Origin of the sequence: Bacillus sp. J41TS8 (assembly GCF_018333035.1) — a bacterium.
Classification (GTDB): domain Bacteria; phylum Bacillota; class Bacilli; order Bacillales; family Bacillaceae; genus Bacillus; species Bacillus paralicheniformis.
The window spans coordinates 57,672-168,697 of record NZ_BORF01000012.1; the positions used below are offsets into that span (position 1 = coordinate 57,672).

Below are 111,026 nucleotides of genomic sequence, written 5' to 3' on the forward strand. Positions count from 1 at the left end.
AGAAAGCTTCCTGCTGAAACGAAGAAGACGATTCCGATAAACAGTCCGACAAATAATATCGGGCCATACCCTTTGCTTAAATCATATACCTCATAATCTACAGCCCCGAAATACATGTAATCCAGTTTCTTATGCAAAACCTCCCCGGCTTTCACTAAAGACATGTTGTCAGCTTCTTTTGCCTGCCAGGCATAGAACCGGTTTTCGCTTTTCGGTTTTTTCAGCTGTGCAAAATCATCGTCTGTCACAATATAATAGTTGTTTTCAGATAACGCTTTTGAACGGACCGTTTTGTCAGCCTGCAGCTGTTTGCCGGTTGCAAGAGGGATTGACGAAGGGAGCGGCTGGTCGTTTTCTCCCTCGAGACCGATCTTGACATCATACTCGGCAGCTGCGGCTTTCCCTTCTTCAAGCTTGACGTGGTCGGCCCCGACGAGATCGGCAAACTTGTTATAATCAGATTCTTTCACAATCAGCATGTCATTGCCGTCGACATCGAAATATTGAAGGACAGCTGAAGCTTTATCTGTTTTGATATTTCGTTCATTCAGCGTGTCATTGATGAAAGCCACGTCTTTTTCGGTGTCTTTGTTTGTTTTCGGCGGTTTATACGAGAACGTATGCGGATTCATATCTTTAATTCCGTTTGTCAGCAGGGTTTGGAAACCGTACAGCGTGCCGATGGCGCTGAACGCCACAGTAGAGATAATCGCCACCATAAAAAACGTCCGCGCATTGTCTTTCATCCTGTAAGACAGATCAGAAAACAAAATCATATTCGTTTTCCGCCAAAACAGAGTTTCCCGTTTTTTGAGCCTGCGGATCACATAAACACTCAGCTGTGTAAACAGCAGATATGTGCCGATAATAACAACAATCGTCACCGGCACCATCGCCGCAAGAACGCCTATTCCTTTGACAATCAAAGCGGTGTAGTACCCTCCGGCAAGCAGCACAGCTGCAATGAGCGTAAGCAAGGCAGATGCTTTCGGCTCCCCTTTGGAGATTTTGTTCCCTTTTAGCAGAACAATCAGCTTCTCGCTCCTGAGCACAAATGACACAAGAAAAGAAATAAATAAGAACAGGCCGTTAAAAGAAATAAATGTCACAATCATCGCCATCAACGGAAAGTAAAAATCGAGCTTATTATCAATAATCAGCACATTTTCCGCTGTGAGCAATATCAATTTGGCGAAGACAAGACCGAGCACAATCCCGCCGATTGTCGCAAAAAAGCCAATCAGCATATTTTCAAGAAATACCATCATGCGAATTTGGCGCATGGACATCCCCTGGATCATTAAAACGCCGAATTCCTTTTTTCTCGATTGAAGAAATGAACTCATTGAGTACAGCACAAAGAAGAAAGAAAAGACGAAAATAATGCCGCCGGAGACTAACAGGCCAACGGAAGCGTGCTGCCCGATGCCGGAGGTCAAAGAATCACTGGTCATCACCGGGTGGAAAGCAAAGATCGCGAATGCGAAAAAAACCATCACCGTAAACATGCTGCTGAGAAAATAAGCGGCATACAGCCTTTTGTTGCGAATGACGTTGTTAAACGCGAACTGACGAAAGGTCATTTGCATCCCCTCCCAACAAGGACAGTGTATCGAGAATCTTTTGGAAAAACGCTTGGCGGTTATCGCCGCGGTTGATCTCCGAATACAGCTTTCCGTCCTTAATAAAGACGACACGGTTGCAATAGCTTGCCGCCTGAGGGTCATGCGTGACAAGCATCATGGTCGCTTTTTCGTTGCGGTTGATCGACTCAAGCATTTCCATCACATCTTTGGATGACTTTGAATCAAGATTGCCCGTCGGCTCATCGGCAAGCAAAAGCTTCGGCGAATGAATCATCGCTCTCGCTACAGCGGCACGTTGGGCCTGACCGCCCGATATTTCAAATGTGCGCTTTTTCATGATCTGGGTAATCCCGAGCTTTTCGGCTAAATCGTTTGCCCTCCGCTTCATTTCCTTGACCTTTTCGCCGTCAAGCGTCAAAGGCAGTACAATATTTTCTTCAACCGTTAATGTCGGCAGAAGATTAAAGTCCTGAAACACAAATCCCAGCTCTCTGCGGCGAAATTTCGCCAATTTTTCTTTTTTGAGAACATGCGGGTTTTGGCCGCTGATCAATATTTCGCCCGTCGTCGGTTCATCGATCGTTGCAATCATATTTAATAGGGTCGTTTTTCCGCTTCCGGACGGCCCCATAATGCCGACGAATTCACCTTTATCAATTGTTAGGTTAATATCTGTTAACGCGCGGTACGCAATTTTTCCTTCGTAAATCTTACTGGCTTGTTTGACCTGAAGCATCACAAGATCTCCTTTCACCTTTAACTTTTGATCTGTGATCAGTTTACCTGAATCCCTTATTGATGAACTATCGATTCTTCTTTCACTTTCATTACATCGATGTAAGGTTTTGCGTAGCCGTGAAAACCAGCCGGATTGTCGTGCCTTTCCCTTCTTGCGATTCAAGTTCGATCCGGTGGCCGAGCTGGTCAGCCGCCGCTTTTGCCAAGTAAAGACCCATTCCGGTCGATTCTCTGAAACGACGTCCGTTTTCTCCTGTGAAAAACGGGTCGAATACCCGCTTTTGATCTGTATCCGGGATGCCGGCACCGAAATCTGTCACTTCCAATACCGCTTCCGAATCGTTTTCACCAATAGAAATCATAACCGTATTGCTTTTTCCCGCCGAATATTTGACCGCATTGTTGACAAATTGGGAAATGATGAAAAACAGCCACTTTTCATCTGTTTCGACGGTGATGCCTTTTTTGACTTCCTTGAACTTAGGATAAACTTGACTGCGAATATAGAAACGCTTGTTTTCGCGATTGACCTCGTGAACGATATCCGCTAATGCGACCGGTTTTATACGGAAATCCTGCTCGATCGTCCGCAGTCTGGCCATATAGAGAATCGTATTGAGGCCCGTTTTCATCCGTTCGGTCTCCTCACGGATGCTAGATGATTCCGGTTCATCCAAATTTTGAGCCGTCAGTTCGATGACCGACAGCGGTGTCTTCATTTGGTGCACCCATTGTTCCATGAAGGTCAAATGCTCTTTTTGTCCAAGCTCCAGCTTCTTTAATTCTTGGCGGTATTGCCTGTACTGGCTTTTCAGCAGCTGTTCAAGCGCTTCTGACAGAGGGGATTGAGGCTGATTCGATTGCCTGAAGGTGTCATCCAATGAATCCAGCCCGCTCGTCATCCGTTTGTAAAACTTCCGGCGCGTATAGTAATGGTAGAAAAGATAGCAGCCAAGAAAGAAAAAGCCGAGAAAAACGGCATAAAAAGCCGGCCTGATGTGTTGATACCCATCAAGCCAGTACACCGACAGCATCGTGATAAACTGCAGCACTTGCACAGCAATCAACAAATAGTGTTCTTTGAAAAAAAGCTTCATTCCTCTCCCGCCTTCACCCAGGATACATTCAAGCGATAGCCCGCGCCCCGCACTGTTTCCACCGCATCTTCAATACCGAGCTCCTGAAACTTTTTTCTGACGCGTGTAATGTTGACATTAAGCGTGTTTTCATCCACATAGGCCTGATCATCCCACAGCTTGGCCAGCAAATCTTCGCGGCCGGAAATCCTCGGGTGGCGTTCCATTAAGCTTTCGATAATATCGGCTTCTTTTTTCGTCAAAGCAGCCGTTTGACCGCCGAATGTCAGTTCAAGTCTTTCCGGATACAGCCGCAGTCCTTCTTTTTCAAGAAGCCGTTCCTCCGCCTTCGCTGCATACTCTCCGTAAGCCCGGCGAAGCTGGCTGCGTATTTTTGCCATGACGATCTCGGCGTGAAACGGCTTGGTGATAAAGTCATCCCCGCCGTTTTCCAATGCCATGACCTGATCCATTTCGCCCGTCCGCGCCGAAATAAACAAGACAGGGCAAATCGATTCCTGGCGGATTTGCCGGCACCAGTAATAGCCGTCAAAGCTTGGCAAATTAATATCAAGCAGAACAAGATCAGGCGCCGTGCTTCTGAACTCATCGATGACACGGTCAAAGTCTTTCACTACATGAACGTTGTATCCGTATTTGACAATATGCGATTTTAACAAATCGGCAATCTTCGGGTCGTCTTCTACAATCATCACTTTTTGCATCTCGGTCTCTCCTTCTGTTTGGATATATTATGACACGAAGCGGTCTGATAAACAAAAGCCGCCGCGATTCGTCCTACCTTACAATCATGTAAGTGTACTGTAATATGAATCAATTTCTTCTCCCTGCGCCTTTTTTATAAAATAATACCATCCACAAACTGAATGAAAGAGGAGAAGGTATATGAAGACACGGGCAGGCGGCCTGATTGCCGCAGTTCTGATCGCCGTTGCCGGCGTTTTTATCCTGCAGAAAGCGACAGGGGGCCTTGTGCCCCTGGCCGATCATTTCATACAAGGCCAAGGAAAGCCTGAGGCCTATTATCTCAAAGCCGAAGATCATGCAGAAAAGCTGAATAACGGAAAGTACAACTACACATTAACCGGATATGACGCGAGCGGACACAAACAGCAGATTGAAGCAGAGGCGGACGAAAAACTGCGTCCCGGCGCTTTCATCAAAGTATGGGCGTACGGAACGAAAGCCGGAAGCTTGACTGAAGTACACGAAGAGGAAATCCCCGAGGGCGCTTTAGCCGCCATGAAAACCAATTAAAACCCCATCGCCTGATGGGGTTTTCTGCTTAATATTTAAATCGGTTGATGACGGTTTGCAGTTCTTCAGCCAATTGAGACAGCGATTCTGCTGCATAAGAGATTTCTTCCATCGAAGCCAGCTGCTCCTGAGTTGAGGAAGCAACCGCTTTTGTGCCAGCCGACGTTTCCTGTGATCCGGAAGCTAATGTTTGAATGGTGTTTTGAACCATTTCGACACCTGATGTCAGCTGCTGAGTAGAAGCTGCGACTTCTTGGATTTGAGAAGCAACCTGTTCTACCAAGATCAAAATTTCGGTGAAATTGCCGGTCGTCTCCTCGGACAGAGCGATTCCGGAGCTGACATTTTCTTGAACGACTTTAATGTTATTCACCGTTTCTACCGATTCATTTTGGATCGTTGTGACCAATGATTGAATATGGTTCGCCGACTTATTCGTTTCGTCCGCCAATTTCCGGACCTCTTCCGCCACGACGGCAAACCCTTTTCCTTGTTCTCCCGCTCTTGCTGCTTCAATTGCCGCGTTCAGCGCCAGCAAATTCGTCTGTTCCGAAATATCTGTGATGAGCGAAGAAATGTTGCTGATTTCCGCCGTGCTGGACACGAGCGCCTCCAGGCCGCTGCCGGCTGAGTCGACGGATTTATCAATGAAATTCATTTGCTCGAGCATTTTATGAACGGACTCGGAGCCGATTTCGGCTTTGTCTCTCATCGAAGACGACAGATCCGCTATGCTGCCTGTATTGGAGGCAACGGATGATAAGCGGTCCAGCAATTCATGAATCGATTCAGAGCTTTTTTCTGTCATTTCGCTTTGCGTCATATTGCTGTCGGCAATCGCCTGCATCTCTTCCGAAATCCGTTCGGAGGTCGATTTCGATTCCTCCGCGCTTGCCGACAACTGTTCAGAGGATGCGGCGACTTGCTCAGACGAACTGCTGATCTGCTTCACAATTTGCGTCAGCGACTGAACAAAAGCATTGAAAGAATTGGCAAGCTGGCCGAACTCGTCTTTATTTTTGACGATCACTTTCTTGGTTAAATCCGCCTCACCGTGGGCGATGTCCCCAAGCTGCTGATTCAGGCTTCTCAACGGCACCAGAATAGACTTCAAGAGCAGCAGACTCAAAACAATTCCCACGATGGCTGATACTCCTGTGACAGTGATGATGACCCATTCGCTCATCGTCCCATTGGCGCTGATCTCTGCTTTCAGATCTTCCACCTCTTCTTCAAGGCTTTCGACCAGCTTGTTGACAGACGGATCGAGGACTTCTTTTCTTAATGTTCTTTCCTCTCCGAAATGGATCGATTCGGCTTTTTTAGAACTTGAAGCGTAAGATTGGATAACTTGTTGATTTAAATTCCAATAAGCATTGAAATTTTCTTTAATTTCTTCGACGTTCGCTTTGTATGTGTCTTCCCGGATCAGTTTGCCGGCGCGGTCAAGACTCTTTAAAACATCGTCGGCCTTGTCCTTCATTCCTTCGCTGTATTCATTGTCTCTGGTCATAATAAGACCTCTTTCGTCATTCGACAAGCCGGTCAGACGATATTGAATATGCTTAATCTCTTTTTGAAATTCCATCTTGTCCTTGAGTTCTTCATTCTTTTTCACCGTAGAAGAAATCATAAAAACAGAGGAGGCTCCGATTCCAACGATGGAAACGACTAAAATTGATATGATTCCCAGCAGTTTTGTTTTCACTTTCATGATGGTGATCCTTTCTCCTTTATGTCATCAATGATGAAATGCAATTTTCAAATTAAAGATCTTCTTCATTTCATAGTATCGACATTTTTCGTCAAAATTTGAGATTTTGTATGATTGTAAACAAAGAAAAAGCTCTGCCGGGATGGCAGAGCTTCAGATCAGCATGATTGATTAATGAATTGGTTTACTTGGCGGACCCGCCGATTTGGTATGTTCATAGAAGTGATGAAAATAATCATTTGTCTCTGCTTTGATGACTTTCCAAAGCAGCAGGATGGCGATCAGGTTGGGAATCATCATCAGCGCATTCGCCATATCGGCAAACGCCCAGACGGTGACAAGGTTGGCGACCGTCCCGATGCCGCAGGCGAGGATGTAGACCAGCCTGTAGCCCGCAATTCCTTTGGAACCGGCCAAATACTCGAAGCATTTTTCTCCGTAAACATACCAGCCGACAATTGTAGAGAACCCAAAGAAAATGACCGACAGCGACACAATGTATTCGCCTGCCGTGCCGAGTACCGAGGCAAAAGCCGCACTCGTCAATGCCCCGCCTTCGAGGCTGGCGTTATGGGCCGCACCGGATATCAAGCCGCCAGACGGGTCCCAGAAACCGGTAATGATAAGGGTTAAACCTGTCATCGTACACACCACGATCGTAACGATAAATGTCCCGGTCATTGCGACGAGCGCCTGTTTTACCGGATGATCTGCACGCGCATTTCCGGCGATTAGCGCAGCCGTCCCAAGGCCTGCCTCGTTTGAAAAAATGCCGCGGGACACCCCGTTCCGAACGGCTTCAGATACGGCAATTCCAAGGAAACCGCCGGCTGCTGCCACAGGGTGGAAAGCATAATAGAAAATCAGCTCAAAAGCCGGAATAATCTTGTCATAATTCAAAATCAGAATCAAGATCGCCCCGCCCATATAAAGAAAAGCCATGATCGGCACAAAGAAGCTGGCAACCGTGCTGATCCGCTGGATGCCGCCGAAGATGATGACGCTGACAAGAATGACGAGAATCAGCCCTGTCACCCAGTTTTCGATACCGAAGCTATTCTTTGTAATATCGGCAATCGTATTGGATTGGACGCTGTTGCCTATCCCCAAAGCGGCAAAAGCTCCAAACAGCGCAAAAGCGATGGCGAGTCCTTTAAATCTGCGTCCGAGTCCGCGTTCGATATAATACATCGGCCCGCTTGAATATTCCCCTTTTTCATTTTTTACGCGGAATTTAACAGCAAGCAAGGCTTCCGCGTATTTCGTTGCCATGCCCAACAGCCCGACAACCCACATCCAGAAGATCGAACCCGGTCCGCCGAGTGTCAATGCCGTCGCGACACCTGCGATATTTCCGTTTCCGATCGTGGCGGCAAGCGCTGTCATTAAAGCTTTAAAATGGCTCACATCCCCTTCGGCAGCTGCGTCTTTGCTGTCTTCCTTGCCAAATCCGATCTTAAACGCATAGATCAGGCGGCGAAATTGCAGTCCTTTTAAAACAAACGTTAAAAATAAGCCTGTCCCAAATAATAAAATTAAACTGGGCGGCCCCCATAATACCTTATTAATCTTGCCTAGTATTTCTAAGATATCCATATGACTCACTCCCAACAAAGATAACGCTTTCATAGTTGCAAGAGATATTCTATCACAACGAAATATGGTTATGTTTGTGAAACGACACAAAATGTAATCGCTTACATTTGTTTTTTTAACAAAACTATTTTTTAAAGAAAAAAATTTTAATAGATAACTCCTCATATCAATCCTTTCACTTCATTCAACGTTCACCAATTTGTTAAATTTCACAAAAAAGCGCTTACATTTTTAATTTTACACACGATGCTCTTGCCGGTTCAGAGATTTATACTAGCGGTAGAATCATATTTCATTTGAGGGGGACGACATCATGATCATTGGAATTCCGAAAGAAATTAAAAACAATGAGAACCGTGTAGCCATTACGCCGGCCGGAGTAGTCGCGCTTAAAAAAAGCGGTCATCAAGTTTTAATCGAACAGGGAGCCGGACTTGGAAGCGGCTTTGAGGATGCTGACTACAAAGCAGCCGGGGCAGACATTTTGGTTGAAGCGAAGGATGTATGGGCAAAAGCGGATATGGTCATGAAGGTGAAAGAGCCGATCACCTCTGAATACGGCTATTTCCGAAAAGGACTTGTTTTATTTACGTATCTGCACTTAGCAGCTGAGCCTGAGCTTGCGAAAGCGCTTGTGGACAGCGGCGTCACAGCCATCGCCTACGAAACGGTCGAAGTGAACCGGACGCTTCCGCTCCTGACTCCAATGAGTGAAGTCGCCGGACGCATGGCTTCACAGATCGGCGCGCAATTTCTTGAGAAATCAAAAGGCGGCAAAGGCATCCTGTTATCAGGCGTACCCGGGGTAAAACGCGGCAAGGTCACGATCATCGGCGGCGGAGTGGTCGGTACGAACGCTGCCAAAATCGCAGTCGGACTTGGCGCTGACGTCACTTTGATCGATTTGAGCGCTGAGCGCCTCCGCCAGCTCGATGACCAGTTCGGCAAAGACATTCAAACGCTTATGTCCAACCCGCTCAACATTGCGGAAGCCGTAAAAGACTCTGACCTTGTCATCGGCGCCGTCTTAATCCCTGGTGCAAAAGCGCCGAAACTTGTCACAGAAGAGATGATTCAGTCGATGTCCCCAGGCTCAGTTGTTGTAGACGTGGCGATTGACCAGGGCGGCATTATTGAAACGGTTGATAAAATCACCACGCATGACGATCCGACTTATACGAAGCACGGCGTTGTCCATTATGCAGTCGCCAATATGCCGGGAGCCGTTCCCCGTACTTCAACGATCGGCTTAACAAACGTCACTATGCCTTACGCTTTGCAAATCGCAAATAAAGGCGTTGAACAAGCAGTCGCCGAAAATCAGGCGCTCGCTCTCGGCGTCAACGTTGCAAACGGAAGCATTACCTACAAGGCCGTCGCGCGCGACCTTGGATATGAATACGTATCTGTAGAAGATGCATTTCAAACGGTAACCGCTGGTTAAGCGGACCCTATCTTTCTGTCAATTGAATGAAAACATTTTAATTACGCTTTCTGACTGTCCTTTCACGAAAAAAAGCCGGATATCATCCGGCCTTTTTTCATTCTGCTTTAAACCGCTTTCCGGCAAACGGCGTTCGCCTTTATCCGAGAAATCGGCTGCAAGTCAATTTTTGAATGGTGTTCCCGTATCAACATACTTAAATACATTCAGAGAAGGCAATGGACGTCCTTTAAAATCAAACAATGCCTGATTGTCTACGGCGCTGCCGCCAAACCACTTTCCTGCGTCTTCCGGGTCGTATTCAGCGGAATAGCTTGTGGCCCAGCCTGATCCGTATGTCTCCCAAAGCGATTTATTTTTCTCAAGCTGGCGTGCCGGTCCTACTGGAATCCATGCCGGTTCCCAATAGAAAACGCCGATTCCGGCTTCTCCTACATCGCTGACCGCTTGAATCACATCACGGACCGCGTTCGCCTGTCCTTGAACGGTGACCGGGTAATTGAGCGTTTGACCGTTTTTAGGGGCTGTATTTTCGTGTCCGTCTCCGTCTTCAGCCGTATACGTATAAGATGTCTCGGCTACCATGACCTTTTTGCCGTACGTATCCGCGACGGATGTCAGGACGGATGTTAGATTCTTCAGTGTGCCATGCCAAAATGGATAATACGAGCTTGCAAATACATCATAGTCGACATGGTGCCGGTGAAGCGTCTCGGCAATCCAAGCGTACCTGCCTGACGTCTCCGGATTGGTAAAATGCAAGGCGACTAAAATATTCGAATCCGTCTCCCGGACCGCTCGGCTCCCCGCATTGAATAATTGGCTTATCTTCGCCCAGTCCGTTTCACCGGCAAGACCCCCGTTTGTTTCGTTTCCGACCTGCACCATGCCGACGTTGATGCCCGCTGCTTTCATCGCTTCAAGGCTTTGTTTTGTATATCGGTAAAGCGTCGTTTTTTTATCTTCAAAGTTTAGGTTTGCCCATGCTTTTGGCGCTTTCTGTTTCGCCGGGTCCGCCCAGAAATCGGAATAGTGGAAATCCGCCAGCAGCTTCATTCCGTTGGCAGTGGCCCGTTTTCCGATCTGAATCGCTTTTTTCAGATCATTATTGCCCCCTCCATAGCCATTGCCGTTGGCATCATAGGGATCATTCCAGATGCGCACCCGGACATAATTGACGCCTGCTTCCTTCAGCGTTTTGAATATATCCTGTTTCTTTCCGGATTCATTGTAAAAGGCGACGCCGCTCTCTTCCAAAGCGATGATACTCGAAACATCAACCCCTTTTATAAAATCCTTGTGAAGCCCTGAAACCTTTTCGACAAAAAGGCCGCTTTCTGCCGCCTTGGAACCTCTGACGGCTTCCGCCGGACCGCCGGTTCCAAGTGCGCCCAAAACAAAAATCAGCACCACAAAAACAGCCACCACGTTTTTCATGAAACTCGCTTCTCCCCTTTCATGATTGACACACGCCAAACAGAAAACGCTTTCATTATTTTTTTAAGAGAAACACCCACATTAAAGCGGATGTCCCCCGGGCTTATTTTTTTGTTTTTACCGCTATTCTGGCTTCATATTTTTCCAATGTGATTTCGCCGGTCAGCGTTTCTCCGGTCAGCATATCTTTAACGGCCGACTCCAACACGACGGGCTGGCGTTTTTCTGTGAAATTCATGATGAAAATATAATCATTTTCTTCATCCTGTCTGACTTGAACGGAGACGCCAGGCTGATGTTTCACACCAAAAGCCGGTTGAATCGATAGCTCTTTGATCAATGTTTCATAAAAATCCCGATGAAATTGACTGCTTAAGCGCGCACCGATATAGTACGTCTTCCCCTGTTTGTATGAATGGCTTGTAACAGCCGGCGTGTCCGCATAAAAATCGTCCTCATAGAATCCCACGGGATCTGCCGTATCCAGCTTCAGCACGGTCGCATAATCTTTCAGCTCATAGGACCGGTTTTGATAACGGACCCTATTTTTGTCGCCCGGATAGAGCGTATCGGTTTCAACAGGTTCCATGCCAAACATCTCTTGCAGATCTTGCGGCCATCCGCCTAAATAGGTCAGGTCAGATTCGTTGACGATTCCGCTAATATACGTCATCACCAATGTGCCCCCGTTTGCAGCAAAGGCTTTTAAACGCGCGATTGTTTCTTCACTTGCTAGGTAAAGCATCGGAACGATCAGCAACCGGTACGGCGAAAAATCCTGTTCCTTCGTAATCACGTCGACTGGAATATCACGCTCCCAAAACGCGCGGTAGTGCTCGTGCAAGGTTTGGGGATACCGCTTGGTTTTCATCCCGAATCCTTGTGCATCTTCGAGCGCCCAATGGGTTTCCCAATCATAGAGGATCGCGACATTCGCGGGCCGGGTCGTTCCGACGACTTCAGACAGTTCATCAAGGGTTTGCCCCACTTTTGCCACTTCTTTAAATACGCGGTTCTCGGAACAATTGTCATGGCCGACAACCGCACCGTGAAATTTTTCCGATGAGCCGCGGGATTTCCGCCATTGAAAATAGAGAATGCTGTCAGATCCGTGGGCGATCATCTGCATAGAAGACAAGAGATGCATCCCCGGCCGTTTCGCTTTATTAAAATTGTGCCAATTGACAGCGCTTGGCGTCGATTCCATTAAAAGAAACGGCTGCTGTTTCAGGCTGCGGTACAAATCATTGATAAAGCCGACTTTCATGGCCAAATCAGCTGTGCTTTCCCAATCATTGTGCCAGGCGGGATACGCGTCCCAGCTGATCACGTCCAGATGCTTGGCAAACTTGCTGTAGTCCAGCCCTTGAAATGGAATGAGATCATGCGTGTCAGCCATAAAGTTGGTCGTAATCGGAATATTCGGCGTGATTTCCTTCAACGGAACGATTTCATTTTGAAAGAAAGAGATCGTCTGATCAGTGACGAAGCGGCGCCAGTCCAAATTCAAGCCGTGCACCGCATTTTCACCGATCGGAGACGGCGATTCAATCTGTGACCAATCGTTGAAGGTATGGCTCCAAAAAGGCGTCCACCATGCATCATTCAAAGATTTAAGATCATTGTTGTACTTCTTTTTCAGCCAGTCTCTAAAAGCGTGCTGGCATTGATGACAATGGCATTCTCCTCCGTATTCGTTGGAGACATGCCACATCAAAAGGGCAGGATGGCTGCCGTACCTTTCAGCCAGCAAGCGGTTGATCTTTCTCGTTTTTTCACGGTATACGTATGAAGTGAAGCAATGATTGTGCCTTCCGCCATGCAGCTGTTTGACACGTTCCGCATTGACGCGCAGCACTTCCGGATATTTTTGCGACAGCCAAGCAGGACGGGCGCCGCTCGGTGTCGCCATTATAATCCGTCCGCCGTTCCGGTGAATGTTCTCAAACATATCATCCAGCCATTCAAACGTATAGACGCCTTCCTCCGGCTCAAGAGCGCTCCATGAAAAAATCCCCACTGAAAATGTATTCGTATGGGCAAGCTTCATCAGCTTGATATCATCTGCAAGAATATCCGGACGGTCAAGCCATTGATCCGGATTGTAGTCTCCCCCGTGAAGCATGTATTTTGCTTGTGTCGTGTAAATTTTTGGCATAATACTCTCCTTTTTTAGACCATATTCTTCTCGGACTATCCTTTCGTTCCGCCTGCCGTCAACCCTGATACAAAGTTCTTTTGCAGCATGATAAAGATGACGGCTACCGGAATGCTGATCAAAATGGCGCCGGCGGCAAACGTCGTATAGCTGGCTCCCATGACTTCATTGACTAAATTGTATAAACCGATCGGCAATGTATACGACTCCGGCGTCCGCAATATGGTCGAAGACAAAACGAAATCCCCGAGCGGTCCGGTGAATCCGTTCATGGCGACGACCGCGATCATCGGTTTGGATAGCGGCATAATAATCTGCAGAAAAATCCTTGTATTGCTAGCGCCGTCAATCTTAGCGCTCTCATCCAAATCGATGGGAATGGAATCCATATACCCCTTCATCAAATACGTGTTCATCGGTATAAGCCCGCCGATGTACAGCAAAATCAGCAGCCAATGGCTGTTCATCATTCCGAGCATCTGCGCTAAAACGAAGAGCGCAACCAAAGCCGAAAATTGAGGAATCATTTGCAGCAGCATGAATAAAACTAAAGCGTTTTTTCTACCTTTAAAACGAAACCGTGAAAAAGCATAAGCTGTAAAAGAAACACTGATGATTGATCCGATCATCGTAAAGATGCTGATTTTCAGCGAGTTTATATACCATTGCCCGTATTGAAGGCTCTCTTTTCCTGCAAATAATTCTCTATAGTGATCCAATGTCGGATTTGCCGGAATGATAGAAGTACTGACCAAACTGTTGCCGGGATTAAAGCTGGCTCCCACCGTCCAAAGCAGAGGATATATGATAACGGCTGTCATAAAAACCAACAGAGAATAGGTCAGAAGGAGCCGAAAGAATCTTCTTTTCTTCATATGTTAAGCCCCCTCTTTGAAAGAATTTGTCCGTCTGAACTGCCACAGCGCGATCGAGATGACAAAGACCGACAGCAGGATCGTCAATGCGGCGGCTAAAGAGTACTGGCTCGACTGCATCGTCAATTTGTAAATCCAGGACACCAGAATGTCGGTTCCTCCCGCTGTTGACCCGGGAACAGCCGGACCGCCTCCATTGAATAGATAGATAATGTTGAAGTTATTAAAGTTAAAAGTGAATTGCGTGATGATAATCGGCGCCATTGCGATTAAAATCAGCGGCATTGTGATATGCCTGAATTTCGAAAACGCGGACGCGCCGTCAATTGTCGCCGCTTCATACAGGTCGTCCGGAATCGACTGCAGAACACCGGTCGTCACAATAAACACATAAGGAAAACCGAGCCACCCCTGCATGAGGATAAGCGCCAGCTTCGTCCAATTGGCATTCGTCATCCAGGGAATCGGATCGATGCCGAATGCGGCGAGGATTTGATGATTGAATGCACCGAAGCTGTCATTAAAGAGGCCGGCAAACACAAGAATGGTAACAAAGCCGGGCACGGCCCAAGGCAAAACCAGAATCGTCCGGAAAAATTTCTTGAAGCGGACTTCCTTCTGATTGACGACAACCGCCAACAAAATTCCCAACCCGACTTGGAGCGTAGAAGCGACAAGCGTCCAGACAATGGTCCAAGCTAAAACATCCAAAAAGGTCGACCGCCAAATATCAACGGTGAAAATTTCGGAAAACGTTTTAAGCCCTACCCAATCGACAAGGTGGGCAGGCGGAGAATGGTAGAGGTTATAATTTGTAAAAGCTAATGCAAAGCTGAACAAAATCGGAAAAACAACGGCGAAAATCAAAATGAACAGTGATGGTCCGCTGATGAGATACGGATATCCCTGAGCCATTAAATTATGATATTGTTCCTTGAGTGAACTGAGCTCCTTTTGTTCATCGCGCCGCTTTCCGTTTTGGTAGGCATCCCGCAAATTGGCGTAATAGACAGCCAGCCCAAAACCGGTGACAATCACGGCGATGATGCCTTCTGCCAATAGAAAAATCGAGTTATCGCGCGGCACTTCGGTTCCAAGCGTAAACAGGCCCCACAGCCCCATATTCAGCAAATCGCCAAAAACCGCAAAGAACGAGACGCCTAAAAGAAGGAATAACAGACCCTTTATCCATTGTTTATTGTAGAATTGGCCCAAACCGGGAATGATTGATAATAGTAAAGCTTTTTTGCGATGCTGCACCTTCTCTTTCACCTCTTTATATGGACGTCCTGATCATAAATGGCGCCAAACTTAAGACAAGTTTGACACCAATGCTGCGGCTTATTTGCTGCCGCTGTGCTTCGCTTTGATCTGTCCTTGTATCGTTTCCGCGGCTTGATCAAGCGCTTTTTTCGGTTCCGCTTTTCCGGTTGCGATCGTTTGCAGAGCCGCATCCGCCGGCGTCCATACTTCATTCATCTCAGGAATATTCGGCGTCAACTCTGAGTACTGAGATTGCTCGGCAACAGCTTGAGCCGCTTCGCTTTTTGTGACGGCAGGATCAGCCGCCAGTTCTTTGACAGCGGGAACTTCTTTTGTGATCTCATATCTCTTCTTTGAGTTTTCTTTATTGGCGAGAAAGACGGCTAATTCTTCCGCTAGATCGGCATTCTTCGAATAAGCGCTTACATTGTAGCTCTTCACGCCGACAAAAGAACTCATATGTTTGCCGTTGGACAGCTTAGGCAGCTTGGCAACCCCGTAGTCGATGCCCGCTTTTTTGAACGGTTCCAGATTCCACGGACCAGAAATAATCGCTGCTGCTTTTCCTTCCGTAAACAGCGATTCCAGCACATTGATGCCCTGCTCCCCAATAATTCCGGCAGGGAACAGCCCTTCTTGATAAAACTTCTGAATGTACTCGGCTCCTTCAACTGCACCTTTGTTATTCAAGCCGAGATCAGCCGGATCATAAGTGCCGTCTGCATGGCTCTTAAAAATGTAGCCGCCGTATCCTCCCATGACGCTCTGTGCATAATAAATCTGGTCAAACAGCGCCAGGAAGCCGAATTTTTTGCCGTCAGCCGTTTTTTTCGAATACTCATACCATTCATCCAGCGTTTTCGGCAGTTCTTTTTCAGAAATCAAATTTTTATTATAGTAGAGCATCGTCGTTTCGACCGCTTTCGGCAGGCCGTAGACCTTACCGTTTGTCACCTGGGATCTCATTGCCGGTTCCGTATAGATCGATTGGATTTCTTTGTCCACCTTTAATTCCTTGATCAAACCTTCCGTTACCGCTGTTCCGATTTGATCTCCAGGCATCGTTAACACATCAGGCCCCGTTCCTGCCGGTCCATCCATCCGCAAGTCTTCGATCTGCTTTGCGTAAGGCTTTTCGACGATTTTGACAGATACGCCGTGCTCTTTTTCAAACTGGGCAACGGCATCTTTAATGCCTTCGCTTTTTTCTTTATCTTCCCAGACCACGAGTTCCTTTTGCTTCGAGCCTGATGCTTCATTGCTGCTCTCTTTAGGTCCGCAGGCAGTTAAAGACAAACTGAGAGCAATCACACTGCTGATTCCAACATATTTTTTCATATTCATCATTTGTCTCATTCCTTTTATTGGATTGAAAGCGTTTTACAAAAACAATATAGCATGTCTAAGAAAAAGTGTAAACAATTATTTTACTGACTATAGTAAAATGTTTTACGAAAAAGGCGCGGCTTATGAACAGCCCGCGCCTTTTTTTAATTGGTGCTTTTCCTGACCACCAGTTCTGCACCGATATATAGCGTTTTTACAGCTTTTCTCTTTTCAAGTATTTGTTCAAGAAGCAATTCAATGGCGTTTTTGCAAAGTTCTTTAATATCGATATGGAATGTCGTCAGCGGCGGAGATACGTATTTCGCCACACTGATGTTGTTGATGCTGATGACGCTCACCCTGCCCGGGATGGCGACCCCTTTTTCATTTAAAGCCTGAAGGCAGCCTACGGCGATCGGATCCGCCGCTGTAAAGAAGGCCGTCGGCAGCTTTTCGCCCAATGTTTCAACCGCTTTATCCATCAGATGGTAGCCGTTTTCCACCGAAAATCCCCTGCGGCAAAAAATAAAGCCTTCCTCCAAGAGCCCTTTTTCCCTCATATAATCGCGAAACGTTCGTTCCCTTACATCCATTTCGTCTTCATCGGTATTGGGATTGTGGTACGTGCCTCCGATAAAGCCGATCTTTTCATGCCCTTTTTCAATAAGAAAGTCCACCGTTTTCCTCGTCATCTGCTTTAAGTCCGGCCTGACTGAATCAAAATGATTCGGATCCGGCGTCGAATCGATAAATACTCCGCGAGGCGTCATCTGCCTTAACCGGGTTAATTCATCATCTGAAAATGATCCGACCGCAATGAATCCTTCAATGTTTTCGGGGATGGCGTCAATACCCCCCGAAATTTTATACGTCGTCAGTTCAACGTTGAATTGCTTTGCGAGCTTCTCGATTTCCAGCCTCATCGTTTTAAAATACACGTCTTCGAGTTCCTCTTTATCCGTCAGCCAGTACAGAAACGCGATGTTTTTTACCAGTGTTCTGATCGTTTTTTTGCGGTAGTTCAGGCTTTCCGCCACTTCAAATATTTTCTCCCGCGTCTCATCGGGTACGGACAGGCTTTCGTCGTTATTTAATACGCGGGAAACCGTCGAGATGGAATACCCCGCCTTTTCTGCAACATCTTTTATCGTCGCCACGATTGCAAAACCTCCATGAACATCTTTCATATTTTTTAGTAAAATATTTTACTAATTTAACGTTGATTTTTGTAAAAGTCAAGTGCTGATTGCCCTATCCCCGCCAATAAGGATTTTACATGAAAACGTTTCATTTGAAAAAACACTTTTTATTGCACCAATTGAAAACCCGTAGTAAACTGGGGTTAAACTTAATTAAATTAATTTATTAAGTCTGCATGTCAAACGAATGGGAGGATATATGAATACTACAGCCGCTTTATCAAACGACTTTCGCTCTATTTTTAAGACAGAACAGACACCGCAAACCTTTTTTGCTCCGGGAAGAATCAACTTAATCGGCGAACACACGGATTATAATGGAGGGCATGTTTTCCCCGCTTCGATTTCATTTGGCACCTATGCCCTTGGCGTGAAACGAGATGATCAAATGATCCGTTTCTATTCAAAGAACTTCCCTGACAAAGGCATAATTGAATGCAGCTTGAGCGATTTAGCCTTTGACCGGTCTGACGGCTGGGCCAACTATCCGAAAGGAATGTTCCTTTTGATGAAAGCAGCAGGCCATCAAATCGTTCACGGCGCCGATATTTTGTATTACGGAAATATTCCGCACGGGGCGGGCCTCTCTTCTTCCGCATCGATTGAACTTGCGACAGGCGTTCTTTTAAAAGGGCTTTATGGTTTGCAGACAGACACGATCTCCATGGTTAAGCTCGGACAAAAAGTCGAAAACGAATACATCGGCGTAGGCAGCGGCATTATGGACCAATTTGCGATCGGCATGGGGAAAAAGGATCACGCGATTTTGTTAGACTGCCAAACACTTCATTACACATACGCTCCCTTCGTATTGAAGGAACACGATGTGATCATCATCAATACAAACAAACAGCGGACGCTGGCCGGATCTAAATATAATGAAAGGCGTGCCCAATGCGAAGAGGCGCTCCGCGATCTGCAGCAGGAGTTACCGATTGCAAGCCTGGGCGAAATGACGGCGGAAGCATTTGAAGCTCATCAGCACCTCATCCGAGATGAAATTAATCGAAAACGCGCCAAGCATGCGGTGTGCGAAAATGCCCGGACGCTGAAAGCGCTGGAAAAACTTCGCGGGGACGACCTCGCCGGGTTCGGCAAGCTGATGAATGAATCTCATATGTCTTTAAGGGATGATTATGAAGTGACAGGGCTGGAGCTTGATACCATTGTCCAGGCGGCTTGGGAACAAGACGGCGTCCTGGGTGCACGCATGACCGGCGCCGGGTTCGGCGGCTGTGCGATTGCGATTGTAGAAAAAGACCGGACAGACAGCTTTAAAGAACGCGTGAATGCCGTCTACCGCGAAACGGTTGGCTATGATGCCGCATTTTATACTGCGGCGATAGGCGACGGCGCCAAAGAAATATAGAAAGGGGAATGGATATGAGTGTGTTGGTTTTGGGCGGTGCCGGCTATATCGGTTCACACGCCGTGTATCAATTATTGGACAGGGGCGAAACCGTCGTTGTCGTTGACAACCTTGAGACCGGCCAAAGACAGGCCGTACATCCTGAGGCAGTCTTTTATGAAGGGGATGTGCGCGATCGCGACTTCCTCCGCACTGTTTTCGAAAAGGAACGTATTGAAGAAGTGATCCACTTCGCCGCCAGTTCACTTGTCGGCGAATCAATGAAAGATCCGCTTAAATACTACGACAACAATGTATCCGGGACACAGGTTTTGCTTCAGACGATGCTTGAGCACGATGTGAAAAAAATCGTATTCTCCTCGACGGCGGCCGTCTACGGAGAGCCTGAATCGGTGCCGATCACAGAAGACATGCCGACGCGGCCGACAAGCACCTACGGGGAAACGAAACTGATCATGGAGAAGCTCATGAAGCGGACTGAAGAAGCCCATGGAGTCAGCTTTGTGTCTCTCAGGTACTTTAATGTCGCAGGAGCAAGGGAAACGGGAGAGATCGGAGAAGACCATCATCCGGAAACACACCTGGTCCCCATCATCCTGCAAACCGCTCTCGGACAAAGACCGCATATTACGATTTTTGGGGATGACTATGATACGCCCGACGGCACGTGCATCCGCGACTATGTTCATGTCGAAGACCTGATTGACGCTCATCTGTCGGTTTTGGACTATTTAAGAGAAGGCGGCAAAAGCGATATATTCAACCTCGGCAGCAGCGAAGGATTTTCGGTGAAAGAAATGATTGATGCGGCGAGAAAGGTCACCGGCAAAGACATTCCCGCCGAGATCGGCAAGCGCAGAGCCGGCGACCCGAGCATCCTGATTGCCGGCTCTGACAAAGCAAAGCAGGTCCTAGGCTGGAGGCCTTCGCGCACTTCTGTAGCAAAGATCATTGAAGACGCCTGGAAGTGGCATTCATCACATCCAAACGGGTACAGGAAGGAAGTGTCAACATGATTGAACAAGACATAGCCGGACTCATTCAAAAAGCGCTTGAAACAGGGTTAATCGAACCGGATGACGTGAACTACGCACGCAACCAAGTGATGAACCTGCTGGGTCTGGACTCGTTTCCCGAAGAAGCCCCTGCGGCTTCCGGCGACTCCATCCCCGACCTTTTGGAAAGACTCGCCGCTTATGCAATTGAACACGGCGTCATAACCGACGACGCAGACGCGAAAGACATGCTGGCGGCAAATGTGATGAATTGCTTTGTTGCAAGACCTTCTGTCATCAATGCCGTGTTTCAGCAAAAATACGAGCAATCGCCGCTGGAGGCGACCGCCTATTTTTATCAGCTCAGCAAAAACAGCAACTATATCCAGACAAAACGAATTGAAAGAAATATTTCGTATCAGGCGGATACACCTTACGGCACAATGGATATTACGATCAATTTGTCAAAGCCGGAAAAAGACCCTGAGCAAATCAAACGGGAGCGCGCCGCTGCAAAACGAGCACGCAGCTATCCGACGTGCCTGCTGTGCAAAGAAAACGAAGGGTATGCAGGACGAATCGGGTATCCCGCCCGGGCGAACCACAGGATTATTAAAGTCCCGCTCGCCGGAGAAAACTGGTATTTTCAATATTCTCCATATGCTTACTATAACGAGCACAGCATTTTATTTTCTGAGCAGCATCGGCCGATGAAAATTGATAAGCTTGCCTTTCACAGGCTGCTTGTTTTTACAGAGCTGTTTCCGCATTATTTTATCGGATCGAATGCCGATTTGCCGATCGTCGGCGGGTCTATTTTAAGCCATGACCATTATCAAGCCGGACGATATGAGTTTGCGATGACGCGCGCAGAAGACGCGTTCTCCTTTCAAATCAAACAGCATCCGGACATCGAAGCCTCTGTTTTAAAATGGCCGATGTCTGTCATCCGCTTGAAAGGAACGGCGATCAACAGCCTTGTCGATGCGGCGGATCATATTTTTCAGACTTGGAAAAACTACTCGGATCAACAAGCGGATATTACGGCTTTTACTGATGAAACGCCTCATAACACGATTACGCCTATTGCAAGAAACATGAGCGGTGTTTTTGAAATCGACCTTGTGCTCAGAAACAACCGGACATCTGCCGAGCATCCATACGGCATATTCCACCCGCATGCTGACGTTCACCATATTAAGAAAGAAAATATCGGCTTAATCGAAGTGATGGGCCTGGCCGTTCTTCCTCCCCGCTTAAAGACCGAACTGGCAGGTGTCCAAGAATTCCTGCTCGGTCAGTCAGATGCCGTTGAAGCGCATCACCGGGAATGGGCCGAACAGCTCAAAACCGAATACGGAGAGCTGTCCGGGCCGAAGCATGCTGAATCAATTGTACGAAAAGAACTTGGCCGGAAATTTGTTAAAGCCCTTGAGGATGCCGGGGTATTCAAAAACCGCGAAGCTTTCATGCGCTTCATCCACACGGTCAATCGTCAGGGGTAAGGCTTCACCGGTGTTAAAACAGGCGAAAAAAAGGCTTATTTTAACACCGGATCAAACAGCTCCGCCAACAGCAATGAAACGGCTCCGTAAAGCGTCGCTTCATCGCCGAGCTTCGTTATCGTCACCTCTGTCTGCCTCGCTTCGGCTGTTAAGGCTTTCTGCTGTATCGTTTCTCGTATCGCCGGCAATATGAACCTCCCGCCTTTCATCACTCCGCCGCCCAGCACGATTTTGCCCGGATTGACAAGATGAATGAAGTTGGTCAGCCCGATTCCGATCATCACACCGGTTTCCCGAAAGAGTTCGATACACGTTTGGCAGCCGTTCTCGGCCATTTCAAACAAATCTTTGGCTGTCAGGCTGTCCGGACTTTCTTTTAACCGTTTGTTTCCCCGCTCGGCAATCGCTTTACCGCTCACAATCGTCTGCAGGCAGCCCCGGTTGCCGCACTCGCACTTTTCTCCATTAATATCAATGATCATATGGCCCAGTTCCCCTGCGATTCCTTCCGCTCCATGGTACAGTTTTCCGTTGATGACAATCCCCGCACCGACACCGTGGCCGACGTTTACGGCCGCCATACTGCCTGCATCATCGCGGCCGCCGAACCACGATTCGCCAAGCGCCATCGCCCTGGCATCGTTTTCAACTCTGACCGTTAAGTTGAATTCTTGTTCCAGCACATCTTTAATGGGAATATTGGTTAGGTTTAAAATCGGGGCGATGCGTGACATTCCCGTTTCAGCATCGACGACCCCGTGCATTGCGATGCCGATCCCGATGATCTTTTCCTGATTGACATCGACCCGTCCCAAAATCGCATAAACATTTTCTTTTAAAACATCAATGAACGTCTCGTTTGTCAGCGGTTTTTTCAGCAGGCTGGATGTCCGCTGCAGTATCCCTCCGGCTAAATCGGTTAAGATGCACTCCACCGTCTCAGGCCCGGCATCAATGCCAATGACATAATAGGCACCTGTGTTGATGTGCAGCATTGTCGGCTTCCTTCCGCCGCTCGAATGGCCGAGCGTGCTTTCTTTCACGAGCCCTTGTTCGATCAACTCTTTGACAATGCTTGAGACCGTGGGAGGGGTAATCTTTGTTTCCTTGGCGATCTCGGCTCTCGAAATCGGCTCTGAAGTTCTGATTTTATTAAGAATGATCGATTTGTTCACCGATTTCATTAATTGAAATGTACCACGCTGCATGTGAAATCCTCCATTTACACCATATCGTAGGTTTTATTGTACCACGGTTAATTAATTAAATTAACAAACGAAAACAAGAAGGCTTGCGTTCAAAAATATAATCAGTTATACTGACTATATTGTTTGGTGATTATTTTAGGTGGTGATGATTTTTGAAACAGTTAAGTCAATTTTACGGATTTTTGCTAGGAAAGGTTCTTCAGCAAATGGAGGATCAATTTGCTGATGTTCTCGCTCCGTATAGCTTGAATGCCAGGCAATTCGGAGTACTTGTATTTATTGAAGAAAACCCTTTTTCTTCTCAAAAACTGATTTCTGAACAACTGCAGATCGACCGTACGACAATGGTGAGCCATGTTGACCATTTAGAAGCTTCAGGCTTTGTGGAAAGGACAAAAAACGCAAGTGATCGCAGGGCATACAGCCTAATCCTTACTGAAAAAGGCAGCGATGTACTGTCATCATGCAAACAGGTTTTAGTACAGACAGAATATGAGGTTTTATCCCCTCTGACTGACAATGAAAAAAAATTATTTAAAGATTTGCTTTTAAAAGTATGGAAAAAGTATAAAAACTAGGAGGCATACCCTATGAATTCACTCGATTTTTTTAATGCACGTTTAGAAGCCACCATTAGCCCAATGGATTATTTTAAATCTTCAAAGAATCACCCTGAAAAATATTTTTTAATAGATGTAAGAAACGGGCCAAGCGAAGTCAGGAGTTTGACGATAAAAGGTGCTCAAGCGATACCTGAACACGATCTCCCTAATCGATTAGAGGATATTCCAAAAGATAAAGAAATCATTGTGTACTGCTGGGATGTCTGGTGCAATACGGCAGCTAAAGCAGCTAAATTTTTATTAGAAAAAGGCTATCAAGTGAAAGAGCTGACCGGAGGGATCGCGGCATGGAGAGAAATGAATTTTCCTGTGTCAGCATGCACCGAAGGGGATACTGACAAGGATGCTTGCGGATGCTGAATGGAATGAAAAGAAGGTATTGGATCGGCGTAGCTTCGCGCGATCACGTCTTGAAAGGTGTATCTGGAGGCTTCGCCCAACTTTGCCACGGAAAAGAGGCGCCTTTAAAAAGAATGAATCCCGATGATTGGATCATTTATTACTCGCCAAAACAAAATCTCAAAGATGATGCGCCCTATCAAAAGTTTACAGCTGTAGGGGAAGTGAGTGATAACAGAGTTTACAAGGTTCATGCGGGAGAAGGATTCTCACCTTACAGAAGGAAGATCAACTTTTTAAAATGCCGGGAAACGCCGATCCACCCATTCATTCCCAACCTCTCTTTCATCAAAAACAAACGGCACTGGGGTTATTCCTTTCGATTTGGGCACATAGAAATTAGCGAACATGACTTCAAACTCATCGTTAAACAAATGGTCAAAATATAAAGGGCAGCTGCTCCCTTTATATTTTTTTGCTTTAGTGGAGTATTTCGAGGGCATTGGCAAAACAAATCGTTTTATAAATGGAAAAAATTTTTCGGAAAATTTGAAATGAAAGTGTTTGCATAATCAAAATAATCGCGTTATCATACTTGTATACAAGTATACTCGTATAACTAGGAAGGTGAGTGTATGAGCCAATCTAAAAATCTTTTATATCCGGAGAAGTGGCTTTCAAGAGCTTCAACAGGTGTTCGCGTCACATGCGAGCTGAGAATGCGCATTATTTCCGGCTTGATTGAAAGCGGTACCATTTTATCTGAAAATAAATTGGCTGCGGAATTCTCGGTGAGCCGGTCTCCCATCCGCGAGGCTTTAAAAATACTGGCATCGGAAAAAATCATCCGTTTGGAACGGATGGGCGCCGTTGTCATCGGTTTAACCGAAAAAGAAATTGGAGAAATTTATGATGTGCGTCTGGTGATGGAAACATTCGTATTCGAACGGCTTGGACGGGCCAATGTCGACGAACTGGTAACAGACCTCAGCAAAATATTGGAGATGATGAAAGTCTCCATCAAATACAAAGATGCCGACGAGTTCTCATTTCAAGACGTCTTATTTCACGAAACGATTGTCCGCTCCATCAATCATTCTTACATTTTGATGATATGGAACAATCTCAAACCTGTGATGGAAAGCTTTATTCTTTTATCCATGCGGGCCCGCTTAAAAGAAAAATACGAAGACTTTGAACGAATTCTCGATAACCATGAACTTTATATCAAAGCGATCAAAACGAAAGACAGGGATCTGATGCTTAAATCCCTCCATCAAAATTTCGATGACGTGCAAGGTAAAGTTGAAGATCTGTGGCTGTCGCAACAAATGCTGGCGAAAGGGGCCGAACAAGAAAATGACTAGTTATATGTTAGGCATAGATATCGGTACGACAAGCACGAAAGCGGTTTTATTCAGTGAAAAAGGGGACGTGATCCAAAAGGAAAGCATCGGCTACGCGCTTTACACCCCGGACATCTCGACCGCTGAGCAAAACCCGGATGAGATTTTTCAGGCCGTCATCCAGTCAACGGCGAAAATCATGCAGCAGCATCCTGACAAACAGCCGTCATTCATTTCATTCAGCAGCGCGATGCACAGCGTGATTGCGATGGACGAAAACGACAAGCCGCTCACCTCCTGCATCACTTGGGCAGACAACAGAAGCGAAGGCTGGGCTCATAAAATCAAAGAAGAAATGAACGGGCACAATGTCTATAAACGGACGGGAACGCCGATTCATCCGATGGCGCCGCTAAGCAAAATCACATGGATTGTAAACGAGCATCCTGAAATCGCTGTCAAAGCAAAAAAATATATCGGAATCAAAGAATATATTTTTAAAAAGTTATTTGATCAATATGTCGTCGATTACTCCTTAGCTTCGGCGATGGGAATGATGAATCTCAAAACATTGGCCTGGGACGAAGAAGCACTGGCCATTGCAGGCATCACACCTGACCACCTATCAAAGCTCGTTCCGACAACAGCCATTTTCCATCACTGCAATCCGGAACTGGCGGCGATGATGGGAATTGATCCGCAAACGCCATTTGTCATCGGTGCCAGCGACGGCGTGCTTTCCAACCTCGGCGTCAACGCGATTAAAAAAGGCGAAATCGCCGTCACTATTGGGACAAGCGGTGCGATTCGCACGATTATCGATAAACCACAAACCGATGAAAAAGGCAGAATCTTTTGCTATGCCTTAACTGAGAATCATTGGGTCATCGGCGGGCCAGTCAACAACGGCGGGATCGTCCTTCGCTGGATTAGAGATGAATTTGCATCATCAGAAATCGAAACGGCAAAACGTCTCGGCATTGATCCGTACGATGTCTTGACCAAAATTGCCGAACGCGTCAGGCCGGGTGCCGACGGACTGCTGTTCCATCCATACCTCGCAGGCGAACGGGCGCCGCTCTGGAATCCGGATGTGCGCGGTTCATTCTTCGGCCTCACCATGTCGCATAAAAAAGAACACATGATTCGCGCGGCATTGGAAGGGGTTATTTACAATCTGTACACCGTCTTCCTGGCGTTGACAGAATGCATGGACGGTCCAGTTGCCCGAATTCAGGCGACCGGAGGTTTCGCAAGGTCTGACGTATGGAGGCAAATGATGGCCGATATTTTCGAATCGGAAGTCGTCGTGCCGGAAAGCTATGAAAGCTCTTGTCTCGGAGCCTGCATTTTGGGGCTGTACGCGACAGGGAAAATCGATTCATTCGATGTCGTCTCCGACATGATCGGAAGCACGCACAGACACGCGCCGAAAGAAGAATCGGCCAAAGAATACAGAAAATTAATGCCGCTTTTTATCAACTTATCTCGAGCACTTGAAAACGAATATACACAAATTGCAAATTATCAAAGAAGCTTATCCAGCAAAAAATAGGGGAGAATTGGAGGCGTTATCATGCCATTACTGATCGTAGCAATCGGGATTGTCGCATTATTGCTTTTGATTATGGGGTTAAAACTGAATACGTTTGTTTCCTTGATTATCGTATCGTTCGGGGTTGCATTGGCGCTTGGAATGCCGCTTGACGACATCGTCAAAACGATTGAAGAAGGCCTTGGCGGAACGCTCGGCCATATCGCATTGATCTTCGGGCTCGGCGCCATGCTGGGCAGGCTGATCGCGGATTCAGGGGGCGCTCAGCGCATTGCGATGACCCTCGTCAACAAATTCGGAGAGAAAAACATCCAATGGGCGGTCGTCATCGCCTCCTTTATCATCGGGGTTGCATTATTCTTCGAGGTCGGATTGGTATTATTGATTCCAATTGTATTCGCCATTTCAAGAGAATTGAAGATATCTATTTTATACCTTGGAATTCCAATGACGGCGGCCTTATCCGTCACACACGGCTTCCTGCCCCCGCATCCGGGACCGACGGCTATCGCGGGAGAGCTCGGCGCCAATATCGGGGAAGTGCTGCTCTACGGTATCATTGTTGCAATTCCAACCGTTCTTTTGGCCGGACCTTTATTTACGAAACTGGCGAAAAAAATCGTCCCGCAATCATTTGAGAAAATGGGCAGCATCGCTTCACTCGGTGAGCAGAAAACATTCAAGCTTGAAGAGACGCCCGGCTTCGGCATCAGCGTCTTCACAGCTATGCTTCCGGTCATTATCATGTCTATTTCGACTGTTATTACGCTTATTCAAGAAACGATGGGCCTTGCAGACAACAGCCTGCTGGCAGCGGTTCGCTTAATCGGGAATGCCTCGACTTCGATGGTCATCTCCCTGTTGGTCGCGATCTATACGATGGGGATGGCCAGAAAGATCCCGATCAAACAAGTGATGGATTCCTGTTCAACCGCCATTACACAAATCGGAATGATGCTCTTGATCATCGGGGGCGGCGGCGCCTTCAAACAAGTCTTGATCAATGGCGGAGTAGGCGACTATGTAGCTGAATTATTCAAAGGAACAGCCATGTCGCCGATCTTGCTCGCCTGGGTCATCGCCGCAATTCTGCGCATCTCCTTAGGATCCGCGACAGTTGCTGCATTAAGCACAACCGGACTCGTTCTTCCGATGCTCGGACAAAGCGATGTCAATCTTGCGCTGGTTGTGCTTGCAACAGGGGCCGGAAGTGTAATCGCTTCCCATGTCAATGACGCAGGCTTCTGGATGTTCAAAGAGTATTTCGGACTAAGCATGAAAGAAACATTTGCCACCTGGACACTGCTTGAAACCATTATCGCGGTGGCCGGATTAGGATTTACTTTATTGTTAAGCCTATTTGTATAAAAAAGTCTTAAATGAAGGAGCAGGTATTACATGCGCAATACAATCGGTGTCATAGGTTTGGGAGTCATGGGGAGCAATATCGCCCTGAACATGGCAAGCAAAGGCGAACAAGTCGCCGTCTATAACTACACAAGGGATTTAACCGATCAACTCGTCCAAAAAACGGGAGGCCAAACAGTCAAGCCGTACTATGAACTTGAAGATTTCGTACAGTCTTTAGAAAAACCGAGAAAAATCTTTCTTATGGTCACAGCAGGCAAACCGGTTGATTCTGTTATCGACTCGCTCGTTCCTCTGCTTGAAGAAGGGGATGTCATCATGGACGGCGGCAACTCCCACTACGAAGATACGGAACGAAGATATGACAGTTTGAAAGCGAAAGGTATCGGCTACTTGGGAATCGGCATTTCCGGCGGCGAAGTCGGCGCTTTAAAAGGCCCATCCATTATGCCCGGCGGAGATCGGGACGTCTACGAAAAAGCAGCTCCGATTCTCACAAAAATCGCCGCCCAAGTAGAAGGATATCCATGCTGTGTCTACATCGGTCCAAAAGGCGCGGGGCATTTTGTCAAAATGGTGCACAACGGCATCGAATACGCAGACATGCAGCTTATCGCTGAAGCGTATACATTTTTAAGAGAAAAGCTTCTTTTGCCGATAGATGAAATCGCTGACATTTTCGACACGTGGAATCAAGGAGAGCTGAAAAGCTATTTAATCGAAATCACGGCAGAGATCCTGAGGAAAAAGGATGAGCGAACGGGCGCTCCGCTCATCGACGTCATCCTCGACAAAACCGGCCAAAAAGGCACGGGCAAATGGACGAGCCTGCAGGCCATCGACAACGGCATTCCATCATCGATTATCACGGAATCCCTGTTTGCCCGTTACCTGTCATCATTAAAAGACGAACGGACAGCTGCCGAAAACGTATTGGCCGGCCCTGAAACAGAAGAACGGCCCCTGGATCAGAACGTGTGGATCGACCGCGTCAGACAGGCGTTATACATGGGGAAAGTCTGCGCCTATGCCCAAGGCTTCGCTCAATATAAAATGACGTCTGACCTGAACGGATGGAACCTGCCGTTAAAGGACATCGCCCTCATCTTCCGCGGCGGCTGCATCATCCGCGCACAATTTTTAAATCTCATCAGCGAAGCTTTCGACAAACAGCCGGACCTGTCCAACCTGCTGGTCGCACCTGACTTCGCTGAAAAACTAAAAGAATACCAGTCCGGCTTGCGAAAGGTCGTCTGCGAAGGCATCAGCTCAGGCATCTCATTCCCGTGCCTGAGCACCGCCCTCTCCTATTACGACGGCTACCGGACGGGCCGCTCAAACGCAAACCTGCTGCAGGCGCAGCGCGATTATTTCGGCGCTCACACGTATGAGCGGACGGATATGGAAGGCGTGTTTCATACGGACTGGTATTAAAAGCTGCACCCCAGACCTCGGGGTGCATTCTTATTTTACTCAAGAATGAATTTCATACTTTGTTCAACATTTCACAAACTCATACTTCAAATTCGTGATATGATAAATTCAGCCACAGAAAAGGAGGACTGATACCAAAATAAACCAGATATCCGCTTCAGGGATAAAATTTTTTAACTCCACTTGTGAAATGTTTCACAAACAATGTCCGCATCATTCATCCCTGAACATCCTGTTGTAATCAAATTCCTATTCATTCACTGGAGGGTTTACAATGGCAATCGAAGAAAAGGAAATGAAACAAAAGCAAAATGCCTCAACCATGGTTGATCAGCTAGTCGAAAAAGGCCTAAAGGCATTGGAAGAATTCCGCAGCTTTGATCAGGAGCAGATTGATGAGATCGTCAAACAGATGGCGCTTGCCGGCCTTGATCAGCACATGCCTCTCGCCAAACTTGCCGTCGAAGAAACGAAGCGCGGCGTTTATGAAGATAAAATCATTAAAAACATGTTTGCCACAGAGTATGTCTACCATCATATCAAATACGATAAAACAGTGGGCATCATCAATGAAAACGAACACGACGGAGTCATTGAAATCGCGGAGCCTGTCGGTGTCATCGCCGGCGTGACGCCGGTGACCAACCCTACTTCCACTACAATGTTCAAGTCCCTGATAGCGATCAAAACAAGAAACCCTATCGTGTTTGCTTTCCATCCATCGGCCCAAAAATGCAGCCGCGAAGCGGCGAGAATCCTTCGGAACGCAGCCGTCAAAGCAGGAGCACCAGACAACTGTATCCAATGGATTGAAACGCCTTCGCTGAATGCAACTCAAGCCTTAATGACCCACCCGAACGTTTCCCTGATCCTCGCAACAGGGGGCGCCGGCATGGTGAAATCAGCGTACAGCTCCGGAAAACCGGCCCTTGGTGTCGGACCTGGAAACGTTCCGTGCTACATCGAGAAGTCTGCCAACCTGAAGCAAGCCGTCAATGATCTGATCTTATCCAAAACATTTGACAACGGCATGATTTGCGCATCAGAGCAGGCCGTCATCATAGACAAAGACATCTACTCAGACGTCAAAGTCGAAATGACAAGAAACAACTGCTATTTCTTAAATGAAACCGAAAAATCAAAGGTCGAGAAATTGGTCATCAATGAAAATACTTGCGCGGTAAACGCTGATATCGTCGGCATGCCGGCATTCAAAATCGCTGAAATGGCCGGTGTCAAAGTGCCTCAAGATACAAAAATCCTCATCGCCGAATTAGAAGGCGTAGGTCCGGATTACCCGCTTTCCAGGGAAAAACTGAGCCCTGTTTTAGCGTGCTACAAAGTCAGCGGAATTCAAGAGGGATTAAAACGCGCCGAAGACATGCTCGCGTTCGGTGGAACCGGCCACTCGGCGGTAATTCATACGAACGATCAAGAAGCCGTTAAAGAATTCGGATTACGGATGAAAGCCGGGCGGATCATCGTCAATGCACCGTCGTCACAAGGGGCGATCGGCGACATTTACAACGCCTATATGCCTTCTTTAACACTCGGATGCGGCACATATGGCGGAAACTCCGTCTCGTCAAACGTTGGAGCTGTTCATTTAATCAACACGAAAAAAGTGGCGAAAAGGAATGTCAATATGCAGTGGTTTAAAGTTCCTCCAAAAATCTATTTTGAAAAACACGCAACCCAATATTTAGCGAAAATGCCTGACATCTCAAAAGCGTTGATTGTGACTGATCCGGGGATGGTGAAACTCGGATATGTAGACCGCGTCCTACACTACTTAAGAAGGCGCCCGGATTACGTTCATTGTGAAATTTTTTCTGATGTCGAGCCTGATCCTTCAATCGAAACGGTGATGAACGGCGTCGACATGATGGCCAAATTCCAGCCGGATGTCATCATCGCCCTCGGCGGAGGTTCTGCAATGGATGCCGCAAAAGGAATGTGGTTGTTCTATGAGCACCCGGATGCTGAATTCTTTGGATTAAAGCAAAAATTCCTGGACATCCGCAAGCGCATTGTCAAATACCCGAAACTGGGCGAAAAAGCAAAATTCGTCGCGATCCCGACGACATCAGGCACAGGCTCTGAAGTCACTTCATTCTCTGTCATTACAGACAAAGAAACGAATACGAAGTATCCGCTGGCCGACTATGAATTAACGCCGGACGTCGCGATCATTGACCCGCAATTTGTCATGACCGTGCCGAAACATATTACGGCTGACACAGGAATGGACGTATTAACACACGCAATTGAATCATACGTATCGTGCATGGCTAACGACTATACAGACGGCTTGGCCATGAAGGCCATCCAGCTGATCTTCGAATACCTGCCTAGAGCATACAAAAACGGCAGCGACGAGCTGGCCCGCGAAAAAGTGCATAATGCATCAACGATTGCCGGAATGGCGTTTTCCAATGCCTTCCTTGGCATCAACCACAGCTTAGCCCATAAGCTTGGCGCGGAGTTTCACATCGCTCATGGACGGGCAAACGCCATCCTTCTGCCGCACGTGATCCGCTATAATGCAGAAAAGCCGAAAAAGTTCACGGCATTTCCTAAATACAGCCACTTCATAGCCGATCAGCGCTACGCGGAGATTGCCAGAACGCTCGGCCTGCCTGCAAAAACAACTGCAGAAGGCGTTGAAAGCCTGATCCAGGAGATTATCTCGCTCGCCAAAGAGCTTAAAATTCCGATGAGCATTAAACAAAACGGCGTGGATGCTGCCGCATTCGAAAGCAAAGTGGATCTCATGGCCGAACGCGCCTTTGAAGATCAGTGTACGACAGCCAATCCGAAGCTGCCGCTCGTTTCGGAGCTTGCTGAGATTTACCGTTCCGCATATAAAGGAGTTTAGCCAAAGAAGCCGTCATTCCGACGGCTTTTCGTTTTCAATTAGGACTCTTCATTCTCACTACTCTACCATTTGTGCCAATCATACTATATGAAAGTTACGAAACTCCAACTCTTTTCTTTAGCTGAAATACTTAACAAAAAATTAATGGGCTTTCCCCTTGACAAAAAATATTTATTACTTGATAATTTGTATATAATTATAATAATTACAGAGAAATAAAGTTTACAATTTTTATTTCTCTTAAACTACATTCAGGAGGACGATATTATGTCTCTAATCGGAAAAGAAGTACAACCATTCGCAGCGAAAGCTTACAAAAACGGTGAGTTTATCGATGTTACACACGAAGATCTAAAAGGCCAATGGAGCATTTTCTGCTTCTATCCAGCAGATTTCTCATTTGTTTGCCCGACTGAGCTTGAAGACCTTCAAAACGAATATGCTGCCCTAAAAGAACTTGGTGTCGAAGTATACTCTGTTTCTACAGACACTCACTTCGTACATAAAGGATGGCATGATAGCTCTGAGAAAATCGGCAAAATCACTTACGCGATGATCGGCGACCCGTCTCAAACGATCTCCCGCAACTTTGAAGTGCTGAACGAAGAAGAAGGTCTTGCTGACCGCGGAACATTCATCATCGATCCGGACGGTGTGATCCAAGCTGTTGAAATCAACGCAGGCGGTATCGGCCGTGATGCAAGCACCCTGATCAACAAAGTAAAAGCGGCTCAATACGTCCGCCAAAACCCAGGCGAAGTTTGCCCGGCTAAATGGGAAGAAGGTTCTGAAACACTGACACCAAGCCTTGACCTAGTAGGCAAAATCTAAGGAGTGCATTCAATTGGTACTTGAAGCAAATATCAAAGCACAATTAAACCAATACATGCAGATGATTGAAAATGACATCGTCCTTAAAGTCAGTACAGGCGATGACAGTGTCTCTAAGGATATGCTGGCTCTTGTAGAAGAGCTGGCTTCCATGTCATCAAAAATCACTGTTGAAAAGGCGCAGCTCGACAGAACGCCAAGCTTCAGCGTCAATCGTGCCGGAGAAGAAACAGGCGTCACATTCGCCGGAGTTCCGCTCGGTCACGAATTCACATCTTTGGTGCTGGCACTCTTGCAAGTAAGCGGCCGACCGCCGAAAGTCGATCAAAAAATCATCGATCAAATCAAGAACATCAGCGGCGAATACCGCTTCGAATCTTATATCAGCCTCACATGCCACAACTGCCCGGACGTTGTGCAGGCATTGAACATGATGAGCGTGCTCAACCCGAACATCACGCACACGATGATCGATGGTGCGGCATACAAGTCAGAAGTCGAAAGCAAAAACATTATGGCTGTGCCGACCGTATACTTGAACGGCGAATCCTTTGGAAGCGGCCGAATGACGCTTGAAGAAATTCTTGCGAAAATGGGCAGCGGCACAGATGCATCTGAGCTTTCTGATAAAGATCCGTTCGATGTACTTGTTGTCGGAGGCGGACCTGCCGGTGCAAGCGCAGCAATCTATGCGGCGCGCAAAGGCATCCGCACAGGAATCGTTGCCGAACGCTTCGGCGGCCAAGTCCTTGACACGATGAGCATCGAGAACTTCATCAGCGTGAAGCGCACCGAAGGGCCGAAGCTTGCGGCAAGCCTTGAAGAACACGTGAAGGATTACGAGATCGACGTCATGAACCTGCAACGCGCAAAAGGTCTCGAGAAAAAAGATCTTTTCCATCTTGAACTCGAAAACGGCGCTGTTCTGAAAAGCAAAACCGTCATTCTGTCAACTGGCGCACGCTGGCGCAATATCGGCGTACCTGGCGAACAAGAGTTCAAAAACAAAGGTGTCGCATACTGCCCTCACTGTGACGGACCGTTGTTTGAAGGCAAAGACGTCGCCGTCATCGGCGGCGGAAACTCCGGTATCGAAGCAGCGATTGACCTTGCAGGTATCGTCAACCACGTGACTGTTCTTGAGTTCGCACCGGAGCTGAAAGCAGACGAAGTTCTGCAAAAACGTCTCTACAGTCTCCCCAACGTGACTGTCGTGAAAAACGCCCAAACAAAAGAAATCACGGGTGATGAAAACGTAAACGGCATCACTTACGTTGACCGTGAAACAGGAGAAGAAAAACACGTCGAGCTCCAAGGCGTCTTCGTCCAAATCGGTCTTGTGCCGAACACGGAATGGCTCCCTGAAACCGTCGAACGCAACCGCATCGGCGAAATCGCAGTCGACAAACGCGGCGAAACAACCATCCCTGGCCTATTCGCTGCCGGCGACTGCACAGACGGACCATATAACCAAATCATTATTTCAATGGGATCGGGGGCAAATGCCGCATTAGGGGCGTTTGATTATTTGATCCGGAACTAACACGAAAGGCGCTATGCTGCTTAAACGGCAGTATGGCGCTTTTTTATGTTATAACCCATATAAATAGGACTTCACATCATGGCCGACAAACGCTTTCCATATGATCAAATTGTACGGATAGGACCAAGCGGGATATTGCGATTGTCCATTCATGTATGAATTGTATTCCATGACTCCATTCCTCTCGTTCTCATGTCTACATTAAATATAAACCTATAAAAGTAAACGGTTAATCAAAAATAAAGACGGCATACTGCATGCAGTACACCGTCTTTTTCAAGAGATTTAATTTGACTCATCATGTTCTTTTTGTCCTGTTTTTTTTCATCCAAAATAAAATAAACAATACAATAAACCATAGAGGAGTCAGCAGCAAGGCCGGGCGAGTCGCATCCGCATACAGCATAATCATGAGAATGACCGCAAACATCGCCAGGACAACATAATTGATAAACGGCGCGAATGGCGCTTTGAATGTTGATGCTGCGTGTAAGTGCGGACGGGTTTTCCTGTATCTAATATGGCTGACAAGAATCACACCCCACACCCATATGAAACAAATCGCGCTGATGGTTGTCACGATTCCAAAGGCTTGTTCCGGTATCAGTTTGCTTAATAGCGCTCCTGCTGACAGGACAATGGTTGATACCCATAACGCGTGACTCGGCACATGGTTTTTATTCAGCTTCGCAAAATTGGCCGGGCCCTGTTTCGTTTTACTTAAATTGTACAGAATCCGGCTTGTTGAAAACATCCCGCTGTTACAAGCAGACGCGGCTGACGTTAATACAACAAAATTAATGATTCCCGCGGCAAGCGGGATGCCGACTAAGCTGAAGGTTTTCACAAAAGGACTTTCCGCTGCATTCAGTTCCATCCAAGGGTTAATACATAATAAGACGATAAGCGCGCCGACGTAGAAAAATAAAATCCGTAAAGGAATTTTATTAATAGCCGATGGAATATTTTTTTTCGGGTTCGACGTTTCCGCCGCCGATACACCTACTAATTCCACACCGACATATGCAAAGATCACCATTTGGAAAGAAAGCAAAAAGCCTGAAAATCCGTTTGGAAACAAACCGCCATGCGCCCAAAGGTTGGTAACCGAAACCGTTCCTGTATGCGTCTTAAACCCGATCACCAGCAAAATAACACCGATGACAATTAACGCAAGAATCGTGATCACCTTTATTAAAGCGAACCAAAATTCCAATTCTCCAAAAAGCTTGACAGTCAACAGATTGAGCCCTAATAAAATGAGTAAACAGATAAGTGCAGGGACCCACTGCGGAATATCAAACCAATATTTCACATAGACACCGACGGCAATCACATCCGCCATAGCCGTCATAATCCAGCAAAACCAATAGGTCCACCCGGTGACAAACGCCGCACGCGGCCCCAGATACTCCTCGGCAATATCGGTTAACGATTGATAACCCGCTTTAGATAACAGCAATTCTCCCAGCGCCCGCATCACGAAAAAAAGCGCAATACCTACAATGAAATACGCAAAGATGATAGAAGGACCCGCCAATTGAATCGCCTTACCGGAGCCTAAAAACAACCCGGTGCCAATCGTCCCGCCAATAGCGATAAGCTGTACGTGCCGATTGGATAAGTCCCTCTTTAATTCCCGCTGTTCCACATCAAACTCCTCCTTACCTCTCTAGTGAACGACGAGCAGTAAAAAAGCCCATAAAAAAAAGAGATTGGATGTCCTCCAATCTCGCGGTCATAAGAATATCAAAATATATTTGTGCCGCTGACAATCATCAGCACGACAAATACATATTCGGTACTCTTCTGTCCTTTTGCCTGAGATTGTGAACCCTTCGGCGCCGCAGAATTCCGCGGTCTCTCCAGAAGCTGCTCCTGCTGTAGTGCGACCCACAGCAATCATAGCTTGCATGTATTGAGTTTTTCGATAGAGATGATTACTATCGGATAACTTTTAATTTTAATAGAGGTTGAGTGATTTGTCAATGGTCCTATTTATAGTTAACGCTAGTATTCTTAAACTCACCTATACTAGCGACAATATTTTCACCTGGTTTATAAATCAGCTTCTATTACGGAATCCTTTCGAAAATTGGGGTTTAACTGGCACTGCTCATGGGCAGAATAAGCATAATCTCTCTTGTAAACCTTCTAATACTTCTTCTGGTACTTCCCTGACCTTGATATCTTCACCTAGGAAAAGCAGCCAATTTGTTATTTCGGACAATTCTTCGGAATGATTCACATTGATAAAAGTCTTTAGAATGGCTGCGGTTTGATAAGGATTCGTATAGGAAATTGAAATTTTTAAAGGATGATATTTTTTGAATTGGGCAATCGCCTGTGGACCAAGTTCAAGGACAAGGTTGATTACTTCTTCCTGCTTACCTAGTTTCTCTAAAATCTTTTTCTTACTTATTCTTTTTTTCACAGAGTATGGTTTGACATTCGTAAGATTGTCCACAGGGAAAATCCTCCTCCTTTCATCCTTTAAGTCAAAGCCTTCAATCAGCCAAAGGCCTTTTTCATGATAAAGGTGCAGAAGATAAATGGGATAAGTCTTTATTACCTTCTCTTCTTTGATGGTAATCAATAAATAGCTATCCAAAAGAAGGAGCTGGATGAGTTTTTCTAACATGGGATGGGGGAGATCTGAAAGCTCAAGCAGGTCGGGATTATTGGGGTTTGTCCCTTCAAAAAGCAAGATTCGATTTAAAAAAACCAGGGCCTCTTGCTGGTTTTCTGAGATAAGGCCCAGTAATTTTTCAGCTAAAGACTGACGGCTCTTTAGATAAGGGAGTTGTTGATTTCTTGTAGCCATAAAAGCGATAAAAAGAGCTTTAATCTCATGATCGGTAAAGCGAACAGCAGGCAGGACAGAGTGGTTCATGACAAAATAACCCCCGCTCCTTCCAACTTCAGCAACAAGCGGCATCCCCATAGCTTCAATTTCCCTGATATCCCTGATAGCTGTCGAACGAGAGATGTGAAATTCCTGCATGATTTCAGAAATTGTAAAGTGGGCGCGGTTGTTGATATACCGCATGATGATATTAATCCGTTCAACTTTTTTCATCGGGGCCTCCTAAACAGTATCATTTTTTGACATGATTTAAGGTTATTATAAACGCATCAAGTGAAAAGACAAATCATTTGATTATTTTAAAAAAAGGAAGGTTTTGAATATGAAAAATTACACGCTGGAGGAAAAAGACATCTTTACAGTTTTTGGTATTGGAACGGAGCTTGAGAGCGATTACACAGATTCTGCTGGCATAAATAAGGAAAAGGCAGACTTTTGGGCGGCCGTCAAACAAGATGGAAGGCTTGACACTTTAAAAGCCATAGCTACAAATGACTATATTTTTGCCGTGAACGAAGCGGTAAACAACAAGATGATGCATTATGCTGGCGTGATGACAGAGGCAGAGGCGTCGGTGGCAGGAGAAACCAGAGTTATCCAATTTCCTAAGGGGGAATACCTGGTTGTTAAAGGGGAAGGGAAGACGGCTGATGAGTTGAGCAATAAGCTTACTGGCATTGCCTTCGGTCAAGTCTTGCCGGAAGCAAAGAATTTTGCCTATGTTGGCGGGCCGAATGCAACGGTTGAGATGGGGCAGCGAAACGGCTTAGTATTCGGTGAAATGTGGATTCCTGTTGTTAAGAAATAAAAAGATAAAGGAGCGCTGGAATTGTCCTATATCGTTGATTTTAAAAATGTCTCTACGGTTGGATTAGAAGCTTCACCTGCAGCAGAAGCACTTGCTGGTTTACGTGCTAATGAAGCCCGTTACTTTATGAACAAATACAAGCATGAATTTACGGTTGTACCAGCCAGCGAGTCCTGCGAGACCCTTGATTATGTGAACCGAATTTTGAAAGAAGAACGTGATATTGAGTTTGCGGCCAAACCTTTAGAAACGTCGCGTTTTCAAGTGGAAAATATCAAAATTGCCTATGTTTTTTATGGGGATGGTCTTGCAGTCAACGTCATGTATACGGTGGATGATCCTAAAAAGCGGGCCGTTGGGTTTAAGCTTTCTGAGGGGATGGAGGTACCAAAGGAGTTAGAAGGGAAGTTTAAGTTTGCTAGGCAGAAGTCTAAATTAGCTGGAACCATTAGGGGCTCCTATTTTGTCATTAAAGGAGAATATTAAAGTAAAAAGCGTAAGTGCCGGAATTCAGTCATTTTTCGTATTTGATCCTTCTTTTTCTTTATTCGGATAAGAAAAACTTGGTTGAGCAAAAAAACAAATTCAGCACAAAGCAAAAACAACAACCATTCATGCATTCAAATGACAAAACAGCACCTCACCATCAAATTTGAAGGTGCTGTTATTTTTTTAGCGTAAACCTTATTGACGACTTATGGTAAGGCTGGTGCAAATGCAGCTATCCACCCTGCCCGTAAAGGCATCCGCACAGGGATTGTCGCTGAACGCTTCGGTGGTCAAGTTCTTGACGATGATAAAAAGCCCCATAACAAAGAGACCGGATGTCCTCCAATCTCGTGGTCATAAGAATAACAAATCATATTTGTGCCGCTGACAATCATCAGCACGACAAATACTGCTTAAGATTGTAAAACCCTTCCGCGGTCTCTTCAGAAGCTTCACCTGCTATAAGTACGACCCACAGTAATCATGGCTTGCTACGTATTGAGTTTTCATTCCTCTCATTTCTGAAAACGAGACAATCCTGCGATAGAAAAATGACCAAGCCAAAGCCGGGTTACTCTGAAATGCGGTGTCCGATTAATGTTAAAGAAGCCTTCTCAAGCTTTCTCTCCGCACATCTCAGCGCCTCTTTCCCTCGTTTTGATTGTCTCAAAAAGGAGTTATGCGGTACTATCATATAAAGGTCAATTATTTAAAAATAATGTCATACTTTTAAAATCACCTTATCATGCAAATGCTCGTACATAGGGGGACAGCTCCTATTCTAAAAAGGGGATGGACGATTTTGGAAACCAAATATTTAGATTTACTCGCACAAAAATACGATTGTGAAGCAAAAGTGGTAACGGAAATCATTAATTTGAAAGCGATACTGAACCTGCCGAAAGGCACCGAGCATTTTGTCAGTGATTTGCACGGGGAATACCAGGCATTCCAGCACGTGCTGCGGAATGGTTCAGGAAGAGTAAAAGAGAAGATACGCGATATTTTCAGCGGTGTCATTTATGATAGAGAAATTGATGAATTAGCAGCATTAGTGTATTATCCGGAAGACAAACTGAAGTTAATAAAACATAATTACGATACGAAAGCATTGTTAAACGATTGGTATAAAGAAACGATTAATCGAATGATTAAGCTCGTATCTTATTGCTCTTCCAAGTATACCCGCTCCAAATTACGCAAAGCACTGCCCTCTCAGTTTGCTTATATTACGGAGGAGCTGCTGTATAAAACAGAAGAGTCTGCCAACAAAGAACAGTATTACTCCAAAATCGTAGATCAGATCATTGCGCTTGGCCAAGCTGATAAGCTGATCACCGGTCTTGCATATAGCACGCAGCGATTGGTTGTCGACCATCTGCATGTTGTCGGCGATATTTACGACCGCGGACCGCAGCCGGATCAGATTATGGAAGAACTGATCAACTATCATTCAGTCGATATTCAGTGGGGAAATCACGATGTCCTTTGGATAGGCGCTTATTCAGGCTCTAAAGTATGCCTGGCAAATATTATCCGCATCTGTGCCCGCTATGACAACTTGGATATTATTGAAGACGTGTACGGCATCAATCTGAGACCGCTCTTGAACCTTGCCGAAAAATATTACGATGATAACCCATCTTTCCGTCCGAAAGCAGACGAAAACAGACCGGAAGATGAGATTAAGCAAATCACAAAAATTCATCAAGCGATTGCGATGATCCAATTCAAGCTTGAAAGCCCGATTATCAAGAGACGGCCGAACTTTAATATGGAAGAGCGGCTGTTATTAGAGAAAATAGATTACGACAAAAACGAAATCACGCTGCACGGAAAAACATATCAGCTGGAAAACACCTGCTTTGCGACAGTGAATCCGGAGCAGCCAGATCAGCTATTAGAAGAAGAAGCAGAAGTCATAGACAAGCTGCTATTCTCTGTCCAGCATTCCGAAAAGTTGGGCCGCCATATGAATTTTATGATGAAAAAAGGCAGCCTTTATTTAAAATATAACGGCAACCTGTTGATTCACGGCTGTATTCCAGTTGATGAAAACGGCAATATGGAAACGATGATGATTGAGGATAAACCGTATGCGGGCCGTGAGCTGCTTGATGTATTTGAACGATTCTTGCGGGAAGCGTTTGCCCACCCGGAAGAAACCGATGATCTGGCGACAGATATGGTCTGGTATTTATGGACAGGCGAGCACTCCTCCCTTTTTGGAAAACGCGCTATGACGACCTTTGAGCGGTATTTCATTAAAGAGAAGGAAACACATAAAGAGAAGAAAAACCCGTATTACTATTTGCGTGAAGACGAGGCAACCTGCCGAAACATCCTGAAAGAATTCGGCCTCAACCCGGATCATGGCCATATCATCAACGGCCATACACCGGTAAAAGAAATCGAAGGAGAAGATCCGATCAAAGCAAACGGAAAAATGATCGTCATCGACGGCGGCTTCTCCAAAGCCTACCAATCGACAACAGGTATCGCCGGCTACACGCTGTTATACAACTCCTACGGCATGCAGCTCGTCGCCCATAAACACTTTAATTCCAAGGCGGAAGTGCTGAGCACCGGAACTGATGTCTTAACGGTGAAGCGATTAGTGGATAAAGAGCTTGAGCGGAAGAAAGTAAAGGAAACGAATGTTGGTGAGGAACTCTTGAAGGAAGTAGCTATTTTGGAGAGATTGCGGGAGTATCGGTATATGAAGTGAGGAAATGTGGAGTTCAGGGATCATTCTCTGGGCTCTTTTTGACGGTTTTCCACTTCGTACAGCAAATTGCTAACAAGGTCTGGTTTTCTGCTCGTTCATAGATAAGTAAGCGGCGATTGATCTCGCAGGCATCGTCAACCATGTCACTGTTCTTGAGTTCGCACCGGAGCTGAAAGCAGAGGAAGTCCTGCAAAAACGCCTCTACAGCCTGTCAAACGCGACTGTAGTGAAACATGTACAAATGAAAGAAATTACAGGTGACCTAAACGTAAACGGCATCACTTACATGGATCGTGAAACAGGCGAAGAACAACACGTTGAACTCCAAGCTGTCTTCGTCAAAATCGGTCTCGTGCCAAACACAGAGTGGTTAGACGGATCAGTCGAGTGCAACCGCATCGGCGAAATCGCAGTCGATAAACGCGGCAAACAAGCACCCCCGGCTTATTCGCGGCCGGCGACTGCACAGACGGCCCGTACAACCAAATCATTATTTCGATGGGATCGAGGGCAAATACCGCATTAGGGGCGTTTGATTACCTGATTCGCAACTAATCTATCAAAAAAGCTATTGCTGAGTTTTCAGCATAGCTTTTCTCTTTCCAAGGGAAGCCATCCTTCCAGCAGCGCGCCTCCTTCAGGATCATTTCCCGCCGTCAGATCGCCTCCGTGCCGTCTCATGATCCTTTGTGAAATCGTCAACCCCAACCCGGCTCCTCCGGTCGACCGGCTTCTTGATGCTTCCCCGCGATACAAGGGCTCAAATACACGGCGAAGCTCCTCCGGGGAGAGTCCCTGCCAAGTATCTCGAACCGTGAAGATGACGTTGTCACGATCCTTATCACACTGAACAACAATCTCGCCAGCGCCGGGTATATGTCTAACCGCATTTTCTTGATTCCTATAAAGTGAAACACCGCTCTTTTCATCAACACTTTGTGACTGTTATTCAACAGAAATAAAGGGTACTTCTCAGGGCCTTTCATAGTCGAAATACAGACGACCGACTTTCCTTTCAAAAGCCCTCCTTGTATAATGATTTTGACCTGACGTCGCACTTAGAAAAAATGAGTATCAATTCTATTTTTTCATTCAATACCCCACTGTTGGATCAACGGTCAATCCATTAACATCCCAAATTATTTTCTACAAATAAACAAGGATTTCCCCGCCAAGTTTCGGCCAATATTCAATTAGCTTCATCTCTCTTAACCCGCTATAAAAGGTTGAATATCATCCTGTTGATTCATCACCGTTCACTCCCAAACATCATTCGTAATTGATTATCAATGATAAGTTATTAAACTTGTTTTCATCATAATTAATTTTTTCTTTCTAAAAGTTTTCACTTTCATGAGGGTACTATGATAAGGACATAATTTTTACATTGACATATTGAAAAATGAAATATATATTTATTGTTGATATTGATAATCATTATCGTTTATTTTCATTCTGCGGTTCATTCAGCTATTTACTGAAGAATTAAATACTGGCTCTGGAGGACGTTTAATTGTAAAAAGTCTCTGTGTAACGATTCCAGATAAAAAGGAACAACCATATCCTGAGGTCAGCGCCAATGGAATTGCTATGGCGCTTGTACGGGAGACGGACATGATTTACATCGAGCTGCTCGTTTTTTTCGGATTATATCATTGCATTAAAGACGGCGAAGTCGTGAAGCTGGGCTTGTGAAGAGGCGAGTACTGCGGGAAGTCTTTCAAATTGGCCCGAGAACAAATAAACCGAAGTGTGTTACTTACAATTTATTAAGAGGTGAAAATGAGCATGAAGAAACTATTAATCCCGTTTATGCTACTGCTGACGCTTATGATTAGTGCATGCGGCAATGAAGAGTCAGCAACAAAGGATAGCGGCTCAGCAAAAAAAGAATCTAAAACGATTACATACCAAGCGGAAACAGGACCAATCGAAGTTCCAGCCGATCCGCAAAGAGTTGTTATGCTTTCAGGGTACACCGGAAATGTGTTAGATTTAGGAGTCAACGTTGTCGGTGTAGACACTTGGTCTAAAAACAATCCAACCTTTAAAGAAAAGTTAAAAGATGTTCAAGAAGTTTCAGAAGATGACCTAGAAAAAATTATTGAATTAGAGCCAGATTTAATCATCGCGTTATCAACGGTTAAAAATTTAGACAAATTAAATGAGATAGCACCTACTGTTACTTATACATGGGGGAAAGTAGATTATTTAACTCAACACGTGGAAATTGGCAAGCTACTAAACAAAGAAAAAGAAGCCCGAGCATGGGTTGACGACTTTAAGCAGCGGGCAGAAGAAATCGGTGAAGATATTCGCACAAAAATCGGCAAGGATTCAACTGTATCTGTTATTGAAGCATATGGGAAAGATCTTTATGTTTACGGTAATAACTGGGCGCGCGGTACAGAAATCTTATATCAAACGATGAAACTAAATATGCCTGAAAAAGTAAAGAAAGACGCATTAAAAGCAGGGTATTATACGTTATCAGCTGAAGTGCTTCCAAAATATGCGGGAGATTATGTCATTTTAAGTAAGTACTCTGATGCGAATACATCTTTCCAAGAAACAGACACATACAAGAACATTCCAGCTGTCAAAAATGGACATGTCATTGAAATGCAAGGTGAAGGCGCATCATTCACTGACCCAATCACACTTGAAAAGCAACTAGCATTCTTTAAAAAAGCGTTTCTAGGAAACTAAGACTAGAAAAGCAGAGGTCTATTGAAAGGGGTTGGCCAAAGGGCAGCCCCTTTCCCATTCTAAGAAAGGAAAATGATGAGCTTTATGATAAGAAAAACTCAATCTTTTACCTCATTTGCCTTCAAACTCATCTTAGGAATTCTAGTGTTTATTGGTATGTTTTTTATGGCAATGGTATTTGGAGCTGCAGACGTTTCAGTTGAAGATGTATGGTTGGCTCTTTCGTCTTCTGCAACCGGCGATCATATTTCGATTATCCGTGATATTCGGTTACCTCGTGAAATAGCTGCGATTTTTGTTGGCGCAGCTCTTGCTGTCTCTGGTGCAATCATGCAAGGTATAACAAGAAACCCACTTGCTGATCCAGGTTTACTAGGATTATCTGCCGGGGCTTATGCAGCATTGGCTGTTACGATCGCTTTCATTCCATCAGCCAATTACTTTTTGACGATGGTTGCCTGTTTTATTGGAGCCGCACTCGGTGCCTTGTTGGTTTTTGGAATCGGTTCGATGAAAAAAGGCGGATTCTCTCCTTTCCGTATTGTATTAGCGGGTTCTGCTGTTTCCGCCTTTTTATACGCCATTGCTGAAGGGATTGGCCTTTATTTTAAAATTTCTAAAGATATCTCGATGTGGACAGCAGGAGGGATGGTTGGAACAACTTGGAATCAACTGCGAATCATCGTACCTTTTATTATCATTGGAATTGTTGTTTCCTTTTTCCTCTCGAGACAACTTACCATTCTCAGCTTAAATGAAGAAGTTGCCGTTGGCTTAGGTCAAAATATCATCAGAATTAAAATCCTTCTATTTATTATCATTATCATTCTCGCGGGAGCATCTGTTGCTCTGGTTGGCAATATGACCTTTATCGGTCTTATGATTCCTCATATTGTTCGGGCAATTGTTGGAACCGATTATCGTTTTATTTTACCAATGTCTGCAACTTGCGGAGCTACTTTTATGCTATTTGCTGATACACTTGGCCGTACCTTAAATGCACCATATGAAACACCTGTTATAGCCATTGTCGCTATGCTTGGTTTACCGTTCTTCCTGATCATTGTCCGAAAGGGAGGAAAAACACTCTCATGATACATTCAACATTAATTAAAAAACAGCGAATGATTTTATCGATTTCTCTCATACTCATCATAGCTACAGCTATTATTGGGATGGGAATAGGGTCTGCTAGTTTATCTTTTGACAGACTCATCCACACTCTATTAGGTCAAGGAACCTTTAAAGAGGAATTTATATTTTATTCTATTCGATTGCCTCGAATATTGATTACTTTATTAGCTGGGATGGCACTTGCTATATCAGGTGCTATTTTGCAAGGAATCACAAAAAATGATTTAGCTGATCCAGGCATTATTGGGATTAATTCCGGTGCTGGGGTTGCCATTGCCGTTTTCTTTTTATTTTTCCCGACTGAAGCTGGATCATTTGTTTATATGATTCCAATTGTTGGCTTTATAGGAGCGATTATAACGGGCTTCTTCATTTATCTGTTAGCCTATAACAAAAATAGTGGTATGCAGCCTATAGGCTTAGTCCTCATCGGGGTCGGATTCTCAACTGCACTTTCCGGAGCGATGATTGTCATTATTTCTTCTACTGAACGGACAAAAGTTGATTTCATCGCCAAATGGCTGGCAGGGAATATTTGGGGTACAGATTGGCCATTCGTTGGAGCGCTCCTGCCTTGGTTAGTCATCTTGATTCCGTTTACTTTGTACAAAGCAAATCGACTAAATCTATTAGGATTAAGCGAGCCTGTAACCATTGGCGTTGGGGTTTCCATTGAAAGGGAGCGGATCGTTTTACTTTTAACAGCTGTCGCATTAGCGGCTGCTGCCGTTTCTGTCACAGGAGGTATTTCCTTTATCGGATTAATGGCCCCACATATCGCCAAAACTTTAGTAGGACCCAGAAATCAACTATTTATCCCTGTTGCTATTCTACTTGGCGGTTGGTTCTTATTATTCGCCGACACAATCGGACGTAATATCATTGAAACCACTATACCGGCTGGAATCATGGTCTCATTAATCGGGGCACCTTATTTTATTTATTTGCTATTGAAAAAGTAAAATCCATAAAAACGAGGCTGTTCCAATGAGTCTCCAAAAATTCATTTCAAAATGGACCCATTAAATCAAACCCTTTGGTAGTCCATTTTGCAGAGGTGGTATGAAAGGAAGGCGTTTTCTCTTTTCAGACGACCTCTTTTATCTATTAGAGTGAAAATCTAAAAAAACCTCATTTACTTATGATACGCTCCCCACCTGATTTCTCCATATCATGATAAATTGTTCTAGCAACACTTCTTCCGCAGCTCACGGTCATGTTTAATTCTTTGATCCAATGCCGTTCTGATCTGATTAACAGCCACCTTCTATCGAGGCTTGCTACGGTTTTATTTCAACAAAAAACTGCTTTGTTATAGCTGCTTCCTTGTCATCGTAGAGTCCGTGACAACCGAACGCCGCTTTTTCTGACTCTTTCTCCGGAAAATATTTGCATACTTATATCAATAGGCTGCCATAAATATGGTACTATTATTTTAAAAAAAGAGATTCAGAGGCTGAAACAATGAATGAACTTGTGTTTGAAAAGAGAGAATTTACTTCAGATCATGTCAATGTTGTAAAAGCAATGCATATAAATAACTATCCGATTGTGTACATCCTTTATAATGAGAAAAAGAAACCGACTGCATATATTGGGCAAACGGTTCAAGCTGCACGGCGTTTGAAGAATCATATAGATGATGAAAAGCGAAAGAAATTGAATCGCTTTATATTAATCGGGCATGAGAAATTTCATCAGTCTGCGACATACAATATTGAATCAAATTTAATTAACTATTTTATAGCCGATAACCGCTATCAGCTGCAAAATGTGAGCCAGACCAGGTCTAGGGAAATGCACAATTACTATCAGAAACCCTTTTATAATGAAAATATCTTTCAAGTCATTTGGGAGAAGCTGAGAAAAGAGAAAATTGTGGGCGATTCTCTTGAAAACCTTAGGAATAAAGACATTTATAAATTATCTCCTTATAAAGAGCTCTCGCCTCAGCAGCTTGATATTAAAAAGAAGATCCTTGATTTCTGTAAAGAACATATACAAAAAGAAGGAAATCATGTCATTGTTATTGAAGGAGACGCCGGCACAGGGAAAAGTGTCCTGTTAAGCTCCCTGTTTAATACAATTCAAGATTTAGCTAAGAGCGAAGACTCTTTTTTGGAAGAAACAGATAATTACTTGCTGGTGAATCATAGCGAAATGCTGAAAACCTATAAAAGCATCGCCAACAGCTTACCGAATTTAAAGAAAAAGAGTTTCATGAAGCCGACAACATTTATTAATGAGAAAACCAAGACGGGAGCAACAGCGGATATCGTATTAGTAGACGAAGCTCATCTGCTTCTGACAAAGGAAGATTCCTATAACAATTTCCGCTACCAAAACCAGCTGGATGAGATCATTAAGCGAAGTAAAATCACTGTTGTGATCTTTGATCCAAAACAAGTCTTAAAGATTAAAAGTTATTGGAACGATAGATTGCTCGAAGAAATCATCAATCAGTATGATGCGAAAACTGTGAAACTTACAGACCAAATGAGAATGAATGCCAATCCAGAAACGATGAAGTGGATTGACAGCTTTGTTGAAAAGAAAATTCTTTCTTTGCCGACTGAAGACTCCTCCTTCGAGCTAAAAATATTCGATGATGCTGCTGCGTTTAAGAAAGCCATTGAAAGTAAAAACAACAAAGACGGGCTCTCTCGGATTGTCTCGACATTTGATTATTTACATAAAAAAGATAAAAAGACGTACATCGTTGATGAAGAAGGGATTAACATGCCCTGGAACAGCACCCAGGATAAAGTGACATGGGCCGAAAATCCGACTTCAATTAAAGAAGTCGGCTCCATTTATACTGTTCAAGGGTTTGATTTAAATTACGTCGGCGTCGTTCTCGGCCCTTCCGTAAGCTATGATGAAGACAACGACGAACTGGTAATTAATACTTCCAAATACAAAGATACAGGGGCATTCATTTCTCGTACAGATTTGTCGCCAGAACAGAATGAACAAGTTAAAGAACAAATTATCTTAAATTCAATAAATGTCCTGATGAAACGGGGCATTCACGGCCTCTATATTTATGCGACAGACCCTAAATTAAGAAAAAGACTACTCGAGTTAGAAAGGGGAAAATCATCATGAGTGATATCCAAAACCTAATCAACGCAATCAACGAATTCAGAGATGAACGAAACTGGAGACAATACCATAACCCAAAAGACCTCGCCATCTCAATCTCCATCGAAGCAGCCGAGCTGCTCGAAGACTTCCAATGGATCAGCAGTGAAGAAGCACTCAAAGCAAATAAAGAAAACATCCGTGAAGAAATCGCAGATGTTTTAATCTACTCATTCATGTTATGTAACGATCTTGGACTGGACGTGAAAGAGATTGTAGAAGAGAAGATTGTGAAGAACGGGAGGAAGTATCCGGTTAATCATAATGGCTAAGACTCTCCTTTTAAGTAGAGAGAGCTTCTTTCACAATTAAAGACCGCTCTCTCTATCTCCATGATGCGTTGATGATGGCGCTCTGCTCGTTTACTTACCGTAATCCCCCCTACTTCATTTGCTTTACACCTTCGATTCCTTCTGCACATTGTTTAAAAAAATGACATTTGTCACCCGATTTTCATGACATCACTTACTAAAATCCGCCTCCCTCAGCTTATACAATGGAATGAGTAAATCAGGAGGTGGTCTGTAAGCCATGAGCGATGTTGTGAGCTTGACGAATGTGACAAAGACATTCCGCCAAAAAACGGCGGTTAATCAGATAGATTTTTCAATTAAAAAAGGAGAAATTATAGCCATTCTAGGGCCAAACGGCGCCGGGAAAACAACAACGATTTCTATGATATTGGGGCTGTTAAAACCGACGGCAGGCAATATCACATTATTCGGTTCCATGCCGCATGAAAAACGGGTGCGTGAAAAAATCGGCACGATGCTGCAGGAAGTCAGCGTCATGCCTGGTTTGCGTGCAGGTGAAATCATCGAACTCGTTAGGAGCTACTACCCAAAGCCTCTATCCTTTCAAAAGCTTAGAGCGTTGACAGGTTTGACAGACAAGGATTTAAAAACACAGGCGGAAAAATTGTCAGGTGGGCAAAAGCGGCGTCTCGGCTTTGCCTTGGCGCTTGCCGGCGATCCAGAACTGATGATCTTTGACGAACCCACGGTCGGAATGGATATCACTTCAAGAAACCGCTTTTGGCAAACGGTTCAAACGCTCGCAGAGCAAGGAAAAACGATCATTTTTTCTACACACTACTTACAGGAAGCAGATGATGCCGCGCAACGAATCTTGCTGTTTAAAGACGGCAGCATAGTAGCTGACGGGACGCCGCTCCAAATAAAATCAAGAATATCGAAGCATTCAGTTTCATTTATAGTCGATCCCGAACAGTCGCTTGAAAAGCTGTATCAGCACCCGGAAATCAAACAGATTTTTCGTAAAAACAACCGGGTTTACATCGACACGGTTAATACTGACAAAATATTGGAACTCATTTTCGCAGAAAAGATCGGCGCTTATGATATTCAAATTGAACGCGGAAACCTTGAAGAGGCGTTTCGCCAGCTGACAGGCAAAGGAGACGATGTAAAATGAATGTATTTCAGATGCAATGCAGAATGGAAATCAAAAGAATGCTTCGAAACCGATATTTTGTCTTTTGGTCATTGGCCATGCCGATTGCTTTTTATTATATTTTTACAAATGTCGTCAATACGAATGCTCCGGACCCTGCGGCTTGGAATGCGCATTATTTAATGTCAATGACAACATTCAGCATCATGGGCTCTTCGATCATGACGCTTGGCATCCGCATGGTTCAAGAACGGACCCAAGGATGGTCGACGTTCATACGTGTAACGCCTCTTCCCGACCATATTTATTTTATCGCTCAAATGGCGGGGCAAAGCGTCATTCATATTCTTTCGATTACAGTCATCTTCTTAGCCGGCGCCTTGATTAACGACGTTTCTTTATCCCCGTTGGAATGGTTCCTGTGCGGATTGTGGGCCCTGCTGGGCTCGCTCCCCTTCCTGGCGATTGGGACATTGATCGGGATGATGAAAAAGGTGGATACAGCAGCCGGAATCAGCAATGTGTTGTATATGGGGCTCGCTGTATGCGGAGGGATGTGGATGCCGCTTGAAATTATGCCAAAAATGATGCAGAATATCGGCTATTGGTTGCCGTCCTATCATTATGGCAGCGGTGCCTGGGAAATCGCTCAAGGTCAAATGCCAAACTGGAAAAGTATTCTCTTTCTATTAGTCTATTCAATCGTTGTTATGCTACTATCTAAATATATAAGAAGAAAACAAGAAGCGGTGTGAACAAGAATGAAAAAAAACTTCAGCATGTTTCCAAAACGGTACGGCTTTTTTCCCTATATCTTTTTAATCTATTTACTGCTGCCTATTTCTTATTTGACGAATCAGACCTCGGGGATCAAACAGCTGATCGGTTTTGGACTCGTGCTGCTTTTCTTAGTGACGTACCGCCAGCTTTTTTTTATTTCGCCGCAAAAAAAATTATTTACTTATTGGCTGGCCATCCAGCTTTCGATCATTTTGATCTACACTGTATTTTATGATATCAATTTAGTCTTTTTAGGCTTTTTTTCAGCGAACTTCATCGGCTATTACAGGGAAAAAAAGATATTTCGGCGCGGGCTTGCCAGCCTGGTTGTTGTATTGGTCGCCCCTTTTATCTATCATCTGCTGAAAGATCCATCCCTGCTAAATCGGCTCTTTTATTTTCTGCCCTTTCTTGTGATTATGCTCATTTCACCATACGGCATCCGCTCCATGAACCGCCGCATGGAACTGGAACAAGAGCTTGATGAGGCAAATCAGCAAATTAAGGAACTGGTCAAACGCGAGGAGCGTGTACGAATTGCCCGTGATCTGCATGATACACTTGGCCATACTCTCTCACTGCTGACATTAAAAAGCCAGCTTGTCCAGCGTACCATCGCCAGCGACCCCGAACGGGCGCGAAAAGAAGCAAGAGAAATGGAAACCACATCAAGAGCAGCTTTAAAACAAGTCCGGGAACTCGTGTCTGATATGAAAACGGCAACGATCGCAGAAGAGCTCATCCACATCCAGCAAATCCTGCGGGCTGCAGACATCACATTCGAATACATGGGAGGTTCCGATTTTTCAAATATCTCTCCTGTCACACAAAACATTGTCAGCATGGGTATACGCGAAGCCGCCACAAATATCGTCAAACACAGCCGCGCCACCCATTGCACCATTTCCATCTCTCAAACAGATGATAAAATAAGCATTACCATCAAAGACGACGGAATGGGGATGGATCAGCAAACACCATTTGGTAACGGCTTGCGCGGAATGAAAGAAAGACTTGCATTAATCGACGGCGCTCTCGACGTTTCAACCCATAACGGTACAGTTTTAAACATCACCGTTCCGATTGTAAAGAAAGCTGAACGAAAGGAAACAATCCAATGATTCGTTTATTTATTGCCGAAGACCAAAGAATGCTGTTAAGCGCGCTGGGGGCCTTGCTTGATCTTGAAGAAGACATGGAAGTGATCGGCCAGGCGACAAACGGCGAAGAAGCGCTCACCGCCATTCTCAAACTAGAACCGGACGTCTGCCTCATGGATATCGAAATGCCCGTCAAAAGCGGCTTAGAAGTGGCAGAAGAGCTGATGAAACGAGGCTCAAAAAGTAAGGTTATCATATTAACAACATTTGCCCGCCCCGGCTACTTCGAGCGCGCCGTCAAAAGCAATGTCCACGGCTACCTGCTCAAAGACGGAGAAATCGACGACCTCGCAGACGCCATCCGAAAATGCACGGAAGGCAAGCGAATCTTCAGCCCGGAACTCACCTTTGATGCCATCCGCAAGGTAAACCCGCTATCCGAACGCGAGCAGGAAATCCTGCGATTGGCGGCTTTAGGAATGACGACGAAAGAAATTGCCGCCGAGTTATTTTTGTCAGCAGGCACCGTCCGGAACTATATTTCTGAGATTATGCATAAGCTTGGTGCGAAGAACCGGACGGAGGCGGCGAAGGTTGCTGAGGGGGAGGGGTGGATTTGAGTGTAGTCTTTCTACACAACAAGAGAGAGGATTGATCAGTAATTGATTAATCCTTCCCCTAGTGTTTAACTGTTTCTTTATTGAATAAAATGGATCGAACTCCTCCGTAAATATGAATGGATAAAAGAATTAAACTCATTAGAGAATCACAGTAAAATTAACACGATGAAATGAAGTGCAACTCTTACTTATTCCCACAGGCAACCTCACAGATAATTGTATATCACTATAGATCGAGTACGAATGCTGTTATAAAATATTAGATTATTTAATCCGATATGTATCTGGGGAAAACCAGTACTTTTTCCTAAGATGTAATTATCAAAGTATAATAACAAATAAACACCGTTATATTATACTATGACTAAAAATATAGTTTACTATGAAAATTTCATTTTTCTAGTTTAAGCTTATATTTACGAGCATATCTAATCTTAGGGTCTATTATCTTATATAAGGTTCCTCCTGCTCTCTTTCTATCCAATGCTTTTACTAAACCTATTCTCTGCATACTAGTAATATAATTTTGCGTTGAGCTTCCTGTACCAGCTTCAGAATTTAACTGGTTTGCTGTAAATTCGTCACTAGTTAATTTTATTAAGTGATTAGAATACTTATATATATCCATAGAATTAGATCTTGCATTTTTAACTCATGGATAATATTCAAAGTAATTAAATTCTTTAACGTATTTTTCCATTGCTAATTCAATATTTTTATTTTCTAATTTATTTTCATGCCAATTATTTAAAAATTGCTCTCTTAACATATAATTGAATATATGCCATAAATCCCTAGGGTTTTTATTTGACAATTCTTTAATTTCAGGAGTTATTTCAACATCTTCAAAAAAATCCTCAAATTTTATTGGATTACCATCTGTAAATACTTCAATTCTTTTATTAAAAACATGAACAAGCTCTTCATCTTTCCATTCAAGATCATAAAATTTATATTTCTGTGTTCTAACCGCGTGTTTGATATAATTAAAAGGTATTTTCCAAACAGAAGTTACTAATTGTATATCCTTGTTTTCTTGTAAGTTACTGCTACTCAACAAGGGCTTTATAAAATTTGCGATTTCTTGTGCATCACTCTCAAATCTAGTGTCCTCATCCAACTTATCCAAAAAAACTATTATTCTATCAAATCCTATTTTGTTCACTAACTTACAAACTCTTTTCAAAAAACTAAATCCTTTTTCAATATTATTGAAATTTTTTTCAACTTGGAATTCTAAATACGGAAAAATATTTTTCATTTGTTTTTCGTTAATTTGTGGTAACTTAGGATAGTGGGCGGTAATTATTGCATTTAAGGAACTTGTTGCTGCTTCTACACCATAATTCGCAAATAAGTGTATTATTTTACTGAATTTATTGGCTAATTTTTTCAAAAAGCTGAGTTGAATATTTTCTATTTTTTCAACTATTCTTTCTTTTGTTACTTCATCTAAGAATTCTGAAATTAAATATGAAAAGAATATTTTGTCATCTTCGCTTAATTTTCTTATTGCTTTCTTTTTAGCTATAGTATTTTCTACAAGTTGTATAGTAATCTTTTTTGCAATTAAATAATAATATTCGGATTCGTTTATTTCAGTCGTCGATTTTTTAAATTTAATTTCTTCAAAATTATCTATATAACAAATTAGTTTTTTCGAACGATCTAAAATCGATCTATCCAACTCCATTAAAACTGCTGTTTTACCTGTTCCTCTATTTCCAATTAAGGTTAATGTTTCACCTCTATCGAAAGTGTCTTTAATTAATGAATAATCAGCCTGTTTAACAAATAATTTTGAGCTAAATTCCACTTCTTTTTCACTTGTGTATTTATCAAATGGATAACTTTTTAAGTTATATTTTTTGTAGAAGTCTGAAAAGTCGATCAATGTATAAAACACCTCATTGACAAAAAATTTTATATACAATATTAATTTGTGAAAACCTAACTTAATTGACTTTCTCACCTCTATTATATCATTGCTAAAGAGAAGAAACTACTCTTTGGCAAATGGAAGTCTCTTATTTACATAAAAGGAAAGGAAGTAATAGATATGATGATTACTTCCCTTTATATTGTTAAAAATCCTGTCTATTTATGATAAGGCTCCCCCCGATTAATCCGAAACGCCCGATAAACCTGTTCCAGCAAAATCAGCCTCATCAGCTGATGCGGGAACGTCATCCTTGAAAACGACAGCTTTTCATCTGCGCGCTTCAGGACGGCGTCGCTCAAGCCGAGTGAGCCGCCGATGAGGAAGGTTACCTTGCTCTTTCCATATGTGGCGAGTCTATCCATATTATCGGCTAATTCTTCCGAACTTTTCATTTTTCCTTCGATTGCCAAGGCGATGACGTGGGCGTCGGGGCTGATTTTGGAGAGGATTCGTTCGCCTTCTTTGTCTTTGACGATTTTCATGTCCTGGTCACTTAAATTTTCCGGCGCTTTTTCGTCCGGCAGTTCGATGATGTCGACTTTTGCGTATGCCGAAAGCCGTTTGATGTATTCGTCAATTCCTTGTTTTAAATATTTTTCTTTTAGTTTTCCGATTGCTACGATTGATATATTCACAGGTCATCCCCACTTTAAGAACAAGTTATTCAGATGCATTATCCACAATTGTGGATAAAGGTTGTGTATTTAGTGTCCGATCATTCGTTCCCCACTATATATACTGCAGGCTTATCGCACAATTCACAGGTTGTGGATAAACTGTGTGTATGTTCGATTTTTCTGATTTCAGGGGCCAATTCTTCTTCATCCACATACATGTCAATGACGGTTTCAATATGCTCTTCGCAAGACTTCATAAAAGTCCCTCCAATATCTGTATCATTGGGCTCTTTTATAAAAAAAGCTCCTTATTCAATATACCCTATTTATGCACATGTTAGTAGGTTTTAGCATGACTTCGCGCGGTTATCCACAAGCTTTTTATATTCCTCTGGATAACTCTGTTTTCCCTAAATAAAAAACACCAGCTACCCTCGCTGATGCTCTAATCTTTTTTTATACTACTTCTCTTTTTTCCTGAACAACTAAAGAATGCTGATTCGTGATATGCTGCAAATATGAAACGTTAAGAATGAAAGTCCAAAACCCGTTAACCGGCTTTTTAGACAACCTCATAAACGATTTTCTAACCTTAAATGCACTAACTAGATTTATCGTCCAAAAAAGGAGAAATGAGAGCTGCGGGAGGAAGCTGTGTCCGGGGCGCAGCGGGAGAAGCAAAATGCTGTTGCTGTATGGCAGCAACTCTTCTCTTTGAAATGTGATTGAGTAAAAAGTCCAAAAAGGCTCCAAAATTGAAAAGACGCTTAGCAGCAGCGTCACTTTAATGGCGACATAGGGGAGCTTAATTTGGCATCGTTCTAAATTCTTTCTTCTTGAAAGAAACCAGTACGGGATGTATATGCCAGACGTTATGATTGTTAATAACACCGCATATATGGCTTTTATTTTCGGAAATTCTTCTAATTCCTTACTCATGCTGAAACACTCTTCTTTCCTTAAAACTGTTCTTCCAGGTCTTTTTATCCTTGTCATCTATACTTTTCCACTTTCCATATCAAAATGTACTATATTGAATGCAATAAATCAAAATCCATTGAAGTGTCAAATTGGGATTTTCTTAGGTATATGGATTCTTTTTTTTGACCTGAATAAAAAAACTATATCATTTTACCTAATCCTTATTTCGTGTTCACCTGCAGAAATTCGACAATCAATAGGACATTATTCGTCATATTTTTACCTTTGTAATATGCAATCTGTCATTGCGTAACATAAAGGGGTTCATTCGAATCATTTTGTCTTTTTTTCTTTATTTCCCACCTCTCTCAAATAGGAATAATGACATACTGTGTTTCATGTGGAACATTGGACATGAAAAAAGATCAAAGCTTCACAGCCTTGATCTTACAGCCTCTTGCTCATATGCAAATCCGTCGTCTCAAAATTCATTTTTTCATAAAGCCGCTTCGCCTTTTTATTATGGGCGAATACATGCAGGGACAGCTTTTGGACTCCTAATTGCTTTGCCTCTTCTTCTAAGACGGCTAAAGCCTGCTGGCCGATTCCCTGCCCTCGATACGCTTCATAAAGCCCGAAATCGTAAATAAATGCTTCCTTTTGAGGATGGTGCGGGTCAGCGTAGAGCCAAAGCCAGCCTGCGGCATCCTCGCTGTCTTCCTTGATTGACCATAGATGATGGTTGTTCGTTTCAATGCCGTTTGGCAAAAGAGCTGCAAATTGCTCTTCTGCTTTCTCCATCGCTTCCGCCACTGTCCATGTGCCCGCTTTTACTTTCTCCATGGCGTAATGCTGGATGGAATAGGCATGGTATGTCTTAAAGTCTTCTTCCGTCATTGGCATTAAACGGATTGCCGGTTTTTTTCTCGGTTTGTTTAAGTCAATTTTAATTTTTGATTTCAACATCAAATTGTGCTTCACTTCCTTGTTTATTGATCATGATGCTTTGCTCAGCCATTCGCTTTTCGGCTCGGAAAGTTTATTGATTCTGTGCTGAATGTAAATGACATTCAAAAGGAACGCAAAAATGGATCCATTCGCAGGTTCTTTGCCTGAGAGCTTGTTTAATGAAGCGGTCACCACCAGTGCGCAGTAAATCAAAACACCTGCGGACAGAATCAAAATCACGCGGTCGAGCAGCATATAAAGGCTGTAATGCATGTCAGGAAAAGCGATTTTTGCTGATATTCTAATTGGAATCGAAAATAAATGATAAAATATGATAGCTTTTAACGTGGTGTAGGGAATATCATGATAAGGCAGCAAATCGAAGCTTTTTTTCCTGGATAGAAACCAGTATGGTATGTAAACCCCCAGTGTGATCAGACATAGCACAAAAACGGACACGATACTTCTGCTCTTTACATTAGACAGCGTTTTCAACGCAGTCTGCACATTGTCGTTCATATCATTCCTCCGGACACTCGTTTTCCAAACAAATGAATTGAATGAATTTTTTCATAGCAGCGGCACACCCCCTCAATATATTCTTTTCTCCGCTTTTAGACAATATGACTTAGGTACCAATATGACAAATGTACTATTTTTTAAAAAGGATTGCCGCCTTCTCGATTAGCTGAAAAATGTGTGACAACCGTTTTTATGTCATAAGAATGAAACAAAAAACAAAGAGCCTGATTGGAATTCAGGCTCTTTTGTTTACCGCTGTATACTTTTTTGAAGAGAAATCTGCCAGTTGATGCCGGTGCCAATATGGTGTGTTTTGGCAAAGGATCCTTGATTGAGGGCAATACCCAGGCGGTCTAATGAATTGATATAAACAACCGGCTTACCGACCGGCATATCAGCAAACGACCGTCCAAAAGCCATCGTTTGCTGATAGACTTTGGTGTCCTCGTGTTTGATAACCACTTCCACAGGATCTCCGTATTGAACGTCAAGTGACTTGAACAGTTTACGGCTGATATTTGTCCAAAGGTTTCCAAACCGGATATCTAAAATGTCGATCGTTCCGGTTATCCAATCATTTTCGATATAAGCTTCCATGACCGGAAGTTTGACGATGGAATCTGTTGAAACTTCAGGACCGATCCGGTCGAAGCTGAGAATCCCGGCTGCCAGTCTTGCCCCGGTGTAAGCGTAAATGTCGCGTCCATGGAAAGTATGTGATTCGCCTGATCTCGGAAGCCTGTTTTGCGCTTCATCAAGATAGCGCACTTCGACAATCCCATTCTGCCGGCTGATATGGGTGAGTGTTCCGTTGTCCGGTGTGATGATATATTGATCGGAAGAGGTTCTGACTGCGACGCTGCGGCGTTCCGAACCGACACCTGGATCGACGACAGACACGAAGACAGTGCCTTCAGGCCAATAAGAAACGGACTGCAGCAGCCGATAGGAAGCCTCCCAAATGTGAAAAACGGGAATGTTGTGCGTCAAATCAAAAATCCGGAGTGAACTGTCAACTGAATAAGCCACACCGTACATCGCATTTACCGCCCCGTCATCAAGGCCAAAATCAGATTGTAATACAAGTGCATGCTGACTCATCCTATCTCCCTTTCCGCCCTGATTTTCGCAGTGAATCTGCCTTTGCCAAAATGTTTAAATCATCATATCGTACGCGAAATTGAAACGCAATATGATGTTTTGTCCATTTTTTAGAAACTCTCATTTTTATTGAAGCAAAAACCTCGATTTCACACCCTAAAAACCCGATTATTCATCCGGAAAGTCTTATTTTCCTCTCTAACTATCCCATTTTTGACTTTTGACGATCATTCCTCAGACTTGGCATAATAAAAAAACAGCCCGGCCGTACCGGCCAGACTGTCTTTATCAGCTTCCCAATTTGGATCGTGACAGCTTTACTTCTGTTGTTCTTTCTTTTCCGCCCCGCAGGTATTTGATTTTCACCTTATCGCCGACGTTTTTGGTGTAAAGCTTTTTACGCAGATCAACGATATCGTAAACGCGGTCACCGTTGAATTCGACGATGACATCAAGCTCTTTCAAACCGGCTCTGCCTGCAGGAGACACCGGCTGAACGCCCATTACAACAACCCCTGATGTTACGTCTTTCGGCAGTTTAAGCGTTTCCTGCCAGTGGTAGCTTGCAATATCGCCAAGTGATTTCATCTCAATTCCGAAATACGGCCGTCTTACTTCTCCGTACGTTTCCAAATCTTCGATAACCGGAATGGCAAGGTTGGCAGGGATGCTCAGACCGATGCCTTCGACGGCTGATTCAGCGATTTTCATCGAATTAATGCCGATGACTTTTCCATCAATATTAAACAGTCCGCCTCCGCTGTTGCCCGGGTTAATGGCAGCATCCGTCTGCAATACTTCGGCATTCCAGTCCGGCTGTCCGTCTCCGTTTGAATCGACCGGAACAGCGCGTTCGGTTCCTGAGATGATTCCTTGTGTAACAGACCCTGAAAACTGCAGGCCGAGCGGGTTTCCAATCGCGATGACAGGCTCGCCTGTCTTCACTTTATCAGAATCTCCGAATTCAGCAGCCGCTTTTATTTTATTGCTGCTGACTTGCAGGACGGCCAGATCCATCAGTTTATCACTGCCGATCAGTTTTGCCGGAATCCGCGTTCCGTCATTCAGACTGACTTCAATTTGGGATGCCCCTTCAATGACATGGTGGTTGGTCACAATGTGGGATGTTTTGCCGTCCTTTTTATAAATAACGCCCGAGCCTGTTCCCGCTTCGCTGTCTCCATCCCATACACCGGTTTTTTGGATGTTGATAACGCCGACAACAGAATCAGAAACCTTAGAGACCACTTGTGTGACTTCATTGTTCACGTTGACGGATACATTGCGGACCGCACCGCCCTGCTGAGCTCCTTGACCTCCGCGCGCTTCAATGACTTGCAGATTGTACGGCAGCCATCCCTGCTGCGAGAGATACGGCAGGGCAAACACTGTTAAAAGAGCGCCGATAACGGCGCCGACCAGGCTTGAAAACAAAAAGCTTCTCCAATTTCTCACCGGCTTTTCCCGAACGAATTTTTCCTCATCATGATTAAACTCCACTATATTCAAATCCTTTCAAGGAACGATATATGTATATAGTGTGGATCATCTGCCCGCAGATTAATCATTCAATCAGTAAAATTTACACCGCTACAAGAGGTGTCGGTTTCTTAGGATCGGTATCATATAAGTCAAACGTTTCTCCCGCTGCAAATCCTTTGGCAGCCAACGTTTGCTGGACGGACATTCTCGCCAGCTCTTTCATGTTGTTGTCCTGGCTTAAATGAGCCAAATAAATTCTCGATGTCTCATCACCGATTACATCAGTCATTGCGAGTGCTGCGTCCTCATTGGATACATGTCCGACGTCGCTTAAGATCCGGCGCTTGATGTTCCACGGATAGCGGCCCATTTGCAGCATGCCGACATCATGATTGCTTTCAAAAACAAAAGCGTTTGCCGAGCGGATAATGCCTTTCATTCTGTCGCTGACATAGCCCGTATCCGTAATCAAAGCGAGCTTTCGGCCATTGTAATGAAAAACATAAAACATCGGCTCTGCGGCGTCGTGGGATACGCCAAACGATTCGACATCGAGGGAGCCGAACGATTTGACGGTTTCCATTGGAAACACGAATTTTTGGCCGTTATCCATTTTGCCGATATGCCCTTCCATCGCCTTCCACGTTTTTTCATTGGCGTAAACGGGCAGCTCATATTTTCTTGCCAGCACACCAAGTCCTTTTATATGATCACTGTGCTCATGCGTAACAAAAATGCCGTCAAGCTGATCAAGCTTTCGATCAATTTGCGCCATCAGCCCTTCCATCGCCTTCCCGCTAAGTCCTGCGTCAACTAAAAAAGCGTGGTCATCGGTTTCCAAATATAAAGCATTACCGGTACTCCCGCTCGCAAGTACGCTAAATTGCAGGCTCATGGTTTCTCACTCCATTATGATTTTTCCTTTTTCTCTTGTGATTGAAGAAGCGCTCCATCCCGTGCATCCACGATAAATTCTTCGTGAATGGTTTTATCGTCCGTTTTGCGCTCCACTTCGATCCGCCAAACGGGCACGAAAATTTGCGCGCTTGCCAGCGGATACTGCGTGAAATAGCCAAGCTCGGCTGATTTAATTTTGCTGTACTTCTTCAAATAATCCGGATAGTACAAAGCTTCAACCGCTCCGACTGCGGAGATCAAACTTTCCGTTTTGACTTCTTTTATATCCTGCAGCATCGACTGCTTATATGAAACAACTTCGTTTTTATTATTCAGGTACAGAACGACTTCGCCCATCTCTGTGTTATCATCGTTTTGCCGATCCTGAAAAATGTAATTTCCATTATAGGTTTGGAAGAAAACGATCTGTTTTCCCGATTTATCGACTTTCCAAAGCTTGTACTTGTTGCCGTCGATAATCTCTTCGTTCACGATTTCCCTTGCTTTTGTCTCCATATCCGCTTTCGGAAGTGCAATGGGTGTTTCAAATTCCATTTCTATTTCCGTCAAAGCGTTCTCTTTTGCGGTATTCATTAACGCCTTCGGCTTTTGCCCTTTTAACGATTTAATCTCGCTTTGCTTAAAGACTCGCTTTTGTGCAGAGATTGAGGAACCTTTTGACGTCTCTTTAGACAAGTTGCCATATGAAATGTGGTCTGCTTTCATATCTTCCTGCAGCGTTGATTTTTCTAAAATCGGAAACTGATTGTTGCTGCGCTTATCAAAGTATTGAAAGGCCAAAAAGATATCAAGGATGAGGAAGACGATAATGAAGATTGTTTTTGTTCTATTCCACTCCACTCTCAATGCCCTCCTTCACCGCTGAATCTTTCTTTGATACCGGCTTTATCGTACCGTTTATTTTAATGCACCAAGTCGGTACAAGTTTTACAAGAGGGTCTTGTTCCTCTGATACTGAGACCATTTCATAGGCAGGAAAGATTTGCTCAATCTTATCAAAGTCATACTCTTCATTGTCTTGCAGGAACTGAATCAATTCTTCTCCGCTCATGATTTCTTTATCCTTTTTGCTGACCGGATTAGCGTTTGCGCCCAAGACATATGTTGGGTGTTTATAATCCAATATGTCGTTGTTTGCCCAGCGAAGTTCAATCGCTGTCGTTCCGAAAGGCTGGTTTTGGCTGTTAACGACCGGCAGCTGATCCATAAACAGATTAAAGTTGATCTGCTGATTTTCATTCAAGCCGAAAAATTGATAATCATCCGTCCAGCTTCCCGTGTCGTTTAAATATTTAAAGCTTTTATTGATCAGCTCTCCATTTTGATAAGCAGAACTCGGTTCCAGGTTGCGGTGCTGGAACTTAATCTGCCTGTTGTTCGAGTAGACCTCCAAAAGGCTTGTTCCATCCGTATATACCGGTCGGTTTAAGTTGGTTTCCTGCCGGACGGTTTGCGGATCATCAAATAAAGCTTTTTTAAAACGCGTCGGGCTGATCGTTTCTGTAAAATACTCTTTTTCAGACAGCTTCAGCCTATTAACCGGAAGCAAGACATCTCTGCGAGAATTGATTGCAAAGTCCTCGTAAAGAGGCATCTGCGATTTTTCTTTTTCAATGTCTGCAAGGATGTTGCGGTAATTTGCCGATTCAATCACCGCTTCAACAACCGTCTCTTTGCTGAAGGATACAAAGTAGATTTTTTTCATGCCCCGTCCTTCATTGAAAGGAAGAACGATTCTGTCAAAAGAGTTGTATTCATAAGAGTTGGCGGACCATTTGAAAAGCGGCTGCAGCACATCGATTGGAATATTGTCGCTAAAAACGAGATCCAATTTGGAGTCTTTATTTTTAGCGTACAGCCAGTTTTTGAACTGCTGCCTGTCAAATTTGTCCGAGATATCCTTTAACGATTTGACTTCCCATCGGCTCATGTCGTCCCAGAGCTGAGAATAGAGCGTCGTATCATTCAGCAAATAATGCTGTCCATTCTCATGAATGAACATTTGCTGCGGTTTGACGGCTTCATTTAGCAACTTTGTCTGATTTGTAATCGGCTGTTTATCGCTGACCTGAGCCTGTGAATCTTCCACTTTTTCGTAATTCCCCTGAAATCCCCAAATATTAAAAGTAAAAAGAAGACTGATCAAAACCAAAAGGGACAGTATTATCGTTTTAATTGTTTCACGCTTCATCCCAATCATCCTCTTGTTCTTCTTTATATGGCAGGGTAAATGTGATCGTTGTTCCTTTTCCTTCGATACTGTCGGCCCAAATGTCGCCGCCATGGGCTTGTACCATTTCTTTTGCGATCGCAAGACCAAGCCCCGTACCGCCGAGTCTTCTTGTTCTGGCTTTATCGACACGGTAGAAACGCTCGAAGATCTTCTCCATGTCTTTTCTCGGAATGCCGACACCTTCGTCTTTGACACTGATATAAAGAAGCTCTTCTTCTTCATTTACATCAACAGAGAACGTGATATGGCCTCCTTCAGGGGAATATTTCAATGCATTTGAAATGATATTATCCAGCACTTGCGTAATCTTGTCCGGATCGATTTCAACATACAATTCTCTATCCGGCAGATTGCTGATAAACTCAACATGCTGCTCTTTCGTCATTTCAAAGCGCTCAATAATCAATGAGAAGAAACGGATAAAATGAATCCATTCTTTATTGAATTGGTAGTCCTTGCTGTCAAACTTAGAAAGCTGCAGCAAGTCGTTGACAAGTCTGATCATGCGCTCTGTTTCATTCTGTGTCACATTCAAGAAGCGCGGCGCAATGTTTGGATCCTGCCACGCGCCTTCCGCAAGCGCTTCTAAATAGCTGCGCATTGTGGTGAGCGGCGTTCTGAGTTCGTGGGAGACATTTGCCACAAATTCTCTCCGTTCTTGATCGATCTGCTCTTGTTCTGTGACATCGTAAATAACCGCAATCAACCCATCAATCTTTCCGTGCTCTTTTTGGATGACCGAGAAATTGACGCGAAGCACAGACGTCCGTTCTTCCTGTTCAATTTCAAGAAGGAGCGAGTCCTGCTGTTCAACCAAATCTTCGAACGTGTATTCATCTTCAAGGCCGAGCAGTGAGGTGATCGGCATTTCGAGAGCCGTTTCACGTGAAACATTTAAAAGCTCCAGTGCCGGCGTATTAAGCAAAATAATCGCGCCATTTCGGTTTGTCGCGATAACCCCGTCTGTCATATAGGCAATAACAGAAGATAGTTTTTTTCGTTCGCCTTCTGTCATGGATTGAGCTTCTTTCAGCTCTCTCGTTAAATAATTAAACGTTGTGGCCAGCTGGCCGATTTCGTCGTTTCCGTACTTCCTGACTTTTCTTGAGAAATTTCCTTTCGCCAGTTCAATGGCCTGCTTTCTCATATCTGACAGCGGATGTGTAATCGTTCGCGCGACAAAAATTCCGAGGAATGCAGTGATTCCAAGCGCAATAAAAGTTCCAGACGCTAAAATGGTGTTGATCGTCCGGATTTGATTGTAGACATTATCCATCGATGCCACGACATAAATGGCCCCGATCGTCTCTTGATTCGATTTTTTAATCGGCGTGACTGAAATCCGCACTTTGCTGTCACGCTCCGGGTCGAAAAATTTGTTTTCGTACGGAATACCGACAAGCAGTGTCCTTTTAATAATGCCCTCTGTTGTCTTTTTCCCCGCCACCTCCCGGTTATAAGGATTGGAGGTCGCGATGACTTCATAGCTTTTATCAATCAGACTGACTTCGAGAATTTCGCCTTCCTTGCTGAAATCATTTAGAATCCGCTCTGCGTCTTCTTTCAAGGTAGTCGAGGAAGACGTGCTTCTATCCTTCGTCATTTCCTGTTCCAGATAATACGAGAGGTTGTTCACCCGCTGGTCAAGAGAGTCATTATATGATTTAAGAAGTGACTTCTCCATCTCATTGACAAAGTAGACGCCGATAATCTGCATGGCAACGATAATCAGCAGAACGTATATTAAGGTAAACTTAAAATGAATCGAGCGGAAAAAACTGACTTTATTCATTTCGGTATTAGTCCTGTTCCGGATTTCTCAAATAGTAGCCGACACCGCGCCTTGTGACGATCCAGCTTGGGTGACTCGGATTATCCTCGATTTTTTCGCGAAGGCGTCTGACCGTAACGTCAACTGTCCGGACATCTCCAAAGTAGTCGTATCCCCACACGGTTTGCAGCAGATGCTCACGCGTCATGACCTGCCCGATATGTTTAGCAAGGTAATGCAGCAGTTCGAATTCCCGATGCGTCAGTTCGATTGTCTCGTCTCGTTTTGAAACGACGTAGGCATCCGGAAAAATGACGAGCGATCCGATTTGAATTTCGTTTGAAGACGATTCTTCTTCGGCAGGAGCCGCTGTGTTCTGTCTTCTCAAGTTCGCTTTGACACGCGCGAGCAGTTCGCGAGTGCTGAACGGTTTTGTCACATAGTCGTCAGCTCCCAGTTCAAGACCGATGACTTTATCGATTTCCGAATCCTTTGCTGTCAGCATAATGATGGGCATATCATATTTTTTGCGGACTTCACGGCACACTTCCACACCGTCCTTGTTCGGAAGCATGATGTCGAGCAGAATCATATCAGGGTTGAGATCCTCAACCATCTGAAGCGCTTCATTGCCGTCGTATGCGCAATGGACTTCATAGCCCTCTTTTTTCAGATTAAACTCTAAAATATCAGCAATCGGCTTTTCATCATCTACAACTAGTATCTTTTTTTCCATTATTCGTTCCCCCTGGTTCAGAGTTTGGATACAATACAGCCAGCGGATGGCTGCCTAAGTTTTATATCAAGTACACTGCATGTCTTCATTAAAAAACACTTTCTAGAAAATAGATTTCTTATACATTATAACGTTTATGAAGCAAAAGTTAAAAAAATAGTTCAAAGGAAAACGTTTGGAAATTAAATCCACCTGCTATTTTTCCGCTTTTATCACAACAATTAAATTTTTGTGACTTTTTTTACTGAAAAATGAAACATCTTCCCCTTCAAGACCGTCTATATAGTAACGTCTTCTTCTTCGGCCGGGTTACCGGCCTCCCTTTTTTCCCCTTTTTATTCCTTCAGCATTTTATTTCCTTGTTTTCAGCTAAAAGAAAACGCATCTGCTTAAAAACAGACGCGCTTTAGAGTGGCTCGGGACGGAATCGAACCGCCGACACACGGATTTTCAGTCCGTTGCTCTACCAACTGAGCTACCGAGCCAGGTATGTAACTTTTTTAAAATGGCGGTCCGGACGGGACTCGAACCCGCGACCTCCTGCGTGACAGGCAGGCATTCTAACCAACTGAACTACCGGACCTTGCATATTTACAGTACCTGCTTCGGAGAAGAATCGTGGTCTCCTCCGGAGCAAGCGGGGATTTAGCAATTACGCTAAAGTAAATCAATGACCCGTACGGGATTCGAACCCGTGTTACCGCCGTGAAAGGGCGGTGTCTTAACCGCTTGACCAACGGGCCAGGGAAATGGTGAGCCATGAAGGACTCGAACCTTCGACCCTCTGATTAAAAGTCAGATGCTCTACCAACTGAGCTAATGGCTCAAGATTAAAATACACCCTTAGATTTAATCTGAAATAACGACGTCCACATCTCAGGAAGCTTTTTCGAGATGTCTCTCGATGTGTACGCTGAAGCGAATTCTCCGAAGCTTATTCGGACGTGCTCTACCAACTGAGCTAATGGCTCGTTTCGTTGTTTTCGCAACAACGAGATTTATATTATCATAGAACGAACAGAAGTGGCAATATATTTTTTTATTTTTTTCTATTATTTTTTCCCTTCGTGATGATACTCCGCCCCTTCGCGGTTCAGCCAGTGCATGATTCCGTTCGGATGGAATACAGACAGCAGCCGGTCAGCTTCATGAAGCGGCATCCACTTGGCTTCAACAATGTTCTCGTCAAACGTGATGCCATCCGGACGATCGGTGATCCGGGCTCTAAAGACGATGAAATATACATGCTCGCCGCCGATAATCGCTTCATTTATAGCTAATATATCAAGAGGCTGAATTCCATAGCCTGTTTCTTCCTTCATTTCTCTCGCCGCGGCTTCTGTTAGCGATTCTCCAGCTTCCACCTTGCCGCCCGGCAGCGTCCACGATTGATTTTTCTTATTTTTCACCATCAGGATGTTTCCGTTCTCTTCCACGAATGAATATACAACATCGACACGTTCCACCCGTTTGCCCTCCTTGTCCTTGAAAAACAAAGCCCCTGCGAACTGCAGAGGCTCTTCTGGAATTTAGTTCGGACGATAAACGCTTCTCACCACATTTGTTTGAGAGCGGTCAGGACCGACTGAGAAAATAGAAAGCGGAATGCCTGTCAGCTGAGAAACTCGCTCTAGATAATGGCGGGCATTTTCAGGCAGATCGCTCAAGCTTTTCGCTCCTGTGATATCTTCTGTCCAGCCCGGCATTTCTTCATAGACAGGCTCACATTCAGCGAGCGCTTTTAAGCTTGCCGGGAACTCTTCGAGGATCTCGCCGCGGTATTTGTAAGCGACACAGATTTTCAATGTTTCAATACCGGTCAATACGTCAATTGAATTTAATGAAAGGTCGGTAATTCCGCTGACGCGGCGGGCATGGCGGACAACCACGCTGTCAAACCAGCCGACGCGGCGCGGGCGCCCTGTAGTTGTTCCGTATTCGCGGCCGACCTCACGGATTTGGTCTCCGATCTCATTGTTCAGCTCTGTCGGGAACGGCCCGTCTCCGACACGCGTTGTGTAAGCTTTCGATACACCAACGACATGCTGGATTTTTGTCGGTCCCACACCTGAGCCGATCGTTACGCCGCCGGCGACAGGGTTTGAAGATGTAACAAACGGATATGTTCCTTGGTCGATATCAAGCATAACCCCTTGCGCCCCTTCGAATAAGACGCGGCGGCCGTCATCAAGCGCGTCGTTTAAGACGACGGACGTGTCGCAGACATATTGTTTGATCTGCTGGCCGTACTCATAGTATTCGTCTAAAATGTCTTCTATTTTAAATCCTTCCGCATCGTACATTTTTTCCAGCAGACGGTTTTTTTCTTCTAAATTGCGGGCGAGCTTTTCTTCAAAGACTTCTCTATCCAGCAGATCGGCGATGCGGATTCCGACGCGAGCGGCTTTGTCCATATAAGCCGGGCCGATTCCTTTTTTCGTCGTGCCGATTTTATTGGCCCCTTTCCGCTCTTCTTCGACCGCATCAAGCTTTAAATGATACGGCAGAATGACATGGGCCCTGTTGGAGATTCTCAAGTTGTCCGTGCTGACGTTCCGCTCATGAAGATAAGCCAGCTCCGTCACCAATGCTTTCGGATCAACAACCATTCCGTTGCCGATCACACACGTTTTATCCTTATAAAAAATACCGGATGGAATCAAATGCAGTTTGTACGTTACCCCGTTGAATTTAATTGTATGTCCTGCGTTATTTCCGCCTTGGTACCGTGCGATTACCTCTGCGTTTTCGGAAAGAAAATCGGTGATTTTGCCTTTTCCTTCGTCACCCCACTGCGTACCTACAACAACTACTGAAGACATATCCGTGCACCTCCGTTAACCTTTTCAAACGATATCAATATCAAACACATTCAGTTTATCAGTGTCATCCCGCAAAGTCAATCGTAAATCCGAACATTAATTTTAACACCAAACACATTTGTTCGTTATTATAAAGCAAATTTCATATATTTTCTTTTTAATAGACAGTCTGTAAGTCAAATCTTAAAAATAAGCGTTTTTCTTGGACAAAGACACATAAAAAACCGGCAACACAAATATTCAATAAGTAAGGAGGGAGATGCCGATGGAGACGGTATTAATTTTTGCATCTGTTTTATCGCCGATTATTTTGGCGCTGGTCGAATTGGTGAAGAAGACGTTCAAAGTGCCGAAAAATTTGATTCCGCTCGTTTCACTCTTGATAGGTTTGCTGATCGGTGCCGCAGCATATCCTTTTACAGACCTTGAACTGGTGCTCCGTTTATGGTCAGGAGGACTGGCCGGATTAACAGCGACGGGTTTATTTGAAATCGGTAAAAACCGCAATGCAAGAAAAAAGAAAAATCCCTGAGAACATGTCTCAGGGATTTATGCACCAGGCGCAACACCCGCGTCATCAAACCGGCGTTCCAGGTTGACGAACTTATTATATTCTTTTACAAAAGCGAGTGAGACGGTCCCGACCGGGCCGTTCCTTTGTTTTGCAATAATGATTTCAATGATGTTTTTATTCTCAGATTCTTTGTCATAGTAATCATCACGGTACAGGAACGCAACGATATCGGCGTCCTGCTCGATACTTCCCGATTCCCGGATGTCCGACATCATCGGACGCTTATCCTGGCGCTGTTCGACGCCCCGGGAAAGCTGTGAAAGGGCGATGACCGGAACTTCAAGCTCCCTCGCCAGCGCTTTCAGCGCACGGGATATTTCCGATACTTCCTGCTGGCGGTTGTCACTTGATCTGCCGCTTCCTTGGATCAGCTGCAGGTAGTCGATCAAAATCATGCCGAGGCCGTTCTCCTGCTTTAAACGTCTGCACTTGGAACGGATTTCGCTGACGCGGATTCCCGGTGTGTCATCGATGAAAATTCCGCTGTTTGATAAGCTTCCCATCGCCATTGTCAGCTTGCCCCAATCCTCTTCCGTCAGGTTTCCGGTCCGGAGATTCTGGGCGTTGATGTTGCCTTCCGCACAGAGCATCCGCATGACCAGCTGCTCGGCGCCCATCTCAAGGCTGAAGATCGCGACGCTTTCATCGGTTTTCGTCGCCACGTTTTGGGCGATGTTTAAGGCAAAAGCGGTTTTGCCGACTGACGGACGGGCGGCTACGATGATCAAATCGTTTCTTTGAAAGCCCGCCGTCATCCTGTCAAGCTCGGTAAAACCTGTCGGAATCCCGGTGATGTCCCCTTTTCTGTTGTGGAGCTGTTCAATATTATCGTAGGTTTGAACGAGAACATCTTTAATATTTTGAAAGGCCCCGGAGTTTTTGCGCTGGGCGACTTCCATAATCGTTTTTTCTGCTTCGCTTAAGAGGTCTTCGACTTCATCCTCCCTTGTATATCCGTCTTGGGCAATCGTCGTTGCTGTACGGATTAAGCGGCGGAGAATCGATTTTTCTTCCACGATTTTTGCATAATACTCTATATTAGCCGCAGTCGGCACAGAATTTGCAATATCCGTCAAATAAGAAATGCCGCCAACCTCTTCCAGAAGGTCCGTGTTCGCAAGCTCTGATGTCACCGTCACCAGGTCTACAGGCTCGCCGCGGTCTCCAAGAACAAGCATGGCGTTAAATATTTTTTGGTGCGACATTCTGTAAAAATCATCTGGAATCAAGACTTCTGACGCCAAAGTTAAAGCTGATGGTTCTAAAAAAACAGCACCTAACACGGCCTGTTCGGCTTCGATATTTTGCGGCGGCAGCCTGTCATTCAGAAGATCTGTCATGTTAAGCACCGTCCTCCCATTTAAAAATAACCCAACGTCTATTTTACCATTTTTACAGAAAAAAAATAGACTCTTGCAGAATCGCATGTTGTAGAAATATTTTCATAGAAAGGGAGAACAGCTGTCGGAATGTTTGCTTCCCTGATCTATACGGGAAACAAATCAGTAAACAAGTTTCGGGAGGTTGTTTTTCATGAAGGTTTATACGGTATCACCAAATGCCGAGACAGACGGGTGGTTTTTGAAACTGGAAGATACGGCGCCTGTTGAGCTTTATGATACAAGGACAGAGGCCGTGGAAAAAGGAGAAGAGATGGCGAAAGAGAACCGTCCTGCGAAGCTTGTCATCTATGACCGGCAGGACAACAAAGAAGACGAACGGTCTTATTAAACACCTCGGCCGAGGTGTTTTTTTAAAGATTCCACAATTAATCCACCCGGCTGTTCCAACTGTTTTTCAAGAGAATGCTGACCATCAAATCGGTCGCATGTTGGTACAAATCCCATTCTTCATAGGCCGCAAATTTCATCCGCAGCGTTTGCAGCACATTGCGCATATCTTTGTACTCTTCAAATGTGTAAAGCCCTTTTGCTCTGATCTGCTGTTCATACAATTTCTTTTTCAGCTCCGATATCGTCGATTTCAAGACGATCACCTCCGCTTTATTTATATCGCTTTTTTCTTTTTCTTCCAACTCACTTGTCATATGATGTTACAATATATATTGGAGTCAATATTCACTGTTGCGTACTCTGCGCGCTGGGGTACAATATAAAATGGAGGACTTTATGAAACCTTTACAAATTTCTGCCGAAACGGCGCAAAAACTTTCGGAAACCTTAAATCTTCCTCTTGAACAAATCATGCATTTGCCGCAGCATATCCTGCTTGCGAAAATTGCCGAAATTCAGAAGAAAGATCAATAGTAACCTTGGATGATGGTCCGGGTTTCTTTTTCATGTCACTTTTCCACCTGGAAGCAAAGGAGAATACAGCATGCATTACATTGACGCTCGACGCGCCCGTTTGAACAATATCTTTTTGATTGCAGGAATCATATTTATCGCTTTTAATTTAAGACCGGCTATTACAGCTGTCGGGCCATTGATCAGTTCGATCCGCTCGGATATGGATTTGACGAACGGCATGGCCGGCTTCTTGACGACGCTGCCGCTGTTATCGTTCGCCGTCCTGTCCCCGGTCGCCCCTAAGCTCGGACAGAAGCTTGGCAATGAGAGAACCCTCTGGGTCGGATTGGTCATCTTATTGATCGGAATTTTGCTGCGCTCTTACGGAGAATCTATTACATTATTTGCAGGAACCGCATTGATCGGAGTCGGCATCGCAATCTGCAATGTGCTGCTGCCCAGCCTGATCAAACATAAATTTCCTGACAAAGCGGGAATTATGACAAGTTTCTATACAACAGCCATGTCGATTTTTGCGGCGCTCGCATCAGGGATCAGCATTCCGTTGTCGCACGGCTTAGCGTGGGGATGGAGCGCGTCGCTCATGGTTTGGGCGGGCCTCGCGTTTGTTGCGATTTTGATCTGGGTTCCCCAGCTCCGCTATCATGATACGGGAAACCGCACGGTCAGCTTAAAGGCAGACGGCCAAACGGTCTGGCGCTCGAAAATTGCCTGGCAGGTCACATTCTTTATGGGCATACAGTCGTTTTTGTTTTACTGCACGATCGCCTGGCTGCCTGAAATTCTCCGCTCGCACGGGATGAGCATGTCGCTTGCCGGCTGGATGCTGTCGCTGATGCAGTTTGCCAGCCTCCCGTCGACATTTTTGACTCCGGTTCTCGCCGGGCGGTTTCAAAACCAGAAAAGCATCGTGCTCGCCCTCGGCATCCTATACTTGGCGGGGATGTCAGGGCTATTGTACGGAGGCAGTACAGCGATGCTGACGCTATGGGTCATTTTAATCGGAATTGGACAAGGGTCCAGCATCAGTTTAGCCTTGACTTTAATCGGGCTGAGAAGCGAAAATGCCGATCAAGCCGCGGCATTATCAGGGATGTCGCAATCCGCCGGATATTTGCTGGCAGCGATTGGTCCAAGCTTTGTCGGTTTTCTTTACGATCACATGCACTCATGGAACGGACCGATTTTACTGTTCATCGGCGCGCTGGTCGCTTTGATCGGTGCAGGACTCGGTGCGGGAAGAAATCAATATATCTATGCTAAAGCAGCATAACGAAGCCGGCAGATAAGCCGGCTTTTTTTTTGAATATAACCTGACAAACCAGCGGCCAAATAAACCGTGATGCCGTATGATCAGATTTGACAAAAATAATTCACTTATTGGTCTAGACAACTAGAGTTGTAATGTTCTATACTGATGATAACGTTTTCAAGAAAGGACTTTTGACTGTGAAAACCAAACCATCTCAACGCTATATTTTTAAACATCTTCATATTTACAGTGAAAATGGAATGATAGAAGACGGTTTTCTTCTGACGAATGGAGAAAAAATCGAGGCTTACGGACCAATGGCTGATATTCCAGCTTCCGCACAAACGGCAGAACAGCTGACATTTCCGGAGAACTTCAAAGTGCTGCCGGGCATGATCGATGTCCACATTCACGGGGCAAACGGCGCAGATGTCATGGACGGAACAGCCGAGGCTTTGCAAACAATGGCTGAAGCCCTGCCGAAAGAAGGAACGACAAGCTTCCTTGCGACGACGATGACCCAAGATAAAGCCACGATCGAGCATGCGCTGGCAAACGTTCACCGGTATAGGGAAGCCGGCGGACGGCCCGGAACAGCCGAAGTATTAGGCGTTCACTTAGAGGGCCCTTTTATTTCAGAAAAGCGGTGCGGCGCCCAGCCGCCGGATGACATTATAGCGCCGGATCTTTCGTTATTTAAAGAATGGCAGCGCATCTCAGGGAATAACATTAAATTAGTCACACTTGCGCCAGAGCTGGAAGGGTCTTTGGAACTAATTTCCTTTTTGAAGGAAACAGGGGTCATCGCATCCGCAGGCCATTCCGACGCCGGACTCAAAGAGATGGAAGCCGCGATTAAGGCCGGCCTCTCCCATGTCACCCATTTGTTCAACGGCATGCGGGGGCTGCACCACCGCGAGCCGGGGACTGCCGGTAGCGCTCTTCTGCATGATGAACTGAAGGCTGAAGTCATTGCCGACGGCATCCATGTTCACCCTGCCGTCATCAAGCTGGCATTTCAGCAAAAACAGAAAGAAGGCATCATTTTAATTACGGATGCCATGCGCGCAAAATGCTTGAAAAATGGAACCTATACATTAGGCGGACAGGAGGTGTTCGTAAAAGGCGAAAAAGCCGTATTACGGGATGGTACGCTTGCCGGCAGCATCTTGAAGATGAACCAGGCTGCACTGAACATGATGGATTTTACGGGATGTTCACTCGAAGATATCGTCTACATGACAGCAGTCAATCCTGCCAGACAGCTTCATATTTATGACCGGAAAGGCAGCATACGGAGCGGGAAAGATGCCGATTTGATCATTTTAAATGAAAAAAATGAAGTTGTGATGACGCTTTGCAAAGGCGTGATTGCTTTCAGCAAAAGGGAGGTTTCACCATGAAGATCATTGAAGCTAAAGATTATCAGGACATGAGCCAAACAGCCGCCCGATTCATCATCGAGCAAGTGAATCGCTTATCTGCACCTGTTCTCGGCCTTGCAACCGGAGGAACGCCTCTCGGCACATATCAGGTTTTAAGGGAAGATCATGCGCGTAATAAAACGACTTACAAGCACGTCTATACTGTTAACTTAGACGAGTATGTCGGCGTTTCCCCGGATCATGAAAACAGCTATACATTCTATATGAAAAAACAGCTTTTCGATCACATTGACATCCCGCTCAGCCACACCCATCTTCCGAACGGGATGGCTTGTGACCTGGATGCCGAATGCAGCCGCTATGAAGCGCTGATCGAGCGGCTTGGAGGCATTGATCTTCAAGTGCTCGGCCTCGGCTTGAACGGCCATATCGGATTTAACGAGCCGGGCACCCCATTTTCATCGAAAACGCATACGGTTGAACTGACACAATCAACGAAAGAAGCCAATGCCCGCTATTTTGATTCCTATGACGCCGTCCCGTCGCAAGCAATAACGATGGGCATTTCCACGATCATGAAAAGCAAGCAGATCCTGCTGCTCGTTTCAGGAGAGAAAAAAGCCGGCATCTTGGCGAAGCTGCTCACTGAAGAACCAAATGAAGACACCCCCGCTTCCGTCTTAAAAACGCACCAAGACGTCGTCATCATAGCGGACAGCGATGCTTTATCAATCGTGAAAGAAAGGGGTATGGCCTTTTGATCAAAAAAGATTCCCACATTCCGATTTACTATCAGATTGAGACCGAAATTAAAAAGCTTGCCGAAACAAAAGATTTGAAACCCGGCGACCTCATTCCTTCTGAAAGAGAGTTCGCAGAAAAATATGAGGTGAGCAGGATGACCGTTCGACAGGCGGTTAACAATCTCGTCAATGAAGGCATTCTCGTCCGGCAGCGGGGAAAAGGGACATTTATTGCCGAGCCAAAAATTGAGCAGCCTCTCAAAGGATTGACAAGCTTTTCCGAGGACATGAAATCAAGGGGCATGAGGCCCGGCACGAAAATGCTCGGCTTCGGCGTCATCCCGTGCGACCAGAGCACAGCGCGCAAACTGGAGATACGTGAAGGGGCTTCCGTCTATGAAGTCAAACGGATCCGCCTCGCCGATGACATCCCGATGGCTTATGAAATCTCCTATTTGCCCGCCGACTTCATTAACGGCCTGACCGAAGACATTATGAGCGCATCTTTGTACGACTATGTCGAAAATACGCTCTCCCTTACGATCGACCGGGCCGCGCAAACACTAGAACCGGCGATTGCCTCTCAGGCAGAGAGCGAGCCTCTCGACATAGAGGAAGGCGCACCAGTCCTGCTCATTGAACGCTTGAGCTATTTGGACGACGGCAGACCGTTTGAAGTGGTCAAATCCGTTTACAGAGGCGACCGCTATAAATTCGTCATTGATATGAAGAGGAAAGACCAATGAGGAAGACAGAGGATACGAACGACAAAAGCACAGCACTTGATGAAATGAATGCTTTAGATATCGTCACCTTGATGAATGAGGAGGATCACACAGTCCCTCGCGCCATTACGCCCTGCCTTCCCCTGATCGCTGAAGCGGCGGAGACGATTGTCAGCCGTTTTGAGCAAGGCGGAAGAGTGTTTACCGCAGGCGCCGGCACAAGCGGCAGAATCGCAGTTCTTGATGCCGCGGAACTGCCGCCGACCTTCTCTATTGACGAGAGCCGTTGGACCGGCCTGATCGCCGGCGGATATGACGCAATGTGGATGCCTCTTGAAGAAAATGAAGATGACCGTGAAAAAATCGTCGCTGACCTGAAAGCGCAATCATTCTCGAAAGATGACGTCTTAATCGGAGTCACTGCGAGCGGTTCGACCCCTTATGTCCTCGGCGCTTTATCCTATGCCAAACAGATCGGAGCCGCTTCTGTTTCGATCAGCTGCAACGCGGATACAGAAGCGGGCAAATTAAGCGATATCGCGATTGAGGTTCAAACAGGACCGGAAATTATCCGCGGTTCAACGCGGCTGAAAGCAGGAACCGCTCAGAAAATGATCTTGAACATGCTGTCAACAGCGGCAATGGTGAGGCTTGGCCGCGTCTATCAAAACGAGATGGTGAATATGAGGCTGCTCAATCAAAAATTAGCCGGGCGCGCTGTCACCATTCTGATGAATACCACCGGGTTATCGGAGGATGAGGCTCTGCAAGCTTTAAAAGAAAGCGGCAATGACATCAAGGCAGCGATCTTTATGACGTTGACAAACGGAACGCTTGAAGATGCCCGCCGCTGTTTATCCCATGAAAATGGACATTTGAAAAAAGCGATTCAATATCATCGAAAGGGGTTTTAACTATGTTGGGATTTCTTCAAAATATCGGCCGCGCGCTCATGCTGCCGATTGCCGTTCTTCCTGCTGCGGGCCTCCTGCTCGCACTGGGACGGGAAGACCTGTTAAACATTCCGTTTATCGCTGCTTCAGGACAATCAATTCTTGACCAACTTCCGATCATCTTTGCGATAGGCGTTGCGATCGGATTGTCAAAGGATGGCCACGGGGCCGCCGCTCTGTCCGGAGCCATCGGTTATTTTGTCCTGACAGGCGGCTTAGCAGCCATCAATAAGGACCTGAACATGGGAGTTCTCGGCGGGATTATTGCAGGCGTTGTCGCCGCCGTCATGTATAACCGCTTTAAAGATGCAAAGCTGCCTGACTGGCTCGGTTTCTTCGGCGGAAAACGCAGTGTTCCGATTATGACAGCCTTCTGTTCCATCATTCTTGCAGGCATTTTCGGCTTCGTCTGGATTTATGCACAGCAGGCAATTGACGCCATTGGAGGATGGATCATTCATGCGGGGGCATTAGGGGTCGGGATATTCGGTCTTTTAAACAGGCTGCTTTTGCCGCTCGGCCTTCATCACATCTTAAACAACATGGTCTGGATGGTCTTTGGAGAATTTGCAGGCAAAACGGGTGACATGAACCGGTTCTTTGCCGGAGATCCAAGCGCCGGCGCCTTTATGACAGGGTTCTTCCCGATCATGATGTTCGGTCTTCCTGCGGCGTGTCTGGCGATGATTGCCGCTGCGAAAAAGCATCGCCGCAAAGCAACGGCCGGGTTGCTGATCGGATTGGCGTTCACATCATTTTTAACCGGAATCACAGAGCCGATTGAGTTCACATTCATGTTCCTGTCGCCGCTTCTCTTTGGTATTCATGCCTTGTTAACCGCAAGCGCCATGACCGTGACCAATATGCTCGGCATCCATCACGGCTTTACCTTTTCAGCCGGGACGATCGACTATCTCTTAAACTTTGGAATCGCCACAAAGCCGCTGCTCTTGCTGCCGCTTGGTCTTGTTTACGGCATTATTTATTTCATCATCTTTTATTTCTTGATAACGAAGCTCAATTTGAAAACGCCTGGACGAGAAGATGACGATGAGCAGGAAAACACCGCTGTCAGCCCTGACACAGGATCGTCTAAATACGAAACCCTTGCGGACAAATACATCGAAGCGCTTGGCGGAAAAGAAAACATCGAGACGCTGAACAACTGCGTGACCCGCCTCCGCCTCAAGGTCCGCGATGCTTCCAAGCTGGATGAAAGCGCGATGAAATCCATGGGAGCGAAGGGATTCGTCAAGCTCAATCAGCACGAGGTGCAGGTGATCATCGGTACAGACGTCGAATTCTTGGCGAATGAAATGAGAAAACGTACGGAATAAAAGATAAGCCCCTTCTGAGGAAGGGGCTTTGTTACTTTATGATTGCTCTTTCACGTGAACTTTCAGTGTTGCTTGTACTTCCGGATGGAGCTTCACGGGAACATTCGTATATCCCAATGAGCGAATCGCATCGTTTAATTCGATTTTGCGTTTGTCGACTTTTAACTGATGGCCTTTTTGCAGCGCATCTGCAATTTGTTTGCTTGTCACGGAGCCGAATAAACGGCCGCCTTCTCCGGACTTGGCTGAAAGCTCCACCGTAATCTCCTCAAGCTGTTTTTTCAGCTCTTTCGCAGATTTCAGTTCTTCAGCCGCTTCTTTCTTCTCTTTTTTCTTCTGACCTTCAAGCGCGCTGATATTGGCGGATGTCGCTTCAACAGCCAGCCCTTTTTTGATCAAAAAGTTGTGCGCGTATCCATCCGCTACATTTTTCACTTCGCCTTTTTTCCCTTTGCCTTTAACATCCTGTAAGAAAATTACCTTCATTTCTGAATGCCTCCTTCGAAATACTCGTCAATCGCTTCTTTCAGTCGGCGGAGCGTTTCTTCAACCGTGATATCGGTCAGCTGTGTCGCAGCATTGGTTAAATGACCGCCGCCCTCGAGCGCTTCCATAATGATTTGAACATTTACTTCGCCGAGCGATCTTGCGCTGATACATACCGTGTTCTCGTCTCTTCTCGCCACAGCAAATGACGCTTCGACATCGCTCATAGACAGAAGAGAATCCGCGGCTTGTGCAATGATAACCTGGTCAAAGTATTCGTCCGCCTCATCGTCCGGCAGCGATGCAATGGCGATGCCGTTTTGATAAAAAACGGTATGCTGGATAAGCTTCGCCCTTTTAATATAATGATCGGCCGTTTCTTTTAAAAACTTTTGCACCAATACAGTGTCAGCGCCTTTTGCGCGCAGATAAGACGCCGCATCGAACGTACGGGAGCCGGTGCGCAGCGAGAAGCTCTTCGTATCGACAATAATCCCGGCCAAAAGAGCTGTTGCTTCGATCATGTTGATTTTTAAGCGCTTCGGCTGGTATTCGAGCAGCTCTGTCACAAGCTCCGCTGTAGATGAAGCGTACGGCTCCATATAGACAAGCAGCGGGTCTTTAATAAACTCTTCCCCTCTTCTATGATGATCGATAACGACGATATTTTCAATTTTATTGACCAGCCTTTCTTCAATGACAAAAGAAGGCTTATGCGTATCAACGATCACGAGCAGCGTGTCGTCTTTTGCGATCTCAAGCGCCTCTTCCGGCGTAATAAACCTGGACCACAGTTCTTCGTATTTTTTAATCTCCCCGATCAGTCTTTGAACACTTGAACCGATCTGATTGGAGTCGATCACGACAAAGCCGTCTTTGCCGTTTGCCTGTGCGACCTTCAAAATCCCGATGGCTGATCCGATCGAATCCATATCGGGAAACTTATGACCCATGATTATCACATTGCTGCTTTCAGAGACAATCTCCTTGAGCGCGTGTGAAATGACCCGGGCTCTGACGCGCGTCCGTTTTTCCATAGGATTCGTCTTACCGCCGTAAAACTTCACTTTCCCGTTCGGCTGCTTGATTGCCACCTGATCTCCTCCGCGTCCCAGCGCCAAGTCAAGGCTGGATTGCGCCAAATCGCCGAGCTCTTTCAACGAGGCAACAGATGCACCGATTCCGATGCTTAACGTCAAGGAAATGGTATGAACGGATGTCTTCTCCCGAACTTCATCAAGAATCGAAAACTTTGATGCTTCTAGCTCGCTTAAAATATGTTCGTTTAATACGCCGATGAACCGCTCAGAGGAAACCCGTTTTAAGAAAATGCCGTACTCTTGGGCCCACTGGTTCAAAAGCGATGTTACTTCACTGTTTATCGAGCTTCTGGTCTGGTCATCAAGCCCTTGCGTCACATCGTCGTAATTATCGAGAAAGATGTAGGCAAGAACCGTTCTTTCATTTTCGTATTGTTTTTCAATCTGCGTCTGCTCTGTGACATCAAAGAAATAAAGCAGCTTTTCTTCCCGTTTGATGACCACATTAAATTTCCGCTCATTCAGCGTAATCGTTTCTGTGTCCACTTCCTGCTTAATCAAAGGGACGACAGATTCACAAGTATCATAAAGCGACCGGCCGACGAGCGTATTTTCATTAAAGCATGACGCCATAAAAGGATTGGCCCATTCGATATAGTACTGATCGTTAAACAGCATGATCCCGATCGGCATTTCAAGCAGCGCCTCTTCTCCGACTTTTTTCAGACGATAAGACAGCGTCGATATATAATCGTCCAGCTCTTTTCTGATTTGGGAGTCGGCCCGCTTCAAAAAGTACAAAATGACACCCAGAATCAGAACGCCGGCCGCCCCTGCCACCCAATTAAAATAAATGTTGATGAGGACAGAAATGATTGTGACGACGATTAAAGAATATATGGGATATCGAAATAACGGTTTTTCATAAAAACTTGGCACTCAAATCAACTCCTCACCATTGGAGAACATCGCGGCTACGATTTTTTCACTCTTTCTCTCAAGTTAAAGCCTATATCAATTATACCTAAGATGCGAACAAGGTACAGCAGGGGCGAAAACAACCCGATAATTAAAAAAAGAACCGGCAGGACAGTTGGCAGTTTCTTGGCATGGCAAAAGTAAAACACAAATGAAAACCCTTGGATGACCAAGACAAAGCCCATGATGAGACTCGCATTTAACAGAACAGAGTAATATACACTGCCCTCTTCAACGGGAGCCAGCGACAGAAGAATCGTCAACAAATAGATCCAAATAATGCTTTGCGGAAGTCTCATATCCCTGAACGGTTTCAGAGACGGTATTTGTATGATGCGCCGAAGCACCGGCTTTGCGAGCAGATGATTCAAAAACGCAGTGATTCCGGAAAATATCACAATGGCCGTCGGATATAAATATTGCGCCTGTTTGAATTGCTCATTTAACAATTCAATCTGCTTAGCCACTTCTTTATCATTTCCAAACTGTTTGATACTCGATTCAAAGGTTTTGAATGTTTCATTATATGCTTGATTGGCCGTCTCTATTAAGTTTAATCCAAGAAACTGAACGCTGATGATAAGCAGCAGGACGAACGAAACCATATATGTAACGGCTGCTGCAGCAATCGCTTGGGCCGGCTCTTTTCTTCTGTAGTAAAAGCCCATGATCACGCCCGCGGCACTTACTGGAATAGCAAACATCAGCCCGCCTAAGGAACCGGCAATCAACGAAACGGGTAAACTGACCAACCCTACCGAAATCCCGGGCTTTGGACCGTGCCTGATTGTTTGAACCATGGCAGGCAGCGGCAGCGTCAATAAAAGAATGGTTCCGATAAAAGGCATATAGAGGCTGATCATCAGCAAAACGGCAAAAATACTGACCATGATAGCGCCTTCTACTAAAGCTCTTGTTTGTTTCACTTGTTCACCTCGTATGTTTAAATGTCATGAATCAAAAAGAGCAGCATAGACGACTGCTCTTTTCTAACGCCGAAAATTTCATTTTCAAATAAAGACGATGAGATGAGCAGGTCTCGGCCTTCTCTCATTGTTTCTTTATTCTAACATAAGGTCAAATCGCAAGTAAAACGATCATAAGGCTTGAGAAAACGAGTAAATGTTCCATGTGAAACACTGTCAGTCGAGAAACCCCGACTTCTCTTTATTTTTCTTTCTCGCTTTTCTGATCAACAACAATATAATCAAAATTGCGATCAGAAGCGTCACGCGAAGCCCGCCGCTCAAGAATAGAAAAAAGTCCTTCAACACATCCAACACATTGATCACCTCTCATTGTTGTCACTTAGATGCAAAAATCCCGTATTATTTGATTTCCCCTTTCCAAAACGGTCTAAAACGTCCCTCCGATTCTTCTATTAACCTTTTGACGGCAATGGGCATATGCTGACTAAGAAAAAGCAATAAAGGAGAATCTGCATGACAACAAAAACATTGGCTTGGCATGAAACGATGGAGTTGCATGAACTGATCGCGGCCCAGTCTGTCGGATTGGTCAAGATCAAAAAAAGCATGAAAAAAATCAGCGATCCTCAGTTAAGACAGCTTTACAGTGTTTCAGCGAAGGCATTGGAGCAAAATTTAAGGGAGCTTCTTCCCTTTTTGCCAAAAACCCCGGCATTTCATCGGGAGGAAGAACGGGCCGACCTGTACTTTGATGCGGGTGATCTGTTGGTATTGGCGAAAACGACCGTTCGAAACTATGCGATTGCGATCACGGAAACGGCGACGCCTGAACTCAGGAGAGTGTTTGTTAAACAAATCAATGCGGCTATTAAATTGCATGAGCAAATTTTTTATTTTATGTACCAAAAAGGCTTATATCCCGCCTATAATCTCGTTGACCTGCTAAAAGGCGACGCCATGCACGCGCAAAAAGCGATATCGATGAGATAAACAAGCCAGCAAGGATAGGATCCTTACTGGCTCTGTTTTAGGCTATTTTACAATTAAAACCGGACACTTCACTCTTTTCGCCACTTTATGGCTGACACTTCCCAGCACCATTTCCTGCAAAGTGTTCAGCCCCCTGCTTCCGATAATCACGATATCAACATCATGATGGTTGGCGTACGATACTATCGTCGGGCCCGGCTCCCCGTGCTGCATCGTCATTTGATAGGGAACGGCCGATTGTTTTAATTTATTTTCTATCGACAGCAGCCTGCTGCGCCGTTCACGTTCGAGTTCTGCACGGTTTTCGCTATGCAGAACTTCATGTTTTGCTTTCGCATAATCCAATACATAAATAACGTCAACGACCGCCTGCTTTGACATGGAAGCCAAATGAATCGCATGATCGGCCGCTCTTTCAGAATGCTTTGAGCCGTCAGCAGCCAGCAATATATTTCTATACACCCTTCATCACCCGTTTCTTAGTGATTTGACACTGAACGATGAGGCTGATCATAAGTTGCCAGTTTTTCGACCAGCTTCCAGCTGGACTCATTTAAACCAATTAAGTCAACGTCTATTCCCTGATCTTTCATTTTCAAAACGACTTTATCGCTTTCCGTATCCGTCATATCATCAACAATAGAAGAGGTTAATAATGACTCAAGCAAGCCGACGATGGAAAGCGCAAAGGCTGTTGGAAAAATAATGGCCAACGTCTCAAAATTGAAAGGAATATTGGGGATCATAAAAGCAGGCAATGATTGCTTTATTTCTCCCAAATCACCGACAGTGCGCAAATCAAAATGGCCAAAAATAGCAAATGCAGTCATCGCAATAATAGCAACAAGTGCAGATGGAACGGCTTTTGTAAAGCGGGGAAGAACATAGATAATCAACAACGTAATCCCGACCACAACATACGTCATATTCGAAACTCCAACAAAATGAGGAACCTGCGCCATAAAGATTAAAATGGCGAGCGCATTTACGAAACCTACCATAACCGACCGCGGAATAAATTTCATAAAGCGCTCAATCTTCAGCACCCCAAATATCAATTGGATGATTCCCGTTAAAATCGTAGCAGCAAATAAATAATCAAGCCCGTGATCCCTGACCAAAGATCCCATCAAAAGAGCCATCGCCCCGGTCGCGGCTGATATCATCGCCGGACGGCCGCCCGTAAAGGAAATGACAACAGCAATACAAAAAGATGCGTACAAACCGACCATCGGGTCTACACCCGCAATGATGGAAAACGCTATGGCTTCAGGAATGAGAGCAAGCGCTACGACGATACCCGAAAGGATATCCCCCCGTACATTAGAAAACCATTCGCTATTTAATTGTTTAACATTCAAAGATTCAACACCTCGTTCGTAATCATTTGCTTCTAACTCTCATAGAAGCCATCTGTTTTTAACATGTTTCACTTTAGCAGACCTGTATCAAAATGTCTATATGGTTTTTTTTCCGCGGCCGTTTACTCCCCGCAATCCCGTGGAAATGAACACGAAGAAATTAAGAATGTAATTTTGAAAAGAGTCCAATCTAATCATTAGAGGAGGTTTCAATATGGCGCAAGAGCTGGAAAAACGACCGGGGCATACAAGATGGTATATTTCTTCTTTATTAAGCAGCATGATCATTTTAAATTACTTTGACCGTGTTGCTATTTCAGTCGCGGCTCCTGCGATACAGGATTCCTTTCAATTGACGGCAACCCAATTAGGCATTGTCTTTTCCATCTATACCTATTCATACACGCTGATGCAGATTCCGGTCGGGAGTCTCTTGGACAAGTACGGCGTTGCCTTGGTAACAAGGGTCGGAATGACCGTATGGAGTTTTCTAACCATTATATTGGCTTTTTTACAGGGGAAATTGCTTCTTTATATTGTCAGATTTTTAATCGGGCTGACGAGTGCTTCAGCATTTCCTGCCGCTTCCAAAGCCACGGCCTTATGGTTTCCGCAAAATGAGCGCGGTCTTGCCAATTCCCTGTTCGACTCAGCGGCCAAGTTCGCAAATGTCATCGGTGCGCCTCTCGTTGCCTTTTTAGTCACGACATTTGACTGGCGAGCCGCTTTTTTAACGATTGGAATCATCAATGTACTATTTACCGTATTTTTCTGGATGTACTATGAACAACCCGATCGGCACAAACGAATCTCAAAAGAGGAGCTCCATTACATTCAAAAGCATAATGCCGTATCAGAGGAAGACATCACGGAACGGACGCTCATTGCTTTAAAAGCAATGCTTGCAAACCGCAAAGCATGGGGGCTGATGATCGGATTCACGGGTTATGGCTATACATTCAACCTGCTCTTAACCTGGCTCCCGACTTTCTTTAAAGAAACATACGGAATGGATATTATGTCATCGGGGCTGTTTACTGCGGTTCCCTGGCTGATATCGACGATTTCCGGAATCGTTGTGGGCGGATGGCTCGTCGATTTTTTAATTCAAAAGGGGCATTCGAATACAAAAGTATACCAGACCATTATCGCAATCGGCATGAGCCTTGGATTTGCCTTTTTGGGGGCTGTCTTCACGCACAACATCACGATCGCGATCATCTGCATTTCCGTCGGCTTAGCCGGAATATCTGCGACTGCGCCCGTCGGCTGGTCGATATCAGCTGATATTGCACCGGCTGGCTCCATCTCTCTGCTTAGCTCAATGGTCAATTTGGCAAATAACTTATTCGGAGGGATTATCGCGGTTTCTTTAACGGGTTATCTGGTCGATGTGACCGGTTCATTTACGCTCAGCTTTTTAGTAGCCGGGTTTGTATTACTTCTTGGACTCGTGTTCTACCTTGCAGTCCTCGGCGACATCAAACGGATACAGATTGGTAAGCAGGAAACCTGAATGCTGCAGGAAACGACCCGGTTTTTGATGAATAAAAAAAAAGAACAAGACCGTATTGGGTCTTGTTCCTTTTATCGGCTTACTCGCCTGCTACGTATGGAAGTAAAGCCATTTGACGAGCGCGTTTGATTGCAACAGTCAATTTACGTTGGTATTTCGCGCTTGTTCCTGTTACACGGCGTGGTAAGATTTTACCGCGCTCAGAGATAAATTTTCTAAGAAGATCTACATCTTTGTAGTCGATGTGCGTAATGCCGTTAGAAGTGAAATAACACACTTTACGGCGTTTCGCACGACCGCCTCTGCGTCCTCCTGCCATCGTTATTTCCCTCCTTTCTATTCTGGTTTTGTTTTATTCGTCCGTCATCCATTAAAATGGCAAGTCGTCATCAGAGATGTCAATCGGCTTTCCATCGTTTGCGAATGGATCGTCATTGAAGCTGTTGCCTTGATTGCGATTCTGATTGTTTTGACTGCCGCCGAATGGAGCCGGTTCATTCTGTCCGCCGCCAAAGTGTTGGCCTCCCTGGCCTCCGCTGTAACCGCCTGAACCAGAACCGCCGCCTTTAGGCTCCAGAAATTGAACACTTTCAGCTTGAACTTCCGTAACGTATACACGCTGTCCTTGCTGATTTTCATAGCTGCGCGTTTGCAAACGTCCATCTACACCCGCAAGACTTCCCTTTTTAAGGAAATTCGCAACGTTTTCGGCTTGTCTTCTCCAGACAACACAGTTGATGAAATCAGCTTCACGTTCACCCTGCTGATTCGTAAACGTACGATTGACAGCAAGCGTAAAGGTGGCAACAGCTGCACCGCTTGGAGTATAACGAAGCTCTGGGTCCTTTGTCAGTCTGCCGACTAAAACAACTCGGTTAAGCATATTGAGAGACCATCCTTTTGCTTTAGAGTATATAATTCAATTCTGTTTATTCTTCTTCTTTAACCACGATGTGGCGAATGATGTCATCACTGATTTTAGCTAAACGGTCAAATTCTTGAACTGCTTCAGCTCCAGCTTGAACGTTTAAGATTTGGTAGAATCCGTCGCGGAAATCGTTGATTTCGTACGCAAGACGGCGTTTTCCCCAATCTTTTGTTTCAGTGACCTCCGCACCGTTAGTTGTTAAAATGTTGTTAAAACGCTCAACAACAGCCTTTTTAGACTCTTCATCAACGTCTGGGCGGATGATGTACATGATTTCGTACTTTCTCATTTGTATTTGCACCTCCTTTTGGACTAAGCGGCCCATTATATTGGGCAAGGAGCAATAATCCTATTACTCACAATTTTATATTATATCAAAGCTCTTGTCCTATTTCAACCGCGTTATACATTAAAACGGAAATGAATGACATCGCCGTCTTTCACAATGTATTCTTTCCCTTCAAGGCGGACTTTTCCGGCCTCTTTTGCTGAGGCCATGCTTCCCGCCTCCAGCAGATCGTCGTAAGCGACCGTTTCCGCACGGATAAATCCGCGTTCAAAGTCTGTATGGATGATGCCCGCACATTCAGGGGCTTTCATTCCTTTTTTAAATGTCCAGGCTCTGACTTCCTGTTCTCCCGCTGTAAAATAAGTGGCTAGTCCAAGGAGGGAGTAAGACGCTTTAATCAGCTGATCCAGACCGGATTCTTCGATGCCGAGTTCTTCAAGGAACATCGCCTTCTCTTCGCCTTCAAGCTCTGCGATTTCGGACTCAATTTTGGCGCAGACGACGATGACTTCCGCGTTTTCAGCAGCAGCAAATTCCCGGACCTTCTGGACGTACTCGTTTCCTGAAGGATCAGCCACTTCATCCTCGCTGACATTCGCTACATATAAGACAGGTTTTGTCGTCAGCAGATGAAGCTGCTTCAACACCTTTTGCTGCTCTTCCGAGAACTCGACAGAACGGGCCGGCTTTTCCTGTTCAAATGCCTCTTTTAACTTTGTCAAAATCTCAAATTCAAACACGGCTTCTTTGTCTTTTTGCTTGGCCATCTTTCCGACCCGGCCGATCCGCTTCTCAACGGTTTCAAGGTCAGCCAGTATCAGCTCAAGGTTGATCGTCTCGATATCCGAAATCGGGTCTACTTTCCCGGACACGTGCGTGATATTGTCGTCGGCAAAACAGCGGACAACATGGCAGATTGCGTCCACTTGGCGGATGTGGGACAGGAACTTGTTTCCGAGCCCTTCTCCTTTTGATGCTCCTTTTACAATGCCGGCGATATCGGTGAATTCAAATGCGGTAGGGACCGTCTTCTTCGGATTGACGAGTTCTGTCAGCTTTTGCAGACGCTCATCAGGAACCTCTACGATTCCGACGTTTGGATCAATCGTACAAAACGGGTAGTTGGCCGATTCTGCCCCGGCCTGAGTAATTGCATTAAATAAGGTTGATTTCCCAACGTTAGGCAAACCAACAATCCCAGCTGTTAAAGCCATTGTTTCATCTCCTCTATAATGAACATCCATGTGTAGTCGTAAATGTTAAACCTGCAACAATTATAAGGATGATTACAGTAAAAGACAAGCTGACAAAACTTGCTTTTCACTCATACAAACTAGGTGGAAATTCATTTTTCGTTGAGATCGAAAAAAAAGCATGAGGGGGGTCCGCTAAGATTAAGATTCGGACTCCTCATGCTTAACTAATATCTTTTTCAGCTTTCTTTGAAACTCTTTACGCGGGATCATGACACTGTGTGAACAGCCTTCGCACTTAATCCGGATATCCATTCCCATCCGAATGATCTTCCAGCGGTTCGTCCCGCAAGGATGCGGCTTTTTCATTTCGACCACGTCATTCAGGCCAAATTCTTTATCGGCCAACATCGTTCACCTCTTTGCTTCCTTGTTGTGATCTTATTGTACAAAAAACCACAGCGAAAGAGCAATTCTTCATAACCATAAATATATTTATTTCCATTTACTTAAAATTGGATAAAGTAAAATATTTACCAATAAATACAAATTTAATAACCCGTAAATTGGATATAAAAAAGCGATTAAATTTGAAAAGCCGATTGATGTAAAAGGCACCATGATCGACAGGAGCAGGAGGACGATTACCCATCTCGGCCAGTTCACAAGTGACAGAAAGCGGCTGGACAGCCCGAGAATGCTTGAGATCGTCGTTGTGTAGATCGCGACGCAAAGAACAGCCGTCATAAAAATAAAAATCGGAAAAGGCGCGCCCTCCAAAACCGCGAATAAAGGAATTTCATAATGGGCCAGTTCACCGGCAAGCTCTACAAGGGTCTCATTGTACATGTATGAAATAGCGCCAAACACCAGGCCGCTTAATATGCTGGCAATCTTCGCTTCTCCGACTCCCTTCATCTCTTTGCCGACCGCAGACAATACAGCGACAACAGATAATATGTTCAGCGAAGTGAATGCGATCCCGGCAGGCCAGTTGTATTGATGAGTCAAATTGAGCAGCCACGGCTGATGATGAGCGGTTTGAAAAGAAATCAGCGCATACAACAGCCCAGCCACCAAAATCGGGATTAAGTAGCTGTTAACGGACAATATGCCATTAAGCCCCCAGAAAAACAACAACCCTGTGCATAAACAAAATAAGATGACGCCCGTCCAAAACGGGATATGGAAGATTTGCAGCGTTACCCCGCCTCCTGCAATCATCACAATCGTCGTCGTAAACAAATACAGGATAATCAACACATCGTATACTTTAGCCAGCAGCGGACCGATTAATGTTTCGAGCACAGGCAGAAAATGCTCTGATTTTTGTTCGTAGCTGATCTTCATCACAATATAGGTTGACAGGCTGAACATGATCGTAAACAACAGGATAGCCAGTCCGCTTTCATCACCAAAAAACTGCCATATTTCCTGGCCGGACGCATATCCCGCACCTATTAAGCTTCCTAAAATAAGAAGCATCCACTTCATCCCGGCTCTCCACACGATTTGCTCACCCCAGCAATATAGTTTTTAAGCTTGTTTCTCCGCTCATGACACTATATTGCCGGTCCTCTATAAAAATTCATGAAACTCCTTTCGACTTTTCTCATTCAAATGAATAAATTATATCAATATAATAAAGTAAATTATCATATCTTCTTTTAGTAAAGTATTTTTTTCGGCTGACCAAATCGTTTCATCCAAAGCATAAAAAAAGAGACAGCTGGATATACTGTAAACAACCATTCATACTCGAAAAATACACCAAGGCACTGCTGTTACCATGATGACAAGGATGTGAAGCCTATGAATCGAAAAGGCGGAATTTTTTCTCAAGAACCAATAAATGAATATATTTCTCATTCGGATCCGCTAGCTGTGAAACAAATAGAGAAAGTTCTTTCCGTCTATTTAAAGGAAGCCGAAGACCGGCCCATCGTGATCGTTTGCATCGGTACAGACCGCTCCACCGGAGATTCGCTCGGTCCCCTCGTAGGAATGAAACTCTCCGCAAAACAGCTGACACGTTTTCATGTCTATGGAACACTTGCCGACCCGGTTCACGCCGTAAACTTAAATGAAAAGATTGATCATATTCATCAGCAGCATCAAAATCCATTTATAATCGCGATCGATGCCTGTCTTGGACGAACCAAAAGCGTGGGATCTTTTCAAATCGGCAAAGGACCTTTGAAGCCGGGAGCAGGCGTTCAGAAAAGCTTGCCTGAAGTCGGCCACGTGCATATTAACGGAATTGTCAATGTCAGCGGCTTTATGGAGTATTTTGTCCTGCAAAATACAAGGCTCAACCTTGTCATGAGCATGGCAAATGTGCTTGCTGACGGGCTGTCGCATCTGGAGAAAGCCGGGTGGCAGCGGCGCCATGTGTCACCAATTCAAAAAATGACCGGAAGGATGTCATAAAAAAACCATCTGTACATGATCAGATGGTTTTTAAGCTTATGCGTCTTCTTGGGCCAGCAATTCGAGAATACGCTCCAAGTCTTCATTTGAGTAAAATTCGATTTCGATTCTGCCTTTTTTCTTTTGCTTTTTAATGGTCACCGGTGTTCCAAAATAGTTTCGCAAGTACGACTCTCGTTCTTTGATTACTGCATCTTTTACTTGTTTCGGCTTCTTTGTTTCACGTGGAACATCAGCATTCAACTGTTGAATTAACTTTTCAAGCTGGCGAACGTTCAGCTGTTCGGACACGACCTTTTGAACAAGCGGCTCAAGCTTTTTCTTGTTTTTCAATCCAAGCAATGTTCGGCCATGGCCCATCGATAACGTGCCGTTGTCGATTAACTTTTGAACGTCTTCAGGTAGTGTCAGCAGCCGTAAGTGGTTGGCGATGTGAGGCCTGCTTTTTCCAAGCCTTTTTGCCAGCTGTTCCTGGGTCATATCGAGATGTTTGAGCAAAGATTCATAGGCTTTTGCTTCCTCAAGCGGAGACAGGTCTTCTCGTTGAAGATTTTCCAATAGGGCAATCTCCATCATCAGGGATTCCGACAGCTCGCGCACAATCGCAGGAATGGTTTCCAATCCGGCTTTTTCAGCAGCCCGGTAGCGGCGTTCTCCGGCTACAATATCATAGCCTTTAATTGACTTTCTGACGATGATGGGCTGCAAAACACCGTGTTGCAAAATGGACTCCTTCAAATCTTTTAACGATTGGTCATCAAACGTTTTTCTTGGCTGATAAGGATTGGGCCGCAAGTCTTGCAGCTTAATTTCCTCAACCGTTTCTTCGGATAAATCAACATTTGAAAACAATGCATTAATCCCTTTTCCGAGACCTTTAGGCATTCGCAGCCACTTCCTTTGCTAATTCTAAATAGACTTCCGCTCCTCTGGAACGCGGATCATATAAAATGATCGGCTTTCCATGGCTCGGCGCTTCACTGAGCCGGACATTCCGTGGGATAACGGTTTGGTATACTTTATCGCGGAAGTACTTTTTCACTTCTTCGATGACCTGTATGCCTAAATTCGTTCTTGCATCAAGCATTGTCAGCAATACACCGTCTATCATCAGATCCGTATTTAAATGTTTTTGTACGAGCCGGACCGAGTTGAGCAGCTGGCTCAGCCCTTCCAGCGCATAATATTCGCACTGAACCGGAATCACGACGGAATCGGACGCCGTAAGCGCATTGATTGTAAGCAGCCCTAATGACGGCGGACAGTCAATAATCATGAAATCATAGTTTTGTTTAACAGATTCCAAAGCCCTTTTCAGCCGGACTTCACGGGAAATGGTCGGAACGAGTTCAATTTCCGCCCCCGCAAGCTGAATCGTTGCAGGAATGACATCCAAGTTTTCTACGGATGTTGTTTTGATGACATCTTTTACATCTGCATCATCTACTAATATATCGTACACACATTGATCAACATCAGCCTTTTCAACGCCGATACCGCTTGTTGCGTTTCCTTGCGGGTCTATGTCGACTAACAAAACCCTTTTCCCGATGTAAGCTAAACAAGCTCCCAGGTTAACAGAGGTTGTCGTTTTACCAACGCCACCTTTTTGGTTTGTGATCGCAATAATTTTCCCCACAATGTCACCTACTTTCACATTGAACAAGTTTCTCTCATTTCTCTATTTTAACAAAAAAAGAATCGGCCGTTTGCTTTTTTTGAATTTTTGTTTTTTCAAAGAGATCCGTTTTTTCTATTTTTCGACATAAAGAAACCATTTTTTTATCTCAGAAAAAAGAGAAGAGATATTCAAGTGAAATGAAAGATAGTTTTATTATTATATTAATATAAAAAATCCCCCTGTCTTAGGGGGATTTCAATCAATCTGCTGCGGGCATTTTCCGGGTAGCGATGGCAATTCTGTTCCAGGCATTTATTGTGATGGCTGCCATGATCAGTTCGGCTGTTTCAGCTTCTGTAAAATGGGTCCTGACTTCGTTGTATACTTCATCCGGCAGCCCGTGCTCGCCGATTCGCGTAACGGCTTCAGTCAGCGCCAATACCGCCCGCTCTTTTTCCGTGAAAAAAGGCGCTTCCCGCCATGCATTGAGCGCATATATCCGCTGTTCCGTCTCACCGTTCTGCCTTGCATCTTTCGTATGCATATTTAAGCAGAAAGCACATCCGTTCAGCTGTGAAGCCCGGATTTTGATCAGTTCCTTTAAAATGGGATCAATGTTTGAGGAAGCCTGCGCTTTTTCAAGCTCCAGCATTCCTCTGTAGCCCTTAGGGTTTACTTTTTCCATTAGAAATCTCGTTTCCATGTCTATTCCTCCTTTAAGTGTTTCACTTATATAACAAGTGAGGAACGACGTTTGTGACAGAAAACGTTATATTTTAATGTTCTTCAGTTTATCGGGGTTTGACACGATAAACACATTTTTGACGGAATCGCCTTCCGGGTTCCAAGCAAAGCAAACAGCGTAAGCCGGACGGTTGTTTTTCATGATCAAAACGCCCTTTTGGCCATTGATATCGACAGGCATAAAGCGACCGGAAAAGCTTCCCTTTGAAACAACTCCCGTAAAAAAAGCATAAATGCGGCTCTTTCCATAGATCGGTCTCAACGCGCTGCGTACTTTTCCGCCGCCATCTGTATACAATACGGCATCTTCAATCAATGTTTTGGAAAACTCCTCAAAGTCACCGGTTTTCGCTGATTCGATAAAAAGCCGGGCCAGTTGCTGTTCTTCGACCGGCTGTGATAATACCGAAATATCCCCATTTAGCTTCTGTTTCAGCCGGCTGTGGATTTTACGGCAGTTCGCTTCAGACTTCCCGATTATGGACGATATTTCCTTATAGTGATATCCAAATACTTCTCTAAACAACAAAACGGCTCTTTCCACAGGATTTAATCGGCTCATAACTACCAGAAAAGCGTAGGAAACCTTTTCTTTTTCTTCAACGTATTCCGCCGGACTTTGAGCTGAAAGTGCCACCTGCGGTTCCGGAAGCCATTCCCCGATATATACCTCTCGCTTCTTGCGGGCAGACTGCAGTTCATTTATGCAGCGGTTTGTGATAGATTTCGTCAAATATGCTTGAATATGGTCAATTTGACTGATATCTTTTTCCTGTAGGTCTGCGAACAATTCCTGGACGATATCCTCTGCATCTTGCAAAGAACCGAGCATACGGTAAGCAATTGAAAAAAGCAATGAATGATATTGTCGATAATATTCCATAGATGCTCCCCCATAGATATTTTGCCTAAAAAAATAAAAGCTCTATAGGGAGCTTTTATTTCGGTATCTTGATCGTAAACTGAATATATTCTTCAAATTCCTCTTCTTCCGTATTCAGTTTGACGCCGCTGTCTTCCACCATTGATAAGGACTGGCGAATCGTATTCATCGCGATTCTTGCGTCTCTGCTGTACGCTTTTCTCTTTGGTTTCGGCTTGCGTTTATCCTGCTCAAGCATTTTGACGACACGGTCTTCGGTTTGCTTTACATTTAAATTCTTTTCAATGACTTCATGTAACAGCTTGACCTGAAGGTCGGGCTGTTTCAACGGTATGAGCGCTCTTGCGTGGCGCTCTGAAATTTCTTTTTTCAAGATCGCTTCCTGCACCTCTTCCGGAAGCTTCAACAGTCTGAGCTTATTGGCGATTGTTGACTGGCCCTTTCCAAGCCTTTGTGCAAGGGCTTCCTGCGTCAAATCGTGAAGCTCTAAAAGCCTTGCATAAGCATGCGCTTCTTCAATCGAAGATAATTCTTCCCTCTGAAGGTTTTCGATAAGAGCGACGGAAGCGGTCTCCGTATCTGAAAAATCCTTAATAATAGCGGGAACCTTCTCCCAATCGAGCGTTTGAACCGCCCGCCAGCGCCGCTCTCCGGCTATGAGTTCATATTGGCCTTCCCGCTCTGTTTTTCTGACGACAATCGGCTGGATAATGCCGTGTGTATGAATGGTTGCAGCTAATTCTTTAATTTTTTCTTCTGAGAAAATGGTGCGCGGCTGAAAACGGTTAGGAATTATATCGCCTACTGGAATCTCTTGAATTTCTTCTTTATTCGTATCATGTTCAGCAATCTCTGCTTCTTCTTCCTTGTCGCCAAGTCCGAAGAGACGAGAGAATGAATGCTTCATGTACCTACACCACCTTTAAACACTGCCATTTTTATAATTCTATTTTCTCATGAATTTTCCTTCTGTGACATCACGAAATTTGAAGAAAACGAATAATTTAACCTTCTATAGGAGATTTATTAGGTGTTCCAGGCTTTCTTGGAAATTTCTTCGGTGTCTGTGATTGTTTTTTGATGACAATGATGTTTCTGTCGCTTTCTTCAATTGGCAGCTGAAAAGAATGCACGGTTTCAATTTTGCCTCCAAGCATTTTGATGGCTTTTTTGCCCGTTTCAATTTCTTCATCAGCCGAAGCTGCTTTTAATGCTACGAATAAACCGTCTTTTTTCACAAGCGGAAGGCAGAGCTCGCTGAGAACCGAAAGGCGGGCGACAGCGCGTGCCGTCACGACGTCATAGCTTTCCCTGTGGTCTTTCGATCTTCCGAATGTTTCCGCGCGATCATGGTAAAAAGCTGTGTTTTCCAGCTTCAAAGCATCTGACAGCTGATTCAAAAAGTGAATCCGTTTGTTCAGCGAGTCAACGATTGTGACGTGAAGGTGAGGAAAACAGATTTTTATCGGAAGGCTTGGAAATCCGGCGCCCGCTCCAACATCACAGAGACTGTTCATCTTTTTGAAATCAACATAAAAAGAAGCGGCAATGGAGTCGTAAAAATGTTTTAAATACACTTCTTTTTTCTCGGTAATCGAGGTTAAATTCATTTTTTCGTTCCATTCAACAAGCCATTCGTAATAGGTCTCAAATTGCTCCAGCTGGAAGGAAGAGAGGGAGATGCCTTTCTCCTCCAAACCGGCTGTAAATTGCTCAATGTTCATGCCGTCACCCTTTCTATTCCGCAACCTTGGCAATCCGTCCCTGCTCTAAGTAAACGAGTAGAATGGAAATATCAGCAGGATTGACGCCGGAAATCCGTGAGGCCTGTGCGACCGACAGCGGTCTGACCTCTTTCAATTTTTGGCGCGCTTCCGTTGCAATGCCTTTGATCGCGTCATAGTCGATTCTGTCAGGAATCTTTTTGTTTTCCATTTTCTTTAGTTTTTCGACCTGCTGCAAGGACTTTTCAATATATCCTTCATATTTAATTTGAATTTCAACTTGTTCAGCAACGTCGCCGGCGACTTTTTGTTCAGGCGGCGCAAGAGCAGTAACGGTTTCATAATTCATTTCCGGCCGCTTCATCAGGTCGGTCGCGCGTATGCCGTCTTTGAGCTCACTGCCGCCCAATGAACGGATATATTCCTGATTTTCCTTTGTCGGTTTGATAATAACAGAATGAAGGCGTTTTTTCTCTGCTTCAATGGCCGCTTTTTTCTCTTGGAACTTTTGATATCGTTCTTCAGAAATCAAACCGATCTGATAGCCGATCTCGGTCAGGCGCAAGTCTGCATTGTCGTGACGCAGAAGGAGCCTGTACTCCGCACGTGAAGTCAGCAGGCGGTACGGTTCGTTTGTTCCTTTCGTTACAAGGTCGTCGATCAATACGCCGATATAAGCGTCAGAACGGCTGAGAATGACCTCTTCTTTGCCAAGCGCTTTCCGGCCCGCATTGATGCCGGCCATAATTCCCTGTCCGGCCGCTTCTTCATAGCCTGATGTTCCGTTAATCTGTCCGGCTGTGAAGAGTCCCGGAATTTTTTTCGTTTCCAGTGTCGGCCACAGCTGTGTCGGTACGATCGCATCATATTCAATCGCGTATCCTGCCCGCATCATTTGCACATTTTCAAGACCGGGAATAGTTGAAAGCATTTTTCGCTGCACATCTTCAGGAAGGCTTGTCGACAATCCCTGGACATAGACTTCCTGGGTGTTGCGCCCTTCAGGTTCAAGAAAGATCTGGTGTCTCGGTTTGTCGTTAAAGCGGACAACCTTGTCTTCAATTGAAGGACAATATCTTGGCCCCGTTCCTTTAATCATACCGGAATACATCGGTGAGCGATGCAGATTGTTGTCAATGATTTCATGCGTTTCCGGGCTTGTATATGTGAGCCAGCACGGAAGCTGATCTGTAATATATTCCACTGTCTCATACGAAAAGGCCCGCGGCACTTCATCGCCGGGCTGAATTTCCGTTTTGCTGTAGTCAATTGAGTGGCTGTTGACCCGCGGCGGCGTCCCTGTTTTAAAACGGACGAGATCAAAGCCGAGCTCATCAAGATGCTCAGACAGCTTGATGGACGGCTGCTGATTGTTCGGCCCGCTGGAGTATGACAGATCGCCAAGAATAATTTTTCCTCTCAAAAATGTCCCCGTCGTCAGAACCACAGTCTTAGAACGGTACTCCGCCCCTGTTTGGGTTACAACGCCCCGGCATTCCCCGTCTTCAATAAGAAGGCGTTCGACCATTCCTTGCAGCATGGTCAAATTCGGTTCATTCTCAAGTGTCTTTTTCATCTCGTGCTGATATTGGAATTTGTCAGCCTGAGCCCGCAGCGCCCGGACGGCAGGTCCTTTTCCAGTATTTAAAAGCCTCATTTGGATATGAGTTTTATCGATATTTTTAGCCATTTCCCCGCCGAGCGCATCGATTTCGCGGACGACGATTCCTTTTGCAGGTCCGCCGACAGACGGGTTACATGGCATGAAAGCAACCATATCAAGGTTAATCGTTAAGACAAGCGTTTTTGCGCCTTGTCTGGCTGACGCCAGCGCCGCTTCAACACCGGCGTGTCCGGCGCCGACGACAACGACGTCATATTGGCCTGCTTCATAGCCCATATGCTTTGTTCCTCCTTTATTTTCCTAAGCAAAATTGAGAGAAGAGCTGGTCGATCAGGCTTTCGTGTACAGCATCGCCAATGATCTCTCCGAGAACTTCCCAGCATCTTGTTAAATCAATTTGAACCATATCGATCGGGACATCGTTTTCGATGCCCTCCAATGCGTCAGTAATGGCGCGCTTCGCCTCATGCAGCAGTGAGATGTGCCTTGTATTGCTGACATATGTCAAGTCGCCGCTCTCGATCGTTCCTGTGAAAAATAGCGATTGAATGGCTTCCTCCAGCTCATCAATCCCTTCCTCTTTCAATAAGGATGTCGTGACGACAGGCTGGTTCCCCGCCAATTCCCGAACGCGATCAAGATCAAGTCTTTGCTCAAGATCGGTCTTATTGACGATGACGATGATGTCCATGCCCTTCGTTGCTTCAAAGAGCTTGATGTCTTCTTCCGAAAGGGTCTCACTGTAATTGAGGACAAGCAAAATCAAGTCAGCTTCTTTTAATACCTGTCTTGAACGTTCAACGCCGATTCGCTCGACGATGTCTTCGGTCTCGCGGATCCCAGCTGTATCGACAAGACGCAGCGGCACGCCTCTGACATTCACATATTCTTCAATGACATCCCGCGTCGTACCCGGAATGTCCGTTACAATCGCTTTTGTCTCATGGACGAGACTGTTTAAAAGCGAGGACTTGCCGACATTTGGCCGCCCGATGATAACCGTCGAGATGCCTTCTCTTAATATTTTACCCTGCTCTGAAGTCGTCAGCAGCGCCTCGATTTCCTTTTTGACCTTTGTCGCCTTTTCAATCAGCATCTTATGGGTCATTTCTTCGACATCATCGTATTCCGGATAGTCTATATTCACTTCAACATGGGCCAACGTTTCAAGAATCTCGGCTCTCAACCGTTTGATCAGTGAAGACAGCCTTCCTTCCATCTGATTCATGGCCACATTCATAGCGCGGTCTGTTTTGGCCCTGATGAGATCCATGACAGCTTCAGCCTGGGAAAGATCGATTCTTCCGTTCAAAAAGGCTCTTTTCGTAAATTCCCCCGGTTCCGCAAGGCGCGCTCCCTCTCTCAAAACGAGCTGAAGCACCTGGTTGACGGTTACAATTCCGCCGTGGCAGTTGATTTCTACAATATCTTCCCGCGTAAAAGTTTTCGGCGCTTTCAGTACCGAAACCATGACTTCTTCCACGACTTTTTCCGTTTCAGGATCAACGATATGACCGTAGTTAATCGTATGTGAATCGACGGAACTCAGCCTTTTCCCGCGAGGTCCTTTATATACTTTATCGGCGATCGCAAGAGCCTCAGGGCCGCTCATCCGGACGATCGCAATCGCCCCTTCTCCCATCGGCGTTGAAATCGCAGCGATGGTATCCATGGCTTTCACCTCTCTTTTTCATTCCTCTATCTATTATCCCCATTTGTCCGGGTCATCTTCCAAACATCGTATATGGATGAAAAACTTTTATTGTAATCAAAATTTAAAGATATCATAGTTTCAATTGAAGTGGAAGTGACTTGAACCGTTATCCACAACCGTTCTAAGCCATCATTACTTACTTTAACTTATCCACATGTGAATAACAATTAAATTTCATTTTCATCAACAGCTTACACTGAAAAAACTAAAGCTTAAACCGATTTGGTCTGCATTTATCGATTTTGCAACAGCAAAAAACCGAAGCCCCAATTTTGGGAACTTCGGTTTTCATGTTATTTTTTATATGAGATGACAAGGTGCCGGTTATGGTCTTCTCCGGTAGAATAAGTTTCGATATGCTGCGAGTAGCCCGCAAGCGTATCATGGATGACTTTGCGCTCACTGGAAGGCATCGGCTCCAGATGAATGTCTTTTTTCTGCCTGGCCGCCTGGTCAGCAAGCTTCAATGCAAGCTGAGCGAGTGTTTCCTTCCGCTTTGCGCGGTATCCCTCGGCGTCAACCACCGCTTGGATATATCTGTCGGAATGACGATTGAGCACGAGCTGCGTCAGCGTTTCAAGGGCATTTAAAGTTTGTCCTCTTTTTCCAATTAAAAGGGCTGTTTTATCGCCTTTTAACTGAAAAACCACTCGTTTTGACTCCTCTTCTGCCGTCACCTGGGCTTGTATTCCCATATTCGAAATCACATTTTCCAAATACTGTTTTGCTTCTTTAACCGGGTCTATTTTTTCCCGAATGTTCACGACTGCAGACCGATGACCGAAAATGCCGAATAATCCCTTTTTTCCTTCATCAACTACGTCGACTTCGACATCATCTGCATGAAGGCCCAGCTGTTCAAGCCCGGATTGCACTGCTTCATCGACGGTACGTCCAGTAGCAGTCAGTTCCTTCACTTTTTCTTACCTCCGGATTTTTTTCCTCCGGCTGCCGCTTCCTGCCTCTCTGCCTTTAAATCAGGCCCTTTGATAAAGAAGGTTTGAGCAATCATGAATAAGTTACCGACTACCCAGTACAGGGAAAGAGCCGCCGGGAAACTGACCGCAAATACAACGATCATGATCGGCATCAGCCAAAGCATCATCGCCATCTGCGGATTTTGTTGCGCTGTTCCCGCCATCATCAGCTTTTGCTGAATGAATGTGAACACACCGGCGAGAATCGGCAAAATGAAATACGGATCACGCTCCCCAAGGTCAAACCATAAAAAGCTGTGTTCTGCGATTTCCCGCGTTCTCATAATGGCATGATAGAATCCGATTAAAATCGGCATTTGAATTAAGATCGGGAAACATCCGGCAAGCGGGTTAACCCCGTGCTTCTGCATGAGAGCCATCGTTTCCTGTTGAAGCTTCTGCTGCGTTTTTTGATCTTTAGAACTGTATTTTTCGCGAAGTTTTTGCATTTCAGGCTGGAGAGCCTGCATCGCTTTCGAACTCTTCGTCTGCTTGATCATCAGCGGCAAAATTAAAAGTCTGATTAAGATCGTGACGATGATAATCGCGAGTCCGAAGTTTTCATTCGTTAAATTTGCTACATACGTGATCAGCTGTGACAGCGGGTATACGATATACGTGTTCCAAAACCCTTCGCTTTCTGCAGTGATCGGCTGGTTGATTTCCGTACATCCAGCTAACAGCACGATAACGCCGATCATACTGAACAATAATAAAATTCGCCTCTTCAACAATATTTCCTCCTAAATCTTCATTCTTCAACCGGTGTTATTCGGTTATGACCATTAAAAAGACATACTTTCTCGTATTTTATCATCTTTCTCCCCGAATGGGCGACGACATTTTTCAGGAGCTAAAGGAAGCGCTTAAAAATGAGGGCCATAACATCTTTTTAACCCGGACTATGATGGCTGATTCGGTTTTTTCCGGTAGACAAACGACTTTCTGAAAAGGTGCTGCAAACTTTTTTTCGTCTCTTCATATGACAATTCAGCTGCAGGCTTTCTTGCGATGATAATGTAGTCATTTTCTTGTTTTAATAGATCCCGCTCTTCCTGGATGACCTGGCGAATCAGCCGCTTTACCCGGTTGCGCACGACTGCGTTTCCAATTTTCTTGCTGACCGACAGTCCCACCCGAAACTCTTTCGCCTCAGGCTGGTGAAGCACATATAAAACATATTGCCGGTTTGCCATCGATTTGCCTTTTTTAAATACTTTTTGAAAATCTTCATTTTTCTTTAATCGATTTCGCTTTTTCATATCTTCTTTCACTCCGATAACAAGCTGGCAAATGGGCCTGGTCATTCCTCTATGTAAAAAAGACCACTGACATTATTCAGTGGCCTAAGCTGATAATACTTTTCTTCCTTTGCGGCGACGACGTGCTAATACAAGACGTCCATTTTTAGAACTCATACGGCTGCGAAAGCCATGAACTTTGCTGCGCTTACGGTTATTTGGTTGAAATGTTCTTTTCATGTATGACACCTCCCTCGAGGAATAGCTGTTAAAGACAGTCTAATTTATTATATTGGGATGAGCAGTTCATTGTCAACTTCGCTCACACATTTCTTTTTTGCACCATAATAGGATAACACATATCAATTTTCTTCGAAAGCCTAATTTCACTTTTCCTCAATTTTAGCTTAAAAGATTTTTTTGGAAGCGGGAAAATGGGATGAACGAAGCGAAAAAAAAAGCCAATGTGGATATCTTTCGCCTCGTTTTTTCTATCCACAGTCATTATCGACAACATTTTCACAAAACTAACCGTTGTGGACAATATTTCTTCAACAGTTTGTATAGTGTGTGGATAAGTTCCTCGCAACCATTGCAACCACTCGCTTATTCTGATATTATATTTGTGTTTTAACTCTTGATAACAAATTGGCTGCCCATCCATTATCCACAAACTGTGGATAAGTTGTGGAAAGTTTTTTCACAGGGTGTGCAGAAATTTGTCCACATCTTGTGAAGAATGTCGAAAAGACGTTTTTCTACTATATTATATGTTTTCAACATTTCATTAACGAATGGACTCATCCATTTGCTCTTTTTTTGTGTTCTATAACAGGTTGGACGAGCAAATATTGCTGGTAAAGGAGGGACGAACCGCCATTATGAAAAACATATCGGATCTTTGGAATCAAGCTTTGGGGCAGATCGAAAAAAAATTGAGCAAGCCCAGCTTTGAAACATGGATGAAATCGACAAAGGCCCATTCATTGCAGGGCGATACGCTGATCATCACCGCACCGAACGAGTTCGCCAGAGACTGGCTTGAATCAAGATACCTGCACCTGATCGCCGATACGATCTACGATCTGACAGGAGAAGAATTGAGCATTAAATTTGTCATTCCTCAGAATCAAAATGAAGAAGATTTTATGCCTAAGTCTCCAATCAAAAAAATGTCGAAAGAAGAACCGGCTGATTTTCCGCAAAACATGCTGAACCCCAAATATACATTCGATACGTTCGTTATCGGTTCAGGAAACCGATTCGCCCATGCGGCGTCTTTGGCAGTGGCCGAAGCCCCGGCGAAAGCTTACAATCCGCTGTTTATTTATGGGGGAGTCGGACTTGGAAAGACTCACTTAATGCATGCGATCGGGCACTATGTCATCGATCACAATCCATCTGCAAAAGTGGTTTATTTGTCATCTGAGAAATTTACAAATGAATTCATTAACTCGATCCGTGACAATAAAGCTGTCGATTTTCGCAACCGCTATCGAAATGTTGACGTTCTTTTGATAGATGATATTCAATTTTTAGCCGGAAAAGAACAGACGCAAGAGGAATTTTTCCATACGTTTAATACGCTGCATGAAGAAACAAAGCAGATCGTCATTTCCAGCGACCGGCCTCCAAAAGAGATCCCAACGCTTGAAGACCGTTTGCGCTCCCGTTTTGAATGGGGATTGATCACAGACATCACGCCTCCTGATCTAGAAACAAGAATTGCGATTTTAAGGAAGAAAGCAAAAGCAGAAGGACTTGATATCCCGAATGAAGTCATGCTTTATATTGCCAATCAAATCGACAGCAATATCAGGGAGCTGGAAGGGGCATTAATCAGGGTTGTCGCATATTCTTCCCTGATCAATAAAGACATCAACGCCGATCTGGCTGCTGAAGCTTTGAAAGATATCATTCCGTCTTCAAAGCCGAAAGTCATTACGATCAAAGACATCCAAAGAATCGTCGGCCAGCAGTTCAATATCAAGCTGGAGGATTTCAAGGCGAAGAAACGGACAAAATCGGTGGCTTTTCCGCGGCAAATCGCTATGTATCTATCAAGAGAAATGACAGATTCTTCTCTTCCAAAGATCGGCGAGGAGTTTGGCGGACGCGACCACACGACGGTCATCCATGCCCACGAAAAAATATCAAAACTGCTGAGCGATGATGAACAGCTCCAGCAGCATATTAAAGAAATTAAAGAGCAGCTGAGATAAATGGTGAGCGGGAAAGTGTGAATAACTTGAACATAGCCTTACACAGTCTGTCCACATGTGGATAGGCTGTGTTTCCGTTCGTTTTTAGCACTTATCCACAAATCCACAGCCCCTACTAGTACTTCTGCTATTTTTATAAAACATAATAATTAATAGATTTCCGCAAGGAGGATGATTATGAAGTTTACAATTCAAAAAGACCGCCTAGTCGAAGGTGTCCAAGATGTGTTAAAAGCCGTTTCTTCAAGAACGACGATTCCGATCTTAACCGGTATTAAAATCGTGGCCTCTGATGAAGGTGTCTCTCTGACAGGCAGCGATTCCGATATTTCGATTGAATCGTTTATCCCAAAAGAAGACGGCGATTTAGAGATCGTGACAATTGAACAGCCCGGCAGCATTGTGCTTCAAGCGCGTTTTTTCAGTGAAATTGTCAAAAAGCTGCCGATGTCAACGGTGGAAATCGAGGTTCAAAATCAATACTTAACGATCATCCGCTCCGGCAAAGCAGAGTTTAACTTAAACGGTTTGGATGCAAGCGAATATCCGCTTTTGCCGCAAATTGAAGAGCATCACGCTTTTCAAATTCCGACCGATCTGCTGAAAAACTTGATCCGCCAAACCGTTTTTGCAGTGTCCACCTCAGAAACACGCCCAATCTTGACAGGTGTAAACTGGAATGTCGCGGACGGTGAATTAATATGCACTGCGACGGATAGTCACCGTCTGGCGCTAAGAAAAGCTAAGCTCGACATTAACGAAGACAATTCTTACAATGTCGTCATCCCAGGAAAAAGCTTAACCGAGCTGAGCAAGATCCTTGATGACCATCAGGAGCTAGTCGATATTGTGATTACCGAAACACAAGTGTTATTTAAAACAAAAAACGTGCTGTTTTTCTCCAGGCTGCTTGACGGAAACTATCCGGATACAAACCGCCTGATTCCTCAGGAAAGCAAAACGAACCTGATCGTCAATACAAAGGAATTTCTTCAGGCGATCGACAGGGCTTCGCTCTTGGCGAGAGAAGGACGAAACAACGTGGTGAAACTTTCCGCAACCGCCAATGAGTCGATCGAAATTTCTTCAAACTCTCCGGAAATCGGAAAGGTTGTCGAAACGGTGAATGCCGAGCAGATTGAAGGGGAAGACTTAAAGATATCCTTTAGTCCGAAATATATGCTGGATGCCCTTAAAGTTCTTGAAGGAGAGGATATTCACGTGAGCTTCACGGGCGCTATGAGGCCTTTTCTGATCCGTACGCCGAATGACGATTCAATCGTCCAATTAATTCTTCCTGTCCGGACGTATTAATTTGTTGGAATAGAAAGTTGCCGGCTGGTCCGGCAGCTTCTCTTATTTTTCGGGAGAAAAGCGCTCTCGCCCTGCCTTGGTTGTTCATACCGCAAGTTTCCCCTTTCCTTCTTTCCCTGTTTTTTAGTACAATTAGATATTAGTGATATTGAAAGAGGTCGATATAATGACAAAGACGGTGGCTATTGATACAGAGATGATTACCCTCGGCCAGTTTTTGAAATTGGCGGATGTCATTCAGTCCGGAGGAATGGCAAAATGGTTTTTATCGGAATATGAAGTACTCGTCAATGACGAGCCGGATAACCGCCGCGGACGAAAACTGTATGTCGGAGATGTGGTGACGATTGAAGGATTCGGTTCATTTCAAGTCGTCGGCTAAAAGCAGGTGGTATTGATTGTATATCCAAAATCTTACATTATCATCTTACCGTAATTATGAGCGCCTTGACCTTCAATTTGAAAACAAAGTGAATGTGATTATCGGAGAGAACGCTCAAGGAAAAACGAATTTGATGGAAGCGATCTATGTGCTTGCGATGGCGAAATCCCATCGGACGTCAAATGATAAAGAACTCATACGATGGGATGAAGACTATGCTAAAATAGAAGGCAGGGTCATTAAAAAAAACGGTTTTGTTCCCATTCAGCTCGTGATTTCCAAAAAAGGAAAAAAAGGTAAAGTCAATCATATTGAACAGCAGAAGCTGAGCCAGTATGTCGGGGCTGTCAACACGATTATGTTCGCGCCGGAGGATTTAAATCTTGTAAAAGGAAGTCCTCAGGTCAGAAGAAGGTTTCTCGATATGGAAATCGGCCAAGTATCACCTGTCTATCTTCATGACCTTTCTCTTTACCAAAAAATCCTTTCACAACGGAATCATTTCCTGAAACAGCTTCAAACGAGAAAGCAAACCGACCAAACGATGCTTGACGTGCTGACGGAACAGCTTACGGAATTCGCGGCAAAGGTTGTGATGAAACGGCTTCAGTTTGTCGATCAGCTTGAAAAATGGGCTCAGCCCATTCATTCCGGAATTTCAAGAGGTCTGGAAGAGCTGACGTTAAAGTATCATACGTCTCTTCACGTATCAGATTCGCCCGATTTGTCGAAAATGATCAATAGTTATCAAGAAACGTTTTCTAAATTAAGAGATAAAGAAATAGAACGGGGGGTATCTCTGTCAGGTCCCCACAGGGATGATGTTCTCTTCTACGTCAATGGCCGTGATGTGCAGACTTACGGATCGCAGGGCCAGCAGCGAACGACTGCTTTGTCGCTTAAATTGGCTGAAATCGATTTGATTCAGGAAGAGATAGGAGAATATCCGATTCTGCTTTTGGATGATGTTTTATCAGAGCTGGACGACTATCGGCAGTCTCACTTGCTCCACACCATTCAAGGCCGTGTTCAAACATTCGTAACAACGACAAGCGTTGATGGAATTGATCATAAAACCTTAAACGAAGCGGAAATCTTTCGAGTTGAAAATGGCACGCTATCGGACTGAGAAAATGGGGTGAGGGATTGTATATCCACTTAGGTGACGATTTTGTCGTCTCAACGCGTGAAATTGTGGCTATTTTTGATTACAAGGCAAAGACGTCGCCGATTGTTGAAGAGTTTTTAAACAAGCAAAAACAGCAGATTGTCTCTTCTAACAGCACGCCGAAGTCAATTGTTGTCACATTACAATCGATTTATTTTTCTCCTTTAGCCTCAGGCACGTTGAAAAAACGGGCGCAATCCAAGCCGGAAATCGATTCATAAAAGAATCTTAACTATAAATTTATTATGTTTGAAGAAAAGTGTAGGTGAATGTGCGTGGCAATGGAACAGCAAAATAATTACGATGAAAATCAGATACAGGTTCTAGAGGGATTGGAAGCCGTGCGGAAAAGACCCGGAATGTACATCGGGTCGACAAGCGGCAAAGGTCTGCACCATTTAGTATGGGAAATTGTCGATAACAGCATCGATGAAGCATTGGCCGGTTACTGCACTGAAATCAATGTCGAAATTGAAAAAGACAACAGCATCACTGTAAAAGACAACGGACGGGGGATTCCGGTCGGTATTCATGAGAAGATGGGCCGTCCCGCTGTAGAAGTCATCATGACAGTCCTGCACGCCGGAGGAAAGTTTGACGGAAGCGGATATAAAGTTTCAGGCGGTTTGCACGGCGTCGGTGCATCTGTTGTTAACGCCCTTTCAACCGAGCTCGATGTAACGGTTTACAGAGATGGAAAAGTCCATTACCAGGAATTTGAACGGGGCGTTCCGAAAGCTGATTTGAAAGTCATCGGAGATACGGAAGTGACGGGAACGACCACTCACTTCAAGCCTGATCCGGAAATATTCACGGAAACGACGGAATACGACTATGATACGCTTGCCACTCGTGTCCGGGAGCTCGCTTTCTTGACAAAAGGCGTCAAAATCACGATTGAAGACAAGCGAGAAGGAAAAGAACGCAAGAATGATTACTGCTATGAAGGCGGTATTAAAAGCTATGTTGAACACTTGAACCGTTCACGGGAAGTGGTTCATGAAGAGCCAGTCTATATTGAAGGATCCAAAGACGGCATTACGGTCGAGGTGGCTCTTCAATACAACGACAGTTATACCAGCAACATTTATTCGTTTGCCAATAACATTCATACGTATGAAGGCGGAACGCATGAAGCCGGCTTTAAGACCGGTTTGACGAGAGTCATCAATGATTACGCGAGAAGGAACGGTGTCTTCAAAGAAAGCGATCCGAACTTAAGCGGGGAAGACGTCCGTGAAGGTTTGACAGCGATCATTTCAATCAAGCATCCGGATCCTCAATTTGAAGGGCAGACGAAAACAAAGCTTGGCAACTCAGAAGCGCGGACGATAACAGATGCGCTATTTTCAGAAGCGCTCGAAAAGTTTCTGCTTGAAAACCCGGATTCGGCGAAAAAAATCGTTGAAAAAGGGGTTATGGCCGCCAGAGCACGAATGGCTGCAAAGAAAGCACGCGAACTGACGCGCAGAAAAAGCGCCCTTGAAGTGTCGAATCTGCCGGGGAAACTGGCTGACTGTTCTTCTAAAGACCCGACGATTTCCGAACTTTACATCGTTGAGGGTGACTCTGCGGGCGGATCGGCAAAACAGGGCCGCGATCGTCATTTCCAAGCCATTTTGCCTTTGAGAGGGAAAATCTTGAACGTCGAAAAAGCACGCCTGGACAAAATTTTGTCCAACAATGAGGTTCGTTCTATGATCACCGCGCTTGGCACCGGGATCGGGGAAGATTTCAATCTTGAAAAAGCCCGCTACCACAAAGTCGTGATTATGACGGATGCCGACGTCGACGGTGCCCACATCCGAACGTTGCTGCTGACCTTTTTCTACCGCTACATGAGACAGATCATCGAACAAGGATATGTCTACATCGCTCAGCCGCCGCTTTACAAAATACAGCAGGGGAAACGCGTTGAGTATGCGTACAATGACCAGCAGCTCGAAGAAATTCTAAAAGAGCTTCCGCAAAATCCGAAGCCAGGCCTGCAGCGCTATAAAGGTTTGGGCGAGATGAACGCGACACAGCTTTGGGAAACGACGATGGACCCTGAAACGCGGACATTGCTTCAAGTAACGCTCAAAGATGCGATCGATGCGGATGAAACCTTTGAAATGCTGATGGGCGACAAGGTTGAGCCTCGCCGCAACTTTATCGAAGAGAATGCCCGATATGTAAAGAATTTGGATATTTAATGATTGTAAGACCTTATTTTCGCTTAATTGAAATAAGGTCTTTTCTAGAATGAGCCTTTGGCGCTCTAGTCATTTGATGTGTATAAAATCAAGATTATTGATATAATGGAGAATAGCCTAATTCGTTGAAGAGTATAAATTACAAATCTACTCCCACACAACTCATGTAGATTCTCCAGGGAGGTTTTTTAATGAGTGAACAACATAAGCCCCAAGTTCAGGAAGTCAATATCAGTCAGGAAATGCGCACATCTTTTTTAGACTACGCAATGAGTGTTATTGTTTCCCGCGCTCTTCCGGACGTAAGAGACGGTCTGAAGCCGGTGCACAGAAGAATATTGTATGCGATGAACGACCTTGGGATGACAAGTGATAAGCCGTATAAAAAATCCGCGCGTATTGTCGGCGAAGTTATCGGTAAGTACCACCCGCATGGTGATTCTGCTGTTTACGAAGCCATGGTCAGAATGGCGCAGGATTTTAACTATCGGTACATGCTCGTTCAAGGCCACGGAAACTTCGGTTCTGTCGACGGCGACTCGGCTGCGGCCATGCGTTACACAGAAGCGAGAATGTCTAAAATATCAATGGAAATTCTGCGCGACATCAATAAAGACACAATCGATTACCAGGACAACTATGACGGATCGGAAAAAGAGCCGGTTGTCATGCCCGCGAGATTTCCAAACCTGCTTGTCAACGGAGCGGCCGGTATTGCTGTAGGTATGGCCACAAACATTCCGCCGCATCAGCTCGGTGAAGTCATTGACGGGGTCTTGGCGGTCAGCAAGAACCCTGAAATCACGCTTCCGGAATTGATGGAAATCATTCCTGGACCTGATTTCCCAACAGCAGGGCTGATCTTGGGGAGAAGCGGCATCCGGAAAGCCTATGAAACAGGCCGGGGATCCATTACGCTTCGAGCCAAAGCTCAAATCGAAGAAACATCTTCCGGTAAACCGGTAATCATAATTACGGAAATACCGTATCAGGTGAATAAAGCTAGGCTGATCGAAAAAATCGCCGATCTAGTGCGCGATAAGAAAATCGACGGCATTACGGATCTCCGCGATGAATCAGACCGAAACGGAATGCGCATCGTCATTGAACTGAGAAGGGACGCAAACGCTAATGTACTGTTAAATAACTTGTACAAGCAGACCGCTCTTCAAACATCATTCGGCATTAATCTTTTGGCGCTTGTTGACGGACAGCCGAAAGTATTGAGCTTGAAGCAGTGTCTAGAGCATTATCTTGACCATCAAAAAGTCGTGATCAGAAGGCGCACGGCATTCGAGCTTCGCAAAGCGGAAGCGCGGGCCCATATTCTTGAGGGCTTGAGAGTGGCGCTTGATCATCTTGATGAAGTTATTTCCCTAATTAGAAATTCGCAAACGGCTGAAATCGCAAAAAACGGATTGATTGAGAAGTTTTCTTTGACCGAAAAACAGGCCCAAGCGATTTTGGACATGCGTCTTCAGCGTTTAACAGGACTGGAACGCGAAAAAATCGAAGAGGAATATCAAGGTCTTGTTGAGTTGATTGCCGAGTTAAAAGCCATCTTAGCAGACGAAGAAAAGGTTCTTGAAATCATTCGGGAAGAGCTCACAGAAGTTAAAGAGCGCTTTAATGATGAGCGCCGTACGGAAATCGTGACATCAGGCCTTGAAACGATTGAGGACGAAGATCTCATCACGCGCGAGAATATCGTTGTGACTTTAACCCATAACGGATATATCAAACGTCTGCCTTCTTCCACTTACCGCAGCCAAAAACGGGGCGGGAAAGGCATTCAGGGCATGGGGACAAATGAAGACGACTTCGTTGAACACCTGATTTCAACATCCACCCATGACACCATTCTCTTCTTCTCAAATAAAGGGAAGGTGTACCGTTCGAAAGGATATGAGATCCCTGAATTCGGACGGACAGCAAAGGGAATACCGATTATTAACCTGCTTGAAGTGGAAAAAGGAGAATGGATCAACGCGATTATCCCGGTAAGCGAATTTGATGACGAGTCTTATTTGTTCTTCACGACAAGACACGGAATATCAAAACGCACGCCGCTTTCCCAATTCGCGAATATCCGCAATAACGGATTGATCGCCTTAAGCCTCCGCGATGAGGATGAATTGATGGCCGTCCGCCTGACAGACGGAAATAAACAAATTATTATCGGCACGAAAAACGGTCTGCTGATCCGTTTCCCTGAAACAGATGTAAGGCAAATGGGAAGAACAGCAGCCGGTGTTAAAGGCATCACTCTGACAGATGACGATGTTGTCGTCGGCATGGAGATTTTGGAAGAGGATTATCATGTGCTAATCGTAACTGAAAAAGGCTACGGAAAACTGACGCCGGCTTCAGAATACAGGGTTCAAAGCCGTGGAGGAAAAGGGCTGAAAACCTGCAAAATCACAGAAAATAACGGCTCTCTTGTGACAGTGAAAGCAACAACAGGAGAAGAAGATTTAATGATCATCACAGCCAGCGGCGTGATCATTCGGATGGATATTAAAGATATTTCCACAACCGGCCGCGTCACCCAGGGCGTGCGTCTTATCCGATTAGGTGAACAAGAGCATGTTGCGACTGTCGCTTTAGTTGAAAAAGATGAAGAGAACGATACAGAAGAACAGGAAGCAGACGAATCATAAAAACATGCAGCCAAATGGCTGCATGTTTTTCTATTCAATCTTTCAAATAAGATCTTTTCATCAGAAAGATGATGTGCTATAATTTCTTTTGGTCGCTTATAAAAGCAACAACAAAAACTTTCCCGAAAAAAAGTATTGACCGCTTGTCTCATAAATGTTATATTTAAGTGGTCGCTTTGAGAGCGGCAACGAAGTTCTTTGAAAACTAAACAAGACAAAACGTACCTGTTAATTCATTAAATAAATCGCACATGCGAGTGTGCGTAGTCATTATCAAACTTCATGGAGAGTTTGATCCTGGCTCAGGACGAACGCTGGCGGCGTGCCTAATACATGCAAGTCGAGCGGACAGATGGGAGCTTGCTCCCTGATGTCAGCGGCGGACGGGTGAGTAACACGTGGGTAACCTGCCTGTAAGACTGGGATAACTCCGGGAAACCGGGGCTAATACCGGATGCTTGATTGAACCGCATGGTTCAATTATAAAAGGTGGCTTCGGCTATCACTTACAGATGGACCCGCGGCGCATTAGCTAGTTGGTGAGGTAACGGCTCACCAAGGCAACGATGCGTAGCCGACCTGAGAGGGTGATCGGCCACACTGGGACTGAGACACGGCCCAGACTCCTACGGGAGGCAGCAGTAGGGAATCTTCCGCAATGGACGAAAGTCTGACGGAGCAACGCCGCGT

At 44.9% G+C, this 111,026-nt stretch carries 103 protein-coding genes, 4 tRNA genes, 1 rRNA gene, 6 pseudogenes and 1 riboswitch (1 of these 115 only partly in view); of the genes and pseudogenes, 49 read left to right on the plus strand and 65 right to left on the minus strand.

Features of this window, described 5'->3' with window-relative positions; genetic code table 11:
* From KI350_RS16115 to KI350_RS16130, 4 genes are all read right to left on the minus strand, one after another.
* Window positions 1–1,583, minus strand: the 5' portion of a protein-coding gene (locus KI350_RS16115) for an FtsX-like permease family protein (protein ID WP_065643491.1). It extends 304 nt beyond the left edge of the window; only the first 1,583 of its 1,887 coding nucleotides appear in the window; its start codon is at window positions 1,581–1,583; its stop codon lies off the left edge, out of view.
* On the minus strand, window positions 1,558–2,322 hold the full coding sequence (locus tag KI350_RS16120; protein WP_065643490.1) for an ABC transporter ATP-binding protein: 765 nt from the start codon (window positions 2,320–2,322) through the stop codon (window positions 1,558–1,560). The genes KI350_RS16115 and KI350_RS16120 overlap by 26 nt, the downstream gene beginning before the upstream one ends.
* 91 nt (window positions 2,323–2,413) lie before the next feature.
* Window positions 2,414–3,421: a sensor histidine kinase gene (locus tag KI350_RS16125; RefSeq protein WP_065643489.1), complete on the minus strand. Its 1,008-nt coding sequence runs from the start codon at window positions 3,419–3,421 to the stop codon at window positions 2,414–2,416.
* Entirely contained in the window at window positions 3,418–4,125 is a 708-nt protein-coding gene (locus KI350_RS16130; RefSeq protein ID WP_065643488.1) for a response regulator transcription factor, read from the minus strand. The genes KI350_RS16125 and KI350_RS16130 overlap by 4 nt, the downstream gene beginning before the upstream one ends.
* 181 nt (window positions 4,126–4,306) lie before the next feature.
* Between KI350_RS16130 and KI350_RS16135 the strand changes: the two genes are divergently transcribed.
* Entirely contained in the window at window positions 4,307–4,678 is a 372-nt protein-coding gene (locus tag KI350_RS16135) for a YxeA family protein (protein WP_065643487.1), read from the plus strand.
* A gap of 28 nt (window positions 4,679–4,706) precedes the next feature.
* Here the strand turns inward: KI350_RS16135 and KI350_RS16140 are convergent, their stop codons facing one another.
* The gene (locus tag KI350_RS16140; RefSeq protein ID WP_065643486.1) at window positions 4,707–6,392 is read right to left on the minus strand and encodes a methyl-accepting chemotaxis protein; all 1,686 of its coding nucleotides are present in this window, start codon (window positions 6,390–6,392) and stop codon (window positions 4,707–4,709) included.
* Window positions 6,393–6,563: 171 nt separating this feature from the next.
* A complete protein-coding gene (locus KI350_RS16145) occupies window positions 6,564–7,988 on the minus strand; it encodes an alanine/glycine:cation symporter family protein (protein WP_065643485.1) in 1,425 nt (474 codons plus the stop codon).
* A 313-nt stretch (window positions 7,989–8,301) separates the two neighbouring features.
* Here KI350_RS16145 and ald point away from each other — a divergent pair, with 313 nt between their 5' ends.
* Window positions 8,302–9,432, plus strand: coding sequence for an alanine dehydrogenase (ald, locus tag KI350_RS16150; RefSeq protein ID WP_065643484.1), 1,131 nt, complete (start codon window positions 8,302–8,304; stop codon window positions 9,430–9,432).
* Window positions 9,433–9,594: 162 nt separating this feature from the next.
* On the opposite strand, the gene ganB is transcribed toward ald, so the two are convergent.
* From ganB to KI350_RS16180, 6 genes are all read right to left on the minus strand, one after another.
* Complete coding sequence (ganB, locus tag KI350_RS16155) at window positions 9,595–10,869, minus strand: arabinogalactan endo-beta-1,4-galactanase (protein ID WP_106071166.1); 1,275 nt, start codon at window positions 10,867–10,869, stop codon at window positions 9,595–9,597.
* A 103-nt stretch (window positions 10,870–10,972) separates the two neighbouring features.
* The gene (locus KI350_RS16160) at window positions 10,973–13,027 is read right to left on the minus strand and encodes a beta-galactosidase GanA (protein WP_023856854.1); all 2,055 of its coding nucleotides are present in this window, start codon (window positions 13,025–13,027) and stop codon (window positions 10,973–10,975) included.
* Window positions 13,028–13,062: 35 nt separating this feature from the next.
* Complete coding sequence (ganQ, locus tag KI350_RS16165) at window positions 13,063–13,902, minus strand: galactooligosaccharide ABC transporter permease GanQ (protein ID WP_020453574.1); 840 nt, start codon at window positions 13,900–13,902, stop codon at window positions 13,063–13,065.
* Window positions 13,903–13,905: 3 nt separating this feature from the next.
* A complete protein-coding gene (gene ganP / locus KI350_RS16170) occupies window positions 13,906–15,162 on the minus strand; it encodes a galactooligosaccharide ABC transporter permease GanP (protein WP_025810524.1) in 1,257 nt (418 codons plus the stop codon).
* 81 nt (window positions 15,163–15,243) lie between these two features.
* Entirely contained in the window at window positions 15,244–16,512 is a 1,269-nt protein-coding gene (gene ganS / locus KI350_RS16175; protein ID WP_106071167.1) for an arabinogalactan oligomer ABC transporter substrate-binding protein GanS, read from the minus strand.
* 143 nt (window positions 16,513–16,655) lie between these two features.
* The gene (locus KI350_RS16180) at window positions 16,656–17,648 is read right to left on the minus strand and encodes a galactan degradation operon transcriptional regulator GanR (RefSeq protein WP_065643480.1); all 993 of its coding nucleotides are present in this window, start codon (window positions 17,646–17,648) and stop codon (window positions 16,656–16,658) included.
* Window positions 17,649–17,889: 241 nt separating this feature from the next.
* Between KI350_RS16180 and KI350_RS16185 the strand changes: the two genes are divergently transcribed.
* Genes KI350_RS16185 through galT form a run of 3 tightly spaced genes read left to right on the plus strand, consistent with a single transcriptional unit; the run spans window position 17,890 to window position 21,559 of the window.
* Window positions 17,890–19,059: a galactokinase gene (locus KI350_RS16185; RefSeq protein WP_065643479.1), complete on the plus strand. Its 1,170-nt coding sequence runs from the start codon at window positions 17,890–17,892 to the stop codon at window positions 19,057–19,059.
* Window positions 19,060–19,073: 14 nt separating this feature from the next.
* Window positions 19,074–20,075 carry a UDP-glucose 4-epimerase GalE gene (gene galE / locus KI350_RS16190; RefSeq protein ID WP_065643478.1) on the plus strand — a complete coding sequence of 334 codons (1,002 nt, stop codon included), beginning with the start codon at window positions 19,074–19,076 and terminating at the stop codon, window positions 20,073–20,075.
* Window positions 20,072–21,559, plus strand: coding sequence for a UDP-glucose--hexose-1-phosphate uridylyltransferase (gene galT, locus KI350_RS16195; protein WP_065643477.1), 1,488 nt, complete (start codon window positions 20,072–20,074; stop codon window positions 21,557–21,559). The genes galE and galT overlap by 4 nt, the downstream gene beginning before the upstream one ends.
* A 35-nt stretch (window positions 21,560–21,594) precedes the next feature.
* Here galT and KI350_RS16200 read toward each other — a convergent pair whose 3' ends face one another.
* The gene (locus KI350_RS16200) at window positions 21,595–22,767 is read right to left on the minus strand and encodes an ROK family transcriptional regulator (RefSeq protein ID WP_065643476.1); all 1,173 of its coding nucleotides are present in this window, start codon (window positions 22,765–22,767) and stop codon (window positions 21,595–21,597) included.
* 206 nt (window positions 22,768–22,973) lie between these two features.
* On the opposite strand from KI350_RS16200, the gene KI350_RS16205 reads away from it, so the two are divergent.
* From KI350_RS16205 to ahpF, 10 genes are all read left to right on the plus strand, one after another.
* On the plus strand, window positions 22,974–23,345 hold the full coding sequence (locus KI350_RS16205; RefSeq protein ID WP_228119609.1) for a MarR family winged helix-turn-helix transcriptional regulator: 372 nt from the start codon (window positions 22,974–22,976) through the stop codon (window positions 23,343–23,345).
* Window positions 23,346–23,357: 12 nt separating this feature from the next.
* Complete coding sequence (locus tag KI350_RS16210) at window positions 23,358–23,750, plus strand: rhodanese-like domain-containing protein (protein WP_065643475.1); 393 nt, start codon at window positions 23,358–23,360, stop codon at window positions 23,748–23,750.
* Complete coding sequence (locus KI350_RS16215) at window positions 23,744–24,178, plus strand: EVE domain-containing protein (protein WP_020453584.1); 435 nt, start codon at window positions 23,744–23,746, stop codon at window positions 24,176–24,178. The genes KI350_RS16210 and KI350_RS16215 overlap by 7 nt, the downstream gene beginning before the upstream one ends.
* 186 nt (window positions 24,179–24,364) lie before the next feature.
* A complete protein-coding gene (locus KI350_RS16220) occupies window positions 24,365–25,096 on the plus strand; it encodes a GntR family transcriptional regulator (protein WP_212930535.1) in 732 nt (243 codons plus the stop codon).
* Window positions 25,089–26,630, plus strand: coding sequence for a gluconokinase (gene gntK, locus KI350_RS16225; protein WP_020453586.1), 1,542 nt, complete (start codon window positions 25,089–25,091; stop codon window positions 26,628–26,630). Before KI350_RS16220 ends, gntK begins: the two co-directional genes overlap by 8 nt.
* A gap of 21 nt (window positions 26,631–26,651) precedes the next feature.
* Window positions 26,652–27,998 carry a GntP family permease gene (locus KI350_RS16230; RefSeq protein ID WP_065643474.1) on the plus strand — a complete coding sequence of 449 codons (1,347 nt, stop codon included), beginning with the start codon at window positions 26,652–26,654 and terminating at the stop codon, window positions 27,996–27,998.
* Window positions 27,999–28,028: 30 nt separating this feature from the next.
* Window positions 28,029–29,432: a decarboxylating NADP(+)-dependent phosphogluconate dehydrogenase gene (gene gnd / locus KI350_RS16235; RefSeq protein WP_035338094.1), complete on the plus strand. Its 1,404-nt coding sequence runs from the start codon at window positions 28,029–28,031 to the stop codon at window positions 29,430–29,432.
* Between the two features lie 274 nt (window positions 29,433–29,706).
* Window positions 29,707–32,310 carry a bifunctional acetaldehyde-CoA/alcohol dehydrogenase gene (gene adhE, locus KI350_RS16240; protein ID WP_026580397.1) on the plus strand — a complete coding sequence of 868 codons (2,604 nt, stop codon included), beginning with the start codon at window positions 29,707–29,709 and terminating at the stop codon, window positions 32,308–32,310.
* Between the two features lie 267 nt (window positions 32,311–32,577).
* Window positions 32,578–33,141: an alkyl hydroperoxide reductase subunit C gene (gene ahpC, locus KI350_RS16245; RefSeq protein ID WP_020453590.1), complete on the plus strand. Its 564-nt coding sequence runs from the start codon at window positions 32,578–32,580 to the stop codon at window positions 33,139–33,141.
* 13 nt (window positions 33,142–33,154) lie between these two features.
* Window positions 33,155–34,684 carry an alkyl hydroperoxide reductase subunit F gene (gene ahpF, locus KI350_RS16250; protein WP_020453591.1) on the plus strand — a complete coding sequence of 510 codons (1,530 nt, stop codon included), beginning with the start codon at window positions 33,155–33,157 and terminating at the stop codon, window positions 34,682–34,684.
* 48 nt (window positions 34,685–34,732) lie between these two features.
* Here the strand turns inward: ahpF and KI350_RS23260 are convergent, their stop codons facing one another.
* The 3 genes from KI350_RS23260 to KI350_RS16260 all read right to left on the minus strand — a co-directional run bounded on the left by KI350_RS23260 (window position 34,733) and on the right by KI350_RS16260 (window position 37,763).
* Entirely contained in the window at window positions 34,733–34,855 is a 123-nt protein-coding gene (locus KI350_RS23260; protein ID WP_257419524.1) for a hypothetical protein, read from the minus strand.
* Window positions 34,856–34,982: 127 nt separating this feature from the next.
* The gene (locus tag KI350_RS16255) at window positions 34,983–36,335 is read right to left on the minus strand and encodes an amino acid permease (protein ID WP_025810517.1); all 1,353 of its coding nucleotides are present in this window, start codon (window positions 36,333–36,335) and stop codon (window positions 34,983–34,985) included.
* 148 nt (window positions 36,336–36,483) lie between these two features.
* A riboswitch (glycine riboswitch) is annotated at window positions 36,484–36,563 on the minus strand.
* 237 nt (window positions 36,564–36,800) lie between these two features.
* Window positions 36,801–37,763 (minus strand): helix-turn-helix transcriptional regulator, encoded by a 963-nt coding sequence (locus tag KI350_RS16260; protein ID WP_065643473.1) that lies wholly within the window; start codon window positions 37,761–37,763, stop codon window positions 36,801–36,803.
* A gap of 109 nt (window positions 37,764–37,872) precedes the next feature.
* Here KI350_RS16260 and KI350_RS16265 point away from each other — a divergent pair, with 109 nt between their 5' ends.
* The 5 genes and pseudogenes from KI350_RS16265 to KI350_RS16280 all read left to right on the plus strand — a co-directional run.
* On the plus strand, window positions 37,873–38,358 hold the full coding sequence (locus tag KI350_RS16265) for a GyrI-like domain-containing protein (protein ID WP_065643472.1): 486 nt from the start codon (window positions 37,873–37,875) through the stop codon (window positions 38,356–38,358).
* 21 nt (window positions 38,359–38,379) lie between these two features.
* Entirely contained in the window at window positions 38,380–38,844 is a 465-nt protein-coding gene (locus KI350_RS16270; protein WP_065643471.1) for a phage tail protein, read from the plus strand.
* Window positions 38,845–39,057: 213 nt separating this feature from the next.
* A pseudogene (locus KI350_RS23430) lies at window positions 39,058–39,150 on the plus strand (hypothetical protein); the annotation flags it as partial.
* 499 nt (window positions 39,151–39,649) lie between these two features.
* Window positions 39,650–41,575: a fructose-1,6-bisphosphatase gene (gene fbp / locus KI350_RS16275; RefSeq protein ID WP_025810513.1), complete on the plus strand. Its 1,926-nt coding sequence runs from the start codon at window positions 39,650–39,652 to the stop codon at window positions 41,573–41,575.
* Between the two features lie 109 nt (window positions 41,576–41,684).
* Window positions 41,685–42,130 (plus strand): annotated as a pseudogene (locus tag KI350_RS16280) (FAD-dependent oxidoreductase); the annotation flags it as partial.
* Window positions 42,131–42,157: 27 nt separating this feature from the next.
* Here KI350_RS16280 and KI350_RS16285 read toward each other — a convergent pair.
* From KI350_RS16285 to KI350_RS23435, 3 pseudogenes are all read right to left on the minus strand, one after another.
* Window positions 42,158–42,469: pseudogene (locus tag KI350_RS16285) on the minus strand (sensor histidine kinase); the annotation flags it as partial.
* Window positions 42,460–42,603, minus strand: a pseudogene (locus KI350_RS23085) (NAD(P)H-dependent oxidoreductase); the annotation flags it as partial. The pseudogenes KI350_RS23085 and KI350_RS16285, both read right to left, overlap by 10 nt.
* Window positions 42,602–42,808: pseudogene (locus KI350_RS23435) on the minus strand (thioredoxin reductase); the annotation flags it as partial. The pseudogenes KI350_RS23085 and KI350_RS23435, both read right to left, overlap by 2 nt.
* 555 nt (window positions 42,809–43,363) lie before the next feature.
* On the opposite strand from KI350_RS23435, the gene KI350_RS16295 reads away from it, so the two are divergent.
* From KI350_RS16295 to KI350_RS16335, 9 genes are all read left to right on the plus strand, one after another.
* The gene (locus KI350_RS16295) at window positions 43,364–44,284 is read left to right on the plus strand and encodes an iron-hydroxamate ABC transporter substrate-binding protein (protein ID WP_041817479.1); all 921 of its coding nucleotides are present in this window, start codon (window positions 43,364–43,366) and stop codon (window positions 44,282–44,284) included.
* Between the two features lie 84 nt (window positions 44,285–44,368).
* The gene (locus tag KI350_RS16300; RefSeq protein WP_025810509.1) at window positions 44,369–45,379 is read left to right on the plus strand and encodes a FecCD family ABC transporter permease; all 1,011 of its coding nucleotides are present in this window, start codon (window positions 44,369–44,371) and stop codon (window positions 45,377–45,379) included.
* A complete protein-coding gene (locus KI350_RS16305) occupies window positions 45,376–46,380 on the plus strand; it encodes a FecCD family ABC transporter permease (protein WP_025810508.1) in 1,005 nt (334 codons plus the stop codon). The genes KI350_RS16300 and KI350_RS16305 overlap by 4 nt, the downstream gene beginning before the upstream one ends.
* Window positions 46,381–46,882: 502 nt before the next feature.
* Window positions 46,883–48,526 carry a DUF2075 domain-containing protein gene (locus tag KI350_RS16310; protein ID WP_025810507.1) on the plus strand — a complete coding sequence of 548 codons (1,644 nt, stop codon included), beginning with the start codon at window positions 46,883–46,885 and terminating at the stop codon, window positions 48,524–48,526.
* A complete protein-coding gene (locus KI350_RS16315; protein WP_023856830.1) occupies window positions 48,523–48,834 on the plus strand; it encodes a nucleotide pyrophosphohydrolase in 312 nt (103 codons plus the stop codon). Before KI350_RS16310 ends, KI350_RS16315 begins: the two co-directional genes overlap by 4 nt.
* Before the next feature lie 259 nt (window positions 48,835–49,093).
* The gene (locus KI350_RS16320; protein WP_023856829.1) at window positions 49,094–49,996 is read left to right on the plus strand and encodes an ABC transporter ATP-binding protein; all 903 of its coding nucleotides are present in this window, start codon (window positions 49,094–49,096) and stop codon (window positions 49,994–49,996) included.
* A complete protein-coding gene (locus KI350_RS16325; protein WP_026580403.1) occupies window positions 49,993–50,730 on the plus strand; it encodes an ABC transporter permease in 738 nt (245 codons plus the stop codon). The genes KI350_RS16320 and KI350_RS16325 overlap by 4 nt, the downstream gene beginning before the upstream one ends.
* A gap of 6 nt (window positions 50,731–50,736) precedes the next feature.
* The gene (locus tag KI350_RS16330) at window positions 50,737–51,876 is read left to right on the plus strand and encodes a sensor histidine kinase (protein ID WP_035338104.1); all 1,140 of its coding nucleotides are present in this window, start codon (window positions 50,737–50,739) and stop codon (window positions 51,874–51,876) included.
* Complete coding sequence (locus KI350_RS16335) at window positions 51,873–52,475, plus strand: response regulator transcription factor (protein ID WP_043054524.1); 603 nt, start codon at window positions 51,873–51,875, stop codon at window positions 52,473–52,475. The genes KI350_RS16330 and KI350_RS16335 overlap by 4 nt, the downstream gene beginning before the upstream one ends.
* 391 nt (window positions 52,476–52,866) lie before the next feature.
* On the opposite strand, the gene KI350_RS16340 is transcribed toward KI350_RS16335, so the two are convergent.
* The 20 genes from KI350_RS16340 to KI350_RS16435 all read right to left on the minus strand — a co-directional run bounded on the left by KI350_RS16340 (window position 52,867) and on the right by KI350_RS16435 (window position 68,488).
* Complete coding sequence (locus KI350_RS16340) at window positions 52,867–53,103, minus strand: hypothetical protein (protein ID WP_212930536.1); 237 nt, start codon at window positions 53,101–53,103, stop codon at window positions 52,867–52,869.
* A gap of 24 nt (window positions 53,104–53,127) precedes the next feature.
* Window positions 53,128–54,369, minus strand: coding sequence for a P-loop ATPase, Sll1717 family (locus KI350_RS16345; RefSeq protein ID WP_212930537.1), 1,242 nt, complete (start codon window positions 54,367–54,369; stop codon window positions 53,128–53,130).
* Between the two features lie 203 nt (window positions 54,370–54,572).
* Window positions 54,573–55,052, minus strand: coding sequence for a 23S rRNA (pseudouridine(1915)-N(3))-methyltransferase RlmH (rlmH, locus tag KI350_RS16350; RefSeq protein WP_043054526.1), 480 nt, complete (start codon window positions 55,050–55,052; stop codon window positions 54,573–54,575).
* 80 nt (window positions 55,053–55,132) lie between these two features.
* Window positions 55,133–55,291 carry a CxxH/CxxC protein gene (locus KI350_RS16355; RefSeq protein WP_003177948.1) on the minus strand — a complete coding sequence of 53 codons (159 nt, stop codon included), beginning with the start codon at window positions 55,289–55,291 and terminating at the stop codon, window positions 55,133–55,135.
* 199 nt (window positions 55,292–55,490) lie between these two features.
* Window positions 55,491–55,973, minus strand: coding sequence for a DUF4234 domain-containing protein (locus KI350_RS16360; protein ID WP_043054527.1), 483 nt, complete (start codon window positions 55,971–55,973; stop codon window positions 55,491–55,493).
* 429 nt (window positions 55,974–56,402) lie between these two features.
* Window positions 56,403–56,921, minus strand: a complete 519-nt coding sequence (locus KI350_RS16365; protein ID WP_043054528.1) for a GNAT family N-acetyltransferase — start codon at window positions 56,919–56,921, stop codon at window positions 56,403–56,405.
* Between the two features lie 30 nt (window positions 56,922–56,951).
* Window positions 56,952–57,422: a hypothetical protein gene (locus KI350_RS16370; RefSeq protein ID WP_020453614.1), complete on the minus strand. Its 471-nt coding sequence runs from the start codon at window positions 57,420–57,422 to the stop codon at window positions 56,952–56,954.
* Window positions 57,423–57,674: 252 nt separating this feature from the next.
* A complete protein-coding gene (locus KI350_RS16375) occupies window positions 57,675–58,526 on the minus strand; it encodes an SAM hydrolase/SAM-dependent halogenase family protein (RefSeq protein WP_043054529.1) in 852 nt (283 codons plus the stop codon).
* A gap of 288 nt (window positions 58,527–58,814) precedes the next feature.
* Entirely contained in the window at window positions 58,815–60,026 is a 1,212-nt protein-coding gene (locus tag KI350_RS16380; RefSeq protein ID WP_026580409.1) for a S1C family serine protease, read from the minus strand.
* An 82-nt stretch (window positions 60,027–60,108) separates the two neighbouring features.
* Window positions 60,109–60,903, minus strand: a complete 795-nt coding sequence (locus KI350_RS16385) for an MBL fold metallo-hydrolase (protein WP_003177960.1) — start codon at window positions 60,901–60,903, stop codon at window positions 60,109–60,111.
* A 14-nt stretch (window positions 60,904–60,917) separates the two neighbouring features.
* Window positions 60,918–61,766, minus strand: coding sequence for a two-component system regulatory protein YycI (locus KI350_RS16390; protein ID WP_020453617.1), 849 nt, complete (start codon window positions 61,764–61,766; stop codon window positions 60,918–60,920).
* On the minus strand, window positions 61,753–63,117 hold the full coding sequence (locus KI350_RS16395; protein ID WP_020453618.1) for a YycH family regulatory protein: 1,365 nt from the start codon (window positions 63,115–63,117) through the stop codon (window positions 61,753–61,755). Before KI350_RS16395 ends, KI350_RS16390 begins: the two co-directional genes overlap by 14 nt.
* Complete coding sequence (gene walK / locus KI350_RS16400; protein WP_020453619.1) at window positions 63,107–64,951, minus strand: cell wall metabolism sensor histidine kinase WalK; 1,845 nt, start codon at window positions 64,949–64,951, stop codon at window positions 63,107–63,109. Before walK ends, KI350_RS16395 begins: the two co-directional genes overlap by 11 nt.
* Window positions 64,952–64,958: 7 nt before the next feature.
* Complete coding sequence (walR, locus tag KI350_RS16405; protein ID WP_003177967.1) at window positions 64,959–65,666, minus strand: cell wall metabolism DNA-binding response regulator WalR; 708 nt, start codon at window positions 65,664–65,666, stop codon at window positions 64,959–64,961.
* A gap of 412 nt (window positions 65,667–66,078) precedes the next feature.
* Window positions 66,079–66,151 (minus strand) — tRNA-Phe (locus KI350_RS16410).
* Window positions 66,152–66,172: 21 nt separating this feature from the next.
* Window positions 66,173–66,249, minus strand: a tRNA-Asp gene (locus KI350_RS16415).
* 88 nt (window positions 66,250–66,337) lie between these two features.
* A tRNA-Glu gene (locus tag KI350_RS16420) sits at window positions 66,338–66,409 on the minus strand.
* Between the two features lie 7 nt (window positions 66,410–66,416).
* A tRNA-Lys gene (locus tag KI350_RS16425) sits at window positions 66,417–66,492 on the minus strand.
* 226 nt (window positions 66,493–66,718) lie between these two features.
* Entirely contained in the window at window positions 66,719–67,132 is a 414-nt protein-coding gene (locus KI350_RS16430) for an NUDIX hydrolase (protein WP_043054531.1), read from the minus strand.
* Window positions 67,133–67,195: 63 nt separating this feature from the next.
* Window positions 67,196–68,488, minus strand: a complete 1,293-nt coding sequence (locus KI350_RS16435) for an adenylosuccinate synthase (protein ID WP_020453621.1) — start codon at window positions 68,486–68,488, stop codon at window positions 67,196–67,198.
* 265 nt (window positions 68,489–68,753) lie between these two features.
* Between KI350_RS16435 and KI350_RS16440 the strand changes: the two genes are divergently transcribed.
* Window positions 68,754–69,020, plus strand: a complete 267-nt coding sequence (locus KI350_RS16440) for a holin (RefSeq protein ID WP_020453622.1) — start codon at window positions 68,754–68,756, stop codon at window positions 69,018–69,020.
* A gap of 17 nt (window positions 69,021–69,037) precedes the next feature.
* On the opposite strand, the gene dnaB is transcribed toward KI350_RS16440, so the two are convergent.
* On the minus strand, window positions 69,038–70,402 hold the full coding sequence (gene dnaB / locus KI350_RS16445; protein ID WP_003177980.1) for a replicative DNA helicase: 1,365 nt from the start codon (window positions 70,400–70,402) through the stop codon (window positions 69,038–69,040).
* Window positions 70,403–70,595: 193 nt separating this feature from the next.
* Here dnaB and KI350_RS16450 point away from each other — a divergent pair, with 193 nt between their 5' ends.
* Window positions 70,596–70,793 carry a DUF2188 domain-containing protein gene (locus KI350_RS16450; protein WP_003177982.1) on the plus strand — a complete coding sequence of 66 codons (198 nt, stop codon included), beginning with the start codon at window positions 70,596–70,598 and terminating at the stop codon, window positions 70,791–70,793.
* Between the two features lie 37 nt (window positions 70,794–70,830).
* Here KI350_RS16450 and KI350_RS16455 read toward each other — a convergent pair whose 3' ends face one another.
* Window positions 70,831–71,058 (minus strand): hypothetical protein, encoded by a 228-nt coding sequence (locus KI350_RS16455; protein WP_369878904.1) that lies wholly within the window; start codon window positions 71,056–71,058, stop codon window positions 70,831–70,833.
* 133 nt (window positions 71,059–71,191) lie between these two features.
* Here KI350_RS16455 and KI350_RS16460 point away from each other — a divergent pair, with 133 nt between their 5' ends.
* From KI350_RS16460 to nagE, 7 genes are all read left to right on the plus strand, one after another.
* Window positions 71,192–71,329 (plus strand): YycC family protein, encoded by a 138-nt coding sequence (locus KI350_RS16460; protein ID WP_009330022.1) that lies wholly within the window; start codon window positions 71,192–71,194, stop codon window positions 71,327–71,329.
* 70 nt (window positions 71,330–71,399) lie between these two features.
* Window positions 71,400–72,605 carry a CynX/NimT family MFS transporter gene (locus tag KI350_RS16465; RefSeq protein WP_003177989.1) on the plus strand — a complete coding sequence of 402 codons (1,206 nt, stop codon included), beginning with the start codon at window positions 71,400–71,402 and terminating at the stop codon, window positions 72,603–72,605.
* A gap of 131 nt (window positions 72,606–72,736) precedes the next feature.
* Window positions 72,737–73,987 carry an N-acetylglucosamine-6-phosphate deacetylase gene (gene nagA, locus KI350_RS16470; protein WP_016885627.1) on the plus strand — a complete coding sequence of 417 codons (1,251 nt, stop codon included), beginning with the start codon at window positions 72,737–72,739 and terminating at the stop codon, window positions 73,985–73,987.
* Complete coding sequence (gene nagB, locus KI350_RS16475) at window positions 73,984–74,730, plus strand: glucosamine-6-phosphate deaminase (protein WP_003177993.1); 747 nt, start codon at window positions 73,984–73,986, stop codon at window positions 74,728–74,730. Before nagA ends, nagB begins: the two co-directional genes overlap by 4 nt.
* On the plus strand, window positions 74,727–75,458 hold the full coding sequence (locus tag KI350_RS16480; protein ID WP_003177996.1) for a GntR family transcriptional regulator: 732 nt from the start codon (window positions 74,727–74,729) through the stop codon (window positions 75,456–75,458). Before nagB ends, KI350_RS16480 begins: the two co-directional genes overlap by 4 nt.
* Window positions 75,455–76,351, plus strand: a complete 897-nt coding sequence (murQ, locus tag KI350_RS16485; protein WP_016885626.1) for an N-acetylmuramic acid 6-phosphate etherase — start codon at window positions 75,455–75,457, stop codon at window positions 76,349–76,351. Before KI350_RS16480 ends, murQ begins: the two co-directional genes overlap by 4 nt.
* A 2-nt stretch (window positions 76,352–76,353) precedes the next feature.
* On the plus strand, window positions 76,354–77,727 hold the full coding sequence (nagE, locus tag KI350_RS16490; protein WP_003178000.1) for an N-acetylglucosamine-specific PTS transporter subunit IIBC: 1,374 nt from the start codon (window positions 76,354–76,356) through the stop codon (window positions 77,725–77,727).
* 36 nt (window positions 77,728–77,763) lie between these two features.
* On the opposite strand, the gene rplI is transcribed toward nagE, so the two are convergent.
* The 4 genes from rplI to KI350_RS16510 all read right to left on the minus strand — a co-directional run bounded on the left by rplI (window position 77,764) and on the right by KI350_RS16510 (window position 81,514).
* Window positions 77,764–78,213, minus strand: a complete 450-nt coding sequence (rplI, locus tag KI350_RS16495; protein ID WP_003178003.1) for a 50S ribosomal protein L9 — start codon at window positions 78,211–78,213, stop codon at window positions 77,764–77,766.
* Window positions 78,210–80,192, minus strand: a complete 1,983-nt coding sequence (locus tag KI350_RS16500) for a DHH family phosphoesterase (protein ID WP_009330027.1) — start codon at window positions 80,190–80,192, stop codon at window positions 78,210–78,212. The genes rplI and KI350_RS16500 overlap by 4 nt, the downstream gene beginning before the upstream one ends.
* 35 nt (window positions 80,193–80,227) lie before the next feature.
* Window positions 80,228–81,157, minus strand: a complete 930-nt coding sequence (locus KI350_RS16505; RefSeq protein ID WP_212930538.1) for a YybS family protein — start codon at window positions 81,155–81,157, stop codon at window positions 80,228–80,230.
* A gap of 216 nt (window positions 81,158–81,373) precedes the next feature.
* Window positions 81,374–81,514, minus strand: a complete 141-nt coding sequence (locus KI350_RS16510) for a hypothetical protein (RefSeq protein WP_020453636.1) — start codon at window positions 81,512–81,514, stop codon at window positions 81,374–81,376.
* 159 nt (window positions 81,515–81,673) lie between these two features.
* Here KI350_RS16510 and KI350_RS16515 point away from each other — a divergent pair, with 159 nt between their 5' ends.
* Complete coding sequence (locus KI350_RS16515; protein WP_023856805.1) at window positions 81,674–82,150, plus strand: spore coat protein; 477 nt, start codon at window positions 81,674–81,676, stop codon at window positions 82,148–82,150.
* A gap of 42 nt (window positions 82,151–82,192) precedes the next feature.
* Here the strand turns inward: KI350_RS16515 and KI350_RS16520 are convergent, their stop codons facing one another.
* Window positions 82,193–82,612, minus strand: a complete 420-nt coding sequence (locus KI350_RS16520) for a universal stress protein (RefSeq protein ID WP_020453638.1) — start codon at window positions 82,610–82,612, stop codon at window positions 82,193–82,195.
* Between the two features lie 143 nt (window positions 82,613–82,755).
* Window positions 82,756–83,511, minus strand: a pseudogene (locus tag KI350_RS16525) (SulP family inorganic anion transporter); the annotation flags it as partial.
* A 214-nt stretch (window positions 83,512–83,725) separates the two neighbouring features.
* Between KI350_RS16525 and KI350_RS16530 the strand changes: the two are divergent.
* On the plus strand, window positions 83,726–85,027 hold the full coding sequence (locus KI350_RS16530) for an MFS transporter (RefSeq protein ID WP_143261216.1): 1,302 nt from the start codon (window positions 83,726–83,728) through the stop codon (window positions 85,025–85,027).
* Window positions 85,028–85,106: 79 nt separating this feature from the next.
* Here the strand turns inward: KI350_RS16530 and rpsR are convergent, their stop codons facing one another.
* The 6 genes from rpsR to KI350_RS16560 all read right to left on the minus strand — a co-directional run bounded on the left by rpsR (window position 85,107) and on the right by KI350_RS16560 (window position 88,946).
* Window positions 85,107–85,346, minus strand: coding sequence for a 30S ribosomal protein S18 (rpsR, locus tag KI350_RS16535; protein ID WP_003178022.1), 240 nt, complete (start codon window positions 85,344–85,346; stop codon window positions 85,107–85,109).
* A gap of 51 nt (window positions 85,347–85,397) precedes the next feature.
* Complete coding sequence (gene ssbA, locus KI350_RS16540; RefSeq protein ID WP_003178024.1) at window positions 85,398–85,910, minus strand: single-stranded DNA-binding protein SsbA; 513 nt, start codon at window positions 85,908–85,910, stop codon at window positions 85,398–85,400.
* A gap of 46 nt (window positions 85,911–85,956) precedes the next feature.
* Window positions 85,957–86,244, minus strand: coding sequence for a 30S ribosomal protein S6 (rpsF, locus tag KI350_RS16545; RefSeq protein ID WP_020453642.1), 288 nt, complete (start codon window positions 86,242–86,244; stop codon window positions 85,957–85,959).
* A 113-nt stretch (window positions 86,245–86,357) separates the two neighbouring features.
* On the minus strand, window positions 86,358–87,458 hold the full coding sequence (gene ychF / locus KI350_RS16550; protein WP_026580414.1) for a redox-regulated ATPase YchF: 1,101 nt from the start codon (window positions 87,456–87,458) through the stop codon (window positions 86,358–86,360).
* A 180-nt stretch (window positions 87,459–87,638) separates the two neighbouring features.
* The gene (locus KI350_RS16555; RefSeq protein WP_011201785.1) at window positions 87,639–87,845 is read right to left on the minus strand and encodes a DUF951 domain-containing protein; all 207 of its coding nucleotides are present in this window, start codon (window positions 87,843–87,845) and stop codon (window positions 87,639–87,641) included.
* Between the two features lie 87 nt (window positions 87,846–87,932).
* Window positions 87,933–88,946 carry a YkvI family membrane protein gene (locus KI350_RS16560; protein WP_023856802.1) on the minus strand — a complete coding sequence of 338 codons (1,014 nt, stop codon included), beginning with the start codon at window positions 88,944–88,946 and terminating at the stop codon, window positions 87,933–87,935.
* A gap of 303 nt (window positions 88,947–89,249) precedes the next feature.
* On the opposite strand from KI350_RS16560, the gene yyaC reads away from it, so the two are divergent.
* Complete coding sequence (yyaC, locus tag KI350_RS16565) at window positions 89,250–89,867, plus strand: spore protease YyaC (RefSeq protein ID WP_020453645.1); 618 nt, start codon at window positions 89,250–89,252, stop codon at window positions 89,865–89,867.
* Window positions 89,868–89,903: 36 nt separating this feature from the next.
* Here yyaC and KI350_RS16570 read toward each other — a convergent pair whose 3' ends face one another.
* The 12 genes from KI350_RS16570 to rpmH form a co-directional block, all read right to left on the minus strand.
* Entirely contained in the window at window positions 89,904–90,752 is an 849-nt protein-coding gene (locus KI350_RS16570) for a ParB/RepB/Spo0J family partition protein (RefSeq protein ID WP_020453646.1), read from the minus strand.
* The gene (gene soj, locus KI350_RS16575) at window positions 90,745–91,506 is read right to left on the minus strand and encodes a sporulation initiation inhibitor protein Soj (protein WP_020453647.1); all 762 of its coding nucleotides are present in this window, start codon (window positions 91,504–91,506) and stop codon (window positions 90,745–90,747) included. Before soj ends, KI350_RS16570 begins: the two co-directional genes overlap by 8 nt.
* A 241-nt stretch (window positions 91,507–91,747) precedes the next feature.
* Window positions 91,748–92,191 (minus strand): carboxymuconolactone decarboxylase family protein, encoded by a 444-nt coding sequence (locus tag KI350_RS16580; RefSeq protein ID WP_023856800.1) that lies wholly within the window; start codon window positions 92,189–92,191, stop codon window positions 91,748–91,750.
* A 66-nt stretch (window positions 92,192–92,257) separates the two neighbouring features.
* On the minus strand, window positions 92,258–93,115 hold the full coding sequence (locus tag KI350_RS16585; RefSeq protein ID WP_020453649.1) for an RNA polymerase sigma-70 factor: 858 nt from the start codon (window positions 93,113–93,115) through the stop codon (window positions 92,258–92,260).
* Window positions 93,116–93,170: 55 nt separating this feature from the next.
* Complete coding sequence (gene noc / locus KI350_RS16590; protein WP_023856799.1) at window positions 93,171–94,022, minus strand: nucleoid occlusion protein; 852 nt, start codon at window positions 94,020–94,022, stop codon at window positions 93,171–93,173.
* 97 nt (window positions 94,023–94,119) lie between these two features.
* Entirely contained in the window at window positions 94,120–94,839 is a 720-nt protein-coding gene (rsmG, locus tag KI350_RS16595; protein ID WP_020453651.1) for a 16S rRNA (guanine(527)-N(7))-methyltransferase RsmG, read from the minus strand.
* A gap of 13 nt (window positions 94,840–94,852) precedes the next feature.
* Window positions 94,853–96,739: a tRNA uridine-5-carboxymethylaminomethyl(34) synthesis enzyme MnmG gene (mnmG, locus tag KI350_RS16600; RefSeq protein WP_020453652.1), complete on the minus strand. Its 1,887-nt coding sequence runs from the start codon at window positions 96,737–96,739 to the stop codon at window positions 94,853–94,855.
* A gap of 16 nt (window positions 96,740–96,755) precedes the next feature.
* The gene (gene mnmE / locus KI350_RS16605; protein WP_020453653.1) at window positions 96,756–98,135 is read right to left on the minus strand and encodes a tRNA uridine-5-carboxymethylaminomethyl(34) synthesis GTPase MnmE; all 1,380 of its coding nucleotides are present in this window, start codon (window positions 98,133–98,135) and stop codon (window positions 96,756–96,758) included.
* A 335-nt stretch (window positions 98,136–98,470) separates the two neighbouring features.
* A complete protein-coding gene (gene jag / locus KI350_RS16610) occupies window positions 98,471–99,094 on the minus strand; it encodes an RNA-binding cell elongation regulator Jag/EloR (protein ID WP_003178050.1) in 624 nt (207 codons plus the stop codon).
* The gene (gene spoIIIJ, locus KI350_RS16615) at window positions 99,091–99,891 is read right to left on the minus strand and encodes a YidC family membrane integrase SpoIIIJ (protein WP_095291183.1); all 801 of its coding nucleotides are present in this window, start codon (window positions 99,889–99,891) and stop codon (window positions 99,091–99,093) included. Before spoIIIJ ends, jag begins: the two co-directional genes overlap by 4 nt.
* Before the next feature lie 165 nt (window positions 99,892–100,056).
* On the minus strand, window positions 100,057–100,416 hold the full coding sequence (gene rnpA / locus KI350_RS16620) for a ribonuclease P protein component (RefSeq protein ID WP_020453656.1): 360 nt from the start codon (window positions 100,414–100,416) through the stop codon (window positions 100,057–100,059).
* 84 nt (window positions 100,417–100,500) lie between these two features.
* Window positions 100,501–100,635, minus strand: a complete 135-nt coding sequence (gene rpmH / locus KI350_RS16625; protein WP_003178075.1) for a 50S ribosomal protein L34 — start codon at window positions 100,633–100,635, stop codon at window positions 100,501–100,503.
* Window positions 100,636–101,276: 641 nt separating this feature from the next.
* On the opposite strand from rpmH, the gene dnaA reads away from it, so the two are divergent.
* The 8 genes from dnaA to KI350_RS16665 all read left to right on the plus strand — a co-directional run.
* The gene (gene dnaA / locus KI350_RS16630; protein WP_023856797.1) at window positions 101,277–102,617 is read left to right on the plus strand and encodes a chromosomal replication initiator protein DnaA; all 1,341 of its coding nucleotides are present in this window, start codon (window positions 101,277–101,279) and stop codon (window positions 102,615–102,617) included.
* A gap of 177 nt (window positions 102,618–102,794) precedes the next feature.
* Window positions 102,795–103,931, plus strand: coding sequence for a DNA polymerase III subunit beta (gene dnaN / locus KI350_RS16635; RefSeq protein WP_065643453.1), 1,137 nt, complete (start codon window positions 102,795–102,797; stop codon window positions 103,929–103,931).
* A gap of 166 nt (window positions 103,932–104,097) precedes the next feature.
* Window positions 104,098–104,313: a S4 domain-containing protein YaaA gene (gene yaaA, locus KI350_RS16640; protein WP_003178084.1), complete on the plus strand. Its 216-nt coding sequence runs from the start codon at window positions 104,098–104,100 to the stop codon at window positions 104,311–104,313.
* A gap of 16 nt (window positions 104,314–104,329) precedes the next feature.
* Window positions 104,330–105,442 (plus strand): DNA replication/repair protein RecF, encoded by a 1,113-nt coding sequence (recF, locus tag KI350_RS16645; protein ID WP_025810489.1) that lies wholly within the window; start codon window positions 104,330–104,332, stop codon window positions 105,440–105,442.
* 17 nt (window positions 105,443–105,459) lie between these two features.
* Complete coding sequence (gene remB / locus KI350_RS16650; RefSeq protein WP_023856795.1) at window positions 105,460–105,702, plus strand: extracellular matrix regulator RemB; 243 nt, start codon at window positions 105,460–105,462, stop codon at window positions 105,700–105,702.
* 60 nt (window positions 105,703–105,762) lie between these two features.
* Window positions 105,763–107,676, plus strand: a complete 1,914-nt coding sequence (gene gyrB / locus KI350_RS16655) for a DNA topoisomerase (ATP-hydrolyzing) subunit B (RefSeq protein ID WP_031305110.1) — start codon at window positions 105,763–105,765, stop codon at window positions 107,674–107,676.
* Between the two features lie 191 nt (window positions 107,677–107,867).
* Window positions 107,868–110,336, plus strand: a complete 2,469-nt coding sequence (gene gyrA / locus KI350_RS16660) for a DNA gyrase subunit A (protein ID WP_023856793.1) — start codon at window positions 107,868–107,870, stop codon at window positions 110,334–110,336.
* A gap of 279 nt (window positions 110,337–110,615) precedes the next feature.
* A 16S ribosomal RNA gene (locus KI350_RS16665) occupies window positions 110,616–111,026 on the plus strand; the annotation flags it as partial.

Bases quoted from the DNA above. Each gene is read 5' to 3' on its own strand.
- dnaB (WP_003177980.1), bottom strand. From the start codon at position 70,402: ATGACAGATCTTCTGAATGACAGGCTGCCGCCGCAAAATATCGAAGCC.
- KI350_RS16220 (WP_212930535.1), top strand. From the start codon at position 24,365: ATGAGCCAATCTAAAAATCTTTTATATCCGGAGAAGTGGCTTTCAAGA.
- rplI (WP_003178003.1), bottom strand. From the start codon at position 78,213: ATGAAGGTAATTTTCTTACAGGATGTTAAAGGCAAAGGGAAAAAAGGC.
- rpsR (WP_003178022.1), bottom strand. From the start codon at position 85,346: ATGGCAGGAGGACGCAGAGGCGGTCGTGCGAAACGCCGTAAAGTGTGT.
- nagA (WP_016885627.1), top strand. From the start codon at position 72,737: ATGTTCTATACTGATGATAACGTTTTCAAGAAAGGACTTTTGACTGTG.
- gyrB (WP_031305110.1), top strand. From the start codon at position 105,763: ATGGAACAGCAAAATAATTACGATGAAAATCAGATACAGGTTCTAGAG.
- KI350_RS16160 (WP_023856854.1), bottom strand. From the start codon at position 13,027: ATGCCAAAAATTTACACGACACAAGCAAAATACATGCTTCACGGGGGA.
- dnaA (WP_023856797.1), top strand. From the start codon at position 101,277: ATGAAAAACATATCGGATCTTTGGAATCAAGCTTTGGGGCAGATCGAA.
- KI350_RS16315 (WP_023856830.1), top strand. From the start codon at position 48,523: ATGAGTGATATCCAAAACCTAATCAACGCAATCAACGAATTCAGAGAT.
- yaaA (WP_003178084.1), top strand. From the start codon at position 104,098: ATGACAAAGACGGTGGCTATTGATACAGAGATGATTACCCTCGGCCAG.
- nagB (WP_003177993.1), top strand. From the start codon at position 73,984: ATGAAGATCATTGAAGCTAAAGATTATCAGGACATGAGCCAAACAGCC.
- KI350_RS16330 (WP_035338104.1), top strand. From the start codon at position 50,737: ATGAAAAAAAACTTCAGCATGTTTCCAAAACGGTACGGCTTTTTTCCC.
- mnmG (WP_020453652.1), bottom strand. From the start codon at position 96,739: ATGGGCTATGAAGCAGGCCAATATGACGTCGTTGTCGTCGGCGCCGGA.
- nagE (WP_003178000.1), top strand. From the start codon at position 76,354: ATGTTGGGATTTCTTCAAAATATCGGCCGCGCGCTCATGCTGCCGATT.
- KI350_RS16580 (WP_023856800.1), bottom strand. From the start codon at position 92,191: ATGGAAACGAGATTTCTAATGGAAAAAGTAAACCCTAAGGGCTACAGA.
- ganS (WP_106071167.1), bottom strand. From the start codon at position 16,512: ATGATGAATATGAAAAAATATGTTGGAATCAGCAGTGTGATTGCTCTC.
- KI350_RS16305 (WP_025810508.1), top strand. From the start codon at position 45,376: ATGATACATTCAACATTAATTAAAAAACAGCGAATGATTTTATCGATT.
- KI350_RS16360 (WP_043054527.1), bottom strand. From the start codon at position 55,973: ATGAGTAAGGAATTAGAAGAATTTCCGAAAATAAAAGCCATATATGCG.
- ganQ (WP_020453574.1), bottom strand. From the start codon at position 13,902: ATGAAGAAAAGAAGATTCTTTCGGCTCCTTCTGACCTATTCTCTGTTG.
- ganB (WP_106071166.1), bottom strand. From the start codon at position 10,869: ATGAAAAACGTGGTGGCTGTTTTTGTGGTGCTGATTTTTGTTTTGGGC.
- gntK (WP_020453586.1), top strand. From the start codon at position 25,089: ATGACTAGTTATATGTTAGGCATAGATATCGGTACGACAAGCACGAAA.
- rnpA (WP_020453656.1), bottom strand. From the start codon at position 100,416: ATGAAAAAGCGAAATCGATTAAAGAAAAATGAAGATTTTCAAAAAGTA.
- KI350_RS16355 (WP_003177948.1), bottom strand. From the start codon at position 55,291: ATGAAGTCTTGCGAAGAGCATATTGAAACCGTCATTGACATGTATGTG.
- KI350_RS16365 (WP_043054528.1), bottom strand. From the start codon at position 56,921: ATGTTGAAATCAAAAATTAAAATTGACTTAAACAAACCGAGAAAAAAA.
- KI350_RS16440 (WP_020453622.1), top strand. From the start codon at position 68,754: ATGGAGACGGTATTAATTTTTGCATCTGTTTTATCGCCGATTATTTTG.
- KI350_RS16325 (WP_026580403.1), top strand. From the start codon at position 49,993: ATGAATGTATTTCAGATGCAATGCAGAATGGAAATCAAAAGAATGCTT.
- KI350_RS16530 (WP_143261216.1), top strand. From the start codon at position 83,726: ATGGCGCAAGAGCTGGAAAAACGACCGGGGCATACAAGATGGTATATT.
- ald (WP_065643484.1), top strand. From the start codon at position 8,302: ATGATCATTGGAATTCCGAAAGAAATTAAAAACAATGAGAACCGTGTA.
- KI350_RS16145 (WP_065643485.1), bottom strand. From the start codon at position 7,988: ATGGATATCTTAGAAATACTAGGCAAGATTAATAAGGTATTATGGGGG.
- KI350_RS16140 (WP_065643486.1), bottom strand. From the start codon at position 6,392: ATGAAAGTGAAAACAAAACTGCTGGGAATCATATCAATTTTAGTCGTT.
- KI350_RS16125 (WP_065643489.1), bottom strand. From the start codon at position 3,421: ATGAAGCTTTTTTTCAAAGAACACTATTTGTTGATTGCTGTGCAAGTG.
- rpsF (WP_020453642.1), bottom strand. From the start codon at position 86,244: ATGAGAAAGTACGAAATCATGTACATCATCCGCCCAGACGTTGATGAA.
- rpmH (WP_003178075.1), bottom strand. From the start codon at position 100,635: ATGAAAAGAACATTTCAACCAAATAACCGTAAGCGCAGCAAAGTTCAT.
- KI350_RS16385 (WP_003177960.1), bottom strand. From the start codon at position 60,903: ATGAGCCTGCAATTTAGCGTACTTGCGAGCGGGAGTACCGGTAATGCT.
- KI350_RS16370 (WP_020453614.1), bottom strand. From the start codon at position 57,422: ATGAACGACAATGTGCAGACTGCGTTGAAAACGCTGTCTAATGTAAAG.
- KI350_RS16300 (WP_025810509.1), top strand. From the start codon at position 44,369: ATGATAAGAAAAACTCAATCTTTTACCTCATTTGCCTTCAAACTCATC.
- murQ (WP_016885626.1), top strand. From the start codon at position 75,455: ATGAGGAAGACAGAGGATACGAACGACAAAAGCACAGCACTTGATGAA.
- KI350_RS16135 (WP_065643487.1), top strand. From the start codon at position 4,307: ATGAAGACACGGGCAGGCGGCCTGATTGCCGCAGTTCTGATCGCCGTT.
- KI350_RS16130 (WP_065643488.1), bottom strand. From the start codon at position 4,125: ATGCAAAAAGTGATGATTGTAGAAGACGACCCGAAGATTGCCGATTTG.
- KI350_RS16210 (WP_065643475.1), top strand. From the start codon at position 23,358: ATGAATTCACTCGATTTTTTTAATGCACGTTTAGAAGCCACCATTAGC.
- yyaC (WP_020453645.1), top strand. From the start codon at position 89,250: ATGAATCGAAAAGGCGGAATTTTTTCTCAAGAACCAATAAATGAATAT.
- KI350_RS16215 (WP_020453584.1), top strand. From the start codon at position 23,744: ATGCTGAATGGAATGAAAAGAAGGTATTGGATCGGCGTAGCTTCGCGC.
- KI350_RS16450 (WP_003177982.1), top strand. From the start codon at position 70,596: ATGAAGGTTTATACGGTATCACCAAATGCCGAGACAGACGGGTGGTTT.
- KI350_RS16200 (WP_065643476.1), bottom strand. From the start codon at position 22,767: ATGCAGCGTGGTACATTTCAATTAATGAAATCGGTGAACAAATCGATC.
- gnd (WP_035338094.1), top strand. From the start codon at position 28,029: ATGCGCAATACAATCGGTGTCATAGGTTTGGGAGTCATGGGGAGCAAT.
- KI350_RS16515 (WP_023856805.1), top strand. From the start codon at position 81,674: ATGACAACAAAAACATTGGCTTGGCATGAAACGATGGAGTTGCATGAA.
- KI350_RS16570 (WP_020453646.1), bottom strand. From the start codon at position 90,752: ATGCCTAAAGGTCTCGGAAAAGGGATTAATGCATTGTTTTCAAATGTT.
- KI350_RS23260 (WP_257419524.1), bottom strand. From the start codon at position 34,855: ATGGAATACAATTCATACATGAATGGACAATCGCAATATCCCGCTTGG.
- KI350_RS16585 (WP_020453649.1), bottom strand. From the start codon at position 93,115: ATGGAATATTATCGACAATATCATTCATTGCTTTTTTCAATTGCTTAC.
- KI350_RS16375 (WP_043054529.1), bottom strand. From the start codon at position 58,526: ATGAGTCAGCATGCACTTGTATTACAATCTGATTTTGGCCTTGATGAC.
- galE (WP_065643478.1), top strand. From the start codon at position 19,074: ATGAGTGTGTTGGTTTTGGGCGGTGCCGGCTATATCGGTTCACACGCC.
- dnaN (WP_065643453.1), top strand. From the start codon at position 102,795: ATGAAGTTTACAATTCAAAAAGACCGCCTAGTCGAAGGTGTCCAAGAT.
- noc (WP_023856799.1), bottom strand. From the start codon at position 94,022: ATGAAGCATTCATTCTCTCGTCTCTTCGGACTTGGCGACAAGGAAGAA.
- KI350_RS16265 (WP_065643472.1), top strand. From the start codon at position 37,873: ATGAAAAATTACACGCTGGAGGAAAAAGACATCTTTACAGTTTTTGGT.
- gyrA (WP_023856793.1), top strand. From the start codon at position 107,868: ATGAGTGAACAACATAAGCCCCAAGTTCAGGAAGTCAATATCAGTCAG.
- mnmE (WP_020453653.1), bottom strand. From the start codon at position 98,135: ATGGATACCATCGCTGCGATTTCAACGCCGATGGGAGAAGGGGCGATT.
- KI350_RS16120 (WP_065643490.1), bottom strand. From the start codon at position 2,322: ATGCTTCAGGTCAAACAAGCCAGTAAGATTTACGAAGGAAAAATTGCG.
- KI350_RS16230 (WP_065643474.1), top strand. From the start codon at position 26,652: ATGCCATTACTGATCGTAGCAATCGGGATTGTCGCATTATTGCTTTTG.
- KI350_RS16460 (WP_009330022.1), top strand. From the start codon at position 71,192: ATGAAACCTTTACAAATTTCTGCCGAAACGGCGCAAAAACTTTCGGAA.
- ssbA (WP_003178024.1), bottom strand. From the start codon at position 85,910: ATGCTTAACCGAGTTGTTTTAGTCGGCAGACTGACAAAGGACCCAGAG.
- KI350_RS16310 (WP_025810507.1), top strand. From the start codon at position 46,883: ATGAATGAACTTGTGTTTGAAAAGAGAGAATTTACTTCAGATCATGTC.
- walR (WP_003177967.1), bottom strand. From the start codon at position 65,666: ATGGAAAAAAAGATACTAGTTGTAGATGATGAAAAGCCGATTGCTGAT.
- KI350_RS16295 (WP_041817479.1), top strand. From the start codon at position 43,364: ATGAAGAAACTATTAATCCCGTTTATGCTACTGCTGACGCTTATGATT.
- adhE (WP_026580397.1), top strand. From the start codon at position 29,707: ATGGCAATCGAAGAAAAGGAAATGAAACAAAAGCAAAATGCCTCAACC.
- KI350_RS16185 (WP_065643479.1), top strand. From the start codon at position 17,890: ATGAATACTACAGCCGCTTTATCAAACGACTTTCGCTCTATTTTTAAG.
- walK (WP_020453619.1), bottom strand. From the start codon at position 64,951: ATGAATAAAGTCAGTTTTTTCCGCTCGATTCATTTTAAGTTTACCTTA.
- KI350_RS16335 (WP_043054524.1), top strand. From the start codon at position 51,873: ATGATTCGTTTATTTATTGCCGAAGACCAAAGAATGCTGTTAAGCGCG.
- rsmG (WP_020453651.1), bottom strand. From the start codon at position 94,839: ATGAACATTGAGCAATTTACAGCCGGTTTGGAGGAGAAAGGCATCTCC.
- galT (WP_065643477.1), top strand. From the start codon at position 20,072: ATGATTGAACAAGACATAGCCGGACTCATTCAAAAAGCGCTTGAAACA.
- KI350_RS16320 (WP_023856829.1), top strand. From the start codon at position 49,094: ATGAGCGATGTTGTGAGCTTGACGAATGTGACAAAGACATTCCGCCAA.
- ychF (WP_026580414.1), bottom strand. From the start codon at position 87,458: ATGGCTTTAACAGCTGGGATTGTTGGTTTGCCTAACGTTGGGAAATCA.
- KI350_RS16435 (WP_020453621.1), bottom strand. From the start codon at position 68,488: ATGTCTTCAGTAGTTGTTGTAGGTACGCAGTGGGGTGACGAAGGAAAA.
- KI350_RS16340 (WP_212930536.1), bottom strand. From the start codon at position 53,103: ATGGATATATATAAGTATTCTAATCACTTAATAAAATTAACTAGTGAC.
- ahpC (WP_020453590.1), top strand. From the start codon at position 32,578: ATGTCTCTAATCGGAAAAGAAGTACAACCATTCGCAGCGAAAGCTTAC.
- KI350_RS16260 (WP_065643473.1), bottom strand. From the start codon at position 37,763: ATGAAAAAAGTTGAACGGATTAATATCATCATGCGGTATATCAACAAC.
- KI350_RS16205 (WP_228119609.1), top strand. From the start codon at position 22,974: ATGGAGGATCAATTTGCTGATGTTCTCGCTCCGTATAGCTTGAATGCC.
- KI350_RS16395 (WP_020453618.1), bottom strand. From the start codon at position 63,117: ATGAAGCGTGAAACAATTAAAACGATAATACTGTCCCTTTTGGTTTTG.
- KI350_RS16465 (WP_003177989.1), top strand. From the start codon at position 71,400: ATGCATTACATTGACGCTCGACGCGCCCGTTTGAACAATATCTTTTTG.